The 115,343-nt window shown below is 44.6% G+C and carries 91 protein-coding genes and 1 pseudogene (1 of these 92 only partly in view); 38 read left to right on the top strand and 54 right to left on the bottom strand.

The features are described 5' to 3' along the window. The 4 genes from IHV80_RS24395 to IHV80_RS24380 all read right to left on the bottom strand — a co-directional run. Positions 1-733, bottom strand: the 5' portion of a protein-coding gene (locus IHV80_RS24395; protein ID WP_192891347.1) for a fructose-specific PTS transporter subunit EIIC. Its footprint begins 698 nt before the window's first position; the window shows 733 of its 1,431 coding nt (coding positions 1-733); the start codon lies at positions 731-733; the stop codon falls past the left edge of the window. Positions 734-746: 13 nt separating this feature from the next. After that, the gene (locus IHV80_RS24390; RefSeq protein ID WP_192891346.1) at positions 747-1,187 is read right to left on the bottom strand and encodes a PTS sugar transporter subunit IIA; all 441 of its coding nucleotides are present in this window, start codon (positions 1,185-1,187) and stop codon (positions 747-749) included. A gap of 281 nt (positions 1,188-1,468) precedes the next feature. Beyond that, positions 1,469-2,686 (bottom strand): mannose-6-phosphate isomerase, class I, encoded by a 1,218-nt coding sequence (manA, locus tag IHV80_RS24385; RefSeq protein ID WP_192891345.1) that lies wholly within the window; start codon positions 2,684-2,686, stop codon positions 1,469-1,471. A 90-nt stretch (positions 2,687-2,776) separates the two neighbouring features. Beyond that, complete coding sequence (locus tag IHV80_RS24380; RefSeq protein WP_192891344.1) at positions 2,777-4,681, bottom strand: PTS fructose transporter subunit IIABC; 1,905 nt, start codon at positions 4,679-4,681, stop codon at positions 2,777-2,779. 377 nt (positions 4,682-5,058) lie between these two features. On the opposite strand from IHV80_RS24380, the gene IHV80_RS24375 reads away from it, so the two are divergent. Continuing rightward, complete coding sequence (locus IHV80_RS24375) at positions 5,059-5,898, top strand: helix-turn-helix transcriptional regulator (protein ID WP_192891343.1); 840 nt, start codon at positions 5,059-5,061, stop codon at positions 5,896-5,898. A gap of 19 nt (positions 5,899-5,917) precedes the next feature. Here the strand turns inward: IHV80_RS24375 and IHV80_RS24370 are convergent, their stop codons facing one another. After that, positions 5,918-6,691, bottom strand: coding sequence for a PTS sugar transporter subunit IIA (locus tag IHV80_RS24370; RefSeq protein ID WP_192891342.1), 774 nt, complete (start codon positions 6,689-6,691; stop codon positions 5,918-5,920). A gap of 7 nt (positions 6,692-6,698) precedes the next feature. Further along, on the bottom strand, positions 6,699-7,001 hold the full coding sequence (locus tag IHV80_RS24365) for a PTS fructose transporter subunit IIB (RefSeq protein WP_192891341.1): 303 nt from the start codon (positions 6,999-7,001) through the stop codon (positions 6,699-6,701). 331 nt (positions 7,002-7,332) lie between these two features. Between IHV80_RS24365 and IHV80_RS24360 the strand changes: the two genes are divergently transcribed. Next, positions 7,333-9,198 (top strand): fructose-specific PTS transporter subunit EIIC, encoded by a 1,866-nt coding sequence (locus tag IHV80_RS24360; protein WP_192891340.1) that lies wholly within the window; start codon positions 7,333-7,335, stop codon positions 9,196-9,198. Between the two features lie 107 nt (positions 9,199-9,305). Here IHV80_RS24360 and IHV80_RS24355 read toward each other — a convergent pair whose 3' ends face one another. Both IHV80_RS24355 and IHV80_RS24350 read right to left on the bottom strand, forming a co-directional pair. After that, entirely contained in the window at positions 9,306-9,890 is a 585-nt protein-coding gene (locus IHV80_RS24355) for a TetR/AcrR family transcriptional regulator (protein ID WP_192891339.1), read from the bottom strand. A gap of 167 nt (positions 9,891-10,057) precedes the next feature. Beyond that, entirely contained in the window at positions 10,058-10,603 is a 546-nt protein-coding gene (locus IHV80_RS24350) for a TetR/AcrR family transcriptional regulator (RefSeq protein WP_192891338.1), read from the bottom strand. A 202-nt stretch (positions 10,604-10,805) separates the two neighbouring features. Between IHV80_RS24350 and IHV80_RS24345 the strand changes: the two genes are divergently transcribed. Then, entirely contained in the window at positions 10,806-11,405 is a 600-nt protein-coding gene (locus IHV80_RS24345) for a hypothetical protein (RefSeq protein ID WP_192891337.1), read from the top strand. Between the two features lie 72 nt (positions 11,406-11,477). Here IHV80_RS24345 and IHV80_RS24340 read toward each other — a convergent pair whose 3' ends face one another. Further along, the gene (locus IHV80_RS24340; RefSeq protein WP_192891336.1) at positions 11,478-11,651 is read right to left on the bottom strand and encodes a hypothetical protein; all 174 of its coding nucleotides are present in this window, start codon (positions 11,649-11,651) and stop codon (positions 11,478-11,480) included. Between the two features lie 393 nt (positions 11,652-12,044). On the opposite strand from IHV80_RS24340, the gene IHV80_RS24335 reads away from it, so the two are divergent. Further along, positions 12,045-14,024 (top strand): methyl-accepting chemotaxis protein, encoded by a 1,980-nt coding sequence (locus tag IHV80_RS24335; RefSeq protein WP_192891335.1) that lies wholly within the window; start codon positions 12,045-12,047, stop codon positions 14,022-14,024. A 197-nt stretch (positions 14,025-14,221) separates the two neighbouring features. Here the strand turns inward: IHV80_RS24335 and IHV80_RS24330 are convergent, their stop codons facing one another. The 7 genes from IHV80_RS24330 to IHV80_RS24300 all read right to left on the bottom strand — a co-directional run bounded on the left by IHV80_RS24330 (position 14,222) and on the right by IHV80_RS24300 (position 22,546). Continuing rightward, positions 14,222-14,965 carry a GntR family transcriptional regulator gene (locus IHV80_RS24330; RefSeq protein ID WP_192891334.1) on the bottom strand — a complete coding sequence of 248 codons (744 nt, stop codon included), beginning with the start codon at positions 14,963-14,965 and terminating at the stop codon, positions 14,222-14,224. Between the two features lie 121 nt (positions 14,966-15,086). Beyond that, positions 15,087-16,373 carry an L-lactate MFS transporter gene (locus IHV80_RS24325; RefSeq protein ID WP_192891333.1) on the bottom strand — a complete coding sequence of 429 codons (1,287 nt, stop codon included), beginning with the start codon at positions 16,371-16,373 and terminating at the stop codon, positions 15,087-15,089. A 93-nt stretch (positions 16,374-16,466) separates the two neighbouring features. After that, positions 16,467-17,420 carry a PfkB family carbohydrate kinase gene (locus tag IHV80_RS24320; protein WP_192891332.1) on the bottom strand — a complete coding sequence of 318 codons (954 nt, stop codon included), beginning with the start codon at positions 17,418-17,420 and terminating at the stop codon, positions 16,467-16,469. Beyond that, positions 17,410-18,432, bottom strand: coding sequence for an ADP-ribosylglycohydrolase family protein (locus IHV80_RS24315; protein ID WP_192891331.1), 1,023 nt, complete (start codon positions 18,430-18,432; stop codon positions 17,410-17,412). Before IHV80_RS24315 ends, IHV80_RS24320 begins: the two co-directional genes overlap by 11 nt. A 75-nt stretch (positions 18,433-18,507) precedes the next feature. Continuing rightward, entirely contained in the window at positions 18,508-19,806 is a 1,299-nt protein-coding gene (locus tag IHV80_RS24310) for a nucleoside permease (protein WP_135382578.1), read from the bottom strand. A gap of 341 nt (positions 19,807-20,147) precedes the next feature. Further along, complete coding sequence (locus tag IHV80_RS24305; RefSeq protein WP_192892217.1) at positions 20,148-21,311, bottom strand: amino acid permease; 1,164 nt, start codon at positions 21,309-21,311, stop codon at positions 20,148-20,150. Positions 21,312-21,607: 296 nt separating this feature from the next. After that, positions 21,608-22,546 carry a LysR substrate-binding domain-containing protein gene (locus IHV80_RS24300; protein ID WP_226088562.1) on the bottom strand — a complete coding sequence of 313 codons (939 nt, stop codon included), beginning with the start codon at positions 22,544-22,546 and terminating at the stop codon, positions 21,608-21,610. A 153-nt stretch (positions 22,547-22,699) separates the two neighbouring features. Here IHV80_RS24300 and IHV80_RS24295 point away from each other — a divergent pair, with 153 nt between their 5' ends. The 7 genes and pseudogenes from IHV80_RS24295 to IHV80_RS25260 all read left to right on the top strand — a co-directional run. Next, on the top strand, positions 22,700-24,136 hold the full coding sequence (locus tag IHV80_RS24295; RefSeq protein WP_192891330.1) for a Mur ligase family protein: 1,437 nt from the start codon (positions 22,700-22,702) through the stop codon (positions 24,134-24,136). Between the two features lie 62 nt (positions 24,137-24,198). Beyond that, positions 24,199-25,404, top strand: coding sequence for a D-alanyl-D-alanine carboxypeptidase family protein (locus tag IHV80_RS24290; RefSeq protein ID WP_192891329.1), 1,206 nt, complete (start codon positions 24,199-24,201; stop codon positions 25,402-25,404). After that, complete coding sequence (locus IHV80_RS24285; RefSeq protein ID WP_226088548.1) at positions 25,401-26,624, top strand: MFS transporter; 1,224 nt, start codon at positions 25,401-25,403, stop codon at positions 26,622-26,624. Before IHV80_RS24290 ends, IHV80_RS24285 begins: the two co-directional genes overlap by 4 nt. 84 nt (positions 26,625-26,708) lie before the next feature. Next, on the top strand, positions 26,709-27,920 hold the full coding sequence (locus IHV80_RS24280) for an MFS transporter (RefSeq protein WP_192891328.1): 1,212 nt from the start codon (positions 26,709-26,711) through the stop codon (positions 27,918-27,920). After that, on the top strand, positions 27,895-28,863 hold the full coding sequence (gene yidZ / locus IHV80_RS24275; protein ID WP_192891327.1) for an HTH-type transcriptional regulator YidZ: 969 nt from the start codon (positions 27,895-27,897) through the stop codon (positions 28,861-28,863). Before IHV80_RS24280 ends, yidZ begins: the two co-directional genes overlap by 26 nt. A gap of 64 nt (positions 28,864-28,927) precedes the next feature. Continuing rightward, positions 28,928-30,148 (top strand): MerR family transcriptional regulator, encoded by a 1,221-nt coding sequence (locus IHV80_RS24270; RefSeq protein WP_192891326.1) that lies wholly within the window; start codon positions 28,928-28,930, stop codon positions 30,146-30,148. After that, positions 30,149-30,327 (top strand): annotated as a pseudogene (locus IHV80_RS25260) (GNAT family N-acetyltransferase); the annotation flags it as partial. Positions 30,328-30,455: 128 nt separating this feature from the next. Here IHV80_RS25260 and IHV80_RS24265 read toward each other — a convergent pair. Beyond that, on the bottom strand, positions 30,456-31,586 hold the full coding sequence (locus tag IHV80_RS24265; protein ID WP_192891325.1) for an HlyD family secretion protein: 1,131 nt from the start codon (positions 31,584-31,586) through the stop codon (positions 30,456-30,458). Next, positions 31,586-31,981: a DUF3302 domain-containing protein gene (locus IHV80_RS24260; protein WP_192891324.1), complete on the bottom strand. Its 396-nt coding sequence runs from the start codon at positions 31,979-31,981 to the stop codon at positions 31,586-31,588. The genes IHV80_RS24265 and IHV80_RS24260 overlap by 1 nt, the downstream gene beginning before the upstream one ends. Before the next feature lie 268 nt (positions 31,982-32,249). Between IHV80_RS24260 and IHV80_RS24255 the strand changes: the two genes are divergently transcribed. Beyond that, positions 32,250-33,152: a DMT family transporter gene (locus IHV80_RS24255; RefSeq protein WP_192891323.1), complete on the top strand. Its 903-nt coding sequence runs from the start codon at positions 32,250-32,252 to the stop codon at positions 33,150-33,152. A 145-nt stretch (positions 33,153-33,297) separates the two neighbouring features. Here the strand turns inward: IHV80_RS24255 and IHV80_RS24250 are convergent, their stop codons facing one another. The 4 genes from IHV80_RS24250 to deoD all read right to left on the bottom strand — a co-directional run bounded on the left by IHV80_RS24250 (position 33,298) and on the right by deoD (position 38,796). Beyond that, a complete protein-coding gene (locus IHV80_RS24250) occupies positions 33,298-34,878 on the bottom strand; it encodes a GGDEF domain-containing protein (protein WP_192891322.1) in 1,581 nt (526 codons plus the stop codon). Then, the gene (locus IHV80_RS24245; RefSeq protein ID WP_192891321.1) at positions 34,878-36,347 is read right to left on the bottom strand and encodes a tetratricopeptide repeat protein; all 1,470 of its coding nucleotides are present in this window, start codon (positions 36,345-36,347) and stop codon (positions 34,878-34,880) included. Before IHV80_RS24245 ends, IHV80_RS24250 begins: the two co-directional genes overlap by 1 nt. A gap of 186 nt (positions 36,348-36,533) precedes the next feature. Next, complete coding sequence (locus IHV80_RS24240; protein ID WP_192891320.1) at positions 36,534-38,003, bottom strand: IS1 family transposase; 1,470 nt, start codon at positions 38,001-38,003, stop codon at positions 36,534-36,536. Positions 38,004-38,085: 82 nt separating this feature from the next. Next, entirely contained in the window at positions 38,086-38,796 is a 711-nt protein-coding gene (gene deoD / locus IHV80_RS24235) for a purine-nucleoside phosphorylase (protein WP_102438328.1), read from the bottom strand. A gap of 346 nt (positions 38,797-39,142) precedes the next feature. On the opposite strand from deoD, the gene IHV80_RS24230 reads away from it, so the two are divergent. Then, positions 39,143-40,138: a L,D-transpeptidase family protein gene (locus tag IHV80_RS24230; RefSeq protein WP_192891319.1), complete on the top strand. Its 996-nt coding sequence runs from the start codon at positions 39,143-39,145 to the stop codon at positions 40,136-40,138. A gap of 118 nt (positions 40,139-40,256) precedes the next feature. Here the strand turns inward: IHV80_RS24230 and IHV80_RS24225 are convergent, their stop codons facing one another. Further along, complete coding sequence (locus IHV80_RS24225; protein WP_061032141.1) at positions 40,257-40,523, bottom strand: Lpp/OprI family alanine-zipper lipoprotein; 267 nt, start codon at positions 40,521-40,523, stop codon at positions 40,257-40,259. A gap of 362 nt (positions 40,524-40,885) precedes the next feature. On the opposite strand from IHV80_RS24225, the gene IHV80_RS24220 reads away from it, so the two are divergent. Continuing rightward, the gene (locus IHV80_RS24220) at positions 40,886-42,217 is read left to right on the top strand and encodes a DEAD/DEAH box helicase (protein WP_192891318.1); all 1,332 of its coding nucleotides are present in this window, start codon (positions 40,886-40,888) and stop codon (positions 42,215-42,217) included. Between the two features lie 152 nt (positions 42,218-42,369). On the opposite strand, the gene IHV80_RS24215 is transcribed toward IHV80_RS24220, so the two are convergent. After that, positions 42,370-43,617: an SGNH/GDSL hydrolase family protein gene (locus IHV80_RS24215; protein WP_192892214.1), complete on the bottom strand. Its 1,248-nt coding sequence runs from the start codon at positions 43,615-43,617 to the stop codon at positions 42,370-42,372. A gap of 543 nt (positions 43,618-44,160) precedes the next feature. Here IHV80_RS24215 and IHV80_RS24210 point away from each other — a divergent pair. The 7 genes from IHV80_RS24210 to IHV80_RS24180 all read left to right on the top strand — a co-directional run bounded on the left by IHV80_RS24210 (position 44,161) and on the right by IHV80_RS24180 (position 54,904). Next, positions 44,161-45,102, top strand: coding sequence for a lipase family alpha/beta hydrolase (locus IHV80_RS24210; RefSeq protein ID WP_226088547.1), 942 nt, complete (start codon positions 44,161-44,163; stop codon positions 45,100-45,102). A gap of 39 nt (positions 45,103-45,141) precedes the next feature. Continuing rightward, on the top strand, positions 45,142-46,047 hold the full coding sequence (locus IHV80_RS24205) for a lipase secretion chaperone (RefSeq protein WP_192891317.1): 906 nt from the start codon (positions 45,142-45,144) through the stop codon (positions 46,045-46,047). A gap of 310 nt (positions 46,048-46,357) precedes the next feature. Further along, positions 46,358-48,379: a prolyl oligopeptidase family serine peptidase gene (locus IHV80_RS24200; RefSeq protein WP_192891316.1), complete on the top strand. Its 2,022-nt coding sequence runs from the start codon at positions 46,358-46,360 to the stop codon at positions 48,377-48,379. Further along, positions 48,380-50,521, top strand: coding sequence for a TonB-dependent hemoglobin/transferrin/lactoferrin family receptor (locus IHV80_RS24195; RefSeq protein WP_192891315.1), 2,142 nt, complete (start codon positions 48,380-48,382; stop codon positions 50,519-50,521). A gap of 9 nt (positions 50,522-50,530) precedes the next feature. Continuing rightward, complete coding sequence (locus IHV80_RS24190; protein WP_192891314.1) at positions 50,531-52,858, top strand: proprotein convertase P-domain-containing protein; 2,328 nt, start codon at positions 50,531-50,533, stop codon at positions 52,856-52,858. A 4-nt stretch (positions 52,859-52,862) separates the two neighbouring features. Continuing rightward, positions 52,863-54,344: an Lcl domain-containing protein gene (locus tag IHV80_RS24185; protein WP_192891313.1), complete on the top strand. Its 1,482-nt coding sequence runs from the start codon at positions 52,863-52,865 to the stop codon at positions 54,342-54,344. Between the two features lie 2 nt (positions 54,345-54,346). After that, positions 54,347-54,904: an Lcl C-terminal domain-containing protein gene (locus IHV80_RS24180; protein ID WP_192891312.1), complete on the top strand. Its 558-nt coding sequence runs from the start codon at positions 54,347-54,349 to the stop codon at positions 54,902-54,904. Positions 54,905-55,021: 117 nt separating this feature from the next. On the opposite strand, the gene IHV80_RS24175 is transcribed toward IHV80_RS24180, so the two are convergent. Continuing rightward, on the bottom strand, positions 55,022-56,665 hold the full coding sequence (locus tag IHV80_RS24175) for a methyl-accepting chemotaxis protein (protein ID WP_192891311.1): 1,644 nt from the start codon (positions 56,663-56,665) through the stop codon (positions 55,022-55,024). Between the two features lie 466 nt (positions 56,666-57,131). Between IHV80_RS24175 and IHV80_RS24170 the strand changes: the two genes are divergently transcribed. The 5 genes from IHV80_RS24170 (at position 57,132) to IHV80_RS24150 (ending at position 63,192) form a co-directional block, all read left to right on the top strand. Then, positions 57,132-57,953, top strand: a complete 822-nt coding sequence (locus tag IHV80_RS24170) for a phosphate ABC transporter substrate-binding protein (protein WP_054545847.1) — start codon at positions 57,132-57,134, stop codon at positions 57,951-57,953. A gap of 111 nt (positions 57,954-58,064) precedes the next feature. Then, positions 58,065-58,994 (top strand): phosphate ABC transporter permease subunit PstC, encoded by a 930-nt coding sequence (gene pstC, locus IHV80_RS24165; protein ID WP_004732040.1) that lies wholly within the window; start codon positions 58,065-58,067, stop codon positions 58,992-58,994. 15 nt (positions 58,995-59,009) lie between these two features. Further along, positions 59,010-59,873, top strand: a complete 864-nt coding sequence (pstA, locus tag IHV80_RS24160; protein WP_004732038.1) for a phosphate ABC transporter permease PstA — start codon at positions 59,010-59,012, stop codon at positions 59,871-59,873. Between the two features lie 90 nt (positions 59,874-59,963). Then, positions 59,964-60,713, top strand: a complete 750-nt coding sequence (gene pstB / locus IHV80_RS24155) for a phosphate ABC transporter ATP-binding protein PstB (RefSeq protein ID WP_004732036.1) — start codon at positions 59,964-59,966, stop codon at positions 60,711-60,713. Positions 60,714-61,047: 334 nt separating this feature from the next. Then, positions 61,048-63,192, top strand: coding sequence for a sensor domain-containing diguanylate cyclase (locus IHV80_RS24150; protein WP_192891310.1), 2,145 nt, complete (start codon positions 61,048-61,050; stop codon positions 63,190-63,192). Between the two features lie 135 nt (positions 63,193-63,327). Here the strand turns inward: IHV80_RS24150 and IHV80_RS24145 are convergent, their stop codons facing one another. The 8 genes from IHV80_RS24145 to IHV80_RS24110 all read right to left on the bottom strand — a co-directional run bounded on the left by IHV80_RS24145 (position 63,328) and on the right by IHV80_RS24110 (position 72,616). Next, positions 63,328-65,010 (bottom strand): BatD family protein, encoded by a 1,683-nt coding sequence (locus IHV80_RS24145; protein ID WP_192891309.1) that lies wholly within the window; start codon positions 65,008-65,010, stop codon positions 63,328-63,330. Between the two features lie 2 nt (positions 65,011-65,012). Further along, positions 65,013-66,929 carry a VWA domain-containing protein gene (locus tag IHV80_RS24140; RefSeq protein WP_192891308.1) on the bottom strand — a complete coding sequence of 639 codons (1,917 nt, stop codon included), beginning with the start codon at positions 66,927-66,929 and terminating at the stop codon, positions 65,013-65,015. Beyond that, the gene (locus IHV80_RS24135; RefSeq protein ID WP_192891307.1) at positions 66,922-67,914 is read right to left on the bottom strand and encodes a vWA domain-containing protein; all 993 of its coding nucleotides are present in this window, start codon (positions 67,912-67,914) and stop codon (positions 66,922-66,924) included. Before IHV80_RS24135 ends, IHV80_RS24140 begins: the two co-directional genes overlap by 8 nt. Then, positions 67,907-68,392: a DUF4381 domain-containing protein gene (locus tag IHV80_RS24130; RefSeq protein ID WP_192891306.1), complete on the bottom strand. Its 486-nt coding sequence runs from the start codon at positions 68,390-68,392 to the stop codon at positions 67,907-67,909. The genes IHV80_RS24135 and IHV80_RS24130 overlap by 8 nt, the downstream gene beginning before the upstream one ends. Next, positions 68,389-69,315 carry a DUF58 domain-containing protein gene (locus IHV80_RS24125; protein ID WP_192891305.1) on the bottom strand — a complete coding sequence of 309 codons (927 nt, stop codon included), beginning with the start codon at positions 69,313-69,315 and terminating at the stop codon, positions 68,389-68,391. The genes IHV80_RS24130 and IHV80_RS24125 overlap by 4 nt, the downstream gene beginning before the upstream one ends. A 10-nt stretch (positions 69,316-69,325) precedes the next feature. After that, entirely contained in the window at positions 69,326-70,282 is a 957-nt protein-coding gene (locus IHV80_RS24120) for an AAA family ATPase (RefSeq protein WP_192891304.1), read from the bottom strand. Between the two features lie 165 nt (positions 70,283-70,447). Further along, positions 70,448-71,113, bottom strand: a complete 666-nt coding sequence (locus tag IHV80_RS24115) for a hypothetical protein (protein ID WP_226088546.1) — start codon at positions 71,111-71,113, stop codon at positions 70,448-70,450. 129 nt (positions 71,114-71,242) lie between these two features. Beyond that, positions 71,243-72,616 (bottom strand): hypothetical protein, encoded by a 1,374-nt coding sequence (locus tag IHV80_RS24110; RefSeq protein WP_192891302.1) that lies wholly within the window; start codon positions 72,614-72,616, stop codon positions 71,243-71,245. Positions 72,617-72,764: 148 nt separating this feature from the next. Between IHV80_RS24110 and IHV80_RS24105 the strand changes: the two genes are divergently transcribed. The 3 genes from IHV80_RS24105 to IHV80_RS24095 all read left to right on the top strand — a co-directional run bounded on the left by IHV80_RS24105 (position 72,765) and on the right by IHV80_RS24095 (position 76,040). After that, complete coding sequence (locus IHV80_RS24105) at positions 72,765-73,472, top strand: Crp/Fnr family transcriptional regulator (RefSeq protein WP_226088545.1); 708 nt, start codon at positions 72,765-72,767, stop codon at positions 73,470-73,472. A 242-nt stretch (positions 73,473-73,714) separates the two neighbouring features. Beyond that, on the top strand, positions 73,715-75,631 hold the full coding sequence (locus IHV80_RS24100) for a methyl-accepting chemotaxis protein (protein ID WP_192891300.1): 1,917 nt from the start codon (positions 73,715-73,717) through the stop codon (positions 75,629-75,631). 208 nt (positions 75,632-75,839) lie between these two features. Continuing rightward, positions 75,840-76,040 (top strand): restriction endonuclease subunit S domain-containing protein, encoded by a 201-nt coding sequence (locus IHV80_RS24095; protein WP_004732016.1) that lies wholly within the window; start codon positions 75,840-75,842, stop codon positions 76,038-76,040. Between the two features lie 213 nt (positions 76,041-76,253). Here the strand turns inward: IHV80_RS24095 and malK are convergent, their stop codons facing one another. Further along, on the bottom strand, positions 76,254-77,366 hold the full coding sequence (gene malK, locus IHV80_RS24090; protein WP_192891299.1) for a maltose/maltodextrin ABC transporter ATP-binding protein MalK: 1,113 nt from the start codon (positions 77,364-77,366) through the stop codon (positions 76,254-76,256). A gap of 665 nt (positions 77,367-78,031) precedes the next feature. On the opposite strand from malK, the gene malE reads away from it, so the two are divergent. The 3 genes from malE (at position 78,032) to malG (ending at position 81,771) form a co-directional block, all read left to right on the top strand. After that, positions 78,032-79,216: a maltose/maltodextrin ABC transporter substrate-binding protein MalE gene (gene malE / locus IHV80_RS24085; RefSeq protein ID WP_192891298.1), complete on the top strand. Its 1,185-nt coding sequence runs from the start codon at positions 78,032-78,034 to the stop codon at positions 79,214-79,216. 81 nt (positions 79,217-79,297) lie between these two features. Then, positions 79,298-80,869: a maltose ABC transporter permease MalF gene (malF, locus tag IHV80_RS24080; RefSeq protein ID WP_192891297.1), complete on the top strand. Its 1,572-nt coding sequence runs from the start codon at positions 79,298-79,300 to the stop codon at positions 80,867-80,869. An 11-nt stretch (positions 80,870-80,880) separates the two neighbouring features. After that, positions 80,881-81,771 carry a maltose ABC transporter permease MalG gene (gene malG / locus IHV80_RS24075; protein ID WP_010431447.1) on the top strand — a complete coding sequence of 297 codons (891 nt, stop codon included), beginning with the start codon at positions 80,881-80,883 and terminating at the stop codon, positions 81,769-81,771. A gap of 602 nt (positions 81,772-82,373) precedes the next feature. On the opposite strand, the gene IHV80_RS24070 is transcribed toward malG, so the two are convergent. The 4 genes from IHV80_RS24070 to IHV80_RS24055 all read right to left on the bottom strand — a co-directional run bounded on the left by IHV80_RS24070 (position 82,374) and on the right by IHV80_RS24055 (position 86,531). Further along, entirely contained in the window at positions 82,374-82,646 is a 273-nt protein-coding gene (locus IHV80_RS24070; protein ID WP_192891296.1) for a hypothetical protein, read from the bottom strand. Positions 82,647-82,890: 244 nt separating this feature from the next. Continuing rightward, entirely contained in the window at positions 82,891-83,394 is a 504-nt protein-coding gene (locus IHV80_RS24065; protein WP_192891295.1) for an acyl-CoA thioesterase, read from the bottom strand. A gap of 375 nt (positions 83,395-83,769) precedes the next feature. After that, positions 83,770-85,392: a peptide ABC transporter substrate-binding protein gene (locus tag IHV80_RS24060; protein WP_192891294.1), complete on the bottom strand. Its 1,623-nt coding sequence runs from the start codon at positions 85,390-85,392 to the stop codon at positions 83,770-83,772. A 245-nt stretch (positions 85,393-85,637) separates the two neighbouring features. Continuing rightward, on the bottom strand, positions 85,638-86,531 hold the full coding sequence (locus IHV80_RS24055; RefSeq protein ID WP_192891293.1) for a DMT family transporter: 894 nt from the start codon (positions 86,529-86,531) through the stop codon (positions 85,638-85,640). 99 nt (positions 86,532-86,630) lie between these two features. On the opposite strand from IHV80_RS24055, the gene IHV80_RS24050 reads away from it, so the two are divergent. Continuing rightward, entirely contained in the window at positions 86,631-87,419 is a 789-nt protein-coding gene (locus tag IHV80_RS24050) for an AraC family transcriptional regulator (protein ID WP_192891292.1), read from the top strand. A gap of 259 nt (positions 87,420-87,678) precedes the next feature. Here the strand turns inward: IHV80_RS24050 and IHV80_RS24045 are convergent, their stop codons facing one another. The 4 genes from IHV80_RS24045 to IHV80_RS24030 form a co-directional block, all read right to left on the bottom strand. Next, positions 87,679-87,888, bottom strand: a complete 210-nt coding sequence (locus tag IHV80_RS24045) for a hypothetical protein (RefSeq protein WP_192891291.1) — start codon at positions 87,886-87,888, stop codon at positions 87,679-87,681. A gap of 176 nt (positions 87,889-88,064) precedes the next feature. Next, on the bottom strand, positions 88,065-89,213 hold the full coding sequence (locus tag IHV80_RS24040; RefSeq protein WP_192891290.1) for a lipocalin-like domain-containing protein: 1,149 nt from the start codon (positions 89,211-89,213) through the stop codon (positions 88,065-88,067). Then, complete coding sequence (locus IHV80_RS24035; protein WP_192892212.1) at positions 89,213-91,741, bottom strand: ABC transporter permease; 2,529 nt, start codon at positions 91,739-91,741, stop codon at positions 89,213-89,215. The genes IHV80_RS24040 and IHV80_RS24035 overlap by 1 nt, the downstream gene beginning before the upstream one ends. Before the next feature lie 4 nt (positions 91,742-91,745). Further along, positions 91,746-92,453 carry an ABC transporter ATP-binding protein gene (locus tag IHV80_RS24030; protein ID WP_192891289.1) on the bottom strand — a complete coding sequence of 236 codons (708 nt, stop codon included), beginning with the start codon at positions 92,451-92,453 and terminating at the stop codon, positions 91,746-91,748. A gap of 408 nt (positions 92,454-92,861) precedes the next feature. Between IHV80_RS24030 and IHV80_RS24025 the strand changes: the two genes are divergently transcribed. Beyond that, on the top strand, positions 92,862-94,478 hold the full coding sequence (locus tag IHV80_RS24025; protein WP_192891288.1) for an endonuclease: 1,617 nt from the start codon (positions 92,862-92,864) through the stop codon (positions 94,476-94,478). A gap of 309 nt (positions 94,479-94,787) precedes the next feature. On the opposite strand, the gene IHV80_RS24020 is transcribed toward IHV80_RS24025, so the two are convergent. From IHV80_RS24020 to IHV80_RS23985, 8 genes are all read right to left on the bottom strand, one after another. Next, the gene (locus IHV80_RS24020) at positions 94,788-95,777 is read right to left on the bottom strand and encodes a zinc-dependent alcohol dehydrogenase family protein (RefSeq protein WP_192891287.1); all 990 of its coding nucleotides are present in this window, start codon (positions 95,775-95,777) and stop codon (positions 94,788-94,790) included. Positions 95,778-95,797: 20 nt separating this feature from the next. Next, complete coding sequence (locus IHV80_RS24015; protein ID WP_192891286.1) at positions 95,798-96,586, bottom strand: phytanoyl-CoA dioxygenase family protein; 789 nt, start codon at positions 96,584-96,586, stop codon at positions 95,798-95,800. A 255-nt stretch (positions 96,587-96,841) separates the two neighbouring features. Further along, positions 96,842-97,960 carry an HlyD family secretion protein gene (locus IHV80_RS24010; protein ID WP_192891285.1) on the bottom strand — a complete coding sequence of 373 codons (1,119 nt, stop codon included), beginning with the start codon at positions 97,958-97,960 and terminating at the stop codon, positions 96,842-96,844. Continuing rightward, entirely contained in the window at positions 97,960-98,268 is a 309-nt protein-coding gene (locus IHV80_RS24005) for a DUF3302 domain-containing protein (RefSeq protein ID WP_086712793.1), read from the bottom strand. Before IHV80_RS24005 ends, IHV80_RS24010 begins: the two co-directional genes overlap by 1 nt. Positions 98,269-98,529: 261 nt before the next feature. Further along, positions 98,530-98,775, bottom strand: a complete 246-nt coding sequence (locus IHV80_RS24000) for a hypothetical protein (protein ID WP_192891284.1) — start codon at positions 98,773-98,775, stop codon at positions 98,530-98,532. A gap of 257 nt (positions 98,776-99,032) precedes the next feature. Further along, positions 99,033-99,914 (bottom strand): DMT family transporter, encoded by an 882-nt coding sequence (locus IHV80_RS23995; RefSeq protein WP_192891283.1) that lies wholly within the window; start codon positions 99,912-99,914, stop codon positions 99,033-99,035. Between the two features lie 143 nt (positions 99,915-100,057). Continuing rightward, on the bottom strand, positions 100,058-101,389 hold the full coding sequence (locus IHV80_RS23990; RefSeq protein ID WP_192891282.1) for an MFS transporter: 1,332 nt from the start codon (positions 101,387-101,389) through the stop codon (positions 100,058-100,060). Positions 101,390-101,805: 416 nt separating this feature from the next. Further along, positions 101,806-102,717 (bottom strand): LysR family transcriptional regulator, encoded by a 912-nt coding sequence (locus IHV80_RS23985; RefSeq protein WP_192891281.1) that lies wholly within the window; start codon positions 102,715-102,717, stop codon positions 101,806-101,808. 104 nt (positions 102,718-102,821) lie between these two features. On the opposite strand from IHV80_RS23985, the gene IHV80_RS23980 reads away from it, so the two are divergent. Next, positions 102,822-104,123: a serine hydrolase domain-containing protein gene (locus IHV80_RS23980; RefSeq protein WP_192891280.1), complete on the top strand. Its 1,302-nt coding sequence runs from the start codon at positions 102,822-102,824 to the stop codon at positions 104,121-104,123. Positions 104,124-104,224: 101 nt separating this feature from the next. Here the strand turns inward: IHV80_RS23980 and luxN are convergent, their stop codons facing one another. Both luxN and IHV80_RS23970 read right to left on the bottom strand, forming a co-directional pair. Continuing rightward, positions 104,225-106,852 (bottom strand): quorum-sensing autoinducer 1 sensor kinase/phosphatase LuxN, encoded by a 2,628-nt coding sequence (luxN, locus tag IHV80_RS23975; RefSeq protein ID WP_192891279.1) that lies wholly within the window; start codon positions 106,850-106,852, stop codon positions 104,225-104,227. After that, positions 106,845-108,080, bottom strand: a complete 1,236-nt coding sequence (locus IHV80_RS23970) for an acyl-homoserine-lactone synthase (protein ID WP_192891278.1) — start codon at positions 108,078-108,080, stop codon at positions 106,845-106,847. Before IHV80_RS23970 ends, luxN begins: the two co-directional genes overlap by 8 nt. A gap of 439 nt (positions 108,081-108,519) precedes the next feature. Here IHV80_RS23970 and IHV80_RS23965 point away from each other — a divergent pair, with 439 nt between their 5' ends. Beyond that, a complete protein-coding gene (locus IHV80_RS23965) occupies positions 108,520-110,967 on the top strand; it encodes a M9 family metallopeptidase (protein WP_192891277.1) in 2,448 nt (815 codons plus the stop codon). Between the two features lie 245 nt (positions 110,968-111,212). Then, the gene (locus IHV80_RS23960) at positions 111,213-111,614 is read left to right on the top strand and encodes a cystatin domain-containing protein (protein ID WP_192891276.1); all 402 of its coding nucleotides are present in this window, start codon (positions 111,213-111,215) and stop codon (positions 111,612-111,614) included. 73 nt (positions 111,615-111,687) lie between these two features. Here IHV80_RS23960 and IHV80_RS23955 read toward each other — a convergent pair whose 3' ends face one another. After that, positions 111,688-112,278: a hypothetical protein gene (locus tag IHV80_RS23955; RefSeq protein WP_192891275.1), complete on the bottom strand. Its 591-nt coding sequence runs from the start codon at positions 112,276-112,278 to the stop codon at positions 111,688-111,690. Positions 112,279-112,499: 221 nt separating this feature from the next. After that, positions 112,500-114,098: an isocitrate lyase gene (locus IHV80_RS23950; protein WP_102266423.1), complete on the bottom strand. Its 1,599-nt coding sequence runs from the start codon at positions 114,096-114,098 to the stop codon at positions 112,500-112,502. A 141-nt stretch (positions 114,099-114,239) separates the two neighbouring features. On the opposite strand from IHV80_RS23950, the gene IHV80_RS23945 reads away from it, so the two are divergent. Beyond that, entirely contained in the window at positions 114,240-115,193 is a 954-nt protein-coding gene (locus IHV80_RS23945) for a LysR family transcriptional regulator (protein ID WP_009845781.1), read from the top strand. Positions 115,194-115,343 lie beyond the last annotated feature (150 nt).

The raw sequence follows: 115,343 nt of genomic DNA, 5'->3' as shown, positions 1-115,343 counted from the left end.
GTGGTGTACAAATCGCAATGCCTACGCCGCCCATTAACCATGGTTGTGTGTCTACTTGAGTTTGAGCAAATAGGGTTGCTACTTTGTTGATAGGGCCGCCCATATCAAACGCCGTCATACCACCAAGGATTGTGCCTAGAACCATCTTAGATGCGCCAGCCATTGACGCTAGGAACTCGTTCATTGAAGACATGAACAGCTTGATTGGTTCACCGATGCCCCACAGTACGATACCTGCAGAGATTAATGTGCCTAGAAGCGGGTAGATGAAGTACGCACCTAACGCTGTCATGTTGGTAGAAAGTGGGATCTTCTTGAGTTGAAGCACCACACCACCTGCAATAAAGCCAGCCACGATACAACCAAGGAAGCCGCCGCCCATGTCTGCCATGATGCCAGAAGAGATCATCGCAGGTGCTAGTGCTGGTTTATCTGCAATTGAGTAACCAATAAAGCCGCCAAGAATGATTGGGAAAAGAACAAGGCCTTTGATACCGATATTAGAGATGTCTGCCAGCAAGCCGTCTGCTGGAACTGCACCTTTACCTGATGCCATTACCGCTAAAGCCAACAGAACACCACCAGCTACGATGAAAGGCAGCATGTGTGATGTACCGAAAAGCAGGTGACCTTTCATGGTACTAAGGATTTTTTTATAGTCGCTACTACTATTCTTATTTGTTTTATTAGAATTGCTACTGGTATTCGTAGCTTGGTTTGCTAGGGTGCTCATAATTTTCTACGCCTTATGAATTAATTAAAATATTAAGGATTTGATGTTCATCTTTTGCGTTATGGATATTTTGGATAAAGTCATCACTGAATTTTCCAAATAGTTCTTGTAGTACATAAATATGATGGTCAGCACCGTTATCTGGTGACGCAATCATAAAAAACACGGTTGGATTAATGCCGTCTTCATCGCCATACTCGATACCTTCACGCTTAACTCCGACAGCGATTGCTGGCTCTGTTACTGACTTACTTTTCGAGTGTGGGTAAGCGATGCCGTCCATCGAGGTAATGCTTTGAGATTCACGAATTTCGATGTCTGCCAAGAAGGCTTCTTTATTGCTGATTCGGTTGTTCTCAAATAACATGCCTGCCAATTCTTCAAACAGTTCTTTTTTATTATTCGCTTGAAGGTTGTTATTAATTAAGTTGACGTTAGTTAGCTGTGTGATCATTTATTAACTCATTCACTATTGAAGTTCTTGAATTAAAATTAATGGATTAACCCGATTCGCGAAATAGCAAATAAAAGCCCTTCACTGTACATTTGTACCAAGCAAAATTAAGTGTGATTTGCATCATTCATCCAGTGTGAAGTGGGTCATATTTGATGGCGTATTTCGGTGTTGAAATAACTTTCTGTAGGAAGAAAAGAGCTCTAGGAACAAAAAAGCAGTAGGAACAAAAATGCCCCGCAAAGCAGGGCATGAAGAGTGTGTTGTGAGTTGTTAGAAAGCTAGCTGTAAGCGCGCGCTACGCGTCCAACGCAATCCAGTTTGTAGCTCTCTGCGTAAGCTGGAATGAACACCGATTGGCCTTTCTCTATTACGCAAGTTTCACCACATTGATGGGTTAGCACCATGGATTCATCAAGTGGTAGTAGGATCTCGGCACCTTCGGTGGTGATTTTTCTCTGATGAGAATTCTGCACGATAGAGAACTTAAAATCCTCGACTGGAATTTGGTATTCCATCACATCACCTTGCTCTATCGGGCTTAGCAGTAATCTATCCGCGGGCTTTTCATTAAATCGAGTACAAGAAACCAGTTCATTCACGTCCATGTATTTAGGCGTCAGCCCTGCACGTAACACATTGTCTGAGTTCGCCATGATTTCTAAGCCTGTGCCTTTGATGTAAGCGTGAGGCGTTTCGGCATCCAGATACATGGCTTGCCCTGGCTTTAGGGTTATCACATTCAATAGCAGCGGAGCGAACAAGCCGACATCACCTGGGTATTGAGCTTCCAGTTCTGAAATCAATTGGAATACATGTTTATCTGAAAGCTTAGCCTTCATGATCAACATGGTAAGTGCCATTCCTTTTTGCTCGCCTTCTAAAGACAATAAGCTCGCAAAAAAGCATGCTAAGCCATTGGGGGTTTGGTCGCCCGCGAGATCGTTAACCATCGAGTGCAGCTCTGGAATATCGAGGTAATGGAAGTGCTCAAGGATCTCGCTGATTGATCTAAAACCATTCATCGCCGTGTAGTCGGTTAGGGCATACACCAGTTCTGGTTTGTGGTTGGCATCCTTGTAGTTACGATTGCCAGCTGTCATCGGAATGCCTTGCTGCTCTTCTAGAGCATAGCCAGATTCAGCTTGTTGTTTGTTTGGGTGTACTTGTACAGACAGCGCTTTTTCAGCCGCTAACACCTTAAAAAGGTATGGTAACTCGCCAAAACGACTCGCGACTTTCTCACTTAGAAATAGGTTTAGATTCTTAGAAATCAAGTTCGACAACGTGGTTTGCTGACCATTGTCGGTCACCATTGAGCAACCATTCGGGTGAGCCCCCATCCAGATCTCCGCTTGCGGCTCGCCAGACTGGTTATCAATACCAAACAGTTGCTTGAATGAAGACGGGCTACCCCATGCGTAGTTTTGAATGACGTTAGTCATAGGGTAGAAAAAGCGTTGTGCGAACGAGTCGTTCGCTAAAGAAAAATCAGACATCGAAATCACCATGAAAGGAAGCATGGCTTGAGCTCTATTCGTTCCTAAAAAGGAGAGTAGAGGGGCTCAAGCCATTGGAGTTGAAATGGCTTAAGCCGCTGCTGTTGTTAGCTTGGCTTTACGTAGATTTTTAAGCGCGATACAAGTAACCGCAGTCACGCCCGCCCCTGATGCCATGCACAGAAGTGCCAGCATTGGGTAGTTCATTGCGCCAAGCAGAGCGACTACTGGACCACCGTGAGCAACGCTGTTGGTGATGCCGAATGAGAACGCCATAACCGCTGCAGTCATTGAACCAAGTACGTTGGCAGGGATAACCGACATTGGGTCTTGAGCCGCGAAAGGAATCGCACCTTCAGAGATACCCACCAAGCCCATCGCACCTGCTGCTTTACCCGCTTCGATTTCAGAAGATTCGAACAGGTCGAACTTACGGCCAAGTCTGGTTGCGATAGCCATGCCTAGTGGAGCGACAGGAATAGCACACGCCATTGCACCCATGAACTGAGTTTGACCGCTGGCAATCATGCCGACCGAGAATAGGAACGCCACCTTGTTGAATGGACCGCCCATATCAAAGCCGGCCATACCACCAAGGACAATACCAAGCAGAACCACGTTGCCTGTGCTCATGCTGGTTAGCAGCGCAGTAAGAGCATCCATCAGCCCAGCGATTGGCGCGCCGATAACAAAGATGAACAGACCCGCGATGAATAGAGAGCCAGTGATCGGAGCGATCATGATAGGCACAAGCGGTTGAACGAATTTGTGGTAGTTAAACGAGGTAATCCACTTAACGAAGTAACCAACCAATAGGCCGGCGATGATTGCGCCAATGAAGCCTGTACCTGCATCAGCACCGTAGAAAGAACCGTTGTTGGCAATCCAACCGCCAATCAAACCTGGAGTTAAGGCAGGGCGGTCTGCAATCGCGTAAGCAATGTAGCCAGCCAAGATTGGGATCATCAGGGTGAACGCAACCACACCGACTTCTAGAATTTGGTTCCACATGCTACCAGCAGGAATTGCCATACCGGATTCACTTGGTTCGCCGCCAATCGCCAATGCTAAGGCAATCAAAAGGCCGCCAGTCACCACGAATGGAATCATGTGTGAGACGCCATTCATCAAGTAACGATAAAGGTCAGAACGCGCTTGTGATGCTTTCTCTACAACAGATTGATTGGTCGGCGTTTGTTCGGCTTGGTAGCTAGGTGCGTTGAGTGCTTGTTTAATCAAGCCTTGCGCGTCTTTGATTGGCGCTTTTACGTTGGTTTTGATAACGCGCTTTCCAGCAAAGCGAGCCATGTCGACTTGTTTGTCACAAGCAACAACGATAGCGTCCGCACGTTCGATTTCTTCTTGAGTTGGGCTGTTTTTGACCCCGATAGAACCGTTGGTCTCTACCTTGATGTCGTAGCCAAGAGCCGCAGCGCCTTTCTCTAGTGCTTCGGCTGCTAAATAAGTGTGTGCAACGCCAGCAGGACAGCCAGTCACGCCAATGATGAAGCCTTGCTTCTCAACGTTTGTTTCGGTTGCTGATGGTTCAGGTTTGGTAAGCAGCAGTTCTAACGCCGCTTGTTCAGAGTCAGCATTCATGAAGTTTTCGATAAAACCTTCTTCAATCAGTTTTGAAGAAAGCTCTGCCAGTACTTCGATGTGATGGTTGTCGCCGCCATCGGGAGAGGCAATCATAAAGAACAGTTTTGATGGCTGGCCGTCATCGGCACCGTACTCAATGCCCTGCTTGTGGACGCCGATAACAACCGCGGGTTTGATAACCGCGCTGCTTTTTGCGTGTGGTAGAGCAATGCCTTCTTCAAACCCGGTATTACCTTGCTCTTCTCGCGCTTTAATGTCGGCAAGGAACTGTGCTTTGTCTGAAATTCGACCTTGTGCATAAAGCACGTCTATCAGCTCTTTGAATACTTCTTCTTTTGAATCAGCGCTAAGCGAAAGTTTAATCAAATCTTGATTGATCAATGTTGTGATCATAATGAACCCCTACTCTTTTTTATTTTGTTAGGGGTATTCTGGAATCTACTGCTTACCTTCTGTAGTGAAGAAAAAATGCATTTACTGGATGATTGATGCGTTCTAAATGGAGTGTGATTTTGATCGGTTAGTGGTGCGTTTTTCGATCACTGTTGACAGCGATCTTGAGGAGCTTAGGCTTTTATTTATAAGGGCTGTAGCGTGTTGGGTTCTCAGGGGGATTACGTGCTATATCAGATTTGTGACTGGAGATTTATTTCCACGACTGGATTTTTGTAACCTAGATCTCAAATTGTGATTTTGCTCAATAGCGCTATGTTTCACTAAGGGGTATATCTATTCCCGTAGCCTTATTGCTGCCCACTAGAGTTCGTATAATGATATTTCATGACTTAATCTCGTCTGTGTTAAATGAGCGCGAACCGTTTCATAACATCTGGTTTGCTGGAGATTTTCATACACCTTCAGCGTGTAGTTATCAGGTGAACTTTCCGCGCTTAGAGCTGGTGCTAGACGGAGAGTATATTAATGAAATGGAAAGCCATGACCGCAAGATCACCAATGTTATAGCCAAAGCCGGAGACGCGATTTTCATCCCACCCAACTGTTGGAATAAACCCAATTGGGACACTGACTGTTCGGTGTTGAGTATGTTGTTTGGTCGTCGTCAGCTGGGTTTAAGTTTGGTGAGCAAACGCAAAGGTGAGGAGAGGTTTTACGATATTCAAAAGCACAGTATTCAGACTCGCTCTGGTTTTGCGATTGATAACATTCTAGAAGCGCTCAGCTCGTTAGCGAGAGAGAGTAATAAGCAGCCAATGGACGAGTTATTGCTGCAAGCTCTGCTGCAATACAGCAAGGCGATGTTGGAAGCGCCCGTCGAAAAATCTCACAGCCGAGTACAAGATGTGTATCAGGGGATTTGTATCTACATTCAAGAGAACTTCCACCGCCAAATCACCCGAGACAGCATCGCCTCGCGCTTTAGCATTTCATCGAACCACTTGTCGCGAATGTTCCGTCAACAAGGCCACATGACGCTAGCAGAATACATCACCCGTGTGCGAGTTGACCGCGCTAAGTTCATGCTCAAGAAGTACAACTTCAAGCTCAATGAAGTGTCGGTTCGTTGCGGTTTCAAAGACGTGAACTACTTCTGCCGAGTATTTAAAAACCGAACCGGAAAAACCCCAACCGAATACCGTGGATCTATCTAGTCCCAAGCTATTTGATGAATCAAATAAGGCGAGATGAGATGTACATCAACAGGGCTTGCAGATCGACACTGCTGCGGGTCTTCTGTAAACGCTCGTTGACCTGATCGTGAAGCAGATTTCTGGTTAGGTTGGTAGCTGCCACAATATGCTCTCGTTGCGGCTTGGTTGGTAGCACTAAAGCGATCGCAACGTGTACTTCGCCGATACGTGATGCCCAATCAATCGGGTCGTCGCTGACGATGACCGCAATCGAGAGATCTTGAGTCGATTCAAACATCACATGTGGCAGTGCGATCCCCGGTGACACGCAGGTAGAGGAGCGTTCTTCTCGTTTAATAAACGCCAGAATCAGTTCATCCGGGTCTTGTGGATACACCAGATGAGCGAGCCCTTTTAGGCATTCAAATTTAGTCAGTTGGGTTTGAGCTTTAGCATGATGCCAATTGATCTCACAAGGTGGACATATCTGCGGCATGCGCTGGATTAGATCTTTGGAGAACTCATGATTCACTTGCGAACCAACCATAGCGTAATGCTCGGCAATCACGTCTTTAAGAACGAAACACGCGAGCTCTGCATCAATACCCACAGCGGTAATCTGGCACAAATCCCCTCGGAGTAAACCCACTTGTAACATCGCGACAGATTTGGAGAGTTCGGCGGTTCGGTTTTGAGTGATGTTGATAATACGGATGGTACTTTTGAATTTCTTAGCCAAGCGGCTAAGTGGCTGCGCGACGTGTGAGTTCGCGGCAGGATCGTCAACGAAGAAGGTAAGCTGATATTCATTCATGAAAGGTTTAAGCTCGACAATGCTTAATAAAAACCTTGTCGACGCTTAACAGCACCTCTTCCATAGGAATGAATAAGGTTTTAGCTGGGTCGAAGCGGCTTGGTTGTTCAATGTCGATATCAGAGACGATCAACACTTTGTCTGCGAGGGTAATGTCCTGTGCAGAGAGTAAGTTTTCAATACCCATAGCGCCTTGTGTTTCAACTTTAATTGAAACGTTGAATTTAGGGGCAGTTTTATTTAATGCATCAGCTGCCATATAGGTGTGCGCAATGCCTGTAGGGCACGCAGTTACCGCTACAATTCTCATTATTATTCTCGGCTTAATGTCGTCCCTTATTACCTTTCATAAGCTACCTTGCAAAAGCTATCTTGCATGGGAAATCCAGTATGGAAAGCTCGCATAGGGGAGGGGCGATATTGTTATGGGTTCTGTGGATTTTATGGATTGGCGTTTTTTATTCCAAGGTGGACGTCACACTCTGAGTTCTTGGTTACAATAATCCAGTTAATGCACCTTTCGTCCTATATATTGAGTGCCCTCACACCGCTAATCTTTTCATCCTATTAACATCGAATTTTAACTTAGGTCGGAAGAACCTAATTACTTCAGTCTGAAATCAGGTGAGGCAGATCAACATATGGATATCACTGACATTATCGAGCCCGAGATTATCTGCTTGGAACTACAAGCCGACTCTAAACAGGCGGTATTTGAAGAGCTAGTCGAGTTACTCGATCGTGCCGGTAAGCTCTCGAATAAAAGTGAATTCCTTGATGACATTTGGAAGCGTGAAGCCATAGGTAACACGGGCTTTGACGATGGTATCGCTATTCCACACGCGAAAAGTACCGCCGTTGCTAAACCTGCCGTCGCGGTAGGTATCAGCCGAACGGGCATTGATTATGGTGCCGATGGCGGTGAACTGTCGGATGTGTTTTTTATGCTCGCTTCACCAGACAACAATGACGACCACCATATCGAGGTACTGGCTCAGATCTCGACCAAATTGATTGAAGATGACTTTGTTACAAAATTAAAGGCAGTCGAGTCGGTTGAGGAAGCTCAAGAGCTGTTTCTCGAAGCCAATTCTGAATCGTTCGATAGTTATGCCTCAAGCCATCATGAAGTTTACGTCGAGCCACTGAGCCCTTGGGCGCAGTCGCTGAATCGCCTTAAAGAGCACTTGTTATACGGCACCTCACACATGATTCCCTTTGTGGTCGCGGGTGGTGTTTTGTTGTCTTTGTCGGTGATGATTTCGGGCCATGGTGCTGTGCCTGAGAGCGGAGTTCTGGCGGACATCGCACAGATGGGCATCGCGGGCTTAACGCTGTTTACTGCCGTTCTAGGTGGCTACATCGCGTACTCAATGGCTGATAAACCCGGTTTAGCTCCAGGCATGATTGGTTCTTGGGTGGCGGTGAATCAATACAATACCGGCTTCCTCGGCGCGATTGTGGTCGGTTTCTTTGCCGGTTTTGTGGTTAATCTACTCAAGAAGATCAAACTGCCAGACAGTATGATCTCGTTGAGCTCTATCTTCATCTATCCACTCGTCGGCACTTTCGTCACTTGTGGCGCTGTGATGTGGGTGATTGGCTCGCCGATTGCACAAGTGATGCTTGAGATGAACCAGATGCTGACTGGCATGGCAGGTTCGGGGAAAATGGTGCTCGGCAGTATTTTAGGCGCGATGACGGCCTTTGATATGGGGGGCCCAATCAACAAGGTCGCAACGTTGTTTGCTCAAACGCAGGTAAATACCCAGCCTTGGTTGATGGGTGGCGTTGGCATTGCGATTTGTACGCCGCCACTGGGCATGGCTCTCGCGACTTTTATATCGCCGAAGAAGTTTAAAAGAGACGAACGCGAAGCGGGCAAAGCGGCGGGCATCATGGGAATGATCGGCATTAGCGAAGGGGCAATTCCATTTGCTGCCGCTGATCCTGCACGTGTTCTGCCTGCTGTCGTGGCTGGTGGCATTGTCGGTAATGTGGTTGGCTTTATGTTTCATGTGGTAAACCATGCGCCATGGGGAGGCTGGATTGTTCTGCCTGTGGTTGATGGCAAGATTGGCTACATCATTGGCACACTCGCTGGGGCTCTTACCACGGCTTTAATCGTAATATTGCTGAAAAAGAATGTGGTCGAAGGTGAGGCTCGCTCTAATCAGTTTGCGGGTGGTTCGGTGACGGAAGAAGGGCAAGCGGATGTACTCGCGATCACTTCTTGTCCGTCTGGTGTTGCTCACACTTTCCTAGCGGCTAAATCTTTGGAAAAAGCGGCGTATCATCTTGGGGTTCGGATCAAAGTCGAAACACAGGGTGCTAACGGAATAGGCAATCGCATTACACAAAAAGACATTGATAGGGCGAGGTTAGTGATTTTTGCTCATGATGTGGCGATTAAAGAAGTCGAGCGCTTTGCGAATGTGAAAACCTTAGATGTCAGCACCAAAGAGGCGATGCTTAATGCGCAGGCGCTGATCATGAGAAAGGTGTAACCCTTAAACCGCAAAGTTTATCGCTTCCAACTAAAAAGACTCCGCTCAGACCTGTTAAGGTGAAAGTGGAGTCTTTTTGTATTGTGCCCAATCTATAAGGTCAGGCGCTAAAAAGGGTGGTACTTAAATACGTCTTCAACCATTGAGTTGAGCAAATCGATGTCGTTACAGGTTTTCGCGTAGGTACGCAGGCCTGCGATTTGAACCTGAACATGACGAGCTAGTTGAGTCGGCTCGCGCTCTTTGCTGATCTCACCCAGTTCTTGTGCTTCTGCAATCAACTTGGCGAATTCGCCTTCCATGATCTTAAGTGATTTCTTCGCCTCTTCTAATAATTCTGCGTGCTCATCGGTCAGTTCAGCGACCGTTTTTGCCAGCATACACATGCCGTTTGGCGCACTCTGTTTTGATTCAACAACTGCACGTTTTACGAAGTTTTCTAGCGCTTTGATTGGAGAATCCGTTTCACTGCGGAAGCGGTTCAAATTAAGGATGCCAAGTTCGGTATAGCGAGCCAATGTCTCTTTAAACAACCCTTCTTTGCTGCCAAAAGTCGCGTAGATGCTACCCGGACGCATATCAATCACGTCTTGCAGGTTACGCATAGAAGTCGCGTGAAAGCCCTTTTCCCAATACAGGTTCGTTGCTTTATCTACTACGTCTTGTCTATCGAACTTCGCGGTCTTGGCCATAACATTTACTTCATTAATCTGAACATATGTTCAATATTTTATGCTGAACGCTCGTTCCAGTAAAGGGATGTTTGGCTCAGCTTGATTCCAATCGACCTTACTTGAGCGTCTTAAAGCAACTAGCCCTTGATGCTGTTTGGCTATGTTCTAATCTTTCGAGAGACTGGTTAGGTTAAGTATTTGCTTGCCACGGAACGCACATATTCAGGTTCAAGCTTTCCACCACACAGGGTTTGGTGGGTCAGCAGGCCGATGAGGACGCTATACAGCTCGACCGCACTCTCGGCATCGATGTATTGAGCCAGTAGCTGTTGATACTTATTGTTGGCGATCTCGATGCTGGCATCTTGTGCCACGGCGTCTTGGCCAATCACATCAATGTAATCAAAGACTAACTTCATCTCTTGGAAGTAGCGTGACTCTATCGCTTGAAAGATATGGACGAAGTTTTCAACCTTTTGCTCGGTTGTAGCATCAACAGCAAGGGGCAAGTCGGCGAGGTTACCGCTATCGTGTCGAACAATGGCTTCGGTCGCAGCCTTGAAAAGTTCGTCCTTACTTTTGTAGTAGTGATAAACCGCGCTTTTACTCATGTTGAGGTGTGAGCACAGTTGTCTCATTCCCAATTCTTTATAACCAAATTCCAAAAATACACCTGCGGCTTTCAGTGCGATCTCTTCGCGTCTTTTGTCATGATCGACGATCTTTGGCATGAGTCTTCCTCGGAACTAAATGTTTGAATGTTCGGTCGATTTAGGCAACCGCAGCAATAGCTTAATGCAGCTGATGAGTGTCATCTTAGTTTAAATTAGTCCAAGTGGTCAAAATAATTCTTTACAGTGGTTAAACTTCGATCTAATTTAAAAAGACCAAGTGTTCTAAATAAAAATTAAACGACGATTATTCGAGGTAACTATGAGAATTGATTGGAACCTACCCCCATTCAGAGCGGGCTTCTTAGGTGGACTAGATAAATTTATTGGTCCGGGTGCGACATCAGCAGAGAAGAACCTGCAACTGTACATTCCGTTCATAGCGGGTGCGCTTATTGCCGCGTATGCCAATCATGCAGAGTTGGGTTGGTCTTGGGGACAATACGTAGCAGCGGTTCTGTTAACTATCGATATGTTGGGTGGCGTGATCACCAACGCGACTTCAAGTGCCAAGCGCTGGTTCCACAGAGAAGGGGAAGGCTTTAAGCAACACATGACTTTTATCGCCATCCATTTCATCCAGCTCACGGTATTCAGTTGGCTGTTCTTGGATTTGAACCTGATGTGGGTTGTGGTGACTGGGGGGTACATGATGTTGGCATGTGCCTTGGTACTGAAAACCGCACTTTACCTTCAACGCCCTGTTGCTTTGATCTTGTATACACTGAGCTTAATTATATCGCTCTATGTGGTCGAATCACCTGTCGGCTTAGAGTGGTTTTTACCTGTGTTCTACCTGAAGTTATTGATCAGCCATATTTTACGAGAGGAGCCTTACCGTCCAGAAATTGAAGAGGCTTAATCTACCTGGAAGAGAGTAAAAATATGGGTTTACGCTAGTTCGTGTGGCTTGAATTTAAACTAGCGTTGGCTGTTAATTATCGACCACTTCCACGGTTTTATGCTGTGCGCCGTAGTAGGTGCCTTCATCGATGGTATACATCAAAGCTTCCTTACACTCAGGACAATCGAACTCTTCATTGGGTTCGATTGCTTCTTCTTCCACCCATTCCCATCCGATGTGTTCTTCGCAAGCGGGACAGTTCATAAAACCTCTGATTATGCTTCTACGTTAATTGAATTCTTAACTTTACGAGCCCGGCATTATACATAGTTGGTGCTGGATATATAGTGGCTACGGAGTACATTATTAGCGATTTCCTACCTCTTTAGTAGTGTGTAAAAACTGTCAATTTTCAGTCACTTGCGTCGGAAAAATGTTGTTGCACGTATTTTTTGTAAAGTTAAGTCGATTAGCTAACAATTTTATTGATAATCCAATGAATTTTGTAAGGTTAAATGTTAGTTTCTCCGCTTACCGGACTATGTGTACGGTAATTGAGAAACTGAATAATTATATAGTTACACATTGGGTGTGTGTTGTTAGAAGCGCGCCTAATTAGATGACTGATAAAGATTTGTTAGCTGCTAGGGATTGAAAATGAAATTAACTGATATGTCTTTTAAGCAAAAAATAGTCGCTTTGCTTATATTACCGATTTTGGGGTTTCTTTGGCTTAGTGTCTCCGCTATTTCAAAAGGCGTAGAAACCACCAGTGAAATGTCCTCATTAAACCAACTTACGCGCCTTTCTGTTGTGTACAGTGAGCTTGTCCATGAGCTACAAAAAGAGCGTGGAATGACAGCGGGTTTTATTGGTTCGCAGGGTACTAAGTTTGTGGGTGAGCTACGTTCACAAAGAATCAACGCGGATAGTAGACGTGATCAGCGAAATGAATACTGGCAGACGGCTGATATTACCTTGCCGCAAATCACTCGACTCAATACAGAGATCAGCAATAGCCTAAACCAGCTTTCTTCTATTCGAAGTCGAGTTGACTCTCAATCTATCCCTCTTTCTGAAGCGTTAGGTTATTACACTCAGTTGAATGCCAAATTGCTTAGCGTATCAGCATTGATTGCAGAGTTGAGTTCAGATGCCGCGATCACTACCGAAACCATTGCTTACTACAATTTCTTACAAGGTAAAGAGCGTGCTGGTATCGAACGTGCGGTTTTAAACAATACTTTTTCGAAAAATGAATTTGGCCCAGGGATGTTAGTGAAATTCATCTCGTTAGTGACTGAGCAAAATACTTATTTCTCTAACTTCGAAGTATTGAGTAATCAAGCGAACGTTCGTTTTTTCGAACAGCAGTTGAAAGACAACTCGGTTGCTGAAGTCGCAAAACTGCGCCAATTAGCTGAATCGAAAATGAGTGGTTTTGATGTGGACCCAGTTTATTGGTTCGCTCAAGCAACAGGTCGTATTGTTCAGCTAAAGAAAACAGAAAACCAGCTGGCAGATTCACTGATTGCATTGACTGAGAAAAAAGCGAATGAGGCTCAATCTGCGATGTTCGCGAGTATAGCGATGTTTGTTGCAATCACTTTATTTGCGGCGTTTGTGAGCTTTAAGGTCATTACCGATTTAACGACCAGAGTGAAGAACCTAACCTCAGTGCTTTCTGTCGTTCGTGATGACAATGACTTAACAGTAAGAGCAAAGTACCTTGGCAACAGTGAATTAGGGCTTATCTCATCATCACTCAATGAAACGCTCGAGAAGTTTTCTCAAGTCATCGATAACCTATCTCAATCGAGCCTTACATTGGCTTCAGCTGCGGAAGAGACAGCTCAGACATGTCAGTACAACTCTAACACCCTAGTAGAGCAGCAAGGCCAAATCGGTTTGATTGCGACAGCCACTGAAGAGCTTTCTGCGACTGTGAATGAGGTTGCGGCGAAAACGCAACAAACGGCGAGTTCAGCCAAACAGGTAGACGAGCAGTCTCAAGAGGGGTTGAGCATTGTTCAGCACTCTTACCAATCTATTGAAATATTGGCTTCTGAAATTAACGGCTTGGCTGAGAAAATCACGCACCTGCATGAGAGCAGCAACAACATTAACAGTGTGATTGATGTGATTAAGTCGGTAGCAGAACAAACCAACCTACTGGCATTGAATGCAGCGATTGAAGCAGCGCGAGCGGGTGAGCAAGGGCGTGGCTTTGCCGTTGTTGCTGATGAAGTTCGAACACTGGCACAACGTACTCAACAATCCACGTTAGAGATTGAAGGTTTTATCAGTTCATTGCAATCTGATGTACAAACCGCCTTCAATGTCATTGATAACAGCAAAAAGATGTCTTCGAAAGCAGTAGAAGATTCAAGAGAAGTTGAGCAGACCTTGCAAGGAATTTCAAACGCAGTGAGTGAGATCTTCAGCATGACAGAACAAATTGCGACAGCTACAGAAGAGCAAGCGGTCGTGACTCAAGACATTGCTCAGAACGTGATGGCTGTGGAGCAGAAATCGACAGAATCTACGACGGGTGCGACTCAAATTGCAGCAACAGCTAAAGAACAAGCGGAGTTGGCAGCGTCACTTAAACTGATTTCCAGTACTTTTAAGATCTAATCAACCTCAGACTTATGGTGGGATGTCCCGTGTTTAAGGCATTCCATCGCTGTTAGCTCGTTAGCTCGTTAGTTTGTGAGTGAGTTATATATCGACAATAAAAAGCCCGTTACCTAGCCTGTTAGTCATATTGAATAATAGGTTGGGGAACGGGCTTTTTTGATCTGTTTTAAAACGTGCTTTTCAAAAATAGAAGGTTAGTCTTCACTAACGAATACATACATATCACCACGACAATGATTGATACTGTATTCAATCGGCACGCCTTTCTTGTCGTAAGCCGTTTGTTCAATAAGTAGTACAGGAACTGTCTCATCGATATTGAGCTTATCTAGGAACTCTTCTGTTGGCATTTTAGCTGAAACACGACTCTGTGTTTTGGTTGGCGAAATATCTTGGCTACGGAAGTAGTCGTAAAGCGACAACTGAATCTCGTCTGGGTCATGGATAAGATGCGCAGGAACGTAAGATTCTTCAATGGATACGGCTTGCTCGTCGATGTAACGAACACGCTTCAACAGAAAGACTTGATCGTTCTCGGCGATTTTGAGCATCTTGGCGATTTCAGAAGAACACGCAATTACGTCTTTCTTAATCCATAACGTGTCGGGCTTTTTGCCTTTCAGAACCACTTGTTGAGAGAAACCGGTCGCCTCTTTACTTGAATATTCGACAGTTTCGCTGATCATAGTCCCCAAGCCACGAGAACGGACTATCACACCTTCTTTATCTAATATATCCAACGCTTTGCGAACGGTAATACGAGACACACCAAGCTTGTCACTGAACTCACGCTCGGTAGGAATGAAGTCTCCACCTTTGAGCATTTGTTGTTCAGTCGCCAGCTTCACTGAATCAGCAATCTTCAGATACAGAGGTGATTTATCTTTCTGGTCGATTCGTTCTTGAATCAGGGTAAGCAGTGGTTGATAAGCGCTCATAAAGGTCTGTTTTAGCTTTTATATTTAACCAAAGTATACCCGAAGTTCTCAGCCCACACTTAATAGAAATGTGAAATCTGAGGGCGAAACAAAGATTCCACCACTCAGAGGTTTTATTGAGCTAGCTTGAACGTTCCAACTGACAACTTGGAGCCGATTCTTTGTCGCTACATGGCTCTGTTGTAATGGGTTTTACTCGGAAGGTCAGTACAGTAGCGATGCTCACTAAGACCGCACATATCAAGTAAGCGATTGAGTAACTGCCATACCAATCCATCGATATCGCAGCAAGGATAGGGCCGATAAAGCCGCCAATGCCCCAGGCGGTGTAAAGCACGCCGTAGTTGGCGCCGAAGTTCTTCAGGCCGTATAAGTCCGCCATGATAGAGGGAAACACGGCTAATAACGTGCCATATCCAACTCCTGCCAACGCCGCGCCAACCATCAGAGTAGGGCTAGAAACAAACTGACTGAATAACAGCATATTGATGGTTTGTAGCCCTAGCGCGATAGCCAATGTTTTTAATGCGCCAATCTTGTCGCTCAGTAACCCTGATACCAGTCGGCCTGCCGAGTTAAATATCGATAAGGTCACAATCAAATAAGCGCCTTCTAGGATATTGGCTTGTTCTGCAGCAATTGAAGTGATGTTGGCTATGATCATCAAACCAGCCGCCGCACCAAAAGCGTAAGTGAACCACAACAGATAGAACTGCTTGGTGGCGAGCATCTCTTTCCACACGTAATTACGTGCGGGAGGTGGTGCAGGCTTTGAGGCACCAGATTTTTCTGAGCTTGCTTTCGGCTCATACCCAGTTGGCGGGTTCTTGATCGAACAAGCCAGTGGGAAAGCAGTGACGATGAGCCCAGTTCCAAGTATGAGAAGGCTTTGTTCCAATCCAACGACGGATATTAGGTAGCTAGTAAGCGGAGCCAAGTAGATAGCAGCAAGGCCAAATGCTGTGGCGAGTAACCCATTCACCATGCCTTTCTGAGAAGCATGAAACCACTTCATTGCAGTTGGGTTCAAGCATGCGTAAGCGAAGCCAATTCCCGCACCAGTGATCAAACCAAAGCTCACATTAAGGTTCCATGGCGTCAAAGATAGGCTCGCTAAGATCATTCCTGCGCCCGCCATCAAAGAACCCACCATCAATACCTTTTGTGGGCCAATCTTATCTTGAATACGACCAGCAATGAGCAGTGCCAATGAAAGAGTGATGATGGTGATCGTGTAGGGCATCGAGGCTTGAGTGTTGTTCCAACCGAGTTCTAAAAGCGAGTTTTTGAATACACTCCAGGTATAGAGAACACCGATGCACAGGTTGATTCCACAGCTCGCGAGCAGAATCCTTGTTGCTTTGTTATTTGCATTGGAAAAGCGGTTCAAAGCAGAAAAATTAATCATGGGAGAAAGGCCAAAAAGGTAGGTAAAAGAAAGATAGGCGTAACAAAAAGGCCCAGTAATACTGAGCCTAGTGTCTACATGAGCAGGTAAGGGTTAGTACTGGTTGAGGTAGTCAGTTATCTCACTAACACTCGGGGCACAATCGCCTCCTACATGGCTCACCACATAAGATGCTACGGCATTGCCTAACAAGATTGCGTCGGGTAATTCCCAGCCAGAAGCCAAGCCAGCTAATACACCTCCGGCATGGGTATCGCCTGCACCTATGGTATCAACCACCGTAGCTTTAAACGGTGCAACGTTTCCGTAGCCGTCATGAGTGGCGAACAAAGCACCATCACTGTCGATGCGTAGAATCAGAGGGCAGCGATAAGTGTGATGCCATTGCTCAACGAAGGTGTTGATGTCTTGCATGCCGAGCACTTCAGCTTCCTGGCGATTCAAAGACACCGTTGGCTTCAGTTTGATTAGGCGATCAAATAGCGGTTTTGGAATATCACCAATACGAGGGCCAAAATCGATGAACAGCTCAATACTGTTGGGCAACGTTTCTAGCCAGCTAACGATCTCTTCACCACAACCCGAAGACAACTGATAACCAGAAAGGTAGATAATCGCATCGTCTTGCAGATCTAACTGCTCAAGTGCTTGTTGGTTCCAGTTGTTCTCGACACCGCTAACAGACAAGAAGGTTCGTTCACCGTCGGGCTCAACGAGCGCTAAACACCAGCCATTGTCGCCGCTTGGATCTTGTAGGTGACTTGTTAGACCTTTTTCAGCCATTGCCGCGGTGATGATGTCTGCCCACTTACCTTGACCAATTGGTAAGGCATTGATTGATTCAACACCGAGCTTTTTCAGAGCAATCGCGATATTTAGGGCGCAACCGCCGACATGAATGCCTTTCTCGGTCAGTTCTACATCGGTACCACGTTTCGGTAGGGCAGGTGTTTCTGTCACGATATCGACCACAGCAGCGCCAATCAGGCACAGCTGTCGTTGATTCTTTAGGGTTGGAATCAGTGTAACCAAAGAACTATGAGGCATACCCTTGCTCCTTAATTTCTCTTAAACGCAGGAAGGTTGCGGCGTAACCTGCAAAGTCGAGTTGGTTTTCGTCATCTAGCTGTTTCTTCAAATCAACATCAATAGCTTGGATACCATTTAATGCGCCACAAATTGCGGTCGCCATTGCACCAATCGTGTCGGTATCACCACCTAAGTTAGCACACAGAATCGCACAGCGGTTTGGATCGGTTTGCGCCAGTTCAACCATCGCAATGGCTGCCGGTACGGATTCGATCGTGCTCACGCCAGCACCGACTAAGTTGTAGACTTTTTCCATACGCTCTTCAATACCACTGTTTTCTGAAGCAACCATTAAAGCAAGTTCAATACGAGCGCCCATTGAGGCACTGAATGTGGTGATGTTTTTGGTTTGTGCTGCGTTGGCAATCGCAGGTAATTGATCTTTGATTGCGCTCCAGCTATGTCCTTCAATCGCTTTTGATACTGACCAAGCAATTGCAACCGCGCCCGCGATAGCGACATCTGATTTGTGCGTAGGGCTTGAGGCCAGTGCAACTTGGTCAATGAATGTATCTAGGCTAGTGGTTGGAACAAGGCAACCCATAGGCGATACACGCATCGCAGCGCCATTGGTCACACCGTTGTTTTCAAGCTCATCGATTGAAGTGCCTTCTTTGATGGCACGCATTGCGGCTTTCGAGCTTGGGCCGAAGATATTCTTGTTGAATGCGTCGAAGCCTTCAGCCCAACTTAATACGTTACGAGCAATGATCTCTGGTGAGATCTCACCGTCGCATTCGATGATAGCGTCAGCAAGAGCCAGCGCCATTGAGGTGTCATCCGTGAACTGGCAAGCATCGAAATAACAAGCGGCGTTGTTTTCAGCAGGCCCCGGCAGGAATGAGTCAATCCAACCAAAGTGTGCTTTTACTCGGCTTCTTGGCCAAAGCTCTGATGGCATTCCCATCGAATCACCCAGTGCTTGACCATAAAATGTGCCTAAAATTCTGTCTTGTTTTGAAATGTTCATCTTACTTCACCAAAAATAGGTTATTTAAAAACTGCTCAGTCAGAAACTAGGGGGAGAGACTGAGCAGGTACAAAATTACGCTTGAGCTTTTTCTACTTGAGTCTGCTCTGATGGATTTCCATCTGATTTGTTGTCGATTTTAATCTCTTTGATTTCGCCGTTTGGTTCACGGAAGAAGTACATAAAGATAACGAGGATGATCGCAATCATGATGGCACCGAAGCCCCACATGCCGGACCAATCAAACGTGAGTCCATTCTGTGGTTCGTCGTAAGCAAACATCTTCTCCATTAATACGCCACCTAAGCGGTAACCCAGTAAGCTACCGATACCTTGGCAACCCAATGTGATAAGGCCTTGTGCTGCGGTACGCATGTGAGCGGGTGCTTTTTTGTCGACATAGATGTAAGCCGTTACGAAGTAGAAGTCGTAGCTCACGCCGTGCAAGAGGATGCCTGCGAACAGCAGTGAGTATAGGTACCAAGTGTCTGCGCTTCCGTAGACGAAGAAACCGTAACGAACTGCTGCCGTAAAGAGACCAAGTAATAGTACCTTCTTAATACCAAATCGTTTGGTGAAGAAAGGTAATGCCAACATGAAGAAGATTTCAGAGAACTGACCCAGCGTCATCCAGCCAGTCGCGTTGCTCATGCCGACTTCGGTTAAGTAGCCGTTTGCGAAGATGTAGTAGAACGCCAATGGCATGCTGAACATAAAAGAACAAACGAAGAATGCGAGGAAATTTTTGTCTTTCAGTAACACGAGAGCATCAAGGCCAAGCATCACTTTTAGGCTAAGTTTACCCGTACTTTTTGGCGGAGTGTCTGGCAATGTCAGTGCGAAGATACCCAGAGCAGCCGAAGCTAGTGCAGTCAGAATTAGAGGGATATTACTTGATGAAATATCACCGTAACCCAACCAACCAGGTAAGAAACCAATCGCGATACCAGAAGCGATCCAGCCGATGGTGCCCATTACACGGATACGCGGGAAGTCACGCTCTACGTCTTCTACGTTAGAGAAAGCAATGCTGTTGGTCAGTGCAATCGTCGGCATGTAAGTTAACGAGTAAAGCAAAAGGATTGGGAAGAAGGTGGCAAACTCGGTTTGTTGAGCTGCTAAGTACATTAAACCTGCACCCGCTATCAGCATCACAGAAAGTACTTTCTGCGCCGCGAAGAAACGGTCGGTGATTGATCCAACTAGGATCGGTGAAATGATCGCTGCGATTGCGGTACATGCATAAGACCATGCGATCTCAGTCGGTGTAAAACCATTGGTATTGAGTATTTGCCATAAGGGAACAAACCATGCTCCCCAGATAAACCATTCAATGAACATCATTGAAGACAGTTTGAAGTTAGTCGATTTCATTATTATGTCCTTTAGTACTGTAGGGTACGCAATGATGGTATTTTAAATGATATTACCAATACAATACCATTGAGGTTGTTTTGTGATCTAATTATCAGATGTATCAGCAATGGAGTTACTTTATATGATCATAGAACATGGTGTTTTGAGCTGGTGCTGAGATCTAAATATGGCGAGTTGTTTATCTAAATGATTGTTTCTAAATACGTTGTTTGAAGGTCTCAGGCGATGTTTATCGAGAAGGAGGAAGGAATAACGTGGGTAGGGAAATTGGGCATAAAAAAAGAGCAGCCAACGCTGCTCTTTCTGGTCTTAGTTTGGGTCTATTACTCAGTGAATAGTTAACCCATAAACCAAGAGATAAAAATCAACGCGCCAAAACCGAATGTTGCCATCAGTGCCGTATCGCCACCAGCTGCTGTGTAGCTGCCTTCGGTTTGTAGGTGAGGGAAATCAGGTCTACGAACCTTAACTACCATCGCCAGAGGGCCCCAGATAGCTAAGAACACCAATACCATGCCCGCATAATCCAGCATGCTCACAAACTGGCTCGCGAACAGTTCAGCGAGTACCAAAGGCAATACAAAGGTCAGAGCGTAAGCCAGCAGCTTGTTATTGGTAACAGCGTCTTTGTTTTGGTCGTAAAGCGCCATGGACACACCAAGGAAAGAGGTCACCAATGCCAATGCTGAGAACAGCGCAATCACGACTTTCAGCCAAGCAGACTGTCCGCTAAACGCCGAGATCAGTTCTGAAATATTATGGAATTGGCTGATTGCATCTGTGCCAAGGTTACCGATAATCGCGAACAACCAAGTTAGGTAGCAGATTAGTGGAATCACTGAGCCCAGCAGAATCATATTGCGGATCTGCTTTTGAGTCGCTTCTCGGTTGTAGATAACCAGTGATGGTATCACCACCATAGAGGCAAAGCTGGTAAAGATAACCGCGCTGTATTGAACGACATCGTTGGCTGTGTAGTTGCTAGTTTGAGTTAGGTAATCCAAACGAATATTGCTAAATAGAGAAGCAATCACAATAAACAACATGGCTACCATCAGGATGAATAGTCCGCGATTTAGTTTATCGATGTAGGATTTACCCGATACTACAATCACACCCATTAATAGGCTGAAGATCGTATAGGCAACAGATGCAGATACGTCTACGTCAACATCGAGCAGTAGCTTGTGAATGATGTCACCAACACCCAAGATATAAGCGATGAGCATGCATACCAACAGCAGGTAGAAGAGTGCATTGATAAAATGTTTACCTTTGCTGCCCAAAGTCAGGTAAGCAACACTGCTCATGCCACTGTTGTCTTTGGTTTTGGTGCAGGCTTCTGCGAGTAGCAGTGCTGAGTATGTGGTGCCAACAAAAATCAGCAACATCAGCACAGAGCTGATCAAAAAGCCGAACTGAGCTAAAACCATTGGGATGGCCAACATGCCAGCCCCTAGTGCAGTTCCTGAAAGGATTAGGGAACTACCGAATAATTTCATATTCAAAAAAACAACCTCTAGCGATCCAAATAAATTTTCTTTGGATTGTAAATAATTGTTTCCAAGACTAACAAAATACTCATTAGACTTAGGGATTAAATTCTAATAATTTTTGAAATTTTCTAAAAAAATTGCAAAGACATGTTTCAGGGTTATGGTTTGTGGGTGGTTGTATTTTTCATGTAATTGCATTTATCGGTCGATTAACGTTTATAAATTGCTTGGCAATTCAAGTTCGAGCAGATTCGACCATAAAGTGGAGCATGAATATTTGTAGAATTGACCTCGATTTGTGCTTATCTGATTAATCTTAGCTCTCTCACTTTATCTTGAATGAGGTTTTGGACGAGTTGCGTCAGAAACTGAATTCGAGGGTGGTTCGCGTCGCGTTTTAAAGTCACCATATCGATATCAAAGTCAGGGATATCAATCGGCGGATCGCATAACACCAAGTCATCGTCAATTAACTCAGAACGACCGACCATCTCGGCCATTACAGCCAACAGATTTCTTCCTGAAAGCATCCTGCGAATCGTTAGAAAACGGGTCGTCCCAAGTACCACATTTCGTTTAACTCCCACTTTTTCCAATGTGCCGTCAACTTGGCTGGTTAACTCTTGATTCGCCGTAATGATCATTTGCGGTGTATCTAAGTAGGTGTCTAGCGGAATTGGAAGTTTGGTATTCAATACCTTGTTATCAAAGGTACACAGGTGCTTTTCTCGGTAAAGAAAGGTGGTGTTGAGGTGGTTTGGTAGCTCCTGAAATACGCCAATGCATAAGTCAGTATCTTGATCTTCGAGTAACGTTACGCAATTTGCACTGTCGACAGGCTTGAGCAGAACCTTACTTTGAGGAGCAAGTTTCTGAAGCGTGTCGAAAATATCTGGGCCAAAGATCTGCTCTGCATAATCACTAACGCCAATGATGAACTGACCTGTGTAGTTTTGTGGCTCAAATTGCTCAGCAGGTAAAATATCTTGCGTGAAAATCGACAAAATTTGCTGAACTTTGGGGGCGACTTCATGTGCTCTCACGGTCGGCTGCATTTTATTGCCTTGCCTTTCAAACAGAGGGTCACCCAATAACTCACGGAGCCGCTTGAGGTTATAACTGGTGGCAGGCTGCCCCAAGTGCAGTTCTTTTGAGGCTGCGGAAACACTCTTTAAACGAAAAAGTGCATCAAAAGTCAGCAGTAGGTTGAGGTCGATTCCACGCCAATTAAGATCTTTCACAGCAATACTCGCATCTGGTAGAGGTAACACAAAAGAATCTAGGTTATCAAGGTGACTAATAACTTGGATCGATTTGTTCAATTTTATCGATGTTGGTCAGCAAAATATACTCAACTTAATCAAGAAATCCTAGCCAACTTAAGGGACAAGTGGATGTTGAGTGACAAATTGAAAGGCTTTTTAAAACAACTGGGCGCACTGTCGATTAGGCGCTTCTCAACAAACAGTGAGCATATCGAGTCTCAGGATGTGTTTGTTTGCCGCGAAGGGGCTGCTCATGACAGTCATCGTTATATTGAAAGTGCGATTGCGAATGGGGCGGTTGCCATTATTGCAACAAAACCTGTTTCAGCATCGGTGCCTGTGTTGGTGACTGGAAGTCATTACCAAAGCTTGTTGCTTATTAAGGCTTTTTATCAATACCCGCATAAGAAGATTAATCACATCGGTATTACCGGAACAAATGGAAAAACGACGGTTGCTCATGGTTTGAATCAGATCCTCAAGCACAAGCAACGGAGCGCCTACATTGGAACGCTCGGTGTGGAGTTCGCGGGCAAGAAACAAGAGCTGAGTAATACCACACCAGACGGTGTCACTCTGTTGAATTTATTTAAGGATATGGCTGAAGCGCAGGTCACGGATAACGTTATGGAGCTAAGCAGTCATGCATTGGTGCAAGACAGAGCCGGATTTGTACCGTTGTCTGTTGGGGTGATCACCAATATTGGCCGTGACCACCTTGATTATCACAGAACGGTTGATGGCTATGTTCAGGCGAAACTTCAGATTTTAGATCGTATTCAACCCAATGGTTTTGCGGTGATCAACCTAGATGATGCGCACGCCAATGTTGCGATAGAGCGAGCAAGCAGCCGAGTTAATGTTGTGACATTCTCAATGTACAATCCAGAGGCGGATCTTTATGTTGAACAACTGAAGGTTGAGCAATTTGGCGCTACTTTTATTCTCAATAATCAAGGTAGAAAAGAGCCTGTTTTTAGCCAACTTCCCTTTCAGTTTAATGTCGAGAATGCCTTAGCGATGGCAGCAACCCTGTTGACATTGAAGTGGTCGTTATCGGACATCGCAAGCGCGCTGAATGGTGTTGTTGCACCTGACGGGCGTTCAAAGTATTTATCGCTAGACAATGGTGCTTTGGCTTTAGTGGATTATGCACATAACTTTGATGGCCTTTCGGCTCTTTACCAAGGCATTCACTCTCAGTTGGCTAAGCGAGTGATAACGGTCGTCGGTGTGACGGGCGACCGAATACGGGATGCAGCTGACATTGGGAAGTTATGCGCTACCCATTCTGATGTTGTTATTTTCACCTCAGACAACCCACTTGGCGAAATGCAGGAGGATATTTTCCGTGCATTAACTTCGCAAGTGAGTAGTACGCTTTGCTACGAAATCAGTGACCGCCATGAGGCGATTCAGGTTGCCAAGCAATTGAGTCGCAGTGGTGACCTTATCTTAGTGTGTGGCAAAGGCTCGGAAACTCATCAATACATCACGACTAATCAAGTGGGTCGGCAATGTTATATCGGCGATGTCGCGGCACTGACTTTGGAGGAGGTACTATGAGGAAGGTCTCGGTATTGAAGTTCAGGGTCTCCTCATATTTTGCTGTGAAAGCAAAGACTAAAATGAAGTTTAAAGCGAAGCTTCGATGGCGGCTAGCCTTGGCTTGCTTAACGTTAGCGGGGATAAGTACACCAAGCTTGGCGGTGGTAACGCCCAATCCGCCTGAGTTGCCCGCCAAAGGTTATGTTTTGATGGACTTTCAGTCAGGCACCATCATTGCAGAGCAAAACTCACGCGCGATTTTAGCGCCCGCCAGTTTGACGAAGTTGATGACGGCTTATGTGATTGGACAAGAGATTAAGTCCGGTAGATTGACATGGCAGGATAAAGTCTCGGTCAGTGAAAATGCGTGGTCGGCAAAATTTTCAGAGTCATCCAAGATGTTTATTCAGCCTGGAGATGAGATTTCGGTCTCGAACCTTATGAAAGGGGTGATCATTCAGTCGGGTAATGATGCTTCTGTCGCTTTGGCCGAACACATCGCGGGGAGTGAGCAAGCTTTTGTTAGCCTAATGAATGGTTGGGCGAAATCGCTTGGGCTGCAAGATACTAACTTTGTGAATGCGCATGGCTTAGATGGCGAAGGCATCCAAACTTCTCCGCTTGATATGGCGATTTTGATGCGGTCGATCATCAAGGATGTACCAGACGTTTATGTGTTATACCAAGAGCGTCTGTTCAAATGGAATGAGATCACTCAATACAATCGAAACAAGCTGCTTTGGGACAAGTCCATTAACGTCGATGGTGGCAAAACGGGTTACACAGAGAATGCGGGCTACAGCTTAGTCAGCTCTGCTACGGAAGGTAAGATGCGGTTGATATCGGTCGTGATGGGTACCAATAGCCCGCAAGCACGAACCACAGCTTCAAAGAACCTACTGAGTTATGGATTTCGTTTCTACGATACCAAACAAGTAATGCAGCACAATCAAGTCGAATCTCAGGTGCGAGTGTGGAAGGGGGATATCGAACAAGTTAGTGCCAAGATAGCCGAAGATGCGTACCTGACTATGCCTAGAGGGTTAGTCGATTCGCTGCAAAAATCTGTGGTAATGATTGATCCGCTTATTGCGCCTGTTGAGCAGGGATCTGAGGTGGGCAAAGTCGTCTGGAAGAGTAACGGTACTACGGTGGCAAGTTACGCTTTAGTCGCAGATCAAACTGTAGAACAAGGCTCTTGGATGGTGCGACTTTGGGACAGCGTCAAACTTTGGTTCGGTGGGTTATTCTCTGACTTGATGGGTCGGATTGAGGTGAACGAATGATCACTGAAATGAGCACGACGCCAATGTGGCGCAACCGAGACTATATACGCCTGCTGTCTGCGCAGATTATCTCTTTGGTCGGCACGGGCATGAGTTCTATCTGCTTAGCGTTGCTCGCTTATGAACTGTCGGGTGATGACGCAGGTATGGTGCTGAGTATCGCTTTCGCTTTGAAGATGTTGGCGTACATTGGATTAGCTCCGGTATTTGGTGCTATCGCACATAAGTTACCGAAAAGACGGACTTTGGTCGCGCTCGATTTGATTAGGGCGTTGCTATTTGTATGTTTGCCGTTTGTCACTGAAGTATGGGAAGTCTATGTGTTGATGTTTCTCATCAATGCATGTTCTGCGGGGTTTACTCCGCTGTTTCAATCCACGTTGCCGTTGGTGTTGGTGGATAAAACACAGTATGCGAAAGCCCTGTCGTTCAGCCGAATGGCTTACGATCTTGAACAGATCTTTAGCCCGATGCTAACGGCCTTATTGCTGAGCTTAATTGGTTTTAGACAGCTGTTCATGCTTGATGCAGCTACTTTTTTGCTGTCTGGGGTTTTGATCTTGTTGTGTACACTTCCGAATTTGAAAGGAGTAACAGAATCAGCTTATAAAACTCAGAAACTTAGTGTGATGCAAGGGCTGCGCAATTATTTGAATAAACCTAAATTGAGAGCTTTATGGTTTGCGTATCTGGCAGCGGCCAGTGCTTCTGCGATGGTGCTGGTGAATACGGTTATCTATGTGCATGAAGTGCTGCATGGTGACGAAACGCAAACCGCATTAGCGATGATGGTTGTTGGCTTGGGCTCTATGTTGATGGCGCTTCGGTTACCAAAGTGGCTAGAAAATCATTCTCCTCAACATTTCCACTGGATAGGTTTACTGACAATTTGTGCCTCTTTTATGGTGGGTAGCTTCACGCCTGGTTGGGTCGGCTTTGGCGTAATGTGTTTAGCCATGGGAGTAGGGATGTCTTGTATTCAAACTTCCGCAGGCCTATTGATCACCCAAGCGTGCGAGGGAGAAGACACCGCCCCGTATTTTGCAGCGCACTTCTCTTTAACGCATTTCTGGTGGTTGTTTACTTATTTGATCGCGGGGATGAGCGTGAAATTCTTTGGTGTGAGTGCGGGTTATCTCATCATGGGTGGGGTATGTGTCGTGAGTTGTTTGATGTATGCCTCCATCAAAGATGCAGCACTTAGAAATGGTATGTCGTAAATGGAAAGACCTACTGTCGCAGATGCCACTCGCTAGTTTGTCGTTTGGCTCATACTATCCCCACATCAATTATGTGGGGGTGTTATGTATCGTTTTCTGTTTTGTAGTTTTGCGCTTGTTCTTTTATACCCAACAGCGATTGATCTGTATCTTGTTGGGTTACCTCAAATTGCTTCGGATCTGAATGCTTCTGAAGCGCAATTGCATGTCGCGTTTTCTATTTATTTAGCTGGTATGGCAACCACTATGCTGTTTGCTGGTAAGTTCGCCGATACGGTGGGGCGAAAGCCTGTCGCGATTTTCGGTGCTATCGTGTTTACCGCTTCTTCGATGCTGGGTGCGAGTGTCACCAGTGCCGAACCATTTCTAGCTGTACGCTTTTTTCAAGGTGTAGGTGCGGGCTCTTGTTACGTTGTTGCGTTTGCCATTTTGCGAGATGTATTGGACGACCAAAAGCGAGCCAAGGTTTTGTCGATGATGAATGGCATTACCTGTATTGTTCCCGTGTTGGCTCCGGTGATTGGTCACTTAATCATGATGGTATACCCATGGCCGAGCTTGTTTACGACCATGGCGAGTATGGGCGTCGTGGTGGGCTTGTTGTCGGTGTTTGTGCTAAAAGAGACTAAACCTAACGTTACAGAGTCAATGGTAACAAAAGCCTCTGTATCTGAGGCATCTCAAGCGACGTCAATCGAAACATTTAAAGAACCGTTGTTCATTAGCCGAGTGATCATGACCAGTTTGGGTGTGACGGCGATTCTGACTTACGTGAATGTCTCTCCAATGTTGATCATGACAGAACTTGGCTTCGACCGTGGTCAGTATTCCTACACCATGGCTCTCACAGCGTTAGTGAGTATGTTGGTGTCGTTCTCGTCTCCGTTTGCATTGAACGTGTTTAAGCAGAAAAGCCTGATGCTGACATCTCAAATGTGCTTTGTTATTGCGGCTGTCTTGCTGCTTGCATCGATTGATGGCGGCTTAGGGCATTACGTGACGCTTATTGGTTTTGCCTTCGTGTGCGGTGGCTTCTCGTTAGGTTTTGGTGTCGCGATGAGCCAAGCATTGAGTTGTTATTCACAGCGAGCAGGCATGGCCAGTTCAATACTGGGTGTTTCTCAGGTGTGTACTTCGGCACTGTTCATTTGGTTGATGGGTGTTGTTGGGCTAAGTGCATTGAATATGTTGGTATTTATACTGGCTGCTGGTGGAGTTATCAGTATTGCTCTAATACTATGTGTAGGTCCTTCCCAAGTTAAAAGTGATTATGAAGAAGCCACTAGCCCGTCTTGATTTGAATCTGCTGTTTACTCTGCAATTGTTATTACAAGAGCAGAGTGTGTCAAAAGCAGCAAAGAAGCTGAATGTTACCCCTTCAACGGTGAGTAAATCTCTGACGAAGCTACGTGATTGGTTTGATGATCCGCTGTTTGTGAAAACGCCAAGTGGCTTAACAGCAACGCCTCTCGCGTTAACCATGGAAAAAGATTTACAAGATTGGTTGCAGATAGGCAGTCAGATATTGACGACTCGGGGCGACGATACGCCAAAAGACATACGCTTGAATCTCGAGGCAGAATCTCCTCTGTCGCTGATCATGCTTAATGAGCTGACACACAGTGTGTATCAACGTTACCCAGATGCGAAAATAAAAATGCGTAACTGGGATTACGATTCAATCGACTCCATCGTCCGTGGAGAGTCTGATATCGGATTCTCAGGACGAGAAAGTCACCCTCGCTCAAAAGAGTCTTTAAACGCGCTGCCGTATTTCATTGATTATGAAATTCTGTTTCATGATCTTCCCGTGGTCTACCTAAGAAAAGACCATCCCGCTTTACAAGAAGAGTGGAATCTAGAGGCCTTTCTTAAATACCCTCATATCAATATTGTTTGGGAGAAAAGTGAGAGATGGGCGCTGGATGAGGTGCTCACCGATTTGCAACTAGACCGAAACATTGCCCTTACGCTTGCAGGCTTCGAGCAGTCTCTGTTTATGGCGGCTCAATCTAATCACACTATGACGACGGTTGCGCCCAACTACTGCCGACGCTATGCAGAGCAACTTCACCCCAATCTAACCTGCTTACCTATTCCGTTAGACGAAGAACATGCCAATAAGCTACTGATCCCATTTACGATGGTTTGGCATAAGCGAAATGCCTACAATCCTATAGTGTTATGGCTCAAAGATACCCTCAGAGATTTATACCGATTGGATGAAAAAAAGAGTTAGTTGATTGTTGACCTGACTACAGCTTCATAGTTTATCTTCGCTACTGAAATGAGAGGGGAAGTGCATGTATCGTATCTCTGAACTGGCCGAATTAGTTGGGCTGAGTCGCTCCACATTGTTGTATTACGGCAAGCTAGGTTTGATTGAAGCTCAACGCCAGAGTAATGGCTATCGTCTTTACTCAGAAAAGGATCTGCAACGTGTTCGTTTGTTACAGCAATTACAAGCGGGTGGGTTAACGCTCAAAGAGTGCCAAGCGTGCTTGGATGCCAAAATAGAACGCCCTTTGTTAGAAAACCGCCTTAAGCAGTTGGATGAAGAGCTAGTACAAAAGCAGCGTTCACGAGATCTATTAGCTGCAATGCTAGGCGAAAGAGGATTAGAAGAGTGGCATGAGTCAATGGACAAGCTTGCGCCAGATGCACACCTCGATTGGTTAATTAAGCAGGGCTTTGATGAGAAACAGGCTCTGCGATTGAAGTGGTTATCGAAAGACATGAATGAACACGAACAATATATGGCGGATTTCAGCGTCATCTTTGACGGATTAGAACGTTTAGGACCAGGAACGGCTGAAGATACCTTAGAAGCGTTGGCTCAAGTGCCTAGCTCACCGAAACACGTGCTTGAGATTGGTTGTGGTAAAGGTATCGCGACCTCTGTATTAGCGAACGCGATGAAAGAGCATCAGGCTGAACTTCAGATTACTGCGGTCGACAATGATCAACCGTTTTTGGATATTCTAAACCAACAAGCATTAGAACTTGCTCTAGAAAGCAATATTAAAACCGTGTGTGCAAGCATGATGGACTTACCGTTTGAAGCTAAATCGTTCGACTTAATTTGGTCAGAGGGCAGTGCGTACATCATGGGTGTCCAGAAGGCACTTAAGCAGTGGCGAAAGCTACTTACTGATGACGGCATATTGGTTGTGAATGATCTGGTGTGGAACACCGAGAACCCTAGAGAATCAGTCAAAGCTTTCTGGCAAAAAGAGTACTCAGATATGACGACGGTCTCTGAGCGCATTAAGCAGGCTAAGGCAGCTGGCTATCAAGTCTTGGGTGACTTTGCGATGAGTGATGCCGGTTGGCTTGCCTATTATCAGCCTTTGCAAAAGCAAGTAGAAGCATTGAAAGCGACAATGCCGAACTCGAAAGCGCTGGCGGATTGCGACAATGAAATTAAACAATTTTTCAATAACAGCGAAGCTTTGGAAGGTTCTCAAGGCTCAGCTAAGCGTGATTTTGACTATCACTTTTTTGTGTTGAAGAAAGTACAGTAAGTGAAGAACACTATGAAATTTAGACCATATGATGCAAGCGAGATCGAAACGAGCACTCAGCTTTTTACTCGGATTCAGAAGGTGAGAACGAAGGTAGAACAGTAGGTAAGCTTGCCAATGATCTTTTAACGACTACGGATTCTACAGAGCTACTTTGCTTTGCTGCTGAAGGTGATACATAACAAAAAAGCCAGAACGAGTCTGGCTTTTTCATTCATATTAACAATGTGTTAGAGCTACTTAAGGCCCAGTTACTGGCTATTTATGATCTAGATACAAACTACGTAGTGATCTAGGTGTGGATAGCTTAGTGATCTAGGTATAAGTAATTCTGCCAGCTCTTCATACGAATAAGTACCTTACGCATGATAGACACGTGGGTGAAGCTGTCAGAATATACTGCTACTTCAACCGCAGTACCCATAGGTAAATGGTAGTCAGACAGGTCATCCGTGATCGTCAACTTAACGAACACACGGCCACTGGTACGCAGTGCTTCAGTTCCAAGTAATGCACCACGCGCTTGGAATTGGCTCTCACCAATCGCTGGAATTACTTCGTCAATTCGGCCCTTAAACACTTTCCCTGGTAATGCTCTAAATAAGAACTCGGCTTCAAACCCTGTTTGTAGGCGCTGTAATGAGTTTTGCCTAAACGCTGCCGTATAAAACTGAGCCTCAGTGTGAACAAAGGTCATCACCGGTGCGAGAGGAAGAGGGACAGCCATCACGCCTGGACGAAGAGCTAATTGAGTGACATAACCATCGGTTGGAGCTCTTACTACGGTTTGTTCTAAGTCGAACTGAGCTTTACGCAATTCAGCTAATAAGCTTAAAACAGCGGTATTTTCGCCACCTATTTCAGAATCCAAAGAAATTTTTGCTTGTTCTAGATTCGCGTCTGCAACTTTTACCGCGGCTTCTGATGCCTTGTAAGCTTGTCTGCGAGTGTCTAATTGCTGCTCGGTAAAGGCTCCGCTGTCATAACCGCGCTTGTAACGAGAGAATTCACGTTGGGCCTTATCTCTCTCTGCGATAGCTTTGACTTTTGCAGCCTCTGCTTCAGTGACTTCAGACTCCATTCCAAGGGCACCTTGGCTTGCTTCTTTTACTTTTGCCTCTAATCTTGCGACCTCTGCTTCAAATGGAATAGGGTCGATTTTGAAAAGAATATCCCCTTGTTTAAGAGGCTTATTGGCTTCTACAGGCACTTCGATGACTTTACCTCTAACTCCAGAAACGACTGGCGTGGTTGAGTAAACTTGGTTACCGATTTGCGTGAAAGGGTGATTGTAGTTCATCAGCAGAATGAGGGTGCCTACGATGATCACACCACCAAGAACAGCAGTAGGTACTGTCCACTTATTTAGCGGGATATTGAACACCTTGAAAATGGTGATACAAAGCGCCGCATAGGTCATTATCAGCAGTAAATCCATTACTTAACCTCCTGATCTTGAGCGTTATTCTGATCTTTAGCTTGATTATCTTTCACTGAATCGGCTTGTTTGAGTTGCGCGATTTCTTCCTGAAGGGTGCTGACTTGATCAATTAAAATGTCGACACGGTGATGAATGTCGTGTTGTTCTTCTTCAAGTTTGGCAAAACCCCAACCGCGATCTTTACGCCAAAGCGTGGCCCAAATCCAAAGAAATGGCCAAATAGTGTGTAAGGTGAATAGGCTAACCCAGCCTGAGACATGAATAGCATCTTGATGAGGGTGATTGCGTTCTTTCGCTATTTCATAGGGAATATCGTGAATAACGATGATGCCGTAAAAGATTACTAATGCTACGAAAATAAGTAGACCGAGAGCAAAATAGTCTAAAAACATAACAGGTCCTTGTAATGTTAGATATTAGTTATAAATATAGTACGCTATCATCCAAGTAATTGTTATAAAAATGATTTACCGAGTTACAAATAATGTGTTTTCGCTTCTAATGCGAACAAAATCATTATTGAATCTTATAAAGTCGTAACCACGCTTGGTGGGGGATTTTTGATATTAGGTTAGGTAATTCAGTTGAAGCGATGAAGACATTGGTTTGATAAAGAGTATGGTTCTAAATGACGTGCATAACCACAAAGGATAAATTCGGATGTATATAGGTGAATTGGCCGCTATTGGTGCTGCGATCGTGTGGGCGTGTGCGACATGGATTTATGGACAGTTTGGGCATCGTTTTTCAGCGATGCAGCTGAATATTGTTAAAGGTGTGGTCGCTTCTGGAATGATGCTGCTTGTGATGCCTCTTATTCCTATGCCTGACTTTGAACTGAGTGCTAACCACTTTTGGATATTGGCTATCTCAGGTGTTATCGGAATCGCGATTGGAGACAGCGCGTATTTTGCGGCATTGAGAAGAATCGGGGCTAACAAGACTTTACTACTTGAATCATTGGCTCCTCCGCTTTCTGGTGTGCTGGCATTGATGTTCCTCGGTGCAGCCTTGACCTTACAAAGCTGGTTAGGTGTTGTAATCACCACGCTCGCAGTCACTTTTGTCGTGTTTCAACCGTCCAAATCAGTGAGCGGAGAATCTAGTGACAAAGCGCAATGGAGCGGCATTGGATACGGGCTTGTGGCGAGTGTGTGTCAGGCTTCGGGCGTGGTTATTTCTCATTATGCTTTAGTGGCAGGTGACATTCCGCCGTTGTTAGGCGCCTTAATTCGCCTGACGATTGGTGTGTTTGCCGTGATGCTCATTATCCCGTTTGTTGAGAAGAAGCCATATTCGTCAATAAAAAGAGATTTATGGGCGATGACTAAACTCGATAAGCTTTGGCTCCTAGGGGCAATATTTGTTGGGACGTTCCTCGCTTTATGGTTGCAGCAAGTGGCGTTGAAAAATGCCAATCCTGCGATTGCACAGACATTGATAGCGACCAGTCCGGTCTTTATTTTGGTGATCTATGCGCTTAAAGGGGAAAAGGTGTCAAAGCAAAGTATAATCGGGACGCTTGTCGCTTTAGGTGGGATCTCTCTGTTTTTCTATCAATAGTCTATTACTATCAATAACTTCACTAGATTGAAGGTTATTTGAGAGTAGTGCTGCACTGAATGAGAGTTAGTCTGTACTTTCTCTCATCTATATAGTTACTGGCATCTAGTATAACTACTCTCGGATCATGCTTTCTCGATTGCAACTACTCAGTACAGACCTGATTTCGACCATTAGCCTTCGCTCGGTATAAGGCTTTATCTGCACGATAGAAAGTACGTTGAGTATTTTCTCCTTCGCGATGCAAAGTGATACCTATACTGACGGTTAAACCGCGTTCACCTAGTATCTCATGCCAACCAAATTGGAAGATTCGTTCGCGGTAATTTTCCGAGTGCATTTCTGCCTTAGCAAGGTTGGTGTTCTCAAGGATGACTAAGAACTCCTCCCCACCAAACCTGACACAAGATGCGCCTCTAAACTTGAAGTAGGCACTAAGTTCTTGAGACACGCTTACAATCGCTTTGTCGCCCACTAAGTGGCTGAGTTCGTCGTTGATAGACTTAAAGTGGTCAATATCAACCACCATTAATGCGAAAGGTGTTTCGTGTAGCAACATGTCTTTCAGTTTTACATCTAACCATCGACGGTTATGCAAACCCGTCAGCGGATCGGTGAAGACGTCTTGTTGTAGTTGAGCTACGGCATTTTTGTGTTGCTCAGTAGTTTCTTTGAGTTCTCTATTTTCTTGTTCAGATAAGATCAGTTTGAGTTTCAGTTCGAAACGAGAGAGGCGACGCAATTGACTTGCACCAAGCTCACTGATTGGAATCTGCTTCATCAAGTCTGTTTCTATGCGGTAGCCTTTCTTCTCATAGCTCAGCGCCTCTTGGAAGTGGCCTTGATTCATACAAACATCACTCAATGAATCATAGAAACGTTTTGCGAGCACAGGTGACGAGTAGTCTTTCACTCGTTTGTCTGTGCTCGATAAGATCATACTTGCGTATTCTTGCTTATTGATTGCACTTAAGCTGCGTGCGAGCTCTAAGCGAGTCATGGTGGTTAACCAGCTTGCTTGTGTATTCTTTGCTGAATATTGAACCTTAGATAGGCAGCGCAGTGCTTCATGGTACTTTTTCTTTGCGCGAAGCACTTTGGCTTGATAAAGCGCTATCTGTGCAGTTAACAACTTGTTGCTGACGAGAATGCTCAGCTCTTCACATTCGTTGAGCAAATCCGAAGCCGCCGTAATACGATTGAGTAGCAGAAGGCTCGCCACCATATGCAGCTTGAACTTAAGGCGAAGTGAACGACTGCTTATTGCGTGATCGATGCTGTTGATTTTTTGATAGTAGCGTAGTGCTCGTCCGTGATCACCATAGGCGTCGCACAGGTTGCCCATTCCCAAAATAGCCATCACGTACTCATCAATGTAGCCGTGTTCAACAGCGATTGACGATGAACTGACGAATTCATTCAATGCCGAGGTGTAGTCACCAATTTCGACGAGACGATCACTTAGGCTGGTTTTCACCGTAAGGATGTCTTCGATGTCGGTAGGCAAATGGAGCAGGTCGAGTGCCAACCTGAGTTCGTCGATGCTGGCTTGATTTTGTTGCAACTCAGCACGGTATTCCGAGCTGATGATATAGCAGTGGGCTTGTTCTGTTTTGGTTGTCGAAACGTGCTGGCGAATGTGATCCCAGAATATGATCGCTTCTTCGCCCGATACCGATGACGGATCTAAACCAGCGTCAGTGATCTTACTTAATAGCGTTTCCATCAAACTCTTACCTCGGCATCATCTTCTTCTAGTTGTTCAAGAGTGAACGGGAACGTCAAAATGTCATTGAGGCTGACGGTAGGCTTTGAACCTTTTAATCCTTTTCGATGCCAAGGGAACATATCAAGCATAGTAGTTAGAGTTTTGAAGGTTTGCTCTGCCGCCTCATCTTTCTCGGAAAGCATCAGTGCGACACGTTCAGAGCTCAGCCTTGAAATGAAATCGTTTTGATTACATAGGGTATGAGCGATTTCGGTACAGACATCTAAGTAGTCGGGGTCTACGTGTTGAAACATGATGATGCTGTGATTCGAGCGTTTGAGCTCTGTTTTGAAGAGAACCAGTTGTTCCCACCAAAACGTCTCAGAGACAACAAAAGAAAAGTGTTTCTCTGGATCGTATTCATGTTGACCGCGAATTCGGTTTATAAGCTTTCGGGCTCTCTGCTCAAGTTGGCGTTTTGAGCTTCGCGCTTTATCTAGGCCGACACGTGTAGTTTGTTCACGAAGCATACCGATAGAATATTGACGGTATTTCTTAAAGGCAATTAATGCAGCTTTAAAATCTTGGTTTTCTTCTGCAACCAAAGATTGTTGATAACAGATCTGGCTCAGCAATTCACCGTTGTCGAACTCGTTTGCAGATTGTTCAGCAAGTTTGAGTAATTCAGCGGCGTGTTCAGGTCTTTTTCTCAGAAGTTCTAATCGAGCTCGACTGATATAAGAGTGCGCCTTCATCCAAATTAGGTTGTGCTCGACTGCAAGTGTATGTGCTTTGGCTGTCGCTCGTTCTGCGTCGTCTAAGCGTTCTAAGCCAAGCAGAGCAAGGCCTCTAAAGTCCCAGACTTCTGCATGCCAGGTGTTATCTTTATGTTCTTTAAGTGCTTCTTCCGCCCCATCCAGTACCGATAACATCTCGACGTAATTGTTGAGCAGGTAGTAATCCCAAGCGAGCAGTATTCTCGCCTTGCCCTCTAACCAGCCAATTCGGCTAATGTTCGCCACTTTCACGGCGAGCTGGTGGGTTGAGCGGGCTAGCTTGTATTCGTGAGTCATTCGCCAAATATTGCCGAGGCCAATCAAGCATTCAATTTGTATCTCAACTTCATCAACCAGCGCTGATTGTTCTAAGGCATTGATCCAAAACTGTTGAGCTGAATAATATTTGGCTTGTCCCCAGAACTGGAGCGCATGTAGGTGAAGGATTTCAGGGAGGAAAAGGTCGGTCTCTAAGCGGTTCTGTCGTTTGTAGGCCTCTTTGATGTGCTTTAAACCTGTCTGGTAATCCATCAGGTTCCAGCAACATCTTGCCATCAGCATCAGTGACTGGATCGCGCCCTCTTCAAACAGAACTTGCTCTGATCTGACGAGGCACTGTTGTGCAATCTCAAGGATCACCAACGGTTCAGAGTCGACACGAGTTTTGAGTTGTTCTAGTTCTGTTTCAAGAAGGTACTGATTTTTGTCCAAGGCTTAGATCCATAATTATCGAACATATTGATAACACAATCATTATAAGAGTGTGATTTAGGATAAGCACTAATTATCTTTCGTAGAGCATGTAAGGAGCATGTATCTTTTCCATTTATGGGTGTTACCTCATGTTGTTGCTTTAAAATCAATGAGTTCCCAAATAAATGTCTAGTTTATAGCTGTCTATGAAAGTAGTTGCTTTAGGGTTAATGGCTGCTCAGTTACGCCTAAACGCTGTGCCGCAGTTAGCCCTTGCTTATCTTGGTAGCACAGATTGTGCCAAGCTCTGAATATGTCGAGCAATGGAAGAATGCCACCGGGACGAAGTTTACGTCTAGGCTCATTAATGAAGCTATCAAACAGAACTTGGAAGCGTTGTTGATAGAACTTAGTTTGTTGAATGGATGCAGTGTTAAACCACTGTTTTGGTTCTGGATTGTTACCTGTTAGGTAGCAAATACCTTTCTGGCTATCACCTTGATTGGCAATAGCCCAACGATCGCGCCACCAACTCATGTGTACAATGTCGATCTTTTCAAAACTTTGATCGTCTTGCCAGCCAGGATCTTCCTCTACATACATAAGGTCAATATTTTGACTCTGTATGCGCGGCAAGCAAACGCTTAGGGCGGCAGATCTTAGTAATGGGTCTTGTGGCATATAAATGGCGACATGCTTATTCTCGTCACACATATCCAACACATGTAAGAAGTGTGCATAGGAGGTATAAGGCGGTCGAATGAGTGCTCCTTTAGACGGGTAGCTAAACGTAGTGAGGTTACCCATAGGGTCTTCAACGTTGCCTCTCGCAAGAATCACTTGGTACTGCTGTTCAATGCGTTCTTTAAGCTTGTCAGAAGGTTGAGGAAGTTCGAGATTTGCCTCAGACGAGTGCTCTTTTGAGACAAAGCGTGCCACATCATCGTAAGGGTTGTGGTCAACATTTCCCGTAGGCTCTTCATTCTGAGAGTAATTGACATGCTGGCAAAGGATATAGCCCGAATGTGCTTCGCCCGTTGCTATCCAGACCACACCGTTATTACTTTGTGGTTGTAAGCGCTGATAATGGGAAGCAAATTGATAGTCTTTGGCATGATTAACCCATCGAGCATCGATCATCGCTAATTTGCGACGACAACGGCTGGCGATATGGTCAACATGATCATAGAAAGTCTTTGGGTTGATCTCTAACTTTCTACAGATTTCACGTACGGAATAGCCCATGAACAATAAGCCCATGAGGTTCTCTTGAAACTGAAGTTTTTTATTGGATCCAGACCACTTATCAACGAAGGTTGATTGGCAATCTTTGCATCGATAACGCTGCCTGTCACCGCTGTAACCGAAGGCATGATAAAGATGTTTGTGGGTATGAACCGATAGGCCAAAGTTATCGCAATCATCATTGCGGCAAGCAGGAAGGCCATCGCTGTGAAGTTGTCTCAGGCGATGAAGTTCGCTTAACACTTCACGATTGTTAAGTAAGGGGGGGAAAGCTCCACATTCACGACAAACCATCGCTGGACGCTTAGGGTTAGCGTGTTGCAAAACATATCGTTTTGCATCGCTCAAGCCAAAGTTGTCACACGCCAATGTTTTACAAAAGTTGAGTTGCAAACCATCCGCATCTTTTGGCAGCTTGTCGTTAGACACGATCTCCCCCTCGGGATTATTTGAGCAGCCAAATGAGCTTGGCTGCGGGGTAACGCTTTTCAATGTATCTTTTATCAAATCGTTAGATGTTGATTGCAGTCTCTAGAGCAACTTTCATCATGTCGTTGAAAGATTTTTGACGCTCTTCTGAGCTTAGTTTCTCACCACGGATGATGTGGTCAGATACTGTTAGGATTGTTAGCGCTTTAGCACCAAGATCCGCAGCAACGCCGTAGATACCAGCCGCTTCCATATCAACACCAAGGATGCCTAGTTTTTCCATTTTTTCGAAAAGGTCAGCTTCTGGAGTGTAGAAAAGGTCAGCAGAGAATACGTTACCAACTTTAACTGGAACTTCTTGAGCACGTGCTTGGCTTACTGCTTCTTCTAGAAGACCGAAATCAGCGATAGCAGCGAAGTCATGGTTGTTGAAACGAATACGGTTTACTTTTGAGTCAGTAGAAGCACCCATACCGATAACAACGTCCATTAGTTTAACGTCGTCACGTACTGCACCACAGCTACCTACACGAATAACGTTTTTCACACCGAACTCAGCGATAAGCTCGTGTACGTAGATGCAGCATGATGGGATACCCATACCGTGGCCCATTACAGAAACTTTCTTACCTTTGTAAGTGCCTGTGTAACCAAACATGTTGCGAACGTCACAAACTTGCTTCACGTCATCAAGGAATGTTTCAGCAATGTATTTTGCGCGAAGCGGGTCGCCCGGCATAAGTACTGTTTCTGCGAAATCACCAGCTTGAGCATTAATATGAGGTGTAGCCATGGTCGTTCTCCAAAGTTTAAACGGTAATTATAGGAACAGGATTTAATAAATTACCGATTCTGTTGAATTGAATTCGTTTTGTTGACGCAATATTAGCGAGTTAAAACGAGGTTCCATGAGACTTTAGTCACAAAATAGATCCAACATTATAGTTTTATTAATATTGATAACCAAATATGTTGAAAGCTTAAAGGCAATCGATTTTGTATGGGTAATTTGCAAGCTATCTACAGATAAATCTCAAGATACAAACCTATTGCATATTGGTTTGGAGGCAACAATACATTGTAGAGACGTTTGATCAGCGATAATCTAAACTTTGATAAAAGACAAACCAAGGAATTGTATGTCGTATTGCGCTAACTTGATGCCTTTGCTCGCTATGAAAATACAGCTGCGCAAGATTGCTTTGCTTACTGTGAGAACGACTTTGTTCCCTCTGGTAACAACTCTGCTTGCAGGCGCGATGACTTCGTCGTGGGTGTCTGCTGCAACTTTTGAGTTGCCACCGACAGAAAGTCGTATCGTGGGCAGAATACAGCAACACGAAGTTGCGGCGGGTGAAACGTTGGCTATTATTGCAAAGCAATACGATATTGGCTTTCTCTCTTTGATGGCGGCAAACAAAGGGGTCGATCCTTTTCTTCCTGCTGAAGGCTATGTGTTAAGCATTCCTAGTCGTCTGATTCTGCCGGACACTCCGAGAAAAGGCATTGTGATTAACCTTGCTGAGTTGAGGCTGTACTACTTCGAGCCTGAGAAGAACCAGGTGCATGTTTTCCCAGTCGGTATTGGTCGAGTAGGGCGTGATACTCCCGAGATGATCACCAAGATAAGCCAAAAACGTCCAAACCCGACTTGGACTCCTCCAAACTCAATCCGCAAAGAGTACTTAGAGAAAGGGATAGAGTTACCAAGAGTGGTTCCTGCTGGGCCTGAAAATCCTTTAGGTGAATATGCATTGCGACTTGCTTATGGTGCTGGTGACTATTTGATACACGGTACCAATAAAGACTTTGGTATTGGCTTGCGAGTGAGTTCTGGGTGTATCCGTATGGAACCTAAAGATATTGAGTGGCTTTTTGAACAGGTGAGTCGTGGTGAACAAGTCACAATAATCGACGAGCCGATTAAGGTGTCTTTAGAGCCCGATAGAAGTGTATTTGTTGAGGCTCACGAACCATTGACGCGAAGTGATGGCTCTAAGAAATTACTACAAATCCCTGTTGAATTAAAATGGTGGCTTGAAGACGCAGATCTTCCTAATTCAAAGGCGAAAGCGGTGATCTTTGCTCAAAACGGTGTACCTGTTGAAATCGCACCACCTGTGATTGAGTTTTAAAAACGAACCATCCCTCTCTCAATAAAAAAACACCACCTCGAAAAGAGGTGGTGTTGTCAATTTACTGCATGTATATACGTCTTTTGAAATCTACAGCTTCATTGAGCTTCTATCTCAATTACTTAGTGTAAGACTCAGCAATGTTGTCGATACGGTCGTTAGCACGATCCGCTTCTTCTTTTGCTGCCATAGCCGCAGCTGATGCTTCTTGAGCTTTCATTTCAGCAGCCGCTTTGTCACTCTTAAGTGCTTCTACTTCGCTTGTTAGTTGAGCAACTTGATTCGTTAGTTGATCCATCTCAGACACTGCAGCTTCTTCTGGCTCAGAAGAACAACCTGCTAGAATGAACACAGAGGCTGCAGCTGCGATTAACGTCTTATTCATAAGAACTCCTTGCTTATTTATCATCAAAAGATGCGCTATACATTCTTTATCATATAGTCGCTTCATTAATGATTGTAGCGACAAATTTTTTAACTGCAAAAACAATAACTAAAGAAATTGCTAAATTTTTGAGCTAATTAGCTAGGTATCACAATCTGTCTCACTTTTGAGATGAAGTGGGTGGCGCGGTAATAATACAGTGAAAAGGTGAGTCACCCCTTTGTTAGCAGTGCATATAATATTCTGGTTAACATTAGATAAAGGGATAAATTTACTGTGATCTCTATCCTTATAAAGTACTTTCGCGGTATCATGTCACGTTAAATTAATTTTATTCAATACCATCATGACTGGAGAGTCCTTTGCACTTTAAAGATTTAGGCTTAGATAACCGCTTACTGAAGAACTTAAAACATTACGACTTCAAGAAGGCGACAGAGATCCAATCAAAAGCGATCCCTGTTGCTATTGCTGGTAAGGATCTATTGGCTTCATCAAAAACGGGATCAGGAAAAACATTGGCGTTTGTGTTGCCGATGATACATAAAGCATTAAAAACAAAAGCGTTTTCTGCTAAAGATCCTCGTGGTGTAATTTTGGCTCCTACTCGTGAGCTAGCAAAACAAGTTTACGGCGAGCTGCGTAGCATGCTTGGCGGTTTGTCTTACGAAGCAACACTTATCTTGGGTGGTGAAAACTTTAACGACCAAGTTAAAGCTCTACGTAAGTACCCTCGTTTTATTGTTGCGACTCCAGGCCGTCTTGCGGATCACCTAGAGCACCGCTCACTGTTTTTAGATGGTGTTGAAACGCTAATCCTTGATGAAGCTGACCGCATGCTAGATTTAGGTTTCGCACCTGAATTACGTCGTATTGCGAATGCAGCTAAACACCGTCGTCGTCAAACGTTGATGTTCTCTGCAACGCTTGATCACGCGGAAGTGAATGGCATTGCAAATGAAATGCTAGATGCACCTAAGTGTATCTCAGTGGGCGTTTCTAACGAACAACACCTTGATATCACTCAGAAGTTCTACCTGTGTGACCATCTAGATCACAAAGAAGCGATCTTGGATCGTGTGATTGAAGAAGCTGAATACCGTCAGGTGATGATCTTCACTGCAACTCGTGCCGATACTGATCGTTTAACGGATAAGTTAAACGAGAAGAAGCTTAAAGCAGTGGCATTGAGCGGCAACCTAAACCAAACGCAACGTAATGCCATCATGAGCCAATTTGAGCGTGCGGTTTACAAGATCTTGGTAACAACAGATGTTGCTTCACGTGGTATTGATATTCCAAACGTAAGCCACGTTATCAACTTTGATATGCCTAAGCATACAGAAGAGTACGTGCACCGCGTTGGTCGTACTGGTCGTGCGGGTAACAAAGGCGATGCAATCTCTTTGGTTGGTCCAAAAGACTGGGACAGCTTCAAGCGTGTTGAGCTTTACCTTCAACAAGATCTTACTTTCTCTGTGCTTGAAGGCTTGAAAGGTAAATTCAAAGGTATTAAGCCTCGTAAACCTGCTTTTGCTAAAGGCGGACCTGCGAAGAAGAAGACCAACACTCAAGTTAAGAAAACGCCGAAGAAACCGGTTAAGCGCGATAAGAGCTTCCACCAAAATGTGGCTGTGGGTGATACAGTGTTTATCCCTAAGAAGAAAGTCGCACCAAAAGTGGACGACGAGTAATCAACTCGCGTGACCTAAAAGCTTGGCTTTGAAAGGTTGATGTAACTAAAAACCGCCGATGATGGCGGTTTTTTTGTATCTGTACTTCGTGTAAGCCCTTAGCTTCTGGTACTTACAGACCGTATTTGATGATACTTGACGAGGTTTCCTCGTTAGAAATCAAAGGTAGAGAACGAGTACGCCAAGATATGATCGGCAATGTATTTATGAGTAGCCGTGGTTGGGTGTGTCACGCCCCAGAATACATAGCTGTCTGAGCCATAGGTCGCGCAATCATTAGTCAAGCTATGGCTTCGTAAGTAGTCTGCAGCTGAGCTTCTATTGATATCAAGACAGGCATCACTCGCGTTTCGAAAACCATGTTGCTCTGGATTATCGGTAATGCTAGCAAACAGTGCACTTGCATCAAAAAGCACCACGTTTTTCCCCAAGCTTTGGTAATACTCGGCCTGCGCCTTGATGAATTGATTGAACTCTAAGATCTTTCCGCGAACTTTAATGATCTCTTGTTCGGTAGAGTATTTGAACTGCGGTGCCTTAGTCGCATCGGGCAATGTGAACAGAAGTATATTACTCGCGCCAGATTCTGTTAATCGGATCAGAGCGCTACTGAAATCGGCTTTGACATCGGCGACTTCTCGGTCGTAATTCATAAAGTCATTGAGGCCAAATTCTAGAGTAAATAGTGAGTTTTCAGGGCGATAATTTTTGGCGACTTTCATGTAGGTTAGGTAGGACGTGACTTGGTCATATACGCCAGTCAGCGCGACGTATTGATTGGTGCCAGCCGCACCGCCTACAGCCCAGTTATAAAGAGGGAGGTCTTTTGCTTTTGCTAAATACTCAGTCCAAACCAAACCATTCGAAAAGTGTCCTAAAAACCATGAATCAGCGTTCGGAAAAACCCATTGAGAGCCATTAAATAGGTTGCCGGTATCAGAGAGGCTATCACCAAAGGCGACTATACGATTAATGGTGTTTGCTTGGACGGCGTTGTCGTTGGTCCAGATCGAGTGATTGTAAGAGAAGCGATTGTCTGCCGCAAAGTAGGTGATGTCAGCGGCGCCATGTTGGATATCGAGTGTTTGCTCGCAACGTTCTTTGATTTCCGATTGAGGTGCATCGCTGTAGAACATGTTTTTGAAAGAAACGGAAGACCACCAATATCCGTTGATTGTGTAGTAATCACCATTTTCCTTTTTTGCCCATTGCCAGTCGGTAGCAGGGGAATCATGTGATGCGTCAGTTCGGTACCAACATCGAACATAAGAATAGGTTTCTGAACCTTGTGTGCTGAGCACTTGTGCTGATGTAATCGATTCTGGTGTCGGTATTGAATCTTCTGCAGCATAAGCCCCAAATGGTATGGTTAACGCGAGTATTAAAGCCGTATTTTTCATCACTGTATTCTCTTTTATATTTAGTGAGCCAAACATAACGTTGTTGCTTGTTGTCTATTGCTTGTTGATAAGTAGACAAGTAAATAACTGGTACGACCTATATCGAAAATCAATAATTCCCGTCAATGCATTCAGGTTGTTGGCGTTTCATAATTGGAATAAGTATCAAATTTCCAACGACTTTCTGATTGAAAATTAATCGATTCGAAGCGAGAGATTTATCATTTAATATTCGATTTCTGAGAGTTATGACTCGCCAGTATGTCGTCGTAGATCCAAACGAGGTGAGCCGTTTATGTGAATGTTGGGCTTATCTTTGGTCAAGATAATTGAAGTTGTAGCTTCATAATCTTCATTAAATGTTAATTTAATCAATAAGTTGTGATGTAAAAATCTGGTCTGATTCTATTTGTTTAATGTTCATCACAACTGTTTAATTCAAGTTCAGTATCACAAATATCGAGTCAATCTTTTTAGTTTTATAAAATCATCAACTACGGTTCTTTTACTCATCAGAGGTCTAATCTGTTTAAGGAAAGAGCATTGAAAAAGATATTAATTTGGACGATAGCCTGTCTATCCAGTTTTGGTGTCTATGCCGGAACGAGCGCATCTGCATTAGAAGTTAGCGGATACACGGAAACGAAATATCCCATTATGTTGGTACATGGTTTGTTTGGTTTCGATACATTAGCGGGTGTCGACTATTTCTATGGCGTACCTGAATCCCTAACCAAAGATGGTGCCAGCGTTTATGTCGCGCAGGTATCTGCGACCAACAGCTCTGAAGTGCGTGGCGAGCAATTGCTAGCTCAAGTTGAAACACTGTTAGCCGCAACAGGGGCAAGTAAAGTGAATCTGGTCGGTCACAGCCATGGTGGACCAACAGCGCGTTATGTTGCATCAGTTCGCCCCGATCTGGTTGCTTCGGTGACAAGTATTGGCGGTGTTCATAAAGGATCTAAAGTCGCTGACCTCGTGCGTGGAACCGTATCAGAAGGTTCAACCGCGGAAGGTATTGCGGTTAAGTTGGCTGGCGGATTGACTACGCTTATCAACCTATTATCTGGCGGAACGGATCTTGATCAAGATGGCCTTGCTTCCCTTGAAGCGTTGACCACTGAAGGTTCGCTTGCATTCAATCAGTTTTACCCTGAAGGCGTTCCGACGTCTGCGTGTGGTGATGGTGAATGGCAAGCAAACAACGGTGTTTATTACTATTCATGGACAGGATCTTCCACTTTTACCAACCTTCTTGATCCTACCGACGGAGCGATGACAATCCTTGGCTTGGCCTTTAATGAACCTAATGACGGATTAGTGGGAGCATGTAGCGCGCATTTGGGCAAAGTGATTGGTGACGATTACAAAATGAATCACCTAGACGAGATTAATGGGTTATTGGGTATTCATCACCTTTTTGAGACCGATCCCGTGACGCTATATCGTCAACACGCTAATCGATTGAAGTTAGCTGGCCTGTAAGTCGTACTGCCCATAAGTTAAGATCATAAGGAAAATGTAATGAAAAAGACCGCCATTTTGTCGATAACCACGATAGCCCTGATGAGCACAGCGGCGGTCTTTTTTTATGTAATCTTTTCGCCTGCAAAAACAGACAATCTAAATTCAAACAACAAACAACAGAACGCCTCCTCATTGAAGGTTACCTCTCAACAAGATACCGAAATCGATAATGCATCAGCCAAAGACATGATGGAATATTTTGTGTCAGGCAACACCGAGTTAACCCTTGAAGATATTCGTGACAATGTGGCAAAACACCACGAGCAATCACAAGCTGCTATTGTCGATGAAGCACTGTTTGCCAAATATCTCGAGTACAAGTCGGCACTGACATCACTGGACGTGCAATTTGACACCACATCAATATCCGCTGAGGACCTACGCGCACTGAATCAAGCGTTGCTCGATCTCCAATCTCAATTTTTCAGTGAGAGCGAGGTAAGTATTCTATTTACCCATGACAACAGAATGAGGGAAATCGCTTTAGAAAAGTTACTTCTGAAACAAGAAGGGCTAGACGAGTCGGAATATCAACAAAGACTTGAGTCTTATCTATCTGAGCAGCCAGATTACGTTCAAGTCAGTCATCAAAATCAGGTATTACTCCCGCAGCTATCCAGTTCAGAAGGTCTAGACGAACAAGGCAAATACTTGAAGAGAAATGAATTGGTCGGCGAAGAAGCGACGCAGCGGCTCGAAGCGCTTGATCAACAAAGAGAGAGCTTTGAAGGAGCTTTAGAAGTTTACTTTGTTGAACGAAATGACATTTTGAATGACTCAGCACTCTCAGAAATTGAACAAAAAGAGACGATTGCCCAGCTTAGAGAAGCTCATTTTCATCCACAACAGCTTAGAAGGGTCGAAGCGATTGAAAGAATCAGAGCCGCTGAGAACGGTCAGTAAGGTTTGCTAGCTAACGAGGTTAGCCAAGTCTTCAAAATTGCTTTAGTGGAGATAGTCGCTTCACAAACTTAGTAAACGTTTGCTTATTCTGTGAATGGTCAATTTTCTGATTGAAATAAACACTATCGACTGATTTATCAGGCTTATCTAAATATAAATCCCTTCTAGGATTACAATAGTAATCCATCAATAACTGAAGCCCTTCTTGTGATTAATCTCACGTAATTATGTAAATGATAATTGATCTCATTATCGTTTGGGTGCAATATACGCGAAATTTATTAAATTAGCGTATGGATTTCTTGTATTTATGAAAGCGTGTGTGTTGTTAGCTTTTGCGCTCCTACTGACAGGAACGGTTAGCGCTTCGGATCAGTTCTCTTGGCTCAGAGATGATTCCCGTAGTGTAAATAAAGTACTCAATTATCTTAATCAACAGAATGATCAAACTCAGTTGTATCAAGAACGTATTCGATCTCTGAGCGAATCCCTACAAAAAAATTGGCAAGACAACCGTGCTGAGCATGCTGAAAAACCATGGCAGGAAATCGATGGGTCTGAGTATGCGATCCTAAATCATAATGGTGAAAGGATCTTACTATCTCGACAAGTTGGTAGTGATGTTTCAACTGAGCTACTTAACCTTGACGCCCGATCTGCTGAGCATGATTACTATCAGTTAGGTGATTGGGCGCTAGACTCAACTAAAACCAAGCTCGCGATAGCAGAAGATATTACGGGTACTGAGCAGTATCGAGTGAGTGTTGTTGATCTTAAAACTCAGCAAGTAACACTAATAGCTCAAAATGTAGATAGCTCGCTTGCGTGGTCGAAAGACGGTCAATCTCTGTATTTGATTCAACTTGAACAACAAACTTCGAGACCTTATGGGCTAACGAAATACTTCTTAAATCAGTCAAAGCCAATTCAGTTAATGGAAGAGCCAGACTCCGCTTGGTTGCTTTCGTATTATCTTTCAAGTGATACGCAATTTGCTGTGGTTCAGGCAAACAGTGAAAACACCAGCGAGCAACGTTTGTTAAACCTTGATAGCGGTGAAGTCTCTAAACCACTTTTACCACGAAAAACGGGGGTGGAGTACTACGTTGATGTTTCGGATTCTATGTTGTTTGCCAACAGTAATCACGACCGCAATGATTTTGCTTTTTACTCTGCACCACTTACTCAGGCTACACATATCAACCTTTGGCGAACTGTTTTTGAACCGACGGACGGATCTAGAATCAGTAACTTCTATTTGTTTGAGTCTGGCGCTGTAGTTGTTAGCCAGAGTGGCGCGTCTCAATCTTTACACTTCTTCGATAATGACGATCGCTATCGTTCAAGCCAGTTATTGGCTGACGCAGGCCAAGTTGCTTGGGTAAGCCAAGTAGGCGACTACCAGAGTAACAAATTACATATTCGCAGCATGTCTTTGACTCAGCCTGCGAAGTGGGACCGGTTGAATACTGATACTTTACAACGAGAAAGCTTCTCTCAAGACCATTACCCTCAATACCAACAATCAGCGTATCAAACCGAGCAAGTTATGGTGAATTCTGATGGGGTAATGATTCCAGTCACACTGGCTTATCGCAAAGACAAATTGACTAAGACTACACCAGTGTTTTTATACGCGTACGGTGCTTATGGCATGACGATGAAGCCCTACTTTATGCCCCAAATCATTAGCCTACTTGATGAGGGTGTCATTTATGCGATTGCACATGTTCGAGGTGGCGGCTTCTATGGTGACGCTTGGTATCAAGCAGGTAAGGGGATTAAAAAAGAAAATGCCATCTTGGATTTCATCGCAGCTGCTCGTGATTTGACTACATACAATCTAGGTAAGCGCTCCATCTATGCGATCGGAGGAAGTGCTGGTGGCACTCTTGTTGCTGGAGCCCTAAATCAGGCTCCTGACTTGTTTGATGGTGCTGTCCTTAAAGTGCCCTTTGTCGACGTTGTGAACAGCATGTCTGATTCTGCATTACCTCTAACGGCTCAGCAATATGGTGAGTGGGGCAACCCAAACATTGCCGATGAATTGAAGGTAATGCAGCAATATGACCCTTATCTGAATCTTAGCGAACAAAACTACCCACCAATATTGATTCAGGTTGGCCTTAATGATCGCCGCGTGCCTTATTGGGAAGGCGCAAAGTATTACGCGAAGTTAAGTGAATTAACGACTGGCAGTGGACCTTATCTATTGTCGACAAACTTTACTCAAGGGCACTCGACAGACAGGCGACGGTCCTTATCTCAACAAGCGTTTGAATACGCATTCCTTTTATCACTTACCCAGAAAAACATTAAAGCGGAGCAGTAAATGAAGCTTTCCCCCCTATCAGCGGCAGTACTGAGTGTACTTGCTGCCAACCTCGTGCACGCCGAATCTGAGGTTTATCACTTTGAAGAAGTGCTCGTCACTGCGAATAAAATCGAGCAACCTCTATCTGAAGTTGCAGGTTCAGTTGCTGTAATCACCGGTAAGGATTTGGAACAAAAAGGTGCAACTGAGCTTTATGACGCAATAAAGAGCGAGCCTGGAGTCAGTGTTTCTGGGGGAGCTGGTCGATCTCAAAACATTACGATCCGTGGGATGACAGGCAACCGGATTTTGATTGTGAAAGACGGAATAAAGTCTGCTGATGGCTTTGGCGCCAACGACATCAATGACAAGGTAGGGCGTAACTCGTTTGATATGTCTAACTTGGAAAGTATTGAGGTTATAAAAGGGGCGAGTTCATCCGTATACGGTTCAGGCGCTATTGGTGGCGTGGTGGTGGTTAGGACGAAAAAGCCGGGGGACTATCTCGACGACAAAGACTTTTACAGCGATGTATCTGCAACCTATACCGGTATCAGTAATAAATACAAAGGCGCGACAAACCTTGCTTTTCGTGCTGGAAAATTTGAAAGCTTACTCAACCTTTCTTATTGGGAAGGTGAAGAAACACGTAACTTTGATGAGGACCTATATCAGCGAGACATCGATGGTGTTGGCGGTGGTTACACTCTGAATTACTGGTCGACAGACGCTTTAATGCTTAAAGGTAATGTTGAGTACTACAAAGAGAACTTAAGTCGTAAAGAAGGCTCGTCTAAGATTCAAAAAGATGGTAAGTGGGACACGGAAGACTTTGATCAACAAGGCTATACCGAGTCATTTTCTGCTTATGCCGGCTTTGAGTATCTACCTGCTAATACTTGGTTTGAGGAATTAGATGCCAAGATTTATTGGCGTGATATGACAAACGAAGACACCACAAATCGCTTGATGTCTCGAACCAATAATAACGTGTCTGAATTACGTAGAACGATTGACTTTCGTGGTTTCACCGATCAGCTTCTTGGCGTTAACGCCGATTTTATTAGTGCGTTTCAACATAAAAACATGAGCCATACATTGTCTTATGGCATGAGCATGGAAACCAACCTCCATGAGCGTCCAAGCCAATCTTCTGTTTTAGATTGGAATGGCGTGTCGCTCAATGCAGATGTTCCTTTTGCACCAGCGCGTTCGTACAACTTTGCTGCATTTGTTCGTGATGCGATTGAAATTGATCAGTGGACTGTGACGGCAGGTGCCCGTTTTGATTTACACCAGTTGAAACCTGAATCACAGAACTCGATTAATGGTTACGAAGTGAAGGAACAAAGTTCGAGCGAGTTCTCTCCGAGCTTATCGGTGGGTTACCAGTTAACAGAATCATTTAATACCTACCTTTCTTACAATCACGGCTATAGAGCGCCGGGTTATGACAAAATTTATGGTTATCAGAACCATGATTTTCTTCCGATTGCCCCGTTTGTGATCGTACCAAATATGGACCTAGAGGCAGAGACAAGCGACTCATTTGAATTAGGCAGTAAGTATGACAATGGAAAGACGCAGCTATACGCCGCTGTTTTTTATCAGAAGTTTGACAATTTTATCGATGTTAAACAGATCACGTTTGTGCCGGACTCAAATACAGGCAACTACTACAAGCAGTACCAAAACGTAAGTGGAGTCGAGACGTACGGCATTGAGGCTTCAATTGCCCATCGTTTGAATGATGTGTGGAGTGTGAGCACTAAAGTCGGCTACGTTGATGGTGAAGATGATGAAGGCGAAAAAGTTCGCACACTAACCCCTTGGGAAGGTAATGCCGAGGTGACTTATGACGATAACGCCTTCTCCGCTTATGCACAGGTTAATTGGGCGCAAGCAATGGATAAGGTGCCTGAATGTGAAGATGACCTAGGTATTGTTACAGATTGTGCGACAACAAGCGGCTGGGCGAGTGTCGATTTGGGCGTAAGTTACTCATGGAACTTTGGTCTAGACGTGAGTGCTAATGTCGTCAACTTATTCGATAAAGAATACATTCGATATCAAGATGTTGCGGGTATCGCTGATAGCTATAAAACCTACTCTACAGAACCTGGTCGTTATTTCACTGTTAACGCCAAGTATGAGTTTTAAGGAGGACATATGAAAAAGAGTCCTCTATACCTCGCTTTGTTCTTGGTTTCGGCAACAAGCAGTGCTGCCGAGTGGGATTACCCAATTGGTAATACCGTTGTGACAACGCAACAAGAAGCGAAGGCTTACTTAGAAGAAGCTTATCCTGAGGTTGGTACGCTAAGGTTTCGCTATGAAACACAGTCTAAGTTGGGGCGCCACTACAACTTCGATGTATTGATTGAAGGTGAGTACCAACAACAAAAGTCCATGGTTCTTTCCACCAATACTGACGAACAGGTGTCACGTGTTTTCAGAAGCTTAGAAAATACCGTGTTACTCAACGGAAATCCGACAACGGCTGCTGAGCTGGAAGTTCCTCGTTTATTAGAAGCTGAGCGAGCACCAAGCTTAAGCGGTGGTCAAGTTGTTGCGACGCATGTGAACGTGTTCAGCCCTGATTTGAGAACCATGGACCGTGCTGCGCCACCAGAGACGTTGTTAACCGATGTCAATCAGTATCCAAACTCCCCACATTACGTGCAAGCGGATGTGGAGGTATTGAACCACAGCGATGGTATCTACCTTACCAATGATCGTGTCTCTCAGGTTGATGCAACGGCCCTATATTCGATCGACCCTGATTCCGGAGCGACAACGAACCGCGACACTTCAAATTTTCTCGCAGCTGAAGGTGTCACAAAGTTTGCCGATCTGAACGAGCTGCAAAATGTGGATTGGCAAGATGTGCGATTCCCACAATTGATGGTATTTGCTCATCTAGACCAGTCTTTAAGCTATATCAGCAGCTTGGGCTTTGATCTGTTTGATGCCCCTCTTGAGTTCGATGGCAGAGGCTTATCTGCAGATAACTCGACGTATTATTATGGTCCCAAAGCGGCTTTGTTTGGTATCGGTGGTGGCTCTCCAGATGCATTAGATGGTGACGTGATTCTGCATGAGCTGGGTCACGGGATTCATTATCACATCGTTAAAGACTGGGCTTACGGTCATACAGGCGCAATTGGTGAAGGTTTTGGAGACTATTGGGCGGGTAGTTTTAGCTTTCGTACTCAATATGAAAATGCACAGACTCGTGGACAAGAGTTCGAGATAGATACTGTCTTTAACTGGGATGGTTACTTCGGGGTAAGGAATACCACTCGTAGCCTATGGAACCAAAGAGCACGTTACTTTAGGCAAGCTGAGTATCGTCCGCATGAAAGTGTTGCTGGTGAGTTAGGCGATGAGCTTTGGTCAACGCCACTGTTCCAAGCTCTGAAAGCTTCGGTTGAACAATATGGTGAGCTCGCTTTTAAAGAGTTCGATTCAATCATACTCGAGTCTATGTACGGGCTAGGTCGTGGCTTGAAAATGCACGATTTAGCTGAGAGTACACTGTTTGTGGCTCAACAGCTGTATCCGAATCGAGATTATGCCGAAATATTGAAGCAAAAGTTTGATGTGCATGGATTGATTATCGAGCCATTTAAAGTAGAGGTTCCTGACCGTTATGTTGATCCAAAGAAGCCGTTGACGATTGAGTTGTACCCGACGTTAAGACAGGCTCAAGTGGATGGCCAAATCAATATCTCAGAATTGATGAAGTCGTTTGTTAGTCCTCCGATTAACCAACTAACGATTGAAGCGACACTTCCGACAGACGAGATGTGTGGTTCTTCAGTCACCATGAATACGAGTGTCGACTATCGATACAGCGACGCCCTCAAATCACAAAATTGGCAGCATGATTCGTCACTTGTATATGGTTTACCTGTACTCGAATCCGATATTAAAGAAGTGAACAGCTATCTTCCTGATAGTCGATTTAGCTCGACCAATCAGCCGATCGTTGGCTTTAAAACATTCAATTTCACTCTAAATGGAACGGCTCAGTTCGCAGACGAAAATTTCGGCATGTATTTGGATATCGATCACCCTCGGTTGAGCGACTTAGTAGTGACTCTGATTTCACCGAAGGGAACACGAGTTGATTTACTCAACCATAAGGCGACGCGATTTTCTGGTTTTGATGGTTACTTCACGCTTAAGCATGATCGGGTTCTTGATTCGTTTGCGGGTGAGCCTATTAACGGTTCTTGGCGTTTAGAAATCGCCGATTATGTGAATGGTGAAACTGGGTACTTAAAGCAGTGGGGGCTAGGCACTATTTCGAAATACGAATGTGGAGAAACAACGACTTCACCAGAAGAACCAACAGTTACCAGTGGCTCTTCTGGTGGCTCAGCTTCACTCATATCAATTCTATTCATGTCCTTGCTCTCGTTCGGCAGGTCATTTGTTACGCGTTACTTGTCTGTAATGGCAAGGCTCTTTAAAAACAAAACAAGAAGATAACTCTATGAAACCTCAATTGACAATTTTGGCCATCTCTTTGGCTCTTGCTGGCTGCGGTGGTTCGGGCGGTTCCGATACCTCTGCATCAGCAGCACCAACCTATACAGTGTCAGGTACAGTGACTGCACAGAATGTAGATTTACAAAGTAAGGTCTGTGCAGACATAAATCAAAACTACATGTGTGACAGCGGGGAACCTAGTTCGACGGCTAACGCAAATGGCGAATTTAGTATTACCAGCACTAAGAAGTCGATTTTATCGGTTCCTTTGTTAGCTCAGGTGGATACGGGGATTGCAGCCAATAGCACGAGCGGTTCTGCATCTTCTTACGCTTATATTGCAGCTCCCGGTCTTCAAAAAAATACGGGGAATGAGATTAATGGTATCAGTTCACTATTGGCGGGTTATGTTGCTGACGGATTGACGATAGCTGAAGCTAACAACAAATTAAAAGCGCAGTTGGCGAAAAGTGGCATCACTATATCTGGCGATATTCAAGACGATTTATCTGCATCTGAACTCGCGAGTCTGGAACAAAATGTCGTATCAACAATTAAGGCATTTAAGCACTCTAATCGTGCGTTCATGCTGGCTCAATTGAGTGCGAAATTTGATAAGAGTGCGGCCGATTATGTGGGTGGAGTACTAGATAATGACCAAGTTACTGCTTTTGCAAATTTCCTCGAAGGAGAGCTAAAAGCTGCTACAGCATTGAATGATACTGGTGTGTTGCGTTACTTCTCAGATATTGATGATACACAAGATGTGGTAGAACCACAGAGCTCATTCCCCGGTCAAGATGCTGAGTACGGCTTTGATAAAACAGAGCTGAATGCTAATACCGGCAATGGTTTCCAGTTCGCAAAGTTGGATTCTAATGGCCAGGTGCTTAGTGACGATGCAACGCAATGGGCTTGTGTTCTGGATCAACGCAGCGGCTTGATTTGGGAAACGAAAACAGATGATGAAAACTCCCTTCAATACAAAGACCGACAGTTCGCATTGGAGCTACCAGGTGTTGTAACACCTTATGACCAGGACGTTGATTTAGCCACGTGTAAAACGAAGGGTGACGCGATATGTACCACTCAAGATTACGTTGAACATATCAATGCTATTAACCTGTGCGGCAAATCAGATTGGCGTTTACCTACATTCCATGAGTTTTACAACGTGCTCGATTTCGGTGAAACCGAAAAGAACGCAGGTGGTAAAGCTTATGGCCTGACTTACAAGTATTTTCCTCATCAGAGTGTTGGTGGTGAATATACAGAAATCGGCTCTGTGTGGAACCAATCGATTATCTATAACCAATACAGCAATACAGCAGTAGATGGTGGCTTCTATTACAACGAAATTGGTACATTGGGTGAAGACCGTGGCTACATCAGCGCTTTAGAGATCTACTCTGGTGATGTAGATTCTTCCGACAACTCTGATTCATACCAATTCCCTGCTCGTCTAGTTTCACTACAAGGTAAATAGAGATGAAAAATTTACTCACTATCACTTTAATCGGCCTATTTTCTTCAGGTGCAATGGCACAAGAGTGCAGCTTGGATATTGAAAAATCGGCTCCGAGTACACGTTACATCGCAAATGATAACGGAACCTTTAGTGACGAACTGACGGGCTTAACTTGGATGCGTTGCCAACTAGGTAAAACATGGGATACGAAGGCGTTAGCTTGTACTGGAACCGCTGAAACCTATCATTGGCAGAGTGCGCTTGCTATGGTTGAATCAATCAATGATGAAAGTGGTAGCCACGCTCTGCATCAATTTGGTGGCGAAAAAGAGTGGCGTATGCCAAACATCAAAGAGCTGGTGTCTTTGAAAGAAGTCGCATGTCATTCTCCTGCAATGAGTACCAAAGTATTCGGCGAGACATTCAACTTTGAGACCGGTAACTTAGCCGCTTATGTATGGAGTTCGACTCCTGCTGGTAATGGACAGAGCGTGATGACGCTTGATTCCATTAACGGTGAGGTTTATCAGTACAACGCTGCACAATACAAGTTTAGCGTCCTACTAGTTGCAGAATGATTTAGTTCTTAATCCGTAAATAAAAAGGCCGTGGTTCTTCCACGGCCTTTTGAGTTTTGGCGTATAGGTCTGACTTTAAACCTTAAACCCTACACTTTAAATCTTACACCTTGAACCCTACACCTTAAAATAGTCCAACTGCTGTTTCTGCTGCTCAGCTAGGTTTGATAGCTCGTGACTTGCTGCTGCGGCTTGGGTAATACCGGTTACGTTTTGGCTTACTAAGCTGTAGATATTTGAGATATTACGGTTGATGTCTGCAGTCACTTGGCTTTGCTCTTCTGCAGCAGAGGCAACCTGAGTGTTAATTTCTGTCATGTCGGTTACTGAGTTAGCAATACCTGAAAGGGCAGCGCTTACCTCGCCAGAGAGCGTTTGGTTATGCTCTAACATAGACAGTGAACTGCTCATGCTCTCATTAGCGTTGCCTGATTGAACCTGCAAACCTTCGATGATCGCTTGGATCTCTTTGGTTGAATCTTGGGTTCGTGCCGCCAGCATTCGAACTTCATCGGCTACAACTGCGAAACCACGGCCACTTTCACCAGCACGAGCCGCTTCAATTGCTGCATTAAGCGCAAGAAGGTTCGTTTGTTCAGAGATGCTTTGAATTACTTCAATCACCTTACCAATCTGCTCTGAGTGCTCTTTTAGCGTGCCTACAACGTTTGCTGCTTCACTCAGCTGAATCGCCATTTGCTCGTTTGCTTGGTTGCTCTCATTAAACAAGCTCATGCTGTGTGTCGCCATTTCGTCAGCTTGCTTAGACGCCGAATCGGCTTGTACTGCGTTCTCGTTGACGTGTGCTGCTGTGCTCTCAAGTTGGTTCACAGCGGAAGCAACTTGCTCCACTTCTTGCTTCTCTTGATCTGAGTTCGCACTTGATTGCGTCATTACTGCGGCTAGCTCTGTAGACGCAGACGCAACTTCAATACTGATTCGAGACAGCGAACTTACCGTGTCGCGCAATTGCTCAACGGATTTGTTTACGTCTTGGGCAAGGCGCGAGATCTCGTTATCGCCATACTCTTCAGCTTTAACGAGCAGGTTGCCTTTCGCTACTTCACGCATGGTTTCCTGAATATTGCTAAGCGGCTTAACAATGATGCCAGCAAGCGTCCAACTGATGACTAATGCGATAGAAAGAATCGCTAGCAGGGCAATAGTCGCCGTATCCAGTGTGCTGGTGTGTTGTTGGCCGTTGATGTCGACTTCTTGAGTGGCAAGCAGGTTGAGCTTTTTAGAAAGCGTATTGATCGCCTGTACCATTTCATTACCCGCGTGACGGTATTGGTCGATTGCGATCTGGTAGCGGTTGTCAAAGTCAGAAGGGAGAACTGTGTTGCCGTGTTTAGCTCTTAATAGAGGAAGCATAGTGGTGCGAGAAAAGTCGACGTAGTGATTCATCGCTTTGCGCATTGCGGCTACTTCATCTTGCATGCCTGGTACGGTATCAAGCGAATTCAGTAGTCGAGTATTCTGGTCACGTTTTTGATTTAGCGTTTCTACTAGCGTCTTTACATCATCAGCATTAAATAGGCTGTAGATGGCCTTAATGCGCATGCCGTAGCTGTTGTCGACGATTTCGCTAAGTTCTTCTTTATGTAGAATGAGCTGATCTGTTGCTGTTGATACATCTTTAAAAGCATTTTCCAGTTTGTCACCACCGATAATGACACCCGTCAAAAGCAATACGACGGAAAAGAGTACTGGAATAAGAATTTGTATTTTTATCGATAAGCCACTGAGAAGTTGGCGCATGTATTGTCCCTCTTTGAATAAGTAAATGAGCAGAAGCAATTGTTATTATTGTAATTAGCCAGTGATTCTAACTATTGAGAATGACAATTCAATCAGTAATAGATTCGATTTTGATATATGCGATAGGTATTTAATAAAATTTGATTATTTATTGTGCAAACAAGGCTTTAGCCATTTTTAAGATAGGGTTATTTAGCACAGAACCTTGTGTGGTATTAGGTAATTAAAGGGGTGGCGAGATATTGAGCGGTTTGGCTTAAATAGGTTGGAATGAATATTCAACGCCTATGAATGAGGCCCATTTATTACTTCAAGGCTATTTGGTAGAGGGAAAACAAGAAAATAAATTGTAGTTGTCATATAGGCTTCAATTAAGTGAAACACAACTGTCACATTCAGATTCTAAAGTGGGCACCGTTCAAGCAAAACAACATTACGGCAATAACGCCACTAAAGGAAATTTGTGATGAAAAAGACAGTTATCGGTGCAATCGCACTACTAGGCGCTCTAACAGTGAATACAGCTTCAGCTAAAGAAACTATCTCTGTAGTTGGCTCTAACAGTGCTTCTCCACTGGTTGAAGTTTTTGCAGAAACCTACATGAATAAAGGCGAACCAGTGTTCATCGAAATTCAAGCACCAGGTTCTTCTGCAGGCATCAAAGCAGCAAAAAATGGAAGTGCTGACCTTGGTATCTCTTCTCGTGACCTTAAAGAAGAAGAGAAAACAGCTGACCTGAAAGAGCTTGTTATCGCTCGTGACGGTATCGCAGTTGTTGTTAACCCAAATAACGAAGTATCTGCTCTTACCGCTGAGCAAATCACTTCAATCTACAAAGGCGACATCACTAACTGGAAAGATGTTGGTGGTGCTGACAAGCCAATCGTAGCAATCACTCGTGATACTGCATCTGGTACACGTGGCGCATTCGAAGACATCATGAAACTTAAGAAGAAGATTGGCGACAAGAAAGTATCGGCTATCTCTCAACGTGCACAAGTTGCAAACGGTAACGGCGCACTTAAAGTTTCTGTAGCGAGCAACCCATACGCTATCGGCTTCATCTCTCTTGGTACTGTAGATAACACAGTTCAAGCTCTAACTATCGACGGCGCAGCAGCATCAGTTGATAACGTTAAGAACGGCTCTTACAAAGTTGCTCGTCCTTTCCTAGTTCTTTACAAAGCCGGCGCTCCAACAGCTGAAACTCAACAATTCCTAGATTGGATGGTTGCAGATGAAGCTCAAGCTATCGCTGACAAGAAAGGCTACATCACAGTTAACTAATCTTAACTGACCAACACTTAATTATTGCTCAGCCTAACTTAGGCTGAGCCTTTTCTTTCAACTTTGTCTATTTCGAGCTCTTGTTGAGCCACAAAGTTTGAGATTTTATATATGACCATCGCAAATAGTGAAAAGCTTATGAATACTGAAGCGACTCAAATCAACAAGCCAAGTCTACGTGCCAAGAAGCGCATCGACTGGAGAGAAAGAATCTTCCACGGCTTGTTCTTATCGAGTGCTGTAATCGGCATCGTATCACTAGCCGTTATCGCTTACTTTATCGTTGCAGAGAGTATCCCTGCATTCCAAGAGGCTGGTGTTTCTGGCATCGTTTTGGGTGTGGATTGGTTACCGCCAGCTCTATTCGGTGTTGCAACCATGATTGTTGCATCGATTGTTTCGACACTTGGAGCTGTCGTTGTTGGTGTACCGGTCGGTGTATTAACCGCTATTTTTATTGCTGAGATTGCACCAAAGCGTCTTGCAGATATTATTCGACCAGCAGTTGAGCTTCTCGCGGGTATCCCGTCGGTAGTTTACGGCTTCTTCGGTCTAGTAATCATTGTTCCTATGATTCAGAACATTTTCCAAGTACCAGCGGGTAACACTATCTTCGCGGGTATCATTGTTTTGGGTATCATGATTCTTCCTACTGTTATTACAGTTTCTGAAACTTCGATCCGCGCTGTACCTCGTACGTACAAAGAAGGCTCACTTGCACTGGGTGCTTCGAAAATCTACACGATTTTTAAGTTACTCGTTCCTGCTGCACGTTCAGGCATTATGACTGGTGTGATTTTGGGTATCGGTCGTGCACTGGGTGAAACGATGGCAATCATCATGGTGATGGGTAATGCACCAGCAATGCCAGAAGGTATTCTGGACTCAGCTCGTACGCTAACAGCAAACATTGCTATTGAGATGTCTTACGCAAGTGGTATCCACGCGAGTGCACTGTACGCTACCGGCGTTGTGCTTCTGGTATTCATCATGATGTTAAATGGTGCTCTGCTTTATCTTAATCGTGAAAAAACGAAGTAGGCGAGGATAAGTAATATGGATCGCGTAAAACTAAAACAAGCACGTCAAATGAAAGATAATGTCTTGAAAGGCTTTATCTGGGCGGCAGCAGCAGTCACGGTTGGTTTCTTATTCTGGATCATTTGGTACATCTTATCGAATGGCCTGCAATACGTAGACTGGAACTTCATTACCGACGACTACACTCGTACCGGTGAAGAACGTGGTATTTTCCCAATGATCATCGCCACGATCTACATGGTAATCGCATCAATAGCTGTGGCAGCGCCACTCGGCATCATGACGGCGATATACCTAACCGAATACGCTAAAGTGGGCAGCAAACTGGTTAAAGTGATTCGTTTCTGTACTGAATCTTTAGCGGGTATCCCATCGATTATCTTTGGTCTGTTCGGTATGACCTTCTTTGTTTCGATTCTCGGTCTTGGCTTCTCGATTTTGTCGGGTGCATTAACGCTGAGTATTTTAATTCTTCCTGTAATCATCCGTACTACAGAAGAAGCATTGATGTCAGTACCACAAACTTATCGTGAAGGCTCATACGGCCTTGGCGCTTCAAAAATCTACACTATCTGGCGTTTGATCTTACCAAGCGCAATGCCAGGTATCTTAACTTCGGTCATTCTTAGTATTGGTCGTGTAATTGGCGAATCAGCACCTGTATTTTTAACAGCAGGTATGGTGGCACGTGTTCCTGAATCGGTATTTGATTCTGGCCGTACACTAACGGTTCACCTATATAAGCTGACAACAGAACTATTTACTATCGATGAGTGGAACCAAGCTTACGGCACGGCAACAGTCCTAATCGTATTGGTTCTCTTGATCAACATGGTTACAAAACTGATTGCGAGACGCTTCAACACGGCAACTTACTAAGCTCATTAGCTGGCTCAACAATAAAGAGAGCCTCCGTGATAAAGAAAGCATCAAGTTAGACACGAATTTAAGAATTTAGAGAATACGAAAATGAACAAATTTGATATTGAGAACCTAGATCTGTTTTACGGTGACAACCAAGCGCTTAAGTCTATTAACCTGCCAATTCCAACGCGTCAGGTAACGGCTCTGATTGGCCCATCTGGTTGTGGTAAATCGACACTGCTACGTTGTTTGAACCGCATGAATGACCTAATAGAAGGCGTTACTATCAAAGGTAAGCTGGATATGGATGGCACGAACATCTACGGTAACATTGATGTGGCTGACCTGCGTATTCGCGTAGGCATGGTATTCCAAAAACCAAACCCATTCCCAATGAGCATCTACGAGAACGTAGCTTACGGCTTACGTGCTCAAGGTATCAAAGACAAGAAACACATTGATGAAGTAGTAGAAAGTTCACTACGCAGTGCGGCACTTTGGGATGAAGTGAAAGACCGTCTTAAAGCGCACGCATTTGGTTTGTCTGGTGGTCAGCAACAGCGTTTATGTATCGCTCGTACGATTGCAATGGAACCGGATGTAATCCTGATGGATGAGCCTACATCGGCACTCGATCCAATCGCGACACACAAGATTGAAGAATTGATGGAAGACCTGAAGAAAGACTTCACTATCGTTATCGTAACGCACTCAATGCAGCAAGCGCGTCGTATCTCAGACCGTACTGCTTTCTTCCTAATGGGAGAGCTTGTAGAGCACAACGAAACGAGTGTTATCTTCAGCGAACCAAAAGATGATCGTACTAAAGGCTACGTAAACGGTGACTTTGGTTAATTCGATGAACTAAGTGCTGTTTTAGTTTTTTTAAAGGACAGTACGCTAACTGAAACGCAGGTTAGATAATCGAATAGATCGACAGAATTATCACTATAACTATAAGCGATGGAAGTTTTGCCCCACTTTAGGTGGGGCTTTTTTATGTCTCTAAAAAAGTCCTAATGTCGATGAAATTTTGGGCAGAAAATCCCATTTTTGTCGTCCTTCTCATGCTTGTGATAATGTAAAAATTGAAATTGCGACCCGCTTAACATCTCATTTTTAGTTACATTGATTGCATATCAATGCTTCGGTATTTTTGCTTCACTCTTAATCGCCAATGGACGGAAGCGTGCCTGTTAAAGCCTTTGCAAAACAAATATCAGCTACTCGCGATCACCGTTTATTGGCAGAATTTCTTTTTGGTTATCTTGCTAAGGTACTTGCGCCAAAAGGGATGGGGATATTTGTAGAACCGATACCAGAAGTCGATTCGTTCCCCTTGTTTTCTTACGGAGAGCTAACGTCTCTGGCAAATTATCCTGCTACGTTTTGGCCTTGGGTTTCTCAATTCGATACCGCAGATGGCGTGCTCCCAATGTCTATCAACACTTGTAAGTGGGAACACATGAAAGTGTTAGGTGGAGAGTCATTCATCATGATGCTCGACAACGCGCCTGCCTGTAGAACTTATTTAATTGTTCAAAATTGCAATGCTCAGTATATCAACCAAACCTTCGACCAAGATCTTGATGTTCTTCAACTTGCAGCAGCCCGCTGGCAATGCATTCGTGCAGAAAAGAACGCTGCGCTGGAGATCAAACACCGCGACACGCGTGAAGCGCAGTACCTTGATGAAATAAAGCTTCGTGAATTGTTTGTGGAGAACATGAAACTGGTTCATCAGGTGGCATTAGAGCTTTCTAATCCTGACTCTTTGGATGCCTTGTATAAAGCCTCGGTTGAGGCGGTTCGTGATCGGTTAGGATTTGATCGTGCGATCTTCATGCTATTGGATATGAAAAAGCGTTGTTTTAGCGGGACATACGGCACTGATGAGTCTGGTAAGACAAACAGTGAGCACCATACTCAATATGATTTACACCAGCTTGAAGCCGAATACATTGAGGCGCTGTCTGACAACCACACCAACTTAGTCATTATTGAACAAGCGCCACTCTACACCGAAGGAAAAGTGGTCGGGCAGGGATGGAATGGAATGCTCATCTTACGTGAAGGTGATAAACCCGTCGGATGGATTGCGATGGATAACTACATTCACCGTTCACCCATCACCAATTATCAAAAGCAGATGCTTGAATCCTTTGGCTCTCTGCTTTCTCAGATCTACATTCGCAAGCGCCAAGAACAAAATATACGCATGTTGCACTCAAGTATGGTGGAGCTATCTCGATGCGATAGCGTCAGTGAAGTATGTAAGTCCGCCGTTAGTTTTGCGATTCAACATCTAGGTATCGATCGACTGGCTGTTTTCCTAACAGACAAAAAGTGCAGTTACATGCAAGGTACTTGGGGTACTGACATTAAAGGCGATATTGTCGATGAGTCCTATTACCGCTCTGAGCTGGTGGAACGTGACATTGTCGCAGCAGCACGCGCTTGCCCGAATCAAGTCGCGTTCGAAGAGTCGGTCCCTATTTATCACGATTTCAATATTGTGGGTGTAGGTTGGACGGCAATGACAATGCTCACCACCAATACGGGTGAGCCGATTGCGTTTATTGCCGCAGATAATTTACTGACTCGAAGCCCCCTAACCTCACAGCTCCGTGAGGTGATACGTATCTTTGCTTCTAGTTTAGCTGAGGTGCTACAGAGAACCATGGCGCAAGAGGAGCTCAAAAAGCTTAATGAAACCCTCGAACAAGAGGTCAGTAAGCGCACTCAAGAGCTTGAACGAGCAAATGAGCAGTTGGATATCATATCTAAGCTAGACCCGCTGACACGTCTTGGAAATCGTCGTATGTTGTCGCAGGTTTTAGAAGATCTAAATTGTGACGACCAAGGGGCGTTTGCCACACAACATGAAGTCACTTTCGGATTGATCCTCGTCGACCTAGATCATTTTGGCTTATACAACAGTGTTTATGGCCATACTGAGGGTGATGCGGCTCTGCGCACCATAGGTAAGATACTTAATGCTCATGTTCATAGCGATAAGGAAACTTTCTGTCGTATTGGTGGTGAAGAGTTTATGTTGTTGATGATCGGCACTCATCACTCTGAAACTAAACAGCGTGCAGAGTCGATCAGAAAATGCATTGAAGAGGCGAAGATCCTTCATTGTGAAAGCAGCACCAGCCAGTATTTAACTGCATCTGTTGGTTACGCGTCGATAACCTCAGACCAGCATCAATTCGATTTCGATCTGCTGTATGGCAAGGCAGACAAAGCTTTGTATCAAGCCAAAGACTCAGGGCGAAATCGAATTGTCTCTGCTCTAAAGCGAAGAAAGGTTGCGACGCCACTGACTTAGTGTGGCATTTATTTTTTCATCTCTTAAAAACGACTGAAGCCGTGATGATCACAATGTGGTCATCACGGCTTCGTTTTTTTGTTTACTTAGATTCTCTGCTTAACTAGCGTTCTGCTTATTTAGATGGCTGGTTAATTAAAGCCTTTCTAACGTGCTCTTATGAGCTTTGTTCGAGATGCGTTTTGGCTTCTTAACCGCTTTGATTGCTAGAGCTGGATCCCATGACTGACTTGGTGAGCCAGTTTCAGCATAGAGGCTTTGGTTGAGCTTGGTTAGCTCCGCTTCAATTGCTTCTAACGTTTCACCACTCAAGTCTGAGTTTTCTGTTTTCCATTGCTCAAACAACGTTCTCGTCATCACCCCATCTTTCGCTTTCAGCGCGGTAATCAGCGCTTCGGCTGTATCGGATTGATGTTCATCTTGGCGCTTTGGTTTTACTGTTGTGCCGCGGCGTGACCAGAAGTAGAAAGCAACTGTAGAACTGATTAACCACAAGGCAGCGAACAGCGCGGTTAGGTAAGGCCATATTCCAGGGGTATCAACGGTAACAATCGTCGGGCTGGCTTGTTTGGTTGGTGTTTCTGTCACAGGAGGCGGCGTGCTTGAGATCGCGCGATCACTTGCCTGAACCGACAACTCAAGTCCAAGAGCTTTACTGGTCTCTTGTGATTGCGAATCGGTGTTAAACCAAGTTTGAGAAACATCAGGCAGAGAGATGCCTCCAGATTCCTTAGGGATTAGAACCTGTTTATACACAACGATAGCATTACCGGATTGGGTAGTGCCAAATTGCGGTTTCTCTTCATAAACACGTACCGATTTAGGGTAGGTGATCTTCAGTTTTGGCAGTTGATGCTGGGTCAAGTTGCTGGCTGTCATTGTGATGGTACGAGTTAACGAATCACCTGCTTCCATTTCAATATTCTGCTTGTCGCCACCTAAAGTATTGCTATCTGTCAGCTCGTTGCCTTGGCTATCTGACCATTTCTGAATCAACTTGAAGTTCGATGTTGGTAACCACTCACCTTGATAGCCTTTTGGTATCGGATTTACTGTGACATCTAAGGTTTCAACAGGCGTGTCGAGCTGGAAAAGGCGCGTTGTGCTTGAGTTGTTGGTTGAGTAAACAACTGCACCAGTTAACTTTGGCCCTTGAAGCTGAAATTGTCCTGCTTGCTGTGACGATATATGGAAAGATTGCTGAACAACTGTGACTTCTTGTCCGTTGATAACATCTTGAAATTGTTTCGATTCGCCAATCGGCTCGACGTCTAATTTCGCTGAACTTGGTGGTGCAATTTTAGGATCTTGCAGTCTTCTAGGATCTGCCTTAATGATGAGTTTTACATCAAGCTCCGCGACCTCTTGAGGGTAGAGTGAGTCTTTACTGAGATTAAGTTGAAACTCGGCCATATCACTCTGCTTTGGAGCGGCTTTATTAACTGAAACGTTGATGGTGATAGGTTTAGTTTTAGCCCCTTTAATATCAAAGCTAGGAATATCTAATCGGCCTAATCGAAGTGGGGCAAGGGTAATATTCCATTCGCTAGACACAGTGCGGCTGCCATTTACGATTCGCATCGACGACCCAAAGCTTGGGGTGCCGACGTAGAAATCCTTCTGAAGGGGGGCTAGATCTAAAGCACCGGACGATACTTTTTCATCGGTCGCCACTCTAAGTAGGAAGACTTCATCTTTGGTAACACTGTTTTGCGAAACACTCGCAACAGCTGTCGCTGCTAATACAGAATATGACGAGAAAACACCGATTAGCAGTGTCAGTAGTATTGATAAAAATGGCTTGTTTAAAAATCGCATGGTTACCACTTTTTGTTTTGGTTGTTAGGAGCACTTTTTTGTCGTGCTTGTAGAATCATTTGCGCTTTAAGCAGTTGGCTCGGATCACGGGCGCTTTCTACTTGTTCAAGTTTTCGCATATCAGGATCGCTCGACATAGGTTGACCTGATACTTGTGCTGCAGCTTGTTGAGTGTTGTTATCACTGTCTTCCTTAGAAGCCTCTTGAGCTTGAGCAGTCTGAGATGCAGAGTCATCTTTGTCCTGTGACGGCCTACCTGCTTGATCCGCTTTGTTTTGTTGCACAGCTTGCTTGTCGTTTTCTTCATCCATCTTGGAATCAGAGCGGTTATCAGCTTGGCTTTGGTCAGTATTCTGATCTTGATTTTCACTTTGATCTTGTTTGTTGTTTTGATCTTGACCGCCGCTTTGACTTTGCGACTTGCCATTGTCAGCAGAGCTTTGTTGTTGATCCTGCGAGCTTTGCGAAGAATCATTTTGCTGACCTTGCTGACCTTGCTGACCTTGCTGGTTTTGGTCTTTGGACTCAGAATCGCCTTGCTGTTGCTGTTGCTGTTGCTGTTGCTGTTGCTGTTGCTGTTGCTGTTGCTTCTGAGCCTGTTCGACAATCTCTAGGTTCTTCTTCGCATAAGCATGTTCAGGGTTGCTTTCGAGAATACGTTGATACTCTTCAATTGCTTGGTCGTACTTGCCTTGCTTTGCTTGTGCATTGGCGAGGTTGTAGCGAGCATTTTCGTCAGTCAAACCTTGTAGTGTTTGTTCTGCAGCTTCGAAGTCACCCGCTTTGTATTGTGAGATGCCTTTCCACTCTTGTTGTTTGAATTGTTCAGCTGCTTGCTGGAAGTCCTCATCTTGATATAACTGATAACCCACCTGATCATCGGTTTTCCAAGGATTCGCAAACGCAGTATTCGGCTGGCTGAACGATACAAGCACAGCTAGGCCACACCAAATAACCCCTTTTCGAAATAGCCCAAGGGCAGGAAGTAACAAAAACGGCAATAACCAGAAACCATTGTTCACTCTGGTATTGAGCGAGTTATTGGTTTTAGTCACTTCTGATGTTGTAGCAATTCGGTCGAGATAACTTGCGATGTGTTCAACGTCTGAGTTATCAAATTGTACCTCAGTGAATGTGCCGCCAGAGCGACGAGTCAGGTCGCGCATATTGTCTAAGTTAGTTTTCGCAACCACGGTTTGCCCTGAATCTGTTTGCAGCATCGACCCGCTCGGTAGAGAGATCGGTGCGCCACTTTCCGTGCCTACAGCCAAGACCGATAATGTCCAATTGCTGCCAGAGAGTAGCGATTCGATCTCTTTCTTCTCTTGAGCATCGATATCATCGCCAATAAGTACCAGATCGCCTTTATAGATATGAGCACGAGTCATCATCTCGATCGCGAGTTTGACTGCTGATGCAGCATCTCCGCCTTGAAAGGGCATGATATCCGGAGAGAGATTAGGGACTAGGTTCTTAATGGTATTGATGTCTGACGTTAAAGGACTAATGGTGTAAGCATCGCCTGCGTAGGCGACCATTCCTGTTAGGCCTTCTTGCCATAATGAGAGCAGATCCAGAGCCTTGTATCGCGCTTGTGTTAAACGGTTCGGTTTAATATCGGTGGCATACATAGACATCGACATGTCCATAATCACAACTCGCGCCTGTGTTTTTTCAAAGCTTGGTTGTTCATTTTTTTCAAAGCTTGGTCCAGCTAGTGCAATCACACCTACTAACCACCAAATACCAAAGTAAGTACTTCGGTTTTTAGACGGCTTGCTCGATTCAGGAGCCAGATAGCGGGCGATATGTGACGCTAATAACCCTTGCTTCGATTGTCTTTTGCTAAGCCACCAAATAGCGGGCAGCGCGGCAAGAGCCAAGAACCAATAAGGGTAGATAAAAGTAAAGTTAGACATTGTTTCTCCTAATGGCTAACAGCATAAATGCGAAGAACATTGCCGCAGACAGTGGCCATACGAACCATTCTTGTTGCGGTCGCCATATCTTAGTGGCGTTGGTCACGGGCTCTAACTGATTGATGGTGTCGTAAATCGTTGCCAGTTCTTTGCTGTCTCGCGCTCGGAAGTACTGACCGCCAGTGCGTTTGGCAATTTCCATTAGGGTGCGTTCATCCAAGTCTTGAGCAGTATTGACCTTACGAGTCATGAAGAACTCTTTGACCATCATTTCACCCGCACCGACACCCACGGTGTAAATCGTCGCGTCGTACTTCTTAGCAATATCTGCGGCCTCTAGTGGATCTAATACGCCCGCAGTATTACTTCCGTCACTGAGTAGGATCATCACACGTTGAGGGGCATCGCTGTCAACAAAGGTTTTGGTGGCAAGGCCAATACCATCACCAATCGCGGTTTGATTACCAATCAGCCTTAGCACGGCTTGGTTGAGTTGCTGTGACAGAGTGTCTCTGTCCAAAGTCAGAGGCGTTTGCAGATAGGCGTGATCAGCAAATAACACCAGTCCAACTCGGTCGCCTTTTCGTCGCTCAATAAAGTCACTCAATACATGTTTCACGGCAGATAAGCGATCGATGTACTCGCCATTGAACTGCATGTCTTCTTGGCTCATGGAGTAGGAGAGGTCGACAACCAGCATCAAGTCTCGGTGTTTCGGCTGAAACTCAACCGGTTCACCGTACCAAACTGGGCGTGCCATCGCCGTTACCAATAAAAGCCAGATGATGATCGACAAGGCTTTGGGTAAGCGGCTGCTCGGTGTTTGGGTATTGCTGTCCTCGGGCAAAAACGGAAGCCTTAGAGCGCTGCTTGATTCTGATTTTGGTGAGAATAAGTAAACAAGGATCGGCAAGGGCGCTAGGAACAGCATCCACCACCAAACGAACTCCACATCTAGTAGACCTATATTTAGAAAATCACTCATAACGACCTCGTTTTGGAGGAAGGGCTTTACGAAGCCAGGTTTCGCAGTCATTAACCAATTGTTGTTGAGCCTTTTTCTGTTCGTCGCTCATTAGGGCTGCATCTTGGTAGAGCACTTGTTGCCATTGCGATTGCTTTGCGGCGAATAACGGCTTTGCCAATTGCGCATCTAAGAACGTCAACCAATCATCACCAGACAAGCCTGCCACTTTTTCGCGTGGGAAATAGCTCAGTGCTGCCTGACGAACGATGTCTTGAGCTTCGCTCGGAGACAAGGTATTTGAAGACTGACTATTACGAAAGCAAGCAAGTGCTTCGTTCTTCGCGTGCTGTTTTTTTTGTCTGCGTTTTACAATGAAAAGCACTAAGGCGATCACAACAATGGCCGTGATAATCACAGCCCACCAACCCCATGCCAAAGGCCACCATGACGGTGCGCTTGGCGTAATGATAGGGCTCAAGTCGAGAGGTTGATTCATGACTGAACTCCTGATACTTGGCTCATTAACGATTGCGCACAAGACAATGAACTGTATGGGATCGCGAGAGAAAGGCTCATTTTCATAAGCTGTTGTTGTTTCTGCTCAAATGCGTGACTGAGCTTTTCCTTTTCCCTGTTTGATGAAAAGTTAAACCATTGGGTTTTATTGCCATCGGTGATCTGTTTTGAACCTTTGAATGCAGTAACACCTTGTTCTAATGGATCGTAAAAATGCACTAAGCGAACTCGATTATGTCGACGTATTTGATTGATAAGTGAGTAATTACTTTCGTTATAACGAACAAAATCACTAAGCATAATGATATCGCTGCCTTTCGGGCAAAGCTGGTGAAGAGACTTCAATCCATGCTCTAAGGTTGTGTCGCTGTGATTGTCTTGGTTGGTCAGCGCTGCGTTATTGATTTCTATGACTTTTTGTAAAATACGCAGCGGAGCATGGTTGCTAGCACTTGGTTTAATCTCAATGATCTCTTGGCCAGTATCTATCACTGCGCCAATACGGTCTTTTTGAGCGACGGTTAACCAACAAAGTTGGCTGGCAAAGTGCGCGAGTTGAACTGATTTAAGCAGCAAGGTTGAGCCGAAAATCATACTGCTCGACAGATCTAAGAACAAAATCACAGGCTGTTCTCTTTCTTCAGAAAACAACTTGGTATGCGCTTTGCCAGTTCTCGCCGTGACGCGCCAATCAATGCTGCGGATATCGTCGCCCGCCTGATATTGGCGAACTTCAGAGAAATTCATTCCGCGCCCTTTGCGGTTGCTCTCGTGTTGGCCGTTAAGTTGTGACCAAAGGCTTCTGGCTGGAGGCAACCAGCGAACAGACTGCGCTTTGTATTGCAGTAGTTCGTCCAAATTTAACGTGACACCGTCACTATGGTTGGGTAATTGATTATTCATGCGCGTATCCCTATGCGCTACCAACCAGTGATATAAGGTGTGCGATCACTTGATTTGCAGTGACCCCTTCCGCTTGTGCGTGGTAGCTACGAAGCAGGCGGTGGCGTAATACAGGGAATGCCATCGCTTGAACATCTTGTGGAGTAACATAGTCGCGGCCAGCAAGCCAAGCATGAGCGCGGGCACAACGGTCTAACGCAATGGTTGCACGCGGGCTGACACCCATGTCTAACCATTGATCAAGTTGGTCGCTGTATTGCTTAGGTTGGCGAGTCGCCATAACCAGTCGAATAATGTACTGCTCGATGGTATCTGCCATGTGAGTGTTGAGCACTTCTTGGCGGGCTTCGAAGATAGTTTGTTGAGAAATAGGCTCTGGTTGAACAGGTTGATTGCCTTGCGCTTCGCCTCTGTTTAGGCGCAAGATCTCCAGCTCACTTTCCATGTCTGGATAAGCCACTTCTAAATGCAGCAAGAAACGGTCTAACTGAGCTTCTGGTAGCGGGTAAGTACCTTCTTGTTCAATTGGGTTTTGCGTTGCCATCACCAAAAACAGATCAGGTAGCGCATAGGTTTTTCGACCTGCGGTCACCTGTTTCTCGGCCATCGCTTCTAACATTGCTGCTTGTACTTTCGCCGGAGCACGGTTGATCTCATCCGCTAGAATAAGCGAGTTAAAAATAGGCCCAGATTGGAAAGTGAACTCTCCGGTTTCTGGACGGAAAATATCGGTACCAGTTAGGTCGGCAGGCAATAGATCGGGGGTAAATTGAATACGATGAAAATCTCCCTCGACACAGTCAGCCAGCGACTTTACCGCGCGGGTTTTTGCCAACCCTGGAGGCCCTTCGACAAGAATATGACCATCTGCCAATAAGGCGATCATCAGTTGCTTAACGAGCTCTTGCTGACCAATGATTTGAGACTCTAAGTAGTTTTGAAGGATTTCGAAGTTATTTTTATGCATTTTTGGACTCTCTGGGTACCATTTGATTCTTATTTTCAGTATTGGTCACTTATTAATAGGAAAAAGTTCCAGTACATCTACGTAATTTATTTTTCCAAAAATGGAATGATTTACAAGTGTTTAGCGAAAGTAACGTTAAGCTCAACGGTTTTACCATAGTCAGACTTAAAAGGCGTGCTTTAGTGTTAACCAAAAGTTGTCGTCTTCATCGGTATTTATCGCCATGCTCGTTTCTTTAGTAATGTTGTGACCCACTTGAGTGACGAGTTCAAATAAGCGAATCTTTCGTCCATTTACGCTGTAGGTATATTGGGGCACCAAGTTGACGAACCAGTCGTCGGCGACTTGCCAGCGAATAAAGGTATACAAGGTCACAATCGATGTATCTGGAAACAGCATCTTTCGAGCTTGCTTATCGTCTGTCCACGTTTCGCCATATAGAAGGGCAGGGTTAATCCTAAGTTTCTCTGAGATAGGGATTATCTGGATGGCGCCAACAGAAGCTCGGTTAACGGGAATCGCATTGGCATTGTTGCGCTGCATATCGACAAACAACCCCGTTCCACTTTGTTTATAGATCGAAAAGTGGCGTAGATGTACGGTTTCAAAATCGTCTTTAAATTGAATGAAGCTGTTGTGACCCAATGCACTGTCGGGGCTGTTGAATCCAAATTGCGCGATGGCACCATATCCATTGGTCCCTGTTCGTATTCCCAGAAATGAGCTCAGCGCGGTAGGATCGTCTAGGTCTTCTATTTGTCCTTGCTCTGGTTTTAGTTCTGGTTCGAGTTCTTCTGTTTGCGCTGCTTGTGTCGGTATAAGAATAGACATGAGCGACAACAATGATAGTAGTTTAAGTAGCATGGCAACCTCAGAAAATTGATGGTATTCGGTCATAGATGGCAGGCGGGGAACCTGCCATTTCATAGTTTTATTAATTGGTTATTCAGCTGGAGAGGACTACCCTGAGCAAGGGATCATCAGCTCGAAGTTGTTGGTCGTGGTATAGAAGGTTCTTGGGTAGTATTCCCCCATCACCGGGGCGATATCTTTGTCTTGCTGGATGTTTTGGATGGCGTGGCTAAACTCCGGCGCTGCGAGCATGTGACGGATTTGAACAATCGATGCATCTTCATCAATAATGCCATCACCATCGTCTGCCATTGGTAACCAACCTACGCCACATTGGGCAAAAGCGTTACGTGGCCTGTCGGCGGCGCGACTCACGGCGACAGTGTAATACCCGTCTTTGTCCACCGGAATAGCTTCATCGTAAAGGCAGTCGTTGACTTTGGTTACAGCGAAGCCTTTATTCGAGCAGACCGACCAATAACGAAGGTCACCTTTGGTCATCTTTTTAACGCCATGGAAAGTTTTTGGCGTCACAGGTGCTTTCGCTCTGAGGACAAATACAGGGCCATGTTTGCGATTGACGACGGTTCTAATGTAATTGTTATCAAGGTTGGGGTAGAAGCCACCCGTGCTACGGCGAGCTTCAGGATTGACTTTCCCAGTGTAGATGCCTAACAAGCTTTCTCGGTCGAGTTGAATGTGCCAAGTCGATGGGTTGGTCGCGGGGAAGCCTGCTGGCTTGTTGGGTTGTGACACCAGTTCTCGATATTTCTCTACAGGGATCCCCAATGCATTTAATTGAGCTTTTAACGGTTGTGTACTTTGCAGAGAATCACACGCTTCTTGCCCGCGAAGTTCCTTTCCTGAAGCTAGAGTGACGACTGGCTGAGGTAATGCTGTATTCCCAGTGCCATCACTGTTTTCGTCTTTTGCGTAGATACGGTAAATGATCACCTGCTGATTAGCTGAAGATTTCGGCGTGTGCAGTTCATCCATTTCTGCACCATCACGTATTTGGCCTGCGGTGTAATCTGTTTTTGGTTGAGAGTCGAGAATATTGACTTGATAGCTTCTAAGAACGCTGTCGCGCTGGCTGCCTTCTCTGAAAGGGTTCACGCTGCTTTGGTTGGGTTTTATCATATAGTCGGGTAAAGATTGCACCGGTCTTCCACGGTCATCATAGCTAATGAACGACATGTAGCGAGAATGTGGGAATTGCCCTTCTAACCTGAGCTTGGCACCATCAGGTACAGTAAAAGCTGATCCCCAATACTTAACTGCTGCATCGGGGTAGGCAACGTTGATATACGGGTCAGCAGAGACGGGACCATAACGGAAGAAACACGTTCTTTCTCCTGGGATCCCTTCAAATTTATCATTGGCTGCTGAGATAGAACTCCAGCTAGCACAGGTAATTAAAACTGTTGCTACAGAGCCTTTAAAGAGCCAACGACTCAATGTATTTACGCATGGCATTTGCATTTTTTAATCCTCGTTTCACGACCTTGTGGTGTTTCCTAATACTTATGTTTGATTAATTGTTAATTTACCTGTAACAATTAATTAACAAATTATCAGGAGCGAGTTGAGAACAATGTGTAAAATCTTACATTCTAGTTTCGTGCCTACGATGAGTAGTGAAGAACAACATTCGATGCTGGAGATGGTGTTAAGAAATGATCCCACGCTAAATCAGTTAGACCCGAAGGCTATTGAGGAAATAGTTGGAGCCGCAAAAATAGAAACCTATAAGGTTCCAACATTGCTCAATTCCGCCTATACCGCTGTCGATACCATGCGACTTGTCGTTAAGGGACACATTGAACTGATGAGTTACAGTGAAAGTGGCGATGAGGCGTGTATTGCCATGCTAGGTCCGAGCAGTTGGCTGACATGGATAGGGTGTTTTGAAGACCAACCGACGAATCACAATTTTTACTCTTCATCTGATGCGATTGTCGTCGCCATTCCCGTTAAAAAAATGAGAGATATCGCAGATCGTTATCCTGAACTCTATAAAATAGCGATTCGTGAAATCAGCTTTCGTTTTCGACTTTTGATGGAGTGGACGACGGAGTCCGTGCTGCTAAAAAATGAATTTCGTGTCGCTAAATTACTCCTGTTAGTCAGTCGTTTAAATGGAATGCCTAACGAGTTAAATCCCATTTTGTATACCCAAGATAAATTGGCACATCTATCGCGATGTACGCGTCAAACGCTAAGTCGCTCTCTCCAGCAACTGGCGAAAGAAGGCATGATTGAAATAGGTTATCGCCGTATTGATATCATCAATGAAGGAAAGCTGAATACATTCATTTCTGAAGGGTTAGCTAGGTGAAACTGGCAAAACAGATAGCAGCAATAAATAATTAAAGGCGCCATATTTATACTGATAATTGATATCTCAGGGGGAATCGATTCAGTTGTTACATCATATTTGCAGATTTTTGCGAGAATCCTCTCTAGTTTTATCGGTTTTGGCCGATACATCACTCAGATTGTGCATTGCTGATTGGAGTGCACTAAAAAAGTCCTGTTCAGGGTACACAAATAACGAGCGATTCTTTTAAAGGTCCAAATATGTTGAAAACTAACTCTCTGAGTATTAAGCAAAAGGTTGTACTTGGAATTACTTTTGCGGTTCTGGCTTCTACGGTCATTGTCGGTGCGATGGCACAGCAACAAGCAAGAGACGTATTGAGTCATCGATTGGTTGATATTGAGCTTCCTGGAATGCTAGAGCGAATCAATGGTGAAATTGACCGTGAGGTCTCTCAACTATTGTTAGCAGCGGAGCAAATTGCTTCAAATGAATTTATTTCTGATGCGATTGAATCAACAGACCGCGATCCTGCGTTAGAAAGCAAGTTGGTTAAGCAGCTAAACAACGTTCGTAATCAATACAAACTGAACGATGCTTCAGTCGCGAACCGTCAAACAGCTTACTATTGGAACCAAGATGGTTTCCTACGTCAGCTTAACCAACAACAAGATGGTTGGTTCTTTGGCTTTACACAATCTGGACAGCCAACCATGGTGAGCATGTTCCAAGAAGCCAATGGTGATGTGAAAATGTTCGCTAACTACCAACAGCCTTCTGGTTTGGCGATGTCGGGTCTGTCAAAATCGATGGATGACATGGTTAACCTACTGAACGGTTTCAAGATTGAAAATACGGGTTTTGTATTTTTGACTGATAGCCAAGGTGATGTACAAATTCACCGTGAGCGTTCTCGCAGTGACTCTTCACTTCAACAACTTTATGGCCCTCAATCAAGCCAGCTACTGAATAAGTCGGGCTTCAACCTGATTACCACTGAAAGCCAAGGACAAGAGCTATTCGTCGCGAGTCTTTATGTGTCATCAATGGATTGGTTTGTGATTGGTGTGGTTCCAACTGGTGAAGTATTTGCTGAGCTTGATGCGACTGCGCAAAAGATGCTGATCATGACAGCGGTTGTGGCTTTAGTGTTTATCCTAATGGGTGTCGTGCTAGCAAACAGCATTACCCAACCGATTAAACTTCTGGCTAAACGTTTCGGTGACCTTGGCGAAGGCGATGGCGATCTTGCGCAGCGTATTGAAGTAAAAGGCAACGATGAAATCGCACAGCTTTCTAAGGGCTTTAACGGATTCATTGAGAAGATTCACGAGTCGATGAAAGAAGTATGCTCGACAAGCCAAGCGCTGCAAGTGGCGGCGGAAAGTGTTTCTAACAAAGCACACATTACCCATGACAACAGCCAAGAGCAACGTGACCAAACGCTTCAAGTGGTGGCTGCAATCAACCAAATGGGTATGACCATCAGTGAAATTGCATCAAACGCGGCGACAGCAGCTGAAACGGCAACGCAAGCTTCGGGCAATACTGAAGTGGGTCGTTCTGTTGTAAACAAAGCAAAAGACGCGATCAGTCGTTTGGCTCAAGATATCGAAAGCACAGGTCAAGTGGTTGAACAGCTAGCTTCAACAACTCAAGACATCGGCTCCATTCTCGGTGTTATCCGTGATATTTCAGAGCAAACCAACTTACTCGCACTGAACGCAGCGATTGAAGCTGCGCGTGCCGGTGAGCAAGGCCGTGGCTTTGCCGTGGTAGCCGATGAAGTTCGTAACCTCGCAAGTCGCACAGCAGATTCAACGGAAGAGATTCAGAAGATGATCAACCAACTGCAAAGTGATGCGAAAGATGCGGTAACCGCAATGAGTGCCGGTAAAGTGATTACGCTTGAGGGCGTATCAGCATCGGATGAAGCGGTAGACGTGCTGGGTGGTATCTCAGACCGTATCGTAGACATCACCGACCGTAACACTCAAGTGGCAACGGCAACGGAAGAGCAATCAACCGTAGTCCACACCATCAACCAGAACATTGAAGAGATCAACGCAATCAATGAAGTGACAACCGGTACCGCTGAGCAGCTTGCTGAAGCGAGTCAAGAGCTTCGAGACCTTTCTTCACGTCTCGATAAGATGGTTGGTTCATTTAAGCTTTAATCCCTTCAAGCTGTAACATGGCTTAGAAAGGGACATAGACTAAGAGCTGGATTCATTTAATCGTGAATCCAGCTCTTCTTATTTACGGGCCTGTTTTCTTCTAACTGGCCTTAGCTTGATCTGGTTTCGGGCTTTGCACTTAATCGCTCTAGCATCACAGAGCGTAAATGAGTAAAATCTGATTAGGTTTAATATTTAGGTAAGTATCATGAGCGATTTTGAAAAAGAACTAGAGCAGATGACTCAAGAGATGGGCGATGAGCCAGAAGTAAAACTGCCATCAATTGAAGAGCAAAAAGCGATCGTTGCTGAATTTAAGCGACTAGAAGCGGAAGGCAAACTAACACCAGAAGTGTTAGAAAAGCATTTTGGCCAGTTCAACAAAACAAGTGATACGCCAATCCACTAAGTTTCAGCAGGGTCAACCTATATCGTTTAGATAGGGTGGCTTTTAGCTCAAACCGATAAAGGTCTAGCATCTGCTAGGCCTTTTTTATTGTCGATCGTTAAAAGATGAATGAGAGCGGATCTAAGCGAGTAGACCTTGCCGAATGAAAAAATCCCCCTTACAAGATAAGAGGGATTCGATATGGGCAAGTTATATCTTAAAAAGGCGAACCGACTAGTCAGTACCGTACTCTTTGTACAAGCGACGACATGCGCGACCATCGCTGTGGAACAAGTGACAACGGTGTGCAGGAATACCAATCGACAACTTGTCACCAGATTCGATTGTCAACGTGTCTGGCTGGCGATAGATAACGTCAGCATCGGCACTTTCAAGGTTTAGGTAAACCTGAGTTTCGTTACCTAGCTTCTCAACCATCATCACTTCAGCTTCAATCGTCGCATCACCTGTTTCAGCAGACAACAAGTGTTCAGGACGAACGCCCAGAGACATACGGTCACCAGCATTTACAGTGGTACCATCTACTGGGATCCAGAAAGTCATGCCGTTTGAAAGTTGTACCAATACGCGTTCAGCTTCAGCTTGTTCGATGTGAACCGACATGAAGTTCATCTTAGGTGATCCAATAAAGCCAGCAACGAAACGGTTTTGAGGGTAGTGGTATAGGTCAAGTGGCTTACCGACTTGAGATACGTAACCACCATCAAGAACAACAATCTTATCGGCCATTGTCATCGCTTCCACTTGGTCGTGGGTAACGTAGATCATGGTACAACCAAGTTGACGCTGTAGCTTAGTGATTTGTGAACGCATTTGAACACGCAGCGCAGCATCTAGGTTAGATAGAGGCTCATCAAGTAAGAATACGTTTGGTTGAGAAACTAGAGTACGACCAATCGCAACACGCTGACGTTGACCACCAGACAATGCTTTAGGTTGACGCTCTAGAAGGTGACCAAGCTGAAGGATTTCTGCAGCATGTTCAACACGTTTATCAATTTCAGCTTTGTTAGCGTTTGCTAGCTTTAGGCCAAAAGACATGTTGTCGTAAAGGTTAAGGTGAGGGTAAAGCGCGTAAGACTGGAATACCATACCTACGCCACGCTTCGAAGGCTCAACGTCATTCATGCGTTGGTCGCCAATGTACAAATCACCAGACGTAATGTCTTCTAGACCTGCGATACAGCGTAATAGCGTCGATTTACCACAACCTGATGGTCCAACGAATACTACGAACTCACCTTCGTTGATGTCTAAGGTTACGTCCTTAGAAATCTGTACATCACCATATGATTTATAAACGTTTTTTAACGTGACACTCGCCATCTAGCTAGTCCTCGATCGATCAAATTTTAAGTTTTACTGCTTATCATTATAAGAAATTTTTGGGTCAGCAGTAACTGTAGGAATTGGTAAGTATTGAATGAGTAAGAAAAAAAGTGGGTGAGACTTGGATTCTTTAACCAAGCCCACCCGTCATAGCCAAACTGGTGCCTATTTCCCCCACATCCAGCTAAATCTCCCCCGTGATTCAATCACAGATTTAGCTCGATGCTTAATAAAGACAACAGCGGGCAGTGAAGCCAACTAAATGAACAATGCTTCAACGCATAACATTCGCTGGTAAAGGGTTCTTACTATCCATTCTTGGATGAATGCAGTTTCGGTGAATTGGCGCAATCGTACATCCTCCCAATGAAAATTTAACGAGGGGGAGTAGGAGGGGAGGAGTAGATAAATGGGGTTATTGATAATAGGCGATCCAGTTCAAATAAATCCACGGCATAACGGTGACTCTGATCACGATGAGTATGTGTTTTGTGATTTCAGTCTCTAATCTGACCGGATGGCGATCACGAAATTAAGCCATAATAGCTAGGGCGTAGTGGCTAGGATGATGAGTTAGAGTCTATTTTCTCAGATCATAAGCCCTGAAAACTGGCTCGTCTTGGTAGATGTGCCCTACGTATAAATATAAAAAGGATATTCACATGAAAAACGCTCTAAGCGCTGTAGCTCTAGGAACATTAGTTGCTCTGGGTTCTTTTGGTGCAAATGCTGCTATTGAAGAAGGACAACTAACAATCTGGGTTGGTGGTGACAAAGCTTATGAAGGCATGGCTGAAGTAGGTAAACGCTTTGAAGAAGATACTGGCGTTAAAGTAACGGTCGCTTTCCCTGACAAACTAGAAGAGAAATTCTCTCAAGTTGCAGCAGCTGGCGATGGCCCAGATATGATTTTCTACGCACACGACCGTTTTGGTGGTTTTGCAGAAGCCGGTCTTCTTGTTGATATCAAACCTTCTAAAGAAATTAAAGAAGGTATCGTAGACTTCGCATGGGACGCTGTTTCTTACGAAGGTAAAACAATCGCTTATCCAGTAGCGGTTGAGTCAGTTTCTCTTATTTACAACAAAGCACTTGTTCCTAACCCACCTAAGTCTTGGGAAGAAATCCCAGCACTTAACGCTGAGCTTCAAAAAGACGGCAAGAAAGCGATCATGTGGCCTCTACGTGGCGGCGCTTACTTCACATGGCCTCTACTTGCAGCTGACGGTGGTTACGCATTCAAACAAACTGCTGAAGGTTACGACATTAAAGATGCGGGCGTAGCGGCTGAAGGTGTTCAGAAGTCTCTAGGTTTCATCGAGAAAATGGTACAAGACAAAGTTATCTCTGCAGATATGGATTACTCAGTTGCTGAGTCTGAATTCGTTGCGGGTAACGTTGCAATGACAATCAACGGTCCTTGGGGCTGGGCAAACATCGAGAAAGCTGGCGTTGACTACGGCGTAACAACGCTACCTAAGTTCAACGGTAAAGCGTCTAAACCTTTCGTTGGTGTATGGGCTGGCGGTATCAGCACTGCTTCTCCAAACCGCGACCTAGCTGTTGAGTTCATGGAAAACTACCTACTAACTGACGAAGGCATGAAGAGCCTGAATGACGACAAGCCACTAGGCGCTGTTGCTCTTAACTCTTTCCAACGTCAACTAGACAGCGACACTCGTATTGCTGCAACAATGGACAACGCGATGAACGGCGAAATCATGCCTAACATCCCTCAGTTCACAACGTTCTGGTACAGCATGGAAGAAGCGATCGGCAACGTAGTTGACGGCCGTCAATCAGTAGACCAAGCACTAAAAGCTGCTGAAGGTCGAATGACTAAGTAACAACCAAGCACTACCTTTTAAGGAGAGGGTAACCTCTCCTTACTTTTCTATTTTTTATCTATATCGCTAGCAGGTTCCTCTATGCAGTCAGTTCAAGGTACAGATGCTATCTCAGCACCATCAAGCCTTCCAGGCAGTAAAAGCGTCTTCATCAAATGGGGGTTGCTTGGTAGCGTTGGCTTAATTAACGGCTACGCTACAATTCTAATGTATTCACGCGGTGAGCTCGCTTTTGCGCTGCTTACTGTGATTTTAACGGCTTTGGCACTTTACATTTTTGGCAGTAAGAAAACTTACGCCCACCGTTATATTTACCCTGGTATTGCCGGAATGATCTTGTTCATTCTTTTCCCATTGGCTTATACCGTCGGGCTTGCGTTCACTAACTACAGCGCAAAAAACCAACTTTCTCTAGAGCGTACTCAAACTGTACTTTTAGACCGATCTTTTCAAAGCGGTGAGAGCTACCCATTTACTTTGTACAAGACTGATGACGGTCACCAGATCGTTGTTAAAGATGGCGACCAGCTGTTAGCAACAGACGTATTTTCTTTTGAAGATATGAGTGCAACAGAGATGGACCTATCTGCAATTAAGTCGACACAAGGTGAGAAAGAGAAGATCAAAGCGATCATCCAAAACCGTTCTGCGATCAACGCGGTTGATTTCCACTTGCCTAACGGCGACGACATCCGCATGAGTGGTTTACGTAAGTTTGCTTCTGTTGCTCCGCTTTACACGCTGCAAGACGATGATGAAACGTTAATCAACAATGAAACGGGTGAAGTTCTCAAGCCAAATATGGAAGAGGGTTTCTATCAACCTGTTGATGCGAATGGTGAGTTTACAGGCAACACAATCTCTCCGGGCTTTGTTGTTAATATTGGCACACATAACTTTGAACGTGTGTGGAAAGATGATGGTATTAAAGAACCGTTCATCAGCATCTTTATTTGGACGGTAATCTTCTCGGTATGTACTGTAGCGTTCACGCTTGTTATCGGGCTTGTACTTGCGAATATCGTGCAATGGGAAGAGCTAAAAGGTCGTTCAATCTACCGTGTTCTACTGATTCTGCCTTATGCAGTACCAGCGTTTATCTCAATTCTTATCTTTAAGGGTCTATTCAACCAGAGCTTTGGTGAGATCAACATGGTGCTTGAGAACATCTTTGGCTTAAGCCCGAACTGGTTCTCCGACCCAATTTTAGCGAAAACCATGGTGTTGATGGTTAACACATGGCTAGGTTTCCCTTACATGATGATTCTATGTATGGGTCTACTTAAAGCGATTCCTGATGATTTGTACGAAGCGTCAGCGATTGATGGTGCGAACTTCCTTGATAACTTCAAGCGTATTACATTCCCACTGATGATTAAGCCGCTAACACCGCTATTGATTGCAGCGTTTGCCTTTAACTTCAATAACTTTGTAATGATTCAACTATTGACGAATGGTGGCCCGAACATGATTGGCACCTCAGAGCCAGCGGGTTACACAGACTTGCTTGTAAGCTACACGTACCGAATCGCATTCGAAGGCGGCGGCGGTCAAGACTTTGGTCTAGCAAGTGCTATCGCAACGCTTATCTTCCTATTGGTTGGTGGACTCGCGTTACTAAACCTTCGTTTCACTAAACTGTCTCAAGATTAAGGAGCACGACAATGGCTATGGTACAAGGTAAAGGCCTTAAATACCGAGTGTGGGCAACGCATGCAGTGTTGTGGTGCTTCTTGGCAATGATTATCTTCCCACTACTGATGATCATCGCGATCTCGTTCCGTGAAGGTAACTTCGCAACAGGTAGTTTGATTCCTGATAACCCATCACTGGAGCACTGGAAGTTAGCTCTTGGTATGTCGGTAACGAATGCAGACGGCTCGGTGACACCACCTCCGTTCCCAGTACTGACTTGGTTATGGAACTCAATTAAAGTGGCGGGTGTTACCTCGATTCTAATCGTGGCACTGTCAACGACATCGGCTTACGCATTTGCTCGTATGCGCTTTAAAGGTAAAGAAACTATCCTGAAAGCGATGATGATTTTCCAAATGTTCCCAGCGGTACTTGCTCTTGTGGCTATCTACGCGTTGTTCGACAAACTTGGTCAATACATCCCGTTTTTAGGCTTGAACACGCATGGCGGTCTAATATTCTCTTACTTGGGCGGTATCGCACTGCACGTATGGACGATTAAAGGCTACTTTGAGACGATTGATAACTCATTGGAAGAAGCGGCTGCACTTGATGGTGCAACGCCTTGGCAAGCATTCAGACTGGTTCTACTGCCATTGTCTGTGCCAATTCTAGCGGTTGTGTTTATTCTTTCGTTCATCGCAACAGTAGGTGAAGTGCCTGTCGCATCTATCCTGCTAACGGATGTGAACTCTTATACGCTAGCAGTAGGTATGCAGCAGTATTTATACCCTCAGAATTATCTATGGGGTGACTTTGCCGCAGCGGCTGTACTTTCAGCACTTCCGATTACTATTGTGTTCTTACTTGCTCAACGTTGGTTAGTTGGCGGTTTGACGGCAGGTGGTGTAAAAGGATAAGCTGTACCCTATAAGAAAGACAAAGAGCGACCTTTTAGGTCGCTCTATATTGGCATTTTTATTACATCATTTGGTTTGGCCGCCGATCAGTAATAAAAATAACCCTCAGGTTACGCATAGCTGGCTACTAATCAGGTTCCTTACGCTATTAATGATTAGTGGTTTTTGTAACTCTAACCCAGGTATTTACTTGGGTTTTTTTATGCCTGCTACTTTTTTGCTTTTCTACTTTGTCGTCGTGTCAGATCTACCTGTCAACTTCGGTCATTAAAGCCTCGAGTCACTTCTCCCCCGAATCTTTTCTGCCTCATTCCTCTCACTCGAAGACATGAACTAGTCTCACAAATCAGACACTCAGTATAAGGGGCTGTCGGTCTATTGATATATTGCTAATAATCCAATGCGTGATACTTCAATGATTTGCATGCAACAAATACTGAAATTACAGAGAAAGTGTATATTGAAACGGAAGGTGGCTGTGAATTGCAGAGACTTATAGCTCTGATTTATGTAATGGGTTGGAGCATAGTGATGATTAATGGTTGATATTAGCCGCTGATTCAAGCTGCACGCTGATCACTATGAATTATGACCTATAGAAGTTAGAACTCTTTGCTTGATGGTGCGCAACCTAAATGCTGCAACAACACATAGATGCTTTCTTGATCGAGTGCGACACGACGAAATAGATCCGCAAACGTGTTATCCCCACCAAAACAAGTCTGGATATAGTGGTTAATTTCATTGCTATCGTAACCTTCTACGTACAATGTTCTGACCCATTGATACTCAACTGCCTTGAGATTGTTCAGTGTAGATTCGCTAAGAGTGGGGCGTGTGACGCTCAAGAGTAGCTCCGGGAAATTCAAATACATCCATTATGATTGGCGGTATTTAAACAGAGCTAAATGACGACTTTATTACAGTTCGAGCAAATCGCTAAACAATAGCGACTTCATTTCAACCCTTGGCTGAGTATCACGCTATATAAGCCATCTTGAGATAAGCAGGCGGTTTTGTCTGTGAGAGTGTGAATAGGGGAGTTGAGTTAGAGAAACAAATGCCAAGTAAGTACTCGGCATTGTAGTAAGGTTTTGTAGGGCTTTCTGGATAGTGACCTTATTTAAGGTACTTCACGTGCGCTTCCATCTCTTCGCCTATCTGTTTTCGCATGTTCATTAGGCGAATAGCTGAATCTCTTAACTCGATGTCTTCTGGCGTTTCTGGTATCCACTCAGGCACCTTAGTCGGATTACCGTTTTCATCAACAGCAACCATAATAACGATACAGTGAGTCGTTAGGCGATTGTTGAGCTCTTTAGGGTCGCTGGCTTGCACGTCGATAGCGATGTGCATGGAAGATGAACCGGTATAGATGACCTTCGCGCTGACTTCAACAAGGTTGCCCACATGGATTGGCGCAACGAATCGAATACCACCAGCGTAAGCGGTAATACAATATTTACCACTCCATCCTGCAGAACAAGCATAAGCCGCTAAATCGACCCATTTCATTACTGCACCACCATGAACTTTACCACCAAAGTTCACATCCCCGGGCTCAGCTAAAAAACGCAGAGTAACGTCTCGTTTACCATCTTGTCGGCTATTGTTACTGCTCATCTATCTTCCTTCATTATTATTGTGTTGCTTAACATGCTTGTTACTTGCTAATAACAATATACTTAAGATGGTACAAATTAAAGCGGATAATCCCATGGTTAAGACTATTTTTTTAAACGGATGACAAACAGGTGAACTTAGGCGCTTGATAGCAATAAGAATAAGGGGGATGTACGAGGATTTGATAGTGAACAAAGACGAGATACAAAGAAAAACACCTAGCAGAGTGCTAGGTGTTTTTAAGCCGTGTGGTACTCATGTCGGTACCTTTTTATTTTAGCCAACTACCCGTTGTTCATCTGGTTAGCTCAAGGTTATTTTATATCTATTAACCCTAAAGGGGTGGTTAAAGTTTCTTTGCTGTTGAGCTCATTTTTACTCTTTCACAAAGTATAGATCCTTAGCGTAGATATTTCCTTTCGGATTATTGTTAGGGAAGCCTTTGAGTGTATTTCGCACTAATCGAGTGTGGTTATAGTGATATAGAGGTATAACTACTGAAGATTGGTTCAATAGCGATTCAGCATGCTGGTATAAAGCAAAACGTTTAGACTGATCTTCCGTTTTACTCGCTTGCTGCAAGAGCTCATCATAATCAGAGTTACAGTAACCACTCTCATTAGCTGTATGACCACAAGTGAAGGCTTCTAGCAGAGCCGATGGCTCTGGGTAGTCTCCAAATGCCCATGATCGAGCAAGCTGATAGTCTCCCGCTCCTTTAGCTGCGACATACGCTTTCCACTCCATATTTTCCAATTCTACTTTGACACCAAGCGGTTTCCACATTGATGCAATCGCAATAGCGATCTTTTTATGGTTTTCGCTGGTGTTATATGTGAGCGTAAATGTAAGTGGGTTGTCTTGGTTATAGCCAGCTTCTGCGAGTAACTGCTTAGCCTTGGTTTGGCGTTCTGAGCTATCTAGTGCTTCGAATAAAGACTTAGGAGCCGTGTAACTCGGGATATTGTTAGGCGTCACGCTGTAGGCTTCAGGCTCTCCTTGGCCAGTCACTTTATCGACTAAGATCTCTCGATTTACCGCCATGCTTAGTGCTTGTCTAACTCTTACATCATTAAACGGTGCCTGACGCGTATTAAAAGAGTAAACATATGACCCTAACAAAGCTTGAGCCTTAATTTGTTCAGGGCTCTCTTTACGTAACTTTTGGTAATACTCAAGCTGAACACGGTTCGTCATATCAATTTCACCAGCTTGATAACGGATAAGCTCTGCGTTTTGAGATGACAAGCCTAAATAGGTCACCTTGTTGATGACTGTTGATGTGTCATCCCAATAATTTGAGTTTCTCTCGACTTCAACGTATTCGTTAGGGACCCATTTACTCAAAGTGTAAGCACCGTTGGTCGCGATATTTTCTGCGCGAGTCCATTGGTCGCCTTTCTCCTGCACCAATTTAGCGGGCAGAGGGAAGAAGGTCTTGATGCTCATTAAACTCATGAAGTAGGGCGTAGGCTTTGAAAGTGAGATTTCTATCGTGTGATCGTTTAGTGCCTTAATACCCAATTCTGATGGATCTTTATCTCCGGCAATAATGTCACTCGCGTTAACGATGTTCGCCGTCGAGAAAATAAATCCTGTGTTGTTGCCTGTTTTAGGGGAGACTGCACGCTGCCAACCAAACACAAAGTCTGATGCTGTCACCGGGTCGTCATTCGACCATTTTAGATCATTCTTTAAGACGAAGGTGACCGTTTTACCGTCGTTACTGAACGTCCACTGTTGGGCTTGTCCCGGAATGATCTGCCCATCACTGTTCTCGATCACAAAGCCTTCAAACATATCGTTGACGATGATGTCACCGGGCATGCCTGAATTTACAAAGTTAGGGTCTAGTGTGTTGGGCTCTGCGCCATTCCCGCGCACAAAATGTTGTTCTTCCGCTAAAGGTGTATCGCTAGAAACAGAGGCAGAAAAACTTGAAGCAGAAGATAGAGCAAGCAGTGACGATATGATCACTGGGAGTGTGGGTTGAGTCATTGTAATTCCTTTTACAACTTAAACAGTACTTAATGCATTAAACCTGAGTCGGTACCATGTTGCAACAACCACGAGTTGGAATTAAAAACATTTGAAAGTGTTGTGATAGAGAAATCAAAATCACAAAATTAATGAAGGGGAGGTGGTTCTAAAGCAACATGTCTATAAAGCGAAGTGGTTATAAAACAGTACCTGCTGATCAGCAGGCACTGTTTAGATGGAATCTAATCTATTTTTCAAAGTGGTTAGCTTTGCTGAGGTAGCGCCGCTTCAAGCCTTGGTTTCCTTTTCACTTGAGCAAGGATGACACCAGAAATCACCATTACACCGCCAATGATATGGAACTGGTTAATCTCTTCACCTAACCATGTTGATGCCAATACAATAGCGACTACAGGCATTAAGTTCATGAACATTGCGCTGGAATCAGCGCCAATGGTATCAATGGCTTTCACCCACATCCAAGGTGCCAGAATCGAAGCAGCAACGGCGGCGTAAGCTATCAGTGGAATAGCTTGTTGTGAAGGAATGAGTTGATCACTGGTTAGCCAAAGTGGAGTTAACATTGCGACCGCGAACATCCCTTGGATATAAATCACAACCCAATTGCTGATTGGCATTTTCCAGCGCTTCAACAATACACAGTAAGAAGCATATACACATGCCGCTATTAGCATGTAGCCATCACCTTGGGTCAGTTCTTGGTGTATGAAGAATAAAGGATCGCCTTTACCCAGCATCAATGCCAATCCAGACAGAGACAAGACGCCGCCTACAATACTCAAGCTTGAAATAGACTTGTTTAGTAGAGGAACGCTAAGGAACACACTGATCAACGGTACTAATGAAGTGATCAATGCCATATTAGAAGCCGTTGTAGTTAAGCCGGCGTAGTAGCCTAAAGACTGGTTTAACACCATTCCCAAAAAGCCAAGGAAAGCCAATTTAGACAAGTTAGGCTTAATGATTGGCCATTGTTTGATAACCGAGCGAATACAGAACGGTGTAAGAATTAACATCGCAATAAACCAACGGTAAAAACTCATTGCACTTGGTTCAATGGTACTTGCCGCTAGCTTATTGACGATAGCATTTGCACCCCAGATACAGACTGTGAAAAATGGTAATAGATAATGCATGTGAGTCTCGTCGCAAAATGAGTTGATGCGGCTAGTTTGACAGGTCGTTATACTTACAGATATCTTTAAAAAGACATCAGGCGCGATAGGAAGACAAGTTTGAAAAAACACTCAAGAAACCTTCATCCATCCTTATCATTTGATAAGGCACCATCCAACGTATTTATGAATTTCGAAGCTTTCTTATCGAATACCGAAACTCGTGTACATAGCCACCCTTGGGGTCAGGTACAGTTGATCAGCGGTGGGATCCTTGAAATGGAAGCAGAAGGTACACGTTTTCTTGCGCCACCACATCTCGCGATTTGGGTACCCGCTGGGGTAATGCATTGCAGTTATAACCGCAAGCCATTGGATTACTGTTCGTTGAATATTGCTCATGAGTTAACTCAGAATTTGCCTGAGAAAACTAGCCTTATTAAGATCACTCCAATCGTGTCTTCGATTATTGATGACTTTCGTCAGCGCGATATCAATGTCGCCCAAAGTGAACAAGATCAAAGGCTTGTGCAGGTGTTACTGGATCAACTTGCAGAACGACAAGTCGAGCATCACTTCCTACCTTCAACTGATAACAAGTATCTTGCTCCTATTCTTGCTGCCATAGAAGAGAACCCTACCGATGATATCTCGCTAAAAGATTGGGCCGACAAAGTACACGCAACCGAGCGAACTTTGTCGCGTCATTGTCAAAGTGAGCTCGGAATGAGTTTTACGGAGTGGCGATTACGAGTTCGCTACTTGTACTCAATGGATCTATTAAGAAACGGACAGTCGGTTAAAGAAGTGGCACTCACGTTGGGCTATAACCAAGCCAGCCCCTTCATTTCTATGTTTAAGAAATATTCCGGCCAAACCCCAGAACAATATAAGAACCGTTTGTTGTAGTTCGATCTTGTTCCCAAAAGAACGGATGTTTTCGCTATCAGTGAATAGATACACCATAAGTAAATATGTGCAGTATGAGCTTATGGGGTCGTGTTTAAGAGCCTGTATATTGTGCTCTGTTGTTCAGTGACATCATCATAGTGTTGATTCAATAGAGCGCTTGTACTACCTACCTTGAACAGTATGTATGTTTCTCCGTCGACCTCGAACCAATTGAACGTTCCGTGCTGGTTATACGTGGTCATTGTTTTGCTTATCTTCATGAGATATACATCAGCATCGCAAGACATACAGATGTACATAAGCCAAAGAAAGAAAAGAAAAACCACGAGCCCAAGATTGTTTTCTCTTTTCCTACCTCTTCATTACTTTGCTGCCAGCCAAGCTCACGAACCTGAGCTTTTGTAAGATTTAAGTCTAATTTCTCGATGTATCTATTGAGTTCGTCATTGTGTATCGAGCTAATCATGTTCTGTTTCCTCTAACCATTTGATTGATATTTTAGGGTAGCTCCATGTTTGATTAAATTAGATATTTTATAACAAGCGTTTAGATAAATAGAACATGGTAAATAACCAAAAGCCTCCGTCGTGGAGGCTCTATGTTGTAAGGACTTAGTTTGTGCCTACATTGTTACAACTCGGCTTAGTACCCTGTTAATTCCATGTAGCCCGTACCAGAGTGTGTTCCTTCAACCACGATAGGGCCTTCCCAATAGGGAACCGACAGTGGCATTTTGGCATTTGGATTGAGTGCTGAGACAGTCAGTTCGATTTGTTGAGTTGGAATCAAAACTTGCCACTCTGTTGGGTAGTCACGTCCATCGATTTTAGTTTGCTTGATGGCGGTTAAGCTAATATCTTGCTGCTTAATCGCGATGCTGGAACCATCTTGATTCATCAACCTCGCATGGGAATAACTAGCCTTGCCTGTTGTTGAGTTTCGAAGTTGAAACACCACCAAGCTGGTTTCACCACTCAGTCTTAGCGCAAACCAGTCCCACCCTTGTTGTGAGTCGAGCAAAAACTGCGAGCTCCATTCTCTGTCTATCCATCCTTTACCGGAAACCTGATGTGTTACGCCATCAATGGCTACCTCCCCCGATACATTAATGAATGGTTGGCTGTAATAATAAGAAGCCACTTTTCCGTCGCTGCTTTTGGTGCTGTAGCCTTGCTCGCCTTGTTTCTGATATGACGAGTTACTGGTGAGTATTAGTGAGTAACTAAATTGTTCTGAATTGGCATTCAATGTCGCAGGGAAGAGGTCATCGGTAGTCGATGTCCATTGCCAGTCATCGAGATAGACCCGAAATGGTGACGAGCCAACACCCGCAAGTTCGGTTTGGCCGCGAGACCACTTTTCATCGGCGTAGTGTTTGTCTTTGGTCGTGACAGCGCTGTGTGCCATGTAGATTTGCTGACTTTGCCACGTAGTTTCCTTCGTGCTATTGCCACTTTCCTGTGGAGCAGTCGCGAAGCGGAATTGTGTCCACTGCACGCCCAGAGCATTGCCATTTTCATCGATGAGGTTGGCGGTTAAATACCACCACTCATGACGAAAACTTGGGTGCGCTTGGTGGTCGGCAGGGAAGGTGATCTCCACGCCTTTTACTACAGGTGTGAATTGGTCAGTCTGTTCTTGTGTTTCATTGTCGGTTTGTTTTTCAGAGCCTAGTAGAGCTCCCATATTTTTTGCTGATTGATGTTGAGGTTTTTCACAGCCCCAAAAAGATAGCAGGCAAAGTGAGATAATGGCGATTTTCAGTAGCGTACTATTCACATGACTAGTCATCACAACACCTCGCTCTGCAAGCTAGATACCACTGGTTTACTGACTAAGCGCCACAGTGGGATTAGAGTTGCGATCACCGCCACTAAAATGGTGATGGCGGGAATACTGAGTGCATCACTCCAACTCCATAAGTAATTTAAGCTCCAACCAAAGGCACGCAGGGTAACGATGTCCGTCAACACATAACCGATCATAGCGCCGAGCGGTATGGCGACAATTAAGGTAAAGGTAACTAATACGACAATCTGCCCGACCACCATAGCCATCAATTTTCGCTGACTAACACCGAGCGCATACAACCTTGCAATGGCGGCTTTGCGTGCATCGAGCAACATGAAACACGCACAGAACAAGCCAATCACCGCCACCATTAAAGTGACGCCATTAAGCGCTCGAGTAATGGCAAAGGTTTGTGAAAAGATATCCAACGCCAGGGATTTGATCTGCGCTTGGTCATAAAGCTGGCTAGGGTGCAGATTCAGCTGTTGGCGCAGCTGTTCGTATACCTGTTGTTGGGCGCCAGACACTTTAATCCCGAGGCTGGTTGGCAAATCCGTAAATCCGCTTTCGAGCCATAAATTAGGTGCAAGTAACACTTCGCCATTCGGTGAGCCGTAATCATGAAAAATCGCCCCTACGATGAGTGTTTTGTCTTGGATCACGTCGAGTTTGAGTTGGCTTCCAAGGGACAAACCGAGCTTCACCGCAGTGGGTTCGCTGATCGCCACTAATTCACCTTGGTAAAAGCGCGTCCAGAAGTCATCAACGTGGGATTGGAACACCATGGTTTGCTCAAGTGTGTCTTTGTCTTTGGTGCCGAGCAAAGTCGGTAAGCCCTGCAGGTTATCATCGACGTAGTATTGCTTGTAGACGGTTTCAACATTATCAAACTGTTCTAACGCACGTGCCACATTCGCGATTTCACCTTGGGCAGGGCTAACGTAAATATCGGCATGTAAGCGCTGTTCAAGCCATTGCTTTAACGTGGATTCAAAGCTACCGACTAAGGTATTCATCCCCACATTGGCGGTGACGGCGAGAAGTAATGCCATCATGGCAAGGGAAAGAGGGGAGATAAGTTCACGCAGCTCTGCAAACAGATATTGTATTAATCCCGATTGGGTGCGTCTTTCGCTCCAGTTCGCTAGTACGCTGAGCGTTTTGGGTAGGTACAAGGGAATCGACACCACTAACACACCGAGCCATGCCATAGTGAAGCGGTGATGCTCGCTCAACCATAACCCTGCTAACGCGAGAATGGTTAATACTGCCCCGATAACAAACAGCTGATTTTCGTTAGACGCTTCCGGCGCTTGATAGAAACCGCCATGGGAAGAGAGTGGTTGTCGCACTCGCTGTTTAAAGTGCTGCCAACACGCGACAAGCGTTGCGGCCAGCGTAAGCAGCAGTGCCTGCACTAACCATTGCCACTGCCATGTGCCGGGAAGCAGTGTTGCACCATAAAGTTGCTCAAGCGTTATCGCGACGGTTGGATGTAGCCAATGACTGAGTTGAATGCCGAGAATGAAACCAAGCGACGCGCCCAGTGTGACTAAAAGAGTCAGCTCGACTAACAGAGCTGAAAATACGATGCTTGGCGCAATCCCGGCTTGTTGAATTTGCACCAACAGTCGATTACGTTTGAGCAAGCTGTACTTCACACCGTTGTAAGCGATGAACAAACCAACCAAGAACGCCAGTAAGCTCATAGCAGTGAGGTTGAGGTGAAAGCTGTCGGTAATTGAACCGAGATCCGTGCTTTGGTTGTTGGAAATCCATTGTGCTTGTGCGCCTATGAGGCTTTGCCATTTATCCTGAGTATTGCTCTTAGTGTCAAAAACAGCGATATAGCTCAGTTGTCCTTGCTTGTTAAGCAGTTGCTGAGCGAATCCGATGTCCATCAACATTCGGCTACCCAGCTGCCATTCATCTGGCAATACCACGACTTTGGTGAGCACTTCATCCAAAGTGAGCGTGTTTACTTCTCCCAAGCTTTGGTGTTGCGATTGGCTCATCATCACGATGGGCTCACCAGCTAACAGTTGAGGTAGCGGTAAGTAGCTGTCGAACAGGGATATGTTTTGACTGTCTTCTGAGATTTTATCGTTTTCGTCTAGCTTGTCGGGTGAGTAACGAGATCTTGAGGTGAGAGCTGTGACCAATTCACTGCCTTGTACCGACCAACGACGACCTTGTTCGTCTCTTACTCGTCCTTCAATCACGGGCAGTATCGCGCTTAATCCATTTTGTCTTAGTTTGAAGTAGAGCGATTCCGGCAAATAGTTTTGCCCCGCTGGTGGAATGATCAGTTTTCGCGCCTGGGCACTCAGCTGTTCTGTGGATTCAGCGTAGCTCCGTTTGGCATTAAGGTTGATGGCTTGCACCGCGACAAACAAGGTGACTGCAAGTACAATACCAATCAGGATTGCCGCAGCTTGTAAGGGCGATTGGCGATAGTGCGCCGCGAATAGATTCAACGTCAGTTTGGTATGGGTGAGCTGGTTCTGCACGAAGCCAGTTTGCTTCATTGGATTACTCACAACGTTGTTGCTCTTTGGCTTGGGTTCGATCTACGTTCTCTAAACAACCATCATCTAACACCAGTTGTGTCTGCATAAAGCTGGCACATTCCGAACTGTGCGTAACCAAAAGCACGGCAGTGTTGCCTTGCGTGGTAATTTCACTCAGCAGCTGCATTACTTCAATGCCTGCTTTGTGGTCGAGGTTGCCTGTGGGTTCATCGGCAAGCAGCAGTTTCGGTTTATGAGCTAATGCACGTGCGATCGCTACTCTTTGTTGTTGCCCACCAGAGAGCGCTGATACATGCCTATTGAGCAGGTCGCTAATGCCTAATGTTTCCACTAAGTAATCACACCAGTCGCCCCATTTTTGTTGATTTAAATGCAACGGGAACGCGATGTTTTGTTTTACGTTGAGTGGGGTTAGCAAGTTAAATTGCTGAAAGATAACACCCAGTTTTTGATGACGGAAGCGGCTCCATTGTGGGTCTTTCCAAACCGATGTGTTGTCACCATCGAGCCACAATTCACCTCCTGAAAGTGGTTCAAAACCTGCGATGAGATTGAGCAAAGTACTCTTTCCACTGCCACTCGCCCCAGTCAAAGCCACACTAGTGCCCGTCGCTAAAGTGAAGTCGACACTGTCCAACACGCTATGGGTGTCTTTACCATCAACAAAGCTTTTGCTGGCCTGTTTAAGTGTGACAACTGAGTTTTCCATTCCCTCTCCTTATAAGTAAACAAATCATCAAGGTGTCGCTTAGTGGCAATTACCGTCTCAATAAGCTCTATAGAACTTTAGACAACAATTTCAAAAAGATAGCGATTTACATCGAATTATTAATAACTTGTACTTCGAATGGCTGGAAATAGATTAATTAGAGGAAAAATATAGATGTTAACAGGAGCTTTGAATCACTGTTTGAGGGATTGAACTCAGTTTCAAACCCTGCAACTTGCCTTACTTTTCCTCATGCCTAGAGTTTCAACAATGTAGCTAAATGTTTTACATCACATATATTAATAAAACTGATAATGCTTGCATTTATAAATGTGATTTATATCTCCATTCATCTTTTGATTACTTTCTAAGCTTAGTTGGTTTTTATCTAATTAAACAGAAGGTTATATGATAAATAGAATAATGACACTAAGTGGCGTTGCATTACTTTGTTCAGCGAGTGCGCATGCGCAAATGCAAAATGGAAGTTTCGAAAACTGGGAAGGAAACGTACCATCTGGATGGAGTGTGATTGACTCCGGCATTGCACTTTCGCTCTCTACCGATCCTGTAAATAACGGCAGTTTCTCTGCACAAGTAACCGTGAATACAAGTACTCAAAGTAATACCGATTTTCTTCAAACGATAAGTGTTGAACAAGGGAAAACTTATGATTTCTCTGTCGATGTTTATCACACTGAAGGTAACTTGAAAGCTCGCCTTTTTGTTGATGGCTATTTAGGCTACTCGAACAATGGTTTAACGAATCAGTGGCAAGCATTGACTCACTCGTACAGCGCTACGAGCACTAAAGATATCGTTGTGGGCGTACGATTCTATGATGATGCAGGTTTTGATGGCTCGGAAGTGGTGTATTTAGATAACTTTCAGCCTACGGAGACTCCACCAACACAAAGCTGCAATGACACAAGTGCCGCACTCACGCTAGTGACGGATAACTATGGTTCTGAAACCAGTTGGTCTCTCAAAAACTCAGTTTCTCAAACTCTTTATTCTGGTTCAGACTATCAAAGTAACACCATCAATGAAGTGGAAATGTGTTTAGCGGATGGTAGCTACACCCTAGAAGTCTCAGACTCTTATGGAGATGGAATGTGCTGCAGTGTGGGGAATGGTTCATACAGTTTGTCGGTAAACGGGACCGTTGTGGTATCTGGTGGTGATTTCCAAGCAAGTCAGAGTACAGAATTTACGATTGGTGGCTCAACTACACCACCAACTGAACCACCAGTTTTAGGTGAGTATTACAAAGACGCTGAAGGCAAAGTGGGCTTTGCGTTAAAAACAGCCTTATATCAAATTATTGATAACCATAGTAGTCAGGGTTATACCGCTATTTGGACGTTGGTGTCTGAGGCTGACCTAGACACATACTATGACACTGATGGGTCGATTCTCGATATGTATTCGGAGAAACCTTCAGGCTCAGATTCAATCCAATTTACTAAGGTGGCCGATCAATGTGGTCAATACAGTAAAGAAGGTGATTGCTACAACCGCGAGCACTCATTCCCGAAAAGCTGGTTTGGTGGGAAAGTCGAGCCAATGAACTCTGACGGTCACCATTTATTTGCCACTGACGGCTACGTTAACTCGAAACGTAGTAATTGGCCATTTGGTGAGGTGAGCAGTGCAACATACACATCAAGTAATGGTTCAAAACTAGGCAGTGCAGCGAGCTCTCTTGGTTATGTGGGGACTGTGTTTGAGCCAATTGATGAGTTTAAAGGTGATTTCGCAAGAGCATATTTCTACATGGCAACACGCTATGAAAATGAAATCGCTAATTGGGAAGGGAACTCTACAAGCTCTGATGCCGTTCTGGATGGAACCAATACAACCGTTTTTGAACCTTGGCTACTTACTATGCTAAAGCGTTGGCATTCTGAAGATCCAGTAAGCCAAAAAGAAATCGACCGAAATAAGGCGGTACATGATTTTCAAGGGAATCGTAATCCGTTTATTGACCATCCAGAGTTTGTAAGCCAAATCTGGGGAAATTAATCGGAATATAGCCACCATTACAATGGCTTCATGATTATTGAATTGAGCCCAATCCTTTGTTTGGGCTTTTTTATTGAGAGGCATTAGAGAGCATGATTTTAAATATTTGAAAAAGCATATTGTCATGAAGGTCACGTATACTTGTCAGTGATCTGCACCATCAATACTGGACGCTACGTTAAGCGACTTTTCATACCTTTAGTTACCTATGAATTGCTAATTTAGGGGAAGCTGTAGCTCATTGATGTCCAAAAACGTTACACCCAACCTGTATTCAACCACATTTCTGATATAAAAGTGCCCCTTCATCTACACCGGAAGCAATATAATCTTCCCATTCAAAGGCGTGGTTTTCGATTCGATAAGGTCAATCGCAGATTGAACTTCACTTAGTGGAATACAGCGGTCGATGTCGAGCTGTATATCGTTGGTGATGAAATGGTCCAGCATCGTTGTGAACTTGTCACGGCGAACATCTTTCCCCTCAGCATCTTCCCAATAACGTAAGAAGAAGGTGCTGAACTCGATAGCTTGTTTTTTTGCGTATTCGAAGAAGCGTGGTTCATAAAAATCGAGTGAAAGCGTTCCGTAGTTGATAAAGCGCCCTTTGTTACCTAGGGTATGAATCAGTTCGGTTCCAGGTTTCCCGCCAATCGCATCAAAGGCGACAGTTGGTTGTGGTAAGCCTAATGCCTTAATTTGAGATACCAAATCATTGTTAGCATCTAACACCCAATTTGAAGTGGTTGAATATCGTTTGGGCTGTGATGTTACGACAATGATTTTGAACCCGAGAGATGCCGATAACTGGGAGAAAATCTTACCAATGGCTGAGCTACCTGCATTGATGATTAATACATCTTCTTGGGTCAACTTCGCCACTTCTGTCGTCAACACCCAAGCGGTGAGTGCATTAATGTACAACTGACAGGCGTAGCCATTTTCTAGGTGTTGGGGAAGGTGGAAAAGGTTGTCTGGTGACACATCGACATAGCTCTGCCATGTCCCACTTGTTGCCACTAACACTCGCTGGTTCAGAGCAAATTCAGAGTGGTCAGACTCTACAACTCTTCCAACAGCTTCAAACCCCGGCACTCTCGGTGGTTGGTGGCTGTGTTTGTATTGCCCAACGCCATAAATCGACAGCAGATCACTAGGGTTGATGTTGGTCGCTTCAACTCGTACTCGCACCTTATCTTTATCAAGCGCGCCTAAAGCGACATGTTCTAACTTGAGAGACTCTTTCGGCTGCCCGAAACGGAACTGGCTAATTCGGGTATTTTGCTTAGTGTCAGTCATGGTTCGGGCACCTTTGTGGTTTATGAGCACTGCATTGACTTTAAGTGTAGCGTGTTCATAAACAGTCTTGGATCAGCGATATTGTTTAGCATTGCTGGCGTTGGCAAGCAGTCGTCATCAACGTAGTCGACATAGTCTGCCGCCGAATCAAAGATCAAAATATCCAATGCTAAACGATCCAACCCGTACCGACCTCGGTGGATCATATCCGCTGAGAATACTAACAAGTCGCCCACTTCTAACGGTATCTGCTTACCGCCAGAGATATCATCGCTGCTCACTTTACCATTCTCTTCTTGGCGAACGTTGTATTCTTCTTCGTTGTCCCAGCGTTTGTGTGTTCCGGGGATAAGCTCCATCCCTAGCTCATCAAAGATAGGTACACGGAGGTGCAATACTTGGGTTTCCATGATGACTTTCATCTGGTCATCAATGTCATAGTCGTATTGACAATCGCGATGCCAGAAGTCTTTTTGTTGCGGGTTCACAGGGTTGAAGAACAGCTGCGTGTTCATGAATGCAGGTTTGTTCGGTATTACCGCATCGACCACTTCCATCACTTTTTTTGAGCTGATGAAGTCAAAGAGTACGGTTCTATCGTCGGCGGGTAGATACTCGCTTCCGGTAATCAAAGATGAGTTAAATGCCTCTTCTTGATAGAACTCTTCGTTGTCTGCTTTCCATGATTCATGGAATTTCAGTACGACTTTTCTAAGCGATGCAATTTGAGCTTCATCGAAATAATTTCTGATAACAAAGTAACCATGCTCGTCGTATTGGCTGCTTAATTGTTGGCTGTTTTCTACCACTGACTACCTTCGTTCATTCTTTACCGTGTAATAACCACAGATTTCTTGGGCGCATAATGCCAGACAGTCGTCATTCAACCAAGTAACTTAAGCTTTCCTTTTTACACTTACCTCTATGTTTACATCAAACAATACGAGCGCGACAAGCACGCTCTTTATGGTTGTATTTGTGATGTGCGTGAGTTCATTCTAGCTATCTTTACTGGCTTGAATTCAATAGCATTAAATTCGCAGTTATTGCTTTGATGCTAATTGTTAACCTTCAAAAACCCAGTTTTGCCAGCTTTGCATGCGTAGAATCACTTTGCGTACGATAGAGAACATTTCCCATTTCGGTGAATACACGGCGACATGCGCGTCTGTACCTGCAGGGATAGGTTGGCCGTCCAATAGTTCAGGCTGAACAAGCTCCACTTTCACTAATACGCGACCACCGACTCTCTGAAGAGGATCATTTAAATTACCCGATGGTGTGACGGCGCCTTGTTTGAAGATGTCCAATACATCGACGACTTTTGCTTGGTAAGCGTGGCCGGGAATGGTTTTGAAGGTCACTTCTGCTTCGTAGCCGGGTTTGATATAACGCGCTGGGTTTTGTTTGAATGCTGCGACAATGGTTTTAGATTCATCATGCACAAAGGTTAGGTTTCCTTGGAAAGGGACGACACGGCTTTTCATACCTGGGCGCAATGCTACCTGTGTGACATAGCCATCTGTCGGCGCAACAACCAATGTTTTATTGAGGTTGAACTGAGCTTTATCGAGCTCGGCAAGGTGAACCTTTTTTGCGGCCAATTGCTGTGCAATCTTTGAGTCAGCGACATTTAATTGAATGTAGTTTTGTGCCTGAACGGCTTTGAGCTCAGCTATGGAGTCAGTAAATTTGTCTACTTTTGTTTGAGAGGCGAAATCACTTTTTTCCAGCTCGATAAAACGGCTCAATTCCTTTTCATTGAAGACAAGTTGAGCTTGTGTTTTCTTGATTGATTCGCGGGTGTTTTGCTTTGATAGAAGCAGTTCATCAATGGCGGCCTTTGTCGCGGTCACTTCCGCTTTGGCTCTGTCTACACTTGCTTGGAATGGGGTCGGATCGATTTGGTACAAAGGGGTACCTTTCTTCAAAGCAACATTGCCTTGCACAAAAACATCGGTGACTTCACCCGAAACTTCTGATGTGATTGGGGTGGTAACACTATATACACCAGCGACTCTTGCTACTGGCTGATACATCGCCATGTACAAGAATATCCAACCTACCAAGAAAGCCCCGATCACAGTTGCGGTTGTAATTGTCCATTTGTTTTTAGGCAGTTTAAATACGCGAAATACAATCACACACAGCGCTACGTAGCTTAAAATTATCAACGTTTCCATTACTGTTCCCCCTCGCTTTTTGCTTGCAGCGCATCGATACGTTTTTCTAGCTCATCGAGCTTTGATTGTTCTGTAGTCGTTGCTCTCAAAGGCTCACTCAACATGGCCCACACCCAAAGTAGTGGCCACATTACGTGTAAGAAAAAGAGGCTGACCCAGCCGGCTACGTGGATGGCATCTTGATGGGGGTGATTGCGTTTTACAGCAATTTCATAAGGAATATCGTGAATAACAATGAGTCCGTACACTAGGATTAGTAGTACGAGGATCAGAATACCCAAAGATAAGTAATCTAAAGTAAGGTTCATAATGTTCTCTCTATTACGGATGAAATCGACCATTAATTTCAGCAGTATCAGAGAGCATAAAAGCTAACCCTTACCCAATCGATAGGGTAAAGGTTAAATGACATTTAAGTATTACTTAATCGAGAGTGCGGTTTGGCTTAATTGGACAGGGGGTTTTACTTAAATGAGGGATTGGGTGGCGGAAATCAACGCATCGCAAAACCACGTATGTCCGTTGTCAATGATGACCAAACCCGTGATTAGTATCTACTGGTGCTATCGCTATATCGCAGGCTGTGGCGCTGAATTTGTTTTGTTATTTTGCGTTAGCGTCTGAGGGGCAGTGGTTTCAGCTTCGTCTGCAGACGTAAAATGCTTATCTGTTAGCGTCACGGTTATTGCTTCATGCTTCATTGTTATGGTCGGCGCTTCTGATTGGGCTTCGTTTGTCGTCGCGGGTTCAGCGAATGCCATTAGTGAGGTTGTAAATACGATTGTAGTTAATGCGATTTGAGCGAGTGTTTTCATTTGGCTGTATCCTATTGGGTAAGTGGAGATTACAAATAGCTGATACGTGCACTATAGAAACTATGTGGAAGTGGTTCTTATCATTTTACGCCACCGTAAAACTTATACGGCGGCACGATACATTTATTGAGCCTATGAGTTCGAGTGTATGGCTGTGACTATCTGGTTTTTAAACATATGGCTATGGATATCTTATGGGTAAGATGATTCGCCAATACACGCTCTCCCTACGCTCATAGCCATTGGTGTGGGTCAATTTACTGCCACATTACTAAGACCGCTGCTATAGAAAGTAAGATCAGCGCAAGAATGTCTTTGCGAGCAATACTTTGTCCTAACCAGAAGTAAGAGATCAATACCATAAAGACTACTTCGATTTGGCCTAATGTTTTCACATATGGCACGGCTTGAAGAGACATCGCGCTAAACCAGCCAAGAGAACCAATCACACTAGCTAGGCTTGTCATCACCACCAATCTCGACTTCTTGAATATCTGGCGTAACGTGTCGCGTTCTTTGAAGAAGAGGTAAGTGCAGATAATGAACGTCTGAAGGGTAATTACCAGAAATAGAACCCAAGCAGCGCTATGAGGGAAGGGAAGGCCAATGCTCAGGCTAGCTTCTCTAACCCAAAGAGACGTTAAAGCAAAGGCGGTGCTGCACGCCATGCCTAAGAGAAAGACTTTGGGAGAGAGGCTTCGCCAGCCGGAAGAGCTGCTCATGATCAACACACCCAAGGTACCAATAAGTACACCAATCCAACCCGTAATAGTCAGAGCGGTGCCAAAAAACAACACGGACAGTACAGCTGAAACTGGAGCTTCACATTTGGCGAGTCCGGCACCTATCGCATAGTTCTCTAGCTTAAATAGCATTACCATCAAGCCCGTCGCGAGGATCTGCATAATCGCAGCAGCAACAATGTAGAAAACAAACTCACCGGAAAAATTAGGTGCGGAGACTGGCTGCCATTGGTACAGCGAATAGAGATAAATAAGCGCGATTGGGCCAGCCCAAATAAAGCGAGCTAACGTCACGCCAGCCACACTCATTGTACCCGCTAGTTTACTTTGAAATGCATTGCGCCAAGATTGGCTGAAGGCTGCGAGAAGAGTAAAGGCTATCCAACTAAAAGACATGATACTTCCATGTGTTATGTAATTTTATGATTATCTTAACAAAAAATTACGTGATAAGAAGCGACATGGTCTATTTATAGCCAGAGGCTCACTTTTACTCTCTATTTGGTATCAGTACGTTCTTCAAAAGATCGATGCTTGTTTCAAAAGATAGGCTCCTTCTTGTTTTTGAAATAGAACAACGCACTGATCGAAACGAACAATAAGGTGAAGTAGTAGAAGAACGAAGACAGTGAAGCCAAGAAATCGAGGTTTTGTTCTATCTCTTGCGTGGTGTAACCCTGAGACACCAACTTATAGTAGTAGGCATACAAAATACCGATCAAGCCATACCCAAGGTTAAACATCAGGCCTTTGAAGCTGAGAACGGTGGCTCGGTTGTGTGATTCCGTCTTTTTGTTGAGATGGTAGCTAATGAATATGTTCATCGTCATGATGATAAAGATCAGTACTAACGCAGGTATTACGCCATAGATCGACCAACCTAAACTGATCCAATAATAGGTCGCTATGCTCGCTAACCCCATCACCACAATAAAGGTTTTAGGCTCGATGCTTTCTGCCAATCTACGGCTTTGCCCCGCCAATATGATTTTAAGCAAACTGATCCCCGCGCCAATAAAACCGAAGTAGATAATAGGAATATCGATGGCGAGATAGTATTGGCTGTTCATGGTTAGGAACATGCGCGAGGTATGTTCGAACAGGCTGTAATAGAGCAAGATGAACAGCACGTAAGGCGTAGCAAGTACCCACTTACCTGCGTCAGCCGTTAATTTGAGGCTGGCGATGGTCGTTGCTAATTTGCCCTGATCGCTTGGCATCACCTTCTTTTCTTCGTGCATGTTTATCGCGGCATAAATGGCGAGTAACGCGACCAAGAGGGTGGCGAACACAGGGACTCGCATCAGGTCTTTGGTGCTTTCTGGCTCTGCGAATCCGAGAGCATGAAAGATGTTCGCCATAAAATTCACATCGTACATCGCTGCACCAATCAAGGTGACAAAAATACCCACAGTAGAGGCGACACGAAGCTGGATTTGTAACACTCGCGGCCATAACTCTTCATTACCTTGCTCTTTCAAGGTGTCGTAAGCCAATGCCTCGTCGGCGCCGCTAGCCAGTGCCATCGCTAAGCCACTTAATATTCGGTTAACCAGAAACACAATGAAGACTAGATTGGCATCTCCAGTAGGCACAAGAGCGATCATGGCGATCTCAATGAACATCACTATCGAAGACAGCACCACAAGCTTTTTACGCCCCAAGGTATCGGCGAACGCACCTGATGGTACTTCTGCAAGCACGATGGTCGCCGCCCAAACCACGTTGAGCATGGCAAACTGAGAAAGGGTTAAGCCGTAATCTAAATAGAGTAGGGTGAAAATAGGGTAATAAAAACGCGCAAAGTAACTGCTTCGAAACATTAGGAAGTAGCGGACATTGGGAATTTTAAGGATTTCTTTGAGCGTCATGATAATTTCGGTATTTTTAATAACACATTATTATGTATATACCGTTTAGCCTTTTAAATCATGGGATTGTTGCCAAATACCTGAAATATCTGTTTTAGAGAATACTCGGGCTATTTATTCCTAATCGGTTACAGATTCATTCCTCTTCAAATCATCCATCCCATCCATATACTTTGTTGTGGTCATTGCCAAAACCCAGATATTGCAGATTCCGTTCGTTCACTTTTAGACTAATTCTATCGATGGCTAACTTAGCTATTTAATTAAGTAAAACATGAAGAGGAACATTGATCTGAAAGCAAATTGGCGAGTAGAACCGAGTAAGAGAGCAACACATTCTTTTGCTTCACTATGGACAATAAGCTGTGTAGGTAAGAACGCATCTTTGCCTCAGTATTGATGCCGATATCGCCATTTTATCTGAATGACTGCTCTTTTCGGAGTACTTGATTCTTAATCACCTTAGCGGCCACTTCGATGATTTGAGATTCTTGCTTGGAAGCTTTAGACGATAAGTTGTAAAACATAATGCAATCTTGTTGAATCAAATTTGGCGCTTCTTGGAGCTCAATTTCACGTACCTCACCACTTTTTATGTATTGGGCTAGGTTCTCCCGAGGACACACTATCCATCCATCTTTTTTTAACTTTTCAATGAGCAGACTTTGTGACGTGACCACTTCAAATTCGCTACTGATCTTGGTGTGCCTGAGCTCGTTTGTAACGTCATTCTCAGTGATTAATTGACGAAAGGTTGCCAGTTCAGCGATCGAAATCGTTCGGTTTGGAATGCTAGAGTGAACGGAAGTAAAGAGGCTCAACTGAAAAGATCCGAGGTTAATATTTCCGATCCCCGCACTTGGATGTAAGTTACCCATACCGGGCATGATAGCAAACAGTGCATCTCCGTCTTCTATCTGCTGTAAACAGTGGTTTCTGTCTCGTTGCAACCAGTTGATAAGGATGTGAGGATGAAGAGACTTGATCTCAGACTCAATGCTAAGCAAGAGTTGGCAAGGGATCGAACTATCGTGGTAGACAGTTATATTGTTGAGCTCACCCTTGTAAGCAGATAAGGCTATGTTCTCGAACTCTAGCGATTGTCTCGCCAGTAACCGTGCTCTTGGATACAGACGATGAGCAATGTCCGTTGCAATCGCCTTTTTTCCTTCGATAGAAAACAGTTCCATTCCCATCAAATCCTCCAATGCGTTGATCCTCTCTCGCACCGTAGATCGAGCCTTATTCAACCTTTTGCTAGCAGCGCTGTAGCTTTGAAGCTCATAGACACTGGTGAAGCATGCAACCTGTTCATTCGAAATCATCATCTCATCACCTTCGTACTGTTTGAGCGTACATTATGGATTTATATGTTTGAACCTAGCAAAGTAATCTACATCCGTACACACAAGATTGTTAACGGAGATTTCAGATGAGAAAGTCGATTATTTCATTGGTTACTGCGGGTTTATTTTCGACAACCGCTATGGCGGATATTAAACCTATGTCGACAGTGCCAGCCAAAGCGAATGAGCAAGTCACATTGGAGAACTGGACCCATGCACCGTTCAATAAATGGGCCTTCCAGAACATTGGCATTCATCCAACGGTTATGGTTTCTCGAGATGGTGCGATCAATGAGATCCCACAAGCGTTAAATGCTGATGTCGCTCAGCACAAATTTACTTATGCTGGAGAAGAACTGACATTTCGTGATGCCATGATTAATGACCACACCGATGGATACATTATTATTCAAGACGGAAAGGTACTGCATGAAGAGTACTTTGGTGACTTCACAGCAAGAGATCACCATCTGTGGGCTTCAAGTACAAAATCTCTGGTTGGTCAGGCTTTAGGTTTATTGGTTGAGCAAGGTAAGGTTGATGTTGATAAAAGGGTCAGCATATACATCGAAGAGCTTAAAGGAACGCATTTTGGTGAGCAGACTTTGCGTACCTTGTTGAACATGAGCTCTGCGATTGATTACAGTGAAGACTATGTAAACATGGCTCCGGGTGATGTACATTTCGAGTACTTTCGCCGCCTAGGTTTTATTCCAGCGTATGACTTATTGGCACTCGATCCAACAAAGACAGATAAGCCTCGTGATTTGTTGAGCTTCTCTGCGATGTTTGAACAGAACGACAACTTAGAGGTGAACGATAAGTTTGAGTACCATAGTCCGAATGTAGATGTCATTGGATGGGTTATCGCTCGTGTGTCAGGTCAAACGCTTGACCAATTTATTGCAGATAACATCTGGAACAAACTTGGTACAGAGCATGATGCGTTCTTCATGACAGACATGAACTACAATCCAGTCGCAACAGGCGGTTTCAATACTACGCTAAGAGATTTTGCACGTGTTGGGTTAGCGATGGTCAATAATGGCGAATACAACGGTCAACAAGTCTTCTCTGAAAAGTGGGTCAAAGATAGCTTTAATATTACGCCAGAAGAAAATCGACACATGATGAACAGTGTCTACAAAGATACTGAGGCTCAAGTCTTTGATTCGCACTTAGAGGGTTACAAAAACTTCCTTTGGGTGCACGACTCAGACAAAAATATTGCAACGTATCGAGGGGTGTTTGGTCAGTTCTTGTATATCAACCAAGACAAGAATATCGTCATCGCTACGTTCTCTTCAGCAGAGAGCGCTTCGAATGCAGCGCGTGAAGAATCAAAAGCGAGAGTGGAAGCTTTTGAGTCATTAGCTAAGTCGCTCTAGCAGTAGGTTGCTGAATACAAAAAATCCCCTCAAGATAACCTCTTGAGGGGCTTTTTGATCAACCGTTGATGTGCTTGTTAGCCATCACAATTAGCTACCCATTATTCACTTTCAGCTTCTTTAGAAGCGTTGGGTGTGGTTTCTGTCTTCAACCAGTTATCAAGAACGAGTTGCAGCGCATCCAATGAGGTAGGTTTCTCTAGGCGGCCATCCATCAGTTTGCTGATCATGTCTAGCTCACGTTGTCCTGATTCACCAGACAAAGCAATGATCGGTGTATTAGGCGATCGCGCTTTGATGATCTGGCTTGCGTCAAAGCCGTTCATGACTGGCATTTGCACGTCCATCAAGATCAAATCGACTTGGTGCGTTCTAAACAGCTCAACCGCATTCTCACCGTTCTTTGCTTGCAGGCTGTTAACGCCGAGTCGACTCAAGTACATCTGAACAAGAGTACGTTGCACCTCTTTGTCATCAACGATGAGCACGGTGGGTGCGAGATGATTTGATACAGGTGGGTTTGCTGTTTGCGTCTGTTCAGTTTCAGGCTCAGGATCTTTATCAGCACTTGGTGTTTGCTTCTCTGGCTGTACCTCAGCATCGGCTTTTTCTTCTGTCGGTTGGCTGTGCTTCCAATCGTTGAAATAAGGCGTACGCAGAGCATCTGCTTTCGGCGCATTCGGCACAACAGGGAAGTACAGGTGGAATTCAGTAAACTCACCAAGCTTAGATTGACATTCAACTCGCCCGCCAAATGAACGCATTACACGTTGGCAATAGCCCAAACCTAAACCACTACCGCCGCTTTTTTGGTAAGAGAAGAAGTCATCGAAGATCTTGTGAGCAATGGCTTCATCAATACCTGGCCCCGTATCTCTGAAAATGAGTACATTCTCATAAGAACCGTCCTTAGTACTGATCTCGATTTGGCTATCTGGATACGAATCAAAGTAGTAGATCGCATTACGTATTAGGTTGAAAATAACGAAGTTGAATAAGGTCTCATTCAGCTTTGCCACGAAATCAGCGTGTTGTGGTAAACGAATTCGCTCAATGATCTTCTCATTCTCAAAACCATAGTGGCTGACGGCTTGATCCACGGCCTTGTGGATTGAGGTCATGGTGATTGGCCCATGCTCGGGTGAGCTGTCACTGACTTCTCGTAAGATGATATCAATCAACTGTCGACCACGTTGAATCGCAGCTTGGCCGTTCTCAATATCAATTAGGATCTGTTTCGCTGGCGCTTGGTTATCAATATGCAGCTTCAAGATTTCAAAGTGCAATTGTACTTGAGCAAGCGGGTTACGCATTTCATGGGCGATAGAGTTAGCCAGTGCACGGCTCTGGCGTATGCGTCGATCTGCTTCGATGGTGCTTTGTACACGAGTTAACAAGGTTTGCAGCGCAGAGATCTCTTCGTTAGAGAACATCTGGTCGTTGCTCTTGTGTGATGACACCAACAAGTGCGTAACGGACTTACCCTGACCAAACAAAGGCATCACCAAGGCGGTATTGTTCGAACTCATCTTTTCATACAGCGCCTTGATCGAGCTTTTCGCTGGCGCGGTGTAATCTAACTCTTCAGACAGTTCGTCGAACACCAAAACAGACTTGTTGGTCGAAAGATAATCTTCGTAGAAGGTTTCGTTGTAGTTGCTGTTAACGAGGCGAAGTTTGTCTTCTGGGATTTGCAGTAGGCTACCTAAACGACGCATTGCATCATCAATTGATAGCTTGAAATCTTCTTCCAACGCAAGGATTTGTTGGACAGGTGTTTTCTTGTTTCCGTAGACAAAGAAAGAGGCGTAGCGGCTCACTCGTTTGTAGAGTACGTGCCAAGTCACACCAATAAGTGCACAGATGGGGATTGCGATTAACCATTGGTTGTCGTCAGTCAGCGGGATAAAAATTGCGCCGAAAGGTATCACCAAAATAGCACACACCAATAGAGCATTGAGGCTCATGTACGCAAGGTATTTCACGCTGTAGAAACGAGAGGTCAACAGGGCATAGCCGACGAATAACATCTCACTAATAGACAGGGCGGGTGGTAGCCAAGTGAGTGAGAAATCACGCAAGAAGAAAGTCATACCAAGGTGAATTGTTGCCGTCGAGAGCATGAACACCAAGATACCCGCAATCATGTAGCTGGTTTTGGTGAGTGTTAGCTTACTGCTGTTGGCACGCATGGCGACTAGATTGACGAGAGTCAGAACAACAAAGCTAATCATGCCAATGAAGAAGTACGATGTGTGTGGCCCGAACTCAATGATGAATTGACTTGGGCCTACAATGATAACGTCTTCAACGGTTAATCCTGGGCTTAAATTAATAAAGAAAGAGTAGACAGTTAGGGTGACGAAAATCGCTTGTTGCCATACATGCACTTTACCGTTGCGTTGTTCTGCGGCGAGCTGACACGAGAAGTAATAAGCAAAGGCGAACGCAAAGAAAGAGGCAAGGTTGGCAAATTTCGCAGCCAACACAGCAGTTGAAGCCCCAAGTTCTGGCAGTAAGTCGGTATGGAAGTAAGCATTACTGCTGATCCACGCAACAATACAGGCCGAGTAGGCGATGTACGCGACATGGTGTGTGCCCGCGATCGCTTCATTTTTGAGTTTAAGGCGGTAGCAATAGTAGAGTAACCACATCACGACGATGGCCACCGTTGCCAACAGTGTTATTGCTTTGGCGTAGACTATTGCCTCTAGGCCGAAATCAAACATGTTCATCCTTTTTTACTGAACTTGGGTTGTCTACCGAGCTTGCTTTTTCTGCTGAACTTAAATTTCTGATCTCACGCACTGCACGTTTGTAGCAGCGAAAATCGGTGTCGTTGAATACCTTGGCCATCAATTCAAAATTCCAGAATCCACGATAAATGGTGGTGTCATCATCATTTAGCTCGCAATATCCAGAGTGGAAATATGCTTTAGGGTCAACGGCTTGATAAAACTGAAGCATGAAAGGTTGCTCGATAATAGTGAAGCCGATCTTATATCCAACTTGATGTAATACGCTCATCAGCTCTTTTTGAGCAAGATAGAGGAAGTAGAGTTTTTGTTGGGTGTTACCGCTGACTGTTAAGCGCAACACTTCACAGATGGCTTGTGTATCGGACAATTGTAACTGGAATTGATTATCGAATTCTGGGAGAGAGTAACATTTTGACAGTGTCGATGGCGTGAAAAGCTGCAACTCAGCGAGTTCATCGTAACCATGCTCGGGCAAACAGTATTGCCATTGCTCATTACTGAACGGTGGCGCATAGCTTAACCACGTTTCATTCTTTGACCAACCTTGAATCAGCGCCGAAGATACCAGAGTAGGAAAGGCTTCATCAGTTGGGTGTTTGAGTAGAATAAAGTGCTTACCAGTTTGTGAAAGGTACAGTAAAGGCAGCATTTCAAACCATTTCTCACCCTTGATGAACACTTCAAGGTTACTTAAAGCGATGGCATCACTGATTGGCATTCCTTGAGGATGACAGGGCGTTTGCACCATAAGCAGATCATCTTCAATCTGTTCAATGATTGCACCATAGTAAGCACTATCTTTGATAGGGAGTTCAGTGTGAGAGGGCGCACTTACGTCCAGCTGTGATTTTGCTTTGATGGCAGCAATTTCACATTCGCACCAAAAGTCTAACCAATGCATGTAACACTGGCCTGCGGCTGCTTCTAACAATGCCATCTCTGTCGATAAGGTACTTGGATAGCGTTGAATAAGATCGCGATAGTCCATCAATTCAAATAAAACGGAGAGGCTTTTGTATTGATGTTCTGGGAAGAACGATGCCAATAGTCGTCTACGATAGTCTGTGACGGTTTGGAAAAGAGCGGTACGTTCTTGTGGCTGATAAGAGCTGATCACAAGCTCGATCAGTGCTTGTTGTTTCTTTTCGATAGACAGACTGCTAGCCAACAGTGAGTCTAAAGACGACGTTAATTTCATGGTGTGAACCTAGCCTAGGTTTATATAATTATTTTTATTTGATTTGCACCAGTCAACTCGACACGGATTTATAGTAAGCATTTGATATAAAGTTACTTTGGTGAACAATCGTAACTCTAATAGTGTCTATTGTTTTTAAAAACAAGTTGCATAATCGAGCTCAAGTTTACTACTTGTGCTTACCCTTAACAATATGGGTTAGCCATGTACGAATTAATTAATGAATCCCTAAATTAGAGTACTCTCAATCACTTATATGCTTTGCTCATGAATTGAGTTTTATTTATTCAATCTGAGAATAAGCCTTTGAGTTTATAAATTAACGTAAAATATCTATTTTCTGAACCAAGCTCATAAATCATACGCAACTGCATTCACCTTGCTAACTGTAAGGAATATAACGGCGAGCCAAAATATATAATTAACTAATGAGTGTTGTATGTCTCATACCCGTTTATTTCCACGTCATCGTTTGGCGCTCGCTTGTATGCTTGCCAGTGTGTCCAGTTTCTCTTTTGCTCAAAATCAGTGTGAGGTGCTTGATCTACAACAGGCGTCCGATCTTGCACTCGCTGTCTCTTCGGCAGGCAACCGTTGCTACAGTTCTTGGTTCTCTGCATCGGATAATTCACTAGATAATATCTATAGCGAAGCGAGCCTAAGCCGTATTCAAGTGGCGCTGAACTTAGAAATAGCCCGTTATCGAGGTGAAGCCGAACAAGCACGTAAACTTGAAAACCTTGGTGAGTTTGTTCGCGCTGCTTATTACGTTCGCTATAACGCGCAAACACAGGATTTCTCTGAGGCGTTAAGCCAGCGATTTGCTCAATCTACCAATGCTTTTCTAGCGACCCCTAATGCGCAGGACCAAGGACGAGAACAAGTCGGGGCAATGAAAAGTCTGACGTTGATGGTCGATAACGTTAAGCAACTTCCACTCACTATGGATGCGCAACTTGCGGCACTTAGACACTTTAATCAAGAAACGGCGCAAGACTCACAATGGGTCGACGGGCTAAATAATCTGTTCCGGGCAATGGCAGGACATGCAGCCCGAGATGACTTCTACGATTACATGGCCAGTCATACTCAACATATCGATACGCTAGCGGCATTCGCTCGTGATAATACGTGGGCTTTAGATACTGATGCGAGCTTCCTTGTTTATAACGCAGTGCGTGAAACTGGTCGTTTGCTGGCAAGCCCAGATAAAGCCACCAAAGATAAAGCACTGCAAGTTATGCAGCAGGTGATGGTGCAAAATCCATTGGGCAGCGAGCACGATAAGCTATGGTTAGCGGCGGTCGAGATGATGAGTTACTTTGCACCAGAAGGCCTAAATGGGTTAGATCTAGAGCAAGCAAAACGTGATTTAGTAACGCGTGTACTTCCCAATCGTCATGAGTGCCAAGGGCCTGCGATTATTCGCTCACAAGATTTAACGCAAGCACAAGCGATGGAAGCTTGTAATGTGCTGGCCGCCAAAGAGGCCGATTTCCATCAAGTCGCGAACACGGGTCAACAACCTGTCGCCGACGATAACAATAACCGAGTTGAAGTGGCGGTGTTCGGCAGCAAAGGCAGTTATATCGATTACTCGTCGTTCTTATTTGGCAATACTACCGATAACGGTGGGCAGTACTTAGAAGGAAACCCTGCAGAGGTGGGGAACGTGGCGCGTTTCGTGGCTTACCGTTACGCCAATGGCGATGACCTCTCTATTCTCAACTTAGAACATGAATACACTCATTATCTCGATGCGCGTTTTAACCAATATGGCTCCTTTAGTGACAATTTGACTCATGGTTATGTGGTGTGGTGGTTAGAAGGTTTTGCCGAATTCATGCATTACAAGCAAGGCTACGATGCTGCGGTAAGCTTGATTAACAGCGGGAAGATGAGCCTGTCGGATGTGCTTTCAACCACTTACTCCCATGATGCTAATCGTATCTACCGATGGGGCTACTTAGCGGTACGCTTTATGATGGAAGAACATCCTCAAGAGGTGCAGAGCTTGTTGGTACTGTCTCGTACTGGCCAATTTTCCAAATGGGCGCAACAGGTGAAAGTGCTTGGCCAGCAATACAATGGTGAGTTTGAACGTTGGCTAGACACCGTTTCAAGTGAACCAACAGAGCCTACTGATCCCACAGATCCGATTGATCCTACAAATCCGACAGACCAAGCCATGGTATTTACAGCAAACCAAAGTGTAGTGTTGAACGGCAAGGCGTACAGCGAGCAGTTGTTCTACGTCGATGTACCAGAGAACACCACGCATTTTGAGGTTTCGATTGAAGGAGAAGTTCAAGGTGATGCTGATCTTTACATGAGCTACAACAAACAAGCACATTACTATGACTTTGAATTCAGCCAATATCACAATGGCAGTAATGAGATAGTGACGTTTGAGCCAGAGGCATCGGGCTACATTAAACCTGGTCGCTACTACATGAGTATTGCAGGGCGCACCGATTTCAATGACGTGACACTGTTGGCATCGCTAGAGACAGAAACACCGACACCTCCATCACAAGAACAAGATGACTTAACGCCAATAGTATTGGAATCAGGTCAGGCTCAAGTATTGACTGTGCATCAACGACGTTATGCAGCAGTCTATGTGCCAGAGGGCGTACAAGAGGTGCGAGTGTGGTTGAACGATAATAGTGACAATGCGGAGAATGGACAGTCGAATACAGGTAATGTTGATCTGTTTGCAAGCCATTCATATTGGCCAACAGCAGGACAACATGACTATGCATCGGATTACCGAGGCAGTAATGAATACCTACAAATTCCTGTAACAGAAGAAGGCTATTTGCACTTCTTACTCAGTGCAGAACAGCAAGGGGATGATGTCGAAATGTTGGTTTATTTTCACTAGCAAAACAGGCAGTAAATAAAAAGCATTAACGAAAACGCCATCCATCTAAATATCAATTAAGTAGCGGAGACAAGCCGGGCAGTAGTGTCCGGCTTTGCTTTCTGACAATCTTCTGTATTTATAGAGTAGTTACACCATAATCTCTGATGAAGTGATGACATTTAAGGTCTAAGCTTGCCTGCATATGAAACATCATTACGAGTAACCTCTCGTAAATGACTGAATGAACGATGTAGAGAGGATTCATGAAAAAAGTACGATTAACATCATTACTTGGATTAGCAACCGTGTTTAGTGTCGCTGCGTTAGCTGGATGTAGTCAGGAATCTGATGTTTCCGCTCAATCACAAGAGAAAGCGAATCCGATCTGTAGCACTAAAAACCTGACAGGTGGTTGGTCACAAAGTGATATCACGCCAGAAGCAAAGCAAGCTTTAGATGTGGTTCTGGGACAAATGAATACCGCTGCGAAGCTTGATAAAATCTTGAGTGTTCGAACTCAGGTTGTCAGCGGTTTGAACTATGCTATCGATTTTGAGATGGATAATGGCGAAGTTTGGAACACCATTGTGTATCGTTCGTTGCAGGGTGAGATGACAATGACGCAAGCTGCGCAACAAGGTCGCCTGTGTCCATTGATTAACTAGCATGTAAATAACATCGCACACATAAAAATGGCTCCTACTTAGGAGCCATTTTTTATTCTGAATATTGCTTACGTCATGAACCTGATTGACTGGCCAGTTCAGGCTCTGACAGCTCTTGCACACAAGCACGGCTGATGTCTTCATCAATGTAGGCCATTCCAAGTTTATTGAGATAGTCCATACGATCCGCAGTGCGCAGTTCGATGTCTGGGCCTACGATGTTGTTCTCTTGATAGATCTCAGTTAAGTGAGCCATGAATTGTTCGCCAACACTCATCATTAATAAGCTCATTGCGCCAACGTCCGGTCTTACTTTGGCACGTTGTTTGTCCGTTAAATTTACCGCTAACACGATAGGGTGCTCCTCACCCTCAAAACGAGTGCTGCGCTCGCGAATGGTTTGCTGAGCCCAGTAGTAGGCCAGTTCTTTGCTCTGAGTTAAGAAAACTGGCTCAACGGATTCTGTGTAGTTGTTGCCAATCGTTGCCATAGTTTTTGAAGCGGCTTCATTGAGTGCTTTGTCTCCTGAGCGTTTCAGCCCTTGGCCTTGGATTGAAGCGAGCAAGGCTGAGGATGTGCCGTGATACCAAGTATCACCAGTAGCGAAACCATTTTCTGACAGCAGTGTTTTAGCATCTTGTAGGTGTGTCGGTATTGAAGTCATAGGCACTCTCAATAAATAGGCATATCAATAAATAGGAAATTCAACAAACAGGAATATGATCAGTTTAAACAGAATTTTTCAGGGTCACAGTGGTGTGGAACACAAATCTGAGGCTTTGAGATGAAGCCGGCAGTACAAGCTTCATCCCAAAACCTCCTCCCTCCCGGCACCTAACAGGGAAAAGGGAAGGGGAGATTCTAGAAGGGAAACGCTGTTAACGATTAATCAAATTGATTAGACGTATTCGCTTCACCCGCTGCTTTTAGCGCATTTTCACCAGCAAAGTATTCTTTGTGGTCATCACCCATGTCTGAACCAGACATGTTTTGGTGTTTAACACATGCAATACCTTGGCGGATCTCTTTACGTTGAACGTTAGCAACGTAGCCCAGCATGCCTTGGTCACCGAAGTATTCTTTTGCAAGGTTGTCGGTAGACAGTGCTGCTGTGTGGTAAGTCGGTAGAGTAATCAAGTGGTGGAAGATACCCGCTTCGCGAGATGCGTCCGCTTGGAATGTACGAATCTTCTCGTCAGCACTTGCAGACAGTTCAGTTTCATCGTATTCCGCACTCATTAGGCTTGCACGGTCGTATGCTGATACATCTTTACCTGCTGCTGCCATTGCATCGTATGCTTGTTGACGGAAGTTTAGCGTCCAGTTGAATGATGGAGAGTTGTTGTATACCAGCTTAGCGTTAGGGTGAACTTCACGTACACCATCCATCATCTCTTTGATTTGACCGATGTGTGGTTTCTCAGTCTCAATCCAAAGTAGGTCAGCACCTGCGTTGATAGCTTCGATACAGTCAAATACACAGCGATCTTCGCCCGTACCTTCGCGGAATTGGTATAGGCCTGAAGGCAGACGCTTAGGACGAACTAGTTTACCGTCACGGTTGAAGCAAACATCACCTTCAGCCATATCTGCAACATCGATCTCTTCAACATCTAGGTATGAGTTGTAGATGTCACCTTGGTCACCAGGTTCTTTCACTACTGCGATTTCTTTTGTTAGACCTGCACCTTGTGAATCGGTACGAGCAACAATAACGCCGTTGTCGATGCCTAGTTCAAGGAAAGCGTAACGAAGTGCGCGAAGTTTTGCGTGGAAGTCAGCATGAGGAACCGTTACTTTGCCGTCTTGGTGACCACATTGCTTCTCATCGGCTACTTGGTTTTCGATTTGCAGACAACATGCACCCGCTTCAATCATCTGCTTAGCCATTAGGTAAGTCGCTTCTGCGTTACCGAAACCTGCATCGATATCCGCAATGATTGGTACTACGTGTGTTACGTGGTTGTCGATTTTGTCTTGGATAAGATCTTGTTGGTTAACATCGCCCGCTTCACGTGCCGCGTCTAGCTGACGGAATAAGCCACCTAGCTCACGAGCATCCGCTTGGCGTAGGAAGGTGTATAGCTCTTCTACTAGGCCAGCAACTGACGTTTTTTCATGCATAGATTGGTCTGGAAGTGGACCGAAGTCAGAGCGAAGTGCTGCAACCATCCAACCTGAAAGGTATAGGTAACGACGGTCTGTCTTGCCATCAAAGTGCTTCTTAATAGAAATCAGCTTTTGTTGGCCGATGAAACCATGCCAGCAACCCAGAGACTGAGTGTATTGAGAGCTGTCTTCGTCGTAAGCCGCCATGTCTGCACGCATAATATCTGCCGTGTATTGCGCAATATCCAGACCTGTTTTGAATTTGTTTTGAGCTCGCATACGAGCTGCAGATTCAGGGTTGATTGCATCCCATGGAGCACCAGCAGCGCTTTTTGCAACTTCAATCTTTTCGATATCTTGTGTAATTTGCGACATAACTATTCCTTAGTTTCACGTGGACATGTTGGCCAATTTGGCGAGGTCATTCGATTTGGATTAAATCTAACCATGGACAAAGAATAACCATGTATGTGATAATTTTGTTAATTTATAGTTATTATATTCGGTATTTTTCTTATGAATATTGCTCGTATAGACCTTAATTTACTTGTGTATTTAGACATGTTGCTGCGTGAAAGAAACGTTACACGAGCGGCAAATCAATTAGGAATAACTCAACCAGCCATGAGTAATGGACTGCGCCGACTACGCGATCTGTTTGAAGACCCGCTGTTGGTGAGAACCAGTGAAGGGATGATACCGACTGAGCGAGCACACAAACTGCAGCCACTGATTCGAAACATCTTGGCGAATGTAGAAAAGACATTGCAACCGACCACGGAGTTTAATGCAGAAGACAGTGAGCGTGTGTTTCGTATCATGGCGAGTGACTATGCTGAGTCGACCATTATTCAGCCGCTATTGAAAAAGTTGAGCGAGATAGCACCGAAAATACGATTGGATATCATGACGCCAAGTGACGTGAGTTATCAGGATGTGGAGCAAGGCACTGTTGATATTATCATCAACCGTTTTGACGACATTCCACAGTCGTTCCACCAGATGAGCCTTTGGCATGACGGGTTCTCTTGCCTATTTAGTTGTGATAACCCGATAGCCGACAACTTCGATATTTTGTCTTATCTAAAGGCGCAACACATTTGGGTAAGTAAGACGGGTATGGGCACGGGTGTTGGGATAAACCCAAGCGAAGCACAAAAGCTCGGGTGGATTGATGAAGCACTAATGCGCATTGGTAAAACGCGTAATATCACGGTGTTCACACGACACTACCTGTCGGCGATTCTCTTCGCTCAACAGAAGAACCTGATCCTGACTATCCCAACCAAAGCCGCGCAATTGCAGCGCAATAACCCTAGGCTGTTAATCAAACCCGCCCCATTCGCTATTGAACCCTTTGAGGTGAAAATGGCTTGGAGTCCATTGTTGCAAACCAATCCCGACCATCAGTGGATGCGCCGATTGATTAAAAGTGTCGCCAATGAAATAGAGAGTGGTGTGACGGAATAACACAGTTTGTAGGGTATTTTTTATATGAATATCCAGTATAACTGGCATAAATTAGCTAAATTTACGCCCGTTAAGTAAGTTTAAACTAGTTATTTAAATTTAAGTCAGTTAAGTAAATATATTGAGTAGTCATCAGTTAGCTTGAGAGAG

The organism is Vibrio bathopelagicus, from assembly GCF_014879975.1.
Classification (GTDB): domain Bacteria; phylum Pseudomonadota; class Gammaproteobacteria; order Enterobacterales; family Vibrionaceae; genus Vibrio; species Vibrio bathopelagicus.
Note: the sequence above shows the minus strand (reverse complement) of the source record. Positions and strands in the feature narration are given on the sequence as shown.

What these genes read in the sequence shown, in the direction of transcription:
- IHV80_RS24390 (WP_192891346.1), bottom strand. Translation starts at nt 1,187, where the DNA reads ATGATCACACAGCTAACTAACGTCAACTTAATTAATAACAACCTTCAA.
- manA (WP_192891345.1), bottom strand. Translation starts at nt 2,686, where the DNA reads ATGTCTGATTTTTCTTTAGCGAACGACTCGTTCGCACAACGCTTTTTC.
- IHV80_RS24380 (WP_192891344.1), bottom strand. Translation starts at nt 4,681, where the DNA reads ATGATCACAACATTGATCAATCAAGATTTGATTAAACTTTCGCTTAGC.
- IHV80_RS24375 (WP_192891343.1), top strand. Translation starts at nt 5,059, where the DNA reads ATGATATTTCATGACTTAATCTCGTCTGTGTTAAATGAGCGCGAACCG.
- IHV80_RS24370 (WP_192891342.1), bottom strand. Translation starts at nt 6,691, where the DNA reads ATGAATGAATATCAGCTTACCTTCTTCGTTGACGATCCTGCCGCGAAC.
- IHV80_RS24365 (WP_192891341.1), bottom strand. Translation starts at nt 7,001, where the DNA reads ATGAGAATTGTAGCGGTAACTGCGTGCCCTACAGGCATTGCGCACACC.
- IHV80_RS24360 (WP_192891340.1), top strand. Translation starts at nt 7,333, where the DNA reads ATGGATATCACTGACATTATCGAGCCCGAGATTATCTGCTTGGAACTA.
- IHV80_RS24355 (WP_192891339.1), bottom strand. Translation starts at nt 9,890, where the DNA reads ATGGCCAAGACCGCGAAGTTCGATAGACAAGACGTAGTAGATAAAGCA.
- IHV80_RS24350 (WP_192891338.1), bottom strand. Translation starts at nt 10,603, where the DNA reads ATGCCAAAGATCGTCGATCATGACAAAAGACGCGAAGAGATCGCACTG.
- IHV80_RS24345 (WP_192891337.1), top strand. Translation starts at nt 10,806, where the DNA reads ATGAGAATTGATTGGAACCTACCCCCATTCAGAGCGGGCTTCTTAGGT.
- IHV80_RS24340 (WP_192891336.1), bottom strand. Translation starts at nt 11,651, where the DNA reads ATGAACTGTCCCGCTTGCGAAGAACACATCGGATGGGAATGGGTGGAA.
- IHV80_RS24335 (WP_192891335.1), top strand. Translation starts at nt 12,045, where the DNA reads ATGAAATTAACTGATATGTCTTTTAAGCAAAAAATAGTCGCTTTGCTT.
- IHV80_RS24330 (WP_192891334.1), bottom strand. Translation starts at nt 14,965, where the DNA reads ATGAGCGCTTATCAACCACTGCTTACCCTGATTCAAGAACGAATCGAC.
- IHV80_RS24325 (WP_192891333.1), bottom strand. Translation starts at nt 16,373, where the DNA reads ATGATTAATTTTTCTGCTTTGAACCGCTTTTCCAATGCAAATAACAAA.
- IHV80_RS24320 (WP_192891332.1), bottom strand. Translation starts at nt 17,420, where the DNA reads ATGCCTCATAGTTCTTTGGTTACACTGATTCCAACCCTAAAGAATCAA.
- IHV80_RS24315 (WP_192891331.1), bottom strand. Translation starts at nt 18,432, where the DNA reads ATGAACATTTCAAAACAAGACAGAATTTTAGGCACATTTTATGGTCAA.
- IHV80_RS24310 (WP_135382578.1), bottom strand. Translation starts at nt 19,806, where the DNA reads ATGAAATCGACTAACTTCAAACTGTCTTCAATGATGTTCATTGAATGG.
- IHV80_RS24305 (WP_192892217.1), bottom strand. Translation starts at nt 21,311, where the DNA reads ATGAAATTATTCGGTAGTTCCCTAATCCTTTCAGGAACTGCACTAGGG.
- IHV80_RS24295 (WP_192891330.1), top strand. Translation starts at nt 22,700, where the DNA reads ATGTTGAGTGACAAATTGAAAGGCTTTTTAAAACAACTGGGCGCACTG.
- IHV80_RS24290 (WP_192891329.1), top strand. Translation starts at nt 24,199, where the DNA reads ATGAAGTTTAAAGCGAAGCTTCGATGGCGGCTAGCCTTGGCTTGCTTA.
- IHV80_RS24285 (WP_226088548.1), top strand. Translation starts at nt 25,401, where the DNA reads ATGATCACTGAAATGAGCACGACGCCAATGTGGCGCAACCGAGACTAT.
- IHV80_RS24280 (WP_192891328.1), top strand. Translation starts at nt 26,709, where the DNA reads ATGTATCGTTTTCTGTTTTGTAGTTTTGCGCTTGTTCTTTTATACCCA.
- yidZ (WP_192891327.1), top strand. Translation starts at nt 27,895, where the DNA reads ATGAAGAAGCCACTAGCCCGTCTTGATTTGAATCTGCTGTTTACTCTG.
- IHV80_RS24270 (WP_192891326.1), top strand. Translation starts at nt 28,928, where the DNA reads ATGTATCGTATCTCTGAACTGGCCGAATTAGTTGGGCTGAGTCGCTCC.
- IHV80_RS24265 (WP_192891325.1), bottom strand. Translation starts at nt 31,586, where the DNA reads ATGGATTTACTGCTGATAATGACCTATGCGGCGCTTTGTATCACCATT.
- IHV80_RS24260 (WP_192891324.1), bottom strand. Translation starts at nt 31,981, where the DNA reads ATGTTTTTAGACTATTTTGCTCTCGGTCTACTTATTTTCGTAGCATTA.
- IHV80_RS24255 (WP_192891323.1), top strand. Translation starts at nt 32,250, where the DNA reads ATGTATATAGGTGAATTGGCCGCTATTGGTGCTGCGATCGTGTGGGCG.
- IHV80_RS24250 (WP_192891322.1), bottom strand. Translation starts at nt 34,878, where the DNA reads ATGGAAACGCTATTAAGTAAGATCACTGACGCTGGTTTAGATCCGTCA.
- deoD (WP_102438328.1), bottom strand. Translation starts at nt 38,796, where the DNA reads ATGGCTACACCTCATATTAATGCTCAAGCTGGTGATTTCGCAGAAACA.
- IHV80_RS24230 (WP_192891319.1), top strand. Translation starts at nt 39,143, where the DNA reads ATGTCGTATTGCGCTAACTTGATGCCTTTGCTCGCTATGAAAATACAG.
- IHV80_RS24225 (WP_061032141.1), bottom strand. Translation starts at nt 40,523, where the DNA reads ATGAATAAGACGTTAATCGCAGCTGCAGCCTCTGTGTTCATTCTAGCA.
- IHV80_RS24215 (WP_192892214.1), bottom strand. Translation starts at nt 43,617, where the DNA reads ATGAAAAATACGGCTTTAATACTCGCGTTAACCATACCATTTGGGGCT.
- IHV80_RS24205 (WP_192891317.1), top strand. Translation starts at nt 45,142, where the DNA reads ATGAAAAAGACCGCCATTTTGTCGATAACCACGATAGCCCTGATGAGC.
- IHV80_RS24200 (WP_192891316.1), top strand. Translation starts at nt 46,358, where the DNA reads ATGAAAGCGTGTGTGTTGTTAGCTTTTGCGCTCCTACTGACAGGAACG.
- IHV80_RS24195 (WP_192891315.1), top strand. Translation starts at nt 48,380, where the DNA reads ATGAAGCTTTCCCCCCTATCAGCGGCAGTACTGAGTGTACTTGCTGCC.
- IHV80_RS24190 (WP_192891314.1), top strand. Translation starts at nt 50,531, where the DNA reads ATGAAAAAGAGTCCTCTATACCTCGCTTTGTTCTTGGTTTCGGCAACA.
- IHV80_RS24185 (WP_192891313.1), top strand. Translation starts at nt 52,863, where the DNA reads ATGAAACCTCAATTGACAATTTTGGCCATCTCTTTGGCTCTTGCTGGC.
- IHV80_RS24180 (WP_192891312.1), top strand. Translation starts at nt 54,347, where the DNA reads ATGAAAAATTTACTCACTATCACTTTAATCGGCCTATTTTCTTCAGGT.
- IHV80_RS24175 (WP_192891311.1), bottom strand. Translation starts at nt 56,665, where the DNA reads ATGCGCCAACTTCTCAGTGGCTTATCGATAAAAATACAAATTCTTATT.
- IHV80_RS24170 (WP_054545847.1), top strand. Translation starts at nt 57,132, where the DNA reads ATGAAAAAGACAGTTATCGGTGCAATCGCACTACTAGGCGCTCTAACA.
- pstC (WP_004732040.1), top strand. Translation starts at nt 58,065, where the DNA reads ATGACCATCGCAAATAGTGAAAAGCTTATGAATACTGAAGCGACTCAA.
- pstA (WP_004732038.1), top strand. Translation starts at nt 59,010, where the DNA reads ATGGATCGCGTAAAACTAAAACAAGCACGTCAAATGAAAGATAATGTC.
- pstB (WP_004732036.1), top strand. Translation starts at nt 59,964, where the DNA reads ATGAACAAATTTGATATTGAGAACCTAGATCTGTTTTACGGTGACAAC.
- IHV80_RS24145 (WP_192891309.1), bottom strand. Translation starts at nt 65,010, where the DNA reads ATGCGATTTTTAAACAAGCCATTTTTATCAATACTACTGACACTGCTA.
- IHV80_RS24140 (WP_192891308.1), bottom strand. Translation starts at nt 66,929, where the DNA reads ATGTCTAACTTTACTTTTATCTACCCTTATTGGTTCTTGGCTCTTGCC.
- IHV80_RS24135 (WP_192891307.1), bottom strand. Translation starts at nt 67,914, where the DNA reads ATGAGTGATTTTCTAAATATAGGTCTACTAGATGTGGAGTTCGTTTGG.
- IHV80_RS24130 (WP_192891306.1), bottom strand. Translation starts at nt 68,392, where the DNA reads ATGAATCAACCTCTCGACTTGAGCCCTATCATTACGCCAAGCGCACCG.
- IHV80_RS24125 (WP_192891305.1), bottom strand. Translation starts at nt 69,315, where the DNA reads ATGAATAATCAATTACCCAACCATAGTGACGGTGTCACGTTAAATTTG.
- IHV80_RS24120 (WP_192891304.1), bottom strand. Translation starts at nt 70,282, where the DNA reads ATGCATAAAAATAACTTCGAAATCCTTCAAAACTACTTAGAGTCTCAA.
- IHV80_RS24115 (WP_226088546.1), bottom strand. Translation starts at nt 71,113, where the DNA reads ATGTCTATTCTTATACCGACACAAGCAGCGCAAACAGAAGAACTCGAA.
- IHV80_RS24110 (WP_192891302.1), bottom strand. Translation starts at nt 72,616, where the DNA reads ATGCAAATGCCATGCGTAAATACATTGAGTCGTTGGCTCTTTAAAGGC.
- IHV80_RS24105 (WP_226088545.1), top strand. Translation starts at nt 72,765, where the DNA reads ATGAGTAGTGAAGAACAACATTCGATGCTGGAGATGGTGTTAAGAAAT.
- IHV80_RS24100 (WP_192891300.1), top strand. Translation starts at nt 73,715, where the DNA reads ATGTTGAAAACTAACTCTCTGAGTATTAAGCAAAAGGTTGTACTTGGA.
- IHV80_RS24095 (WP_004732016.1), top strand. Translation starts at nt 75,840, where the DNA reads ATGAGCGATTTTGAAAAAGAACTAGAGCAGATGACTCAAGAGATGGGC.
- malK (WP_192891299.1), bottom strand. Translation starts at nt 77,366, where the DNA reads ATGGCGAGTGTCACGTTAAAAAACGTTTATAAATCATATGGTGATGTA.
- malE (WP_192891298.1), top strand. Translation starts at nt 78,032, where the DNA reads ATGAAAAACGCTCTAAGCGCTGTAGCTCTAGGAACATTAGTTGCTCTG.
- malF (WP_192891297.1), top strand. Translation starts at nt 79,298, where the DNA reads ATGCAGTCAGTTCAAGGTACAGATGCTATCTCAGCACCATCAAGCCTT.
- malG (WP_010431447.1), top strand. Translation starts at nt 80,881, where the DNA reads ATGGCTATGGTACAAGGTAAAGGCCTTAAATACCGAGTGTGGGCAACG.
- IHV80_RS24070 (WP_192891296.1), bottom strand. Translation starts at nt 82,646, where the DNA reads ATGTATTTGAATTTCCCGGAGCTACTCTTGAGCGTCACACGCCCCACT.
- IHV80_RS24065 (WP_192891295.1), bottom strand. Translation starts at nt 83,394, where the DNA reads ATGAGCAGTAACAATAGCCGACAAGATGGTAAACGAGACGTTACTCTG.
- IHV80_RS24060 (WP_192891294.1), bottom strand. Translation starts at nt 85,392, where the DNA reads ATGACTCAACCCACACTCCCAGTGATCATATCGTCACTGCTTGCTCTA.
- IHV80_RS24055 (WP_192891293.1), bottom strand. Translation starts at nt 86,531, where the DNA reads ATGCATTATCTATTACCATTTTTCACAGTCTGTATCTGGGGTGCAAAT.
- IHV80_RS24045 (WP_192891291.1), bottom strand. Translation starts at nt 87,888, where the DNA reads ATGATTAGCTCGATACACAATGACGAACTCAATAGATACATCGAGAAA.
- IHV80_RS24040 (WP_192891290.1), bottom strand. Translation starts at nt 89,213, where the DNA reads ATGACTAGTCATGTGAATAGTACGCTACTGAAAATCGCCATTATCTCA.
- IHV80_RS24035 (WP_192892212.1), bottom strand. Translation starts at nt 91,741, where the DNA reads ATGAAGCAAACTGGCTTCGTGCAGAACCAGCTCACCCATACCAAACTG.
- IHV80_RS24030 (WP_192891289.1), bottom strand. Translation starts at nt 92,453, where the DNA reads ATGGAAAACTCAGTTGTCACACTTAAACAGGCCAGCAAAAGCTTTGTT.
- IHV80_RS24025 (WP_192891288.1), top strand. Translation starts at nt 92,862, where the DNA reads ATGATAAATAGAATAATGACACTAAGTGGCGTTGCATTACTTTGTTCA.
- IHV80_RS24020 (WP_192891287.1), bottom strand. Translation starts at nt 95,777, where the DNA reads ATGACTGACACTAAGCAAAATACCCGAATTAGCCAGTTCCGTTTCGGG.
- IHV80_RS24010 (WP_192891285.1), bottom strand. Translation starts at nt 97,960, where the DNA reads ATGGAAACGTTGATAATTTTAAGCTACGTAGCGCTGTGTGTGATTGTA.
- IHV80_RS24005 (WP_086712793.1), bottom strand. Translation starts at nt 98,268, where the DNA reads ATGAACCTTACTTTAGATTACTTATCTTTGGGTATTCTGATCCTCGTA.
- IHV80_RS24000 (WP_192891284.1), bottom strand. Translation starts at nt 98,775, where the DNA reads ATGAAAACACTCGCTCAAATCGCATTAACTACAATCGTATTTACAACC.
- IHV80_RS23995 (WP_192891283.1), bottom strand. Translation starts at nt 99,914, where the DNA reads ATGTCTTTTAGTTGGATAGCCTTTACTCTTCTCGCAGCCTTCAGCCAA.
- IHV80_RS23990 (WP_192891282.1), bottom strand. Translation starts at nt 101,389, where the DNA reads ATGACGCTCAAAGAAATCCTTAAAATTCCCAATGTCCGCTACTTCCTA.
- IHV80_RS23985 (WP_192891281.1), bottom strand. Translation starts at nt 102,717, where the DNA reads ATGATGATTTCGAATGAACAGGTTGCATGCTTCACCAGTGTCTATGAG.
- IHV80_RS23980 (WP_192891280.1), top strand. Translation starts at nt 102,822, where the DNA reads ATGAGAAAGTCGATTATTTCATTGGTTACTGCGGGTTTATTTTCGACA.
- luxN (WP_192891279.1), bottom strand. Translation starts at nt 106,852, where the DNA reads ATGTTTGATTTCGGCCTAGAGGCAATAGTCTACGCCAAAGCAATAACA.
- IHV80_RS23970 (WP_192891278.1), bottom strand. Translation starts at nt 108,080, where the DNA reads ATGAAATTAACGTCGTCTTTAGACTCACTGTTGGCTAGCAGTCTGTCT.
- IHV80_RS23965 (WP_192891277.1), top strand. Translation starts at nt 108,520, where the DNA reads ATGTCTCATACCCGTTTATTTCCACGTCATCGTTTGGCGCTCGCTTGT.
- IHV80_RS23960 (WP_192891276.1), top strand. Translation starts at nt 111,213, where the DNA reads ATGAAAAAAGTACGATTAACATCATTACTTGGATTAGCAACCGTGTTT.
- IHV80_RS23955 (WP_192891275.1), bottom strand. Translation starts at nt 112,278, where the DNA reads ATGACTTCAATACCGACACACCTACAAGATGCTAAAACACTGCTGTCA.
- IHV80_RS23950 (WP_102266423.1), bottom strand. Translation starts at nt 114,098, where the DNA reads ATGTCGCAAATTACACAAGATATCGAAAAGATTGAAGTTGCAAAAAGC.
- IHV80_RS23945 (WP_009845781.1), top strand. Translation starts at nt 114,240, where the DNA reads ATGAATATTGCTCGTATAGACCTTAATTTACTTGTGTATTTAGACATG.